We start from the raw sequence: 115,343 nt of genomic DNA, 5'->3' as shown, positions 1-115,343 counted from the left end.
TGTAATAACTCCTATTCCTTTATTAGATGTAGTTAAAGTGGCAGATGTATTGGACGATGGAGATGGTGTGATTGGTGTTGGTGACGTAATTACTTATACTATTACAGTAAATAATTCTGGTAACGTTACTTTAAATAACGTATCAATTACAGATACATTTACAGACGCTAATGGTATACTATTAGCTTTGGATTCAGGACCTATGTATGTGAGTTCAGATTTTGGTAGTGCAGAAGGTGATTTACTTGTTGGAGAGACAGCAACTTATACAGCAACATATACAATTACACAAGCAGATGTAGATGCAGGTGGTTTATTGAATAGTGTTGTAGCAACTGGTGATGATCCTAACGGTACCAATATTACTGATACTAGTGATGATGGTGATGATAATGATGGTAATACTGAAGATGATCCAACTGAAACACTTACAGATTCTGACTTTGAATTATCTGTAACTAAAGAATTGGATATTGCAGAACCAGTTATTGGTGATGAAGTGACATTTACAATTACTGTTGCTAATGATGGATTTGTAACTGCAACAGGAGTGGTAGTAGAAGATATTTTACCTAGTGGATATACATTTGTTTCCTTTATAACAACTCAAGGTACATACTCTGATACAGATGGAGAATGGTTAGTAGGTCAATTAAATCCAGGACAAGCTGAAATACTAGAAATTACTGTTGAAGTTCTAGGGTTTGGAGAGTATTTAAATACTGCAACTATTACAGAATATGTTGGTGGTAATGACGAAAATGAGGGTAACAATACAGATTCTGTTGGTGTAGATCCAATTTGTTTAACGATTTATAACGAGTTCTCACCAAATGGAGATGGTATTAATGATTTCTTCAATATAGATTGTATAGAAACATTCCCTAATAACACATTAGAGATTTATAACCGTTGGGGAAATATTGTTTTTGAAGCTAAAGGCTACAGAAACGATTTTGATGGTACTTCAAATGGAAGAGCAGTTTTAAGTCAAGGTGATAAGTTACCAGTTGGTACGTATTACTATGTGATAGACTTAGGTGATGGATCAGAGCCAAGAGTAGGCTGGTTATACATTAATAGATAGAAATTAATAAGGCAAGATTAAAAACGATATTAAAATGATACAAAAAACATCATTATTAAAAGGATTAATACTATTAGTGTTTTGTACACTGATGTTTAATTCTAGTTTTGCGCAGCAAGACCCACAATACACTCAGTATATGTATAATACTATGAGCGTAAATCCAGCCTATGCTGGTCAGCGAGAGGTATTAAGTGTGACAGGCTTACATCGTACTCAATGGGTTGGTATTGATGGCGCACCACAAACGCAAACTTTAGGTATTCATGCTCCATTAAGAAACGATAAAATAGGTCTAGGTCTATCTATTGTTAATGATGCGTTAGGTCCAGTAAATGAGTATTATATTGATGCTAACTTTTCGTATACGATACAAGTAAGTGATAATAATACAAAATTATCATTTGGAGCTAAAGCAGGTATGCACGGTTTAACTTCAGATTGGAGTGAAGGCGTCATTCAGCAAATAGGAGATCCAACATTTGCAGATAATTTAAGCTTGTTTTCACCAACAGTTGGTGCAGGATTGTATTTACATAACCGTAAATGGTATGTTGGATTATCTGTTCCTAATTTTTTGAAAACAGATCATTTCGACGAAGGTCAAGTGTCTATTGCTGAAGAACGCATGAATTACTATTTAATAGCAGGTTATGTGTTTGATTTAAGTGCAAATACAAAGTTAAAGCCAGCAGCATTAGTAAAAGCTGTATCTGGAGCACCAATCATTGCAGACCTATCGGCAAACTTTTTGTTCAATGATAAGTTTACATTAGGTGTTGCATGGCGATGGGATGATTCAGTAAGTGGATTGGCAGGTATTCAAGTTACAGATGGTTTGTATATTGGCTATTCTTACGATGCTACAACAACAAATTTAAATAATTATAATAGCGGATCACACGAGATTATGTTACGTTTTGAATTACAAAAAATAGGTAGAATATTATCACCAAGATTCTTCTAAAAAAAAGATTATGAAAACACATAAAATTATATTTATCCTGGCATTAAGTTTAGTTTTTTCATCAGGTTATGCGCAAAAAGGCAAAATACGTCAAGCTTCAAAAGAGTATGATAACTTAGCGTATTTAAAGACCAGTGAGATTCTATTAGAAGTTGCAGAGAAAGGATATACGTCTGTTGATTTACTTCAGAAATTGGCCAACTCATTCTATTTCAACAATCAAATGGAAGAAGCAGCTAAGTGGTATGGCGAATTAATGGCGATGAACGAAAATATTGATGCTGAATATTACTTTAGATATGCTCAAGCTTTAAAATCTGTTGAGAATTATGAAGAATCAGATAAATGGATGAAAAAGTTCGCAGAATCTGATCGTAGTGATTTAAGAGGTCGTGCATTTAGCTCAACTGTAGATTACTTAACTATGATTGAAGAAGTTAGTAGAGATTTTGACGTTGTTAATTTAGATATCAATACAGAAGTTTCCGATTTTGGAACCACTCAATACCAAAACCAATTAATCTTTGCGTCTTCACGTGGTGGTGGACAAAAATACAAATGGAACGAGCAACCGTATTTGGATCTATTTTCCGCAGAAAAACAAGAAGATGGTAGCTACGGAAATGTTGAGAAATTAGATAGTGAAATCAATACTAAATTTCATGAGTCTACTGTAGCTTTTACACCAGATGATCAAGTGATGTATTTTACAAGAAATAACTATTTCAATAATAAATATAAAAAGAGTGAAGATGGTACTAACCGTTTAAAATTATTTAAAGCGACATTAAATGAGCATGGTGATTGGTATAATATAGAATCTGTTCATTTTAATAGTGATGAGTATAGTGTTGCACATCCAACAATTAATGTACAAGGGACAAAATTATATTTTGCATCAGATATGGAAGGTACAATAGGTATGTCAGATATCTTTGTAGTAGAAATCAAAGCAGATGGTTCTTTAGGAGACCCAGTAAATTTAGGTCAAAATGTAAATACAGAAGGACAGGAGACGTTTCCTTTTGTTAATTCTGAAGGCGATTTATACTTGTCATCTAATGGATTTAATGGTTTAGGAGGTTTAGATGTTTTTGTGATTAGAGATTTTGAAAACAAATTCGAAGCTCACCAACCTATGGCATTAGAAAATATTGGAAAGCCTATCAATAGCTCTATGGATGATTTTGGTTACTATGAAAATCTAGGAACTAAAGAAGGATTTTTTACATCTAACAGAGATGGAGGAAAAGGAGATGATGATATTTATAGCTTTATAATTCCAGAATGTGAACAAACTGTAGAAGGAGTTGTAAGAGATCAAGATACACAAGGACCTATTGTAGGAGCTAAAGTAACGATACTAGATGCTGAAACTAATAAAGAAGTTAATCAACAAATCGTTGGTACAGATGGAGCTTATAAGTTTGAGAAATTAGAATGTGAGAAAGAGTATTTAATTAGAATTGAAGCAGATACTTACGCTACAGTAGAAGAACGATTTACAACGCCTAGGAAACAACAAAAATTAGAAATACAAACGTTGTTAGAAAAAGACGAAGTAGAACTAGAGCCTTGTGCAGATTTAGCTAAAATTTTAGATATTCCAATTATATACTTTGATTTCGATAAATTCAATATTAGAAGAGATGCAGAAGTAGAATTACAAAAAGTATTGGCAGTATTAAATAAATACCCAACAATGACAATCGATGTTCGTAGTCATACAGATTGTAGAGGAACAGCATCATACAATGAACGCTTATCAGAAAACAGAGCACAATCTACACGTAAATACTTAATTAAAAACGGTATTGCTGCAGATCGCTTAACAGCAAAAGGTTATGGAGAGTCGCGCTTAGTTAATGATTGTGGTTGTGAACCAACAAACGATTCTAACTGTAGTGAAGCAGAACACCAGCTTAATAGACGTAGTGAATTTATTATCACAGGAATCAATGGAGAAAAGTGTCCTGAAAAATAATCAAGACCTTTAAATCCTATTAAATAAAAGTTAAAAGCTGTCTTTTCCAAGGCAGCTTTTTTTGTAACCTGAGTTCAAACTGAAAACAAATATTAGGTCGAACTCAGGTTTGTGATGGTTTTATGAAATATAGTTGTTATTTTTGTTAGCTATGATTGAAGAACACGTAATTCTTGTAAACGATAACGATGAGCAAATAGGTACGATGCCTAAATTAGAAGCTCACGAAAAAGCTGTATTGCATCGTGCATTTTCGGTATTTATATTTAATGACCAAAATGAATTGATGTTACAGCAACGAGCTAAGCACAAGTACCATTCGCCTCTATTATGGACCAATACATGCTGTAGTCATCAAAGAGAAGGAGAAAGTAATTTACAAGCAGGAAAACGTCGTTTAATGGAAGAAATGGGTTTTGTAGTAGATTTAGAAGAAACCATATCATTCATCTATAAAGCACCTTTTGATAACGGTTTAACAGAACACGAATTTGACCATGTCATGGTTGGTCATTTTAATGATGAGCCAATTATTAATCCAGAGGAAGTAGAAGCCTGGAAGTGGATGCCTTTAGAAGATGTAAAAGGAGATATAGAATTACATCCAGAACTCTATACAGCATGGTTTAAAATCATTTTTGATAAGTTTTATGAACACATAAACATCACAAAATAATGAGAGTTACAGTCAGTAGAAAAGCACATTTTAATGCAGCGCATCGCTTATATCGTAAAGACTGGAGCTTTGAGAAAAACGATGAGATCTTCGGAAAATGTAACAATCCAAACTATCATGGTCATAATTATGAACTTATAGTAAGCGTCACAGGAGATATAGATCAAGAAACTGGATACGTGATTGATATGAAAATATTAAAAGATATTATCAAATCTGAAGTAGAAGATAAGTTTGATCATAAAAACCTCAATGTTGAAGTCCCAGAATTTAAAAACCTCAATCCAACTGCCGAAAATATAGTTGTTGTAATTTATAATAAAATCAAACCAAAATTAAAATCAGATTTGGATATTGAAGTGACCTTATATGAAACACCTCGTAATTTTGTAAGCTATTCTGGAGAATGAAAAACATTAACTATCCATTAAAATTCGAGCCCATTTTAAAAGATAAAATTTGGGGAGGACAAAAACTAAAATCATTACTAAACAAAGATTCTAATTTGCCAAATGTTGGTGAAAGTTGGGAAATAAGTGATGTAGAAGGAGTCACTTCAATTGTTTCTAATGGGAACTTAAAAGGACAATCTCTAAAACAACTTTTAGAGGCATATAAAGCAGATTTAATAGGTGAGAAGAATTATAAAATCTTCGGAAATAAATTCCCATTACTCATCAAGTTCATTGATGCTAAAGAAGATTTGTCAATCCAATTACATCCAAATGATACACTAGCAGCTGAGCGTCATAATTCCTTCGGAAAGACAGAAATGTGGTACGTTATGCAAGCTGATGATGATGCAAATTTGATAGTAGGTTTCAATCAAAAGATGACACCAGAAAAATACCTGAAACATCTTGAAGAAAAAACTTTAACAGAGATACTAAATTTTGATACAGTAAAAACAGGAGATACCTATTTTATTGAAGTTGGTCGAGTTCATGCTATTGGAGCAGGAGTGATGCTTGCTGAAATACAACAAACAAGTGATATCACCTATAGAGTTTATGATTGGGATCGAGTTGATGATAATGGGAACGAAAGAGAATTACATAACGATTTAGCTATTGATGCCTTTGATTTTAATATGCCAGAAAATTTTAGAGTTGCATATCAAAAGGAAAAAAATAAGTCAAATGATATGGTAAGTTGTCCATATTTTACAACTAATTATCTTCATGTCACTGAGCCTATTTTAAAATTAAACACAAAAGATTCTTTCTTTATCTATATGTGTGTTGAAGGCGAAGCGTTGATAGAAACTGAAACAACATCAGAATTTATTAAACAAGGAGAAACAATTTTAATTCCTGCAGCAATAGAAACCTATAAAATATCGTCCTCTAATGCTAAACTATTAGAAGTTTATGTTTAATTTTGCTGCGAATTAATAAATAAGTAAATATTATGGCAAATATTAGAAACCTTAAAAAAGACATCAATTTTGTTTTAGGTGATATTATTGAAGCAGTTTATGTTTGGGAATATGCAAACACAGACAAAGACACAAAAAAAAGTGAAGCTATTATTGACGAAGCAATTGAGACTTTTGATGGTTTAATTGCAAGAGTAAATGATAAAAGTGTAGAAAATAAAAAAGCGCATTTTAAAGCAATTAACAGCGATCTTGAAACAAAAGGATTAGCGTTAATCGAAAAATTGAATAAATTAAACTAATTTTTTCATTAAGTGCTTGCAAATTACAATAGCAATATTATATTTGCCATCGCTTAAAAGCCGATGTAGCTCAGCTGGCTAGAGCAGCTGATTTGTAATCAGCAGGTCGTGGGTTCGAGTCCCTCCATCGGCTCTAAGTTTAAATAAAGAATCTCAATCGTCATGATTGAGATTTTTTTTGTTTTATAGCTTTTTGTAATTCTCCTCCTTTTCAAGGAGGAGTGGATTCGTACTCAGTAAAGAGAACGAAGACGAGGTGGTAATTGATTAACTCTAAGTTTAAATAAAGTCTTAATCCTTGTGATTGGGACTTTTTTTTGTTTGAACCTGTATTAAAAACAAAAATTCCTAAACGATAAGTTTAGGAATTTTGATGTTTATTTTTGTTTAAAGTTATTCTGCTTTCCGTAAGTCAATCGATTCTTTTAGCATAACTCCGTATTTAGAAGCTTTTACTTTATCAGTTAAAGCATTATAAATTTCTTCTAAAAACTTAACACTTGTGTTTGGTACTTCACTTATTGCTAGATAAGGAGATACTTCACTATCTGGATGATTCACAGCAAAGTTAATCGTGTATAAATATTTACGCTTAATGAGTTTGTTGTAATTGTCTTCAAATGAAACTGTAGTATCATTGGCTTTACTAGCCTCTAAGCTTTCTTGAATTAGATCTAAATTCTTATCGCTAAATTTAGACATCATCAATAAGTACTCTTCTAAAGTTTCTTGTTGTTTAGAGCCTTTTATGGTTGCGTCGTAATTGAAGTTCTTTAAAGTAGAATTGATTTCAGTAATCCCTTTATCTGCAAAAAAGACAACTGTACCTTCATCAGTATCATTTTTATCTAGTTTTAAGAACAATATTTCAGGTTCAGGAAGTTCAGCATGTAATTCAAAATTTGGACTACCATTAATTGCTAATGAATCTATAGTTTCCATTTGTGTATCATTCTGACGTTGCAGATACACTGTTCCTTTTTTTAAGCCTTTTACATGTCCTTTAAGCGTAAAATCGTGAGTTTGTTCATTTCCGCAGGACATTAAAATAAGTGCGAGTAATAGAATAAAAAAATGCTTCATTAAGTTTTAATTTTGTGAGCGCAAATATGACATAATTATTCAAATATGACATAATTATTTTTTAAATACTAGCCAGCAGCTGCTAATTGCATCAAAATTGTACATCCAATTGCAGCTATAGTTCCAACTGCATAACCTAATACTGCAAGTAATACACCTACAGTAGCAAGAGATGGATGGAAAGCAGAAGCCACAATAGGAGCAGAGGCTGCACCACCAACATTTGCTTGACTACCAACTGCTAAAAAGAAGTACGGAGCTCTAATTAATTTAGCAACTCCAATTAGTAATAGAGCGTGTATTGTCATCCAAACAACACCAATGGCTATAAGCCCAAGATTATCAAAGATTAAAGTTAAATCCATTTTCATACCAATGGTAGCAACCAAAATATAAATGAAAACACTACCAAATTTACTGGCTCCAGCACCTTCATAATTTTTTGCTTTTGTAAAGGATAATAATATGGCAATAATTGTAGCTATACTAATCATCCAGAAAAATGAAGATCCTAAAAATGAGAATATGTTTCTTGTGGTGCCAGATTGAATATTTGCAACTTTGATTTCAAAATATGGTGCTAAGAAACCAGCGCATAAATGAGCTATGCTTACAGTGCCAAATGCTATGGCTCCAATAATCATAATATCTGTGAGTGAAGGGTTTCGTTTTACTTTTTCAGCAAACGTTGAGACCTTTTCTTTCAATTCCTCAATAGAAGATGTGTCTGCTTTTAACCATTTATTAATACGATCTCGTTTTCCTATTCCTAATAATACGATGGCCATCCATATATTTGCTACAACGATATCTACGAAAACCATTCCGCCATAAAGACGTTGATTATAACCATAAATTTCTAACATTGCAGTTTGGTTTGCTCCACCACCAATCCAACTTCCTGCAAGTGTTGATAAGCCTCTCCAAACAGCATCTGGACCAAAACCTCCAACAGTTTCTGGTGATACAGTAGCAATTAGTAATATGGCAATTGGTCCACCAATAACGATACCTAATGTGCCAGTAAAAAACATAACTAATGCTTTCCAACCTAAATTAAAAACTGCTTTTAAATCTATACTTAAAGTCATTAAAACTAAAGCTGCTGGTAATAAGTAGCGACTTGCCATATAATATAAACTTGTACCATGTTCTAGGATTTCTCTGTCTTCAGAAATACTTTCCCAATCAGGAGCAATTAATCCTGTTGTTGTAAGAACAGCTGGTAACATATATGCAATAAATAGACCTGGGACAATTTTATAAAATTTTGACCAGAAACCAGATTTTATTGATTCTGTAAGGAATACTAATCCTAAGGCTAGCATTAATAAACCAAAAACTATTGTGTCTTTAGTAATTAGAGGAGCTCTTACATAAGCAGTTGACTTTTTATTAATAATATCAACATTAATTTGTTGTCCATTATTATAAAAAGAAGCTTCTTGCACTTCTAAAATTGTTTCATCAACAAAACTTTCATCTGGCTTTATAAGTATTTTTAATACATCATTTGTATCTAATTTATAAACACGATTAGATTTAAATTCTATTATGCTTGCATAATCTGATAATTTATTGACTTTAAAATCTGCACCTTCTTTAAAGAGTACATTTTTAATTTTAGCAATCGAATCTCTTGTTGCAATTTTAATTTTAAAAGATGTAAAGGTTGCGTCTTTGAGTTGTATTGGGATTTCAAATGCTTTGGTACTGTTTTCGTCAACACTTTTTACTGTTAATGTTTGAGCTTGAGTAGTATTTGAAAATATGAATAGAAATAAAAATAATATACTAAAATTAGAAAAAGCTTTCATAAGAGAAGTTTAGATGCGCAAAATACCAAAATTAAACTGCATAAAAAAAGCGATTCAATTAAGAGTCGCTTTTATTGTCATTATTAGTTTTTTTAGGTTTGGGAGCTCTATTTTGTTCTTTAAGATATTGCATGAGCATCCATTCAATCTGTCCGTTGGTACTTCTAAACTCATCTGAAGCCCATTTTTCGATTGCTTTAATCATATCTTCATTGATACGTAATGCGAATGCTTTTTTCTTAGCCATTTTATTGTTTTATAAACGTTTTTAGTGTCTTTAATACTTCACTTGATCATGGAAAATCTGGTGTATTATAAGATGCTATTCTATAAATGTCATTTTCAACATATTTTAATTTAAATTCTATGTTTTTGATATTCATTACTTATTTATTTTTCGTTGATAGATGAACAAAAATATTGGTAAAATAACACTTATACCAATTATAGAATATAAGAACCAAGATCCAAACTCAGTAGTATTACCTTTTCCTTGTTCAACCATCATATATTGAATACATGCAAATATAATAGCAACAAATAGATTTGTAAAACGAATAATCCTTGTACTAAATCTATAGTTTTTTAGCGCATTTTCTTCTGTGATATTAACCATGTAATTATGAATATGCGGATATTTATTTAACACAAACAATAACACAAAAGTAAAAACTCCAATTATAGGAAGTATCCAAACATACACTTTATCTCCAAATCCATCTGCTTCTCCTTTACCATTAAAGTGCGTTGGAATAGTATCTGCTAAATCACCATAATTGATTACTGTATAAACGATCATCAAAATGTATAGTGTTACAGAAATCAAATCAACCACAATATCCAATGGTTCAAAAGGCACTTTTACTTTTGGTCTGTTGGTTTTCATAGTTTGAAAATTATTCGTTTTTCGATTCTTCGTCTTTAAATACCACTAAAGCTAAAACGACACCAATTATAATTCCAATTAAGGAACCATAAACAATTCCCATTGCCACATCACCTATAACTGCACCAATTGTTGTTCCAAAACTACTTCCAATTGCGACACCAATGGCAATACTGTGTGTCTGATTTTTAGTCATGTTAATGATTTAAAGTACCAGTATTTAATACTGGTGAAGCATCTTTGTCTCCACAAAGAATAACCATTAAGTTACTTACCATTGCCGCTTTTCGTTCACCATCTAATTCAATAATTTGCTTTTTCTCGAGTTGCTCAATTGCCATTTCAACCATGCTCACAGCACCTTCAACAATTTTATGTCTTGCAGCAACGATTGCCGTAGCTTGTTGACGTTTCAACATCGCATTTGCAATTTCTTGTGCATATGCCAAATAACCAATACGAGCTTCAAGTACTTCAATACCTGCAATAGATAGACGTTCATCAATTTCTTTTTCTAAAGCAGCACTGACTTCGTTAACACTTGATCTCAAGGTAATGTCCTCATCTACACCTTCATCTGCAAAATTGTCATAAGGATACATGCTTGCTAATTTTCTAACAGCAGCATCGGTTTGAACACGTACAAAGTTTTCATAAAGATCTACATCAAAAGCAGCTTTATAGGTGTCTTGGACTCGCCACACTAAAATGGTGCTAATCATAATTGGATTACCCATTTTGTCATTTACTTTTAAACGCTCACTGTCAAAATTTCTAGCACGTAAAGAGATTTTCTTTTTTGTATAGAATGGATTTACCCAATAGAATCCGTTTTTCTTCACAGTACCTATATACTTTCCAAAAAGCAATAATACTCGAGATCCATTAGGCTGCACCATTATAAATCCAGGTGCAATAAAGATCGCTAATGGAATAATAAATATAAACTCTGGATTTTTTGTAGCTATTGCAGTACCTATGCTTCCGAAGAATAAAATAAGGAATACAAGGAGCATGAGATATCCATTTGCTGGGACAATGATTTTTTCTTCTTTCATGAGATTGATGTTTTGGTTGAATAATTCAATATGATATTATTTTGATATCAAATTTACATCAATTATTTTTATCTACCAAATCGAGTTTGGCACGCCATTTGCTTTATAGTTAGTGTAAGTGATTATGATGATCTTAGAAGAGGAGTGATTACCTCGCATAACGGAGTAATACTTACATTGGTTGGTTAGTTAATAAAAACGCATCTCACTTGAGATGCGTTTTTTATTTTAGAACTTATTTTGACTTTTCGTTTTAAGCCGAAAAGTTTGGCTTTTGTACCATAATGAAGACGTTTTTTATTAGCATAGCATTAGCTACGGTTATAAAAAACGATAAAATTAGGGTGCAAAATGTGAATTTTGAAGACAAAAGGAAAAGTTAAGATGAGTTCTTAATATGTTAGTGTGAAATTACTTTAATATAAAGCTAGAGATCGTAGTTATGAGTTCTTCGGAAATTTTACGAGACGACTCATTATAGCTTTTTGAATTCACCAATTGATCACCTTCAATAATAAAGAGCACGTGATTCATTTTATCGATGATTTTAATTTCAGACGCTTCCGAAGCCTTTTTAAGTAATTGAGCTTCATCAACTGAAACCTGAAGATCTTTAGTTCCATTTATTATCAAAACCGGAATATCTAATGATTTAATAACTTCTTGAGGATTATATTGCATCCAGTTCATAATAAATGGTTGCACATCTGCTCTAAACACAGGAGCAAGTGGTTGAGGATAGTCTGTTGTTGTCTTCCCTTGTTTTAAACTTTCAAACGCTTTTTTTGTAGCATCAATAAGTGATGGATCCATTGCTGCAATTTGTTCTGTGATGACTTCATCTATTGACTGTCCAGCTCCTGCTAGTGACACAAAACCATCTGCTCTGTCTTTTGCCGCAAGCATGCCAATCAAACTACCTTGACTATGTCCAACAATATAAATTTTAGAATAAGCGTCTTTTTCTTTAAAATAGTCTATTACAGAAATCGCATCTGTTACAAAATCATCAAACTTCATATTAGGATCTACTTTGTTCTTTCTAATTTGTTTGACAATACGTTTATCATATCTAAACGTCGCTATACCTTTATTGGTAAGTGATTCTGCTAACTTTTTTAAAGAATTGTTTTGCATAAAATTTTGGTTACCGTTTCTATCGGTTGGTCCAGAACCAGCAATTATGATGGCAAGATTTGGTTTTTCTCCATCATTTGGAGTTAAAAGAGTACCATCTATAAAATTATTAATTACAAGGTCTTGTGTACTAAATTTTAGATCTTGACTTTGTATAGTTAAACAGAAACAAATTAATAGGAGACTTAAATAATATTTCATGATTTTTTTTTAATATGCTTTGCAATTGATGTACCAAAGTTAATCAAATTTAAAGGAGATTTATAAAGATTTTTAGACCTCATTGTATCAAAAATGAAAAATTTTATTATTGCATTTCATCGATGAAATGCAATATTTCATCTTTAAATGTTAAAATTAAATGTATTTCAACGATTAATTGTGTTTTTAGTCGTTCGCTTTCAAAAAGGATTATATATTTGAAGTGTACTAAAATTTAGTTTTTAGTTCAATGGATTAATTAATTAATATTTGCATGTGTTATGAGTTAGAGACCCTAAATCGACCACATAAAAAGCAAATTAAGGAAAACCAAGGTTGAGGGACCTTGGTTTTTTCGTATGCGCTATTTTGAGTTTCAATAAGCTTAATCACCAAGATTATAATTTCAATAAGTGACTTTGACTCACTTCGACTTCGCTCAGTGACCAACGTTCAGCTACCAATTTATATAATTGTTCTAAACGTCAAATTAATGCGTTCTCCAATTTCTTTTTTTGTCTTTGCAATTTGATGTAACCAATAGTGTTGCATGTCGCCTCGCATAATTAATAAACTTCCATGATTAAGATTTATTTTATGTCGCTCATCTTTTAAAGTACGATGTTTAAAATGAAATGGTCTAGTTTGACCAAGACTCAGAGACGCAATCACAGGATTTTTTCCTAATTCTTTTTCATTATCTGCATGCCAACCGTTGCTATCATTTCCATCGCGATATAAATTGAGCAAAACTGAAGTGAATTTATGATTAGCCTCTTGTTCTATATCTAATTTTATCTGCTGCAATTCTGGAGTGAAAACTCTAGGCTGCATCGTAATATTAGAATAGCTGTAAGGCTTATTGTTATTAGCATACAATGCTGTGAGTCGTGGTTGTTTGTATGTTTTTCCGAAGATAGTAATGTCATCCTGTTGCCAGTTTATTGACTTTTTTATAGTCTTAAAATACTGGTCTGCAGTTGCTGTATTATAAAAGTTGTCGATGTAAATCAATTCAGCATTTGGCAAATTAAAATGCCTTTTTTCTTCGGAAAATAAGTCCATCACTTAATTTTTATCTAATTTTAGTGTCTGTTTACGACTAGACACTAATGTAGTTATATCATGAAGATTCACAAAATAGTATTTTTTTTATGTGCCTTAGTGGCTTTCGGATTTATAGTTCCGCAGAACAATAAATTACCCGAAGGTTTTGTTTACGTCAAAGACATCATTCCAGATTTGAATGTGCAGTTACGTTATTATTCAACTCACAATTTTGTAGGTGACACCATCACAGGTTACAAAGCCAATAAATTGATTTTGACTAAACAATCTGCATCAGCCTTAAAAAAAGTTCAAGCCGAATTGCAGGAGCAAAATTTATGTTTGATGGTCTATGATGGCTATCGTCCGCAACGTGCAGTTAATCATTTTTCGCGATGGGCAAAAGATTTAAATGACACTTTACAAAAGCAAGAGTTTTACCCTAACGTCAATAAGCGTCATCTATTTAGAGATGGTTATATTGCATCACGTTCTGGTCACAGTCGTGGGAGCACGCTAGATTTGACAATCATAGATGGCAATACCAATGAGCCTTTAGATATGGGAAGCCCTTATGATTTCTTCGGAAAAGAATCTTGGGTAGACCATCCAGATCTTACCAAAACACAATTAGCAAATAGGCAATTATTACAAAAAGTCATGCTCAAACATAACTTTAGAAATTACCCTAAAGAATGGTGGCATTTTACACTACGTTGGGAGCCGTTTCCTAAAACGTTTTTTGATTTTGAGGTGGAGTAATGTCAATTTGATTTGAGCTAAAACCTTATGATATAGCATTAATAACTCTTTTGCGAGTTTCCCATATTTGCAAAAATAAGATGTATACTATGAAAAAAATACTTCAAATAGGTAATGGAGTTGCGTTAATAGCAACAATTATCATGAATTATTTATCTAACACAGGATTGATGAATGATACTACTATTGGAGAGGTTTCTGGTGGATTGAGAACATTATTTACTCCAGCTGCTTACGCATTTTCCATTTGGGGAATTATTTATCTCATGCTTCTAAGTTTTGCAATTTATCAAGGTAGAAGTTTATTTGTAAAAGTACGAGATGATGATTTTGTGTTGCGAGTAGGTTGGTGGTTTATGTTATCATGTATTGCAAATAGTTTTTGGGTAGTGAGTTGGATTTATGGTTACACAGGATTATCTTGTTTTTTCATATTCTTACTCTTGTTTTCACTTTTAAAAATTGTTTGGAATAACAGTATGGAATTATGGGATGCACCTATCTCTGTAATTGCATTTTTATGGTGGCCTTTCGTTATTTATAGTGGTTGGGTAACCGTTGCAAGTATTGTAAATGTAGCTGCTTATTTAGTGAAAATCAATTGGGATGGTTTTGGGATTTCTCCTGTAATTTGGACACTTATCATGATTGTCATTGCAACACTTCTAAATATTCTCATCACTTGGAAACGTAATATGCGAGAATTTGCACTCGTTGGAGCTTGGGCTTTAATTGCAATTGGTGTCGCTAATTTTTCTTCGGAAATTTTAATTGCTTACATTGCTTTTGCTGCTGCAGGAGTCTTAATTATTAGCATTGGGATTCATGGCCTTAAAAATAAAGACACAAATCCCTTTACTAAGTTTTTAGAGTTTAGAAAAGGGAAATGATGTTATGTTTTTTAAGGATTAGTTGACCATAAAGATCCGCTAGCCATCATTGCACGTCTAGGTAATTGTAAACCTGCAATAATAAATTGAGCAAAATCTTCTGGTTGTAATACTGTTTCAGTATTACCATCTGTAATTCCTAAGTCTAGAGACATATCAGTCGCAATCGTACTTGGTGTTAAAGTATTCACTCTAATATTATTTTTACGAACTTCTTTCATTAAGGATTGTGACAAACCGATAACAGCAAATTTTGAAGCTGAATAAGCTGAAGTCGTTGCATTTCCACTTAAACCAGCAGTAGAAGAAATATTGATGATATCACCTTCATTTTTTTCAATCAGATATGGAAGCACCTCTTTGGTAATGTAATACATACCTAGAACGTTGGTTTTAATAATATTCTCCCAGAGTGTAGGATCCATGTCATTTAGCGTTCCAAAAGCAGCGATACCAGCATTATTTACTAAAATATCTACCGTTCCTAAATTTGAAATTATATTTTTAATTCCAGTTTTAACCTCTTCATAGTTCCCAACATCAAACACTTCGTAAAAAGCATCTACACCAAACGTTTTAAGTTCTAAAACTGTTTCTTTTAGTTTAGCCTCATTTCTTCCAGTAATGGCAACATCAATACCTAATTTAGCAAATGCTATTGCTGTTGCTTTTCCTAGTCCTTTGCTACCACCTGTAATAATGGCTTTTTTGTTTTTTAATTCCATTGTTTTGGTTTTTTAATTTGTAATATTATTTTCAGTTAACTCAGAAAGTACTAGCTTAAAAGTGTCAACGGGTTGAGCTCCAGTTACGGCACTTTTTCTATCAAACACGATTGTTGGTACAGAGTTAACACCCAAGTTTTTCCAATAACCTTCTTTGGTTCTTACTTCGTATCGTGCTTCTTCATTATCTAATTTAGATAATCCTTCTTCAGCATTTAAACCAACATCTATTAAAGCTTGTTTTAAAACGTCTCTTTTAGAGACATCTTTACGTTCACTAAAAAATGCTTTGGTTAATGTCATTTTTAACTCAGTTTGTTTATCAAATTCTTTGGCATATTCTAATAATACATGTGCATCAAAAGTATTCACCATGCGCATGTCGTCAAAATAATCGAAGGTGAAACCAAGTTCAGCACCAGCTTGTGTCATTTGTTGCTTTGATGCTTTTTGTTGCTCTGGAGTAGATCCATATTTTTCGGTAATATGTTCATTTACATTTTGACCTTCCGCAGGCATGTTTGGATTTAGTTCAAAAGGTTGCCATTCTATGTCTACTTGGTCTTCAATTCCTAAGTCTATAATTGCTTTTTCCAAACGTTTGTATCCAATGGTACACCAAGGACACACAACATCTGAAACGATATCTATTTTAAGTTTAGTCTTCATAATTTCTATTTATAAATTTCATCGAGCTGGTTACTATGTACTTTAATTTTTAATTAAGTAAAGTTTTACTTATATGCCTAATGAATTGTATCTTATTTTTTAAAATTGTCTTTTGTTACATCAGTATTGAATTTTATATCATTCCAAGTCACCATTATCCATGGATCATTAGAGACATCAGCATTCCAAGTTGACTTTTTATATTTTCTATGTGTTGGTATTAAAAGTCCGTCGATAGTTTCGTAATCGAGTTCCATTAAAAATGGTGTGTCCATAACACCAAAATCTGCAACTGTAAAGAGAAATTGATCAACCAACGCTGTATTTTTGTTGATATATAGTTGGTAAATATCTGTAGGTTTATTGTCTTTCGTTTCGAAGCTTATTTTTACGATGTCATAATTGTTATTCTCAATTGTTGTTTCTCCAATGTACTCGTAAATTAAACCATCATCTAGTAATTTTTGCATCATGGTAAACCAGTAGAAGTTAGTTGGTCTGTTAAACTGAACTCTTGGCATTAGTTCTTCATCTGTTAAAATTTCTCCGTTATGCTTAAGCCAGAATTCATTGCCATCATAACCTTGTTCCATTAATCCTTCGAGTTGAGGTAAGGTTCTTTCGTGTTGCTTATAAGCACCATAAGATAACTCTCCGTTGAAAATATATTTTTCGGTAGAGACATCTTTTTTACCATCAGGCGTTTGATATGTGTAGGTATAAACCACATTCTTTTTTTCTTGAAGTGTTTTATAGTTTCCTACATTCTGTACCATGTTATAAACCAATTCATGACCTTTATTTTGAAAGTCTTGTACTGGCTCTTTTTCAACCTTTGCTTTGTCATTAGTGCCACATGATAGTAATAATACGCTTAATAGTCCTGTAATAATGTTGGTTTTCATATCGTTTTTAGTGTTTTATTTATAAGTTATAAGAATGTTTGCTATTGCTTTTAAGTCTGGTTCATTGATCTCTGTTTTTGGTGCAAGCGGAAAAATTTGTTGTCCAGGTCTACTCACAAAAGCAGCTCTCCAACCAGCCCAAAGTGCTCCTGCAACATCCCAACCATGCGCTGCAATAAGCATACAGTCTTCGGGTTTTACGTTTAACTTGTTGGCTGCCCAATTATAAGTGTCTGTAAAAGGTTTGAATTTACCAACATCTTCAATGCTTAATCTTTCGTCAAAATAGTGGGTTAAACCAGCACTTTCAAATTGCTTTGTCACACCTTCGTTTGAAGAGTTTGTTAGAGAAACTAATGTGTAGCCAGCTTGTTTTAATTGTGTCAATGCTTCTTTTACTTCTGGATGTGCAGGTAAACCACGTAAACCAGATAGAATCACTTTACGAGCTTCTTCTTCAGAAATTATAATATTGTTGTTTGCTGTTACCATTTGTAAAGCTGCGGCTCCAATATGTCCAAAAGATTCATAATGACCACTTGCAGAAACAACTAAAGAATACTGTAACATGGTTGTAAACCACAAAGGTAACAAGTCCTGGTTTCCGCCTAGAGCATCACCAACTTGTTGTTTCATTTTGGTAAGATCTAAAAGTGTTTCATTAACGTCAAAAAATAATACTTTCGGTCTGATTTTAGTGCTCATTTGAATGCGGTTTTAATCATGTCATTTTATTAATTAATAAACCTTCCTCACAAAAGGAGGAAGGTTTAAAGCTATCAATCAACCTGTGGTTTTAGGGATTATCTAATTAAGAAACCACATTCTCTTTAGACCAAGCAAATTTTTGAAAAGGTGCATCTACAGCAGTATTTGCAATATGATTTGTATAGTTACTAATTACTTTTTGAGACAATCCTAAAATAATTTCTAAGACTTGTTGCTCACCATATCCTGCTTCATAAAATGCAGCTAATTCTTTTTGAGATACATGTCCACGATTACGAGTAATTGCTAATGTTAATGTACGTAAAGCTTCTAATTTAGAATCTTCAAGAGGTGTTTCGTTACGTAAAGCTTCTGTAATAGCGTCATCAACTTTCATCATTTTAGCAATTGCTGTATGTGCAGGTACACAGTAATGACATTCATGTTCTACGTTAATTGTTTGCCACACTACAGTTAATTCATCTTTATTAAAAGACGTTTCTGTAAATAATTTATGTATTGTTTGGTAGGCTTCTAAAATACCAGGAGCTCCTGCTAAAACACCATGTAAACCAGGAATCATTCCGTTAGCTTTAAGTGATTGCTCTAATAATGCTTTGCTACCTTCTGGAGCAGTGTCGATGTTGTGAACTTTTAATGTTGTCATAATTTTTCTTTTTAATAGTTATGTTAATTATATCTAAACGTTCGTTTAGTTATTTTGTAAAAAAAAATGCTTAGATGTTTACAAATGTCATTTCAATATAATCTTCAATTTCTTTCTGACTGTTAACTCTTGCAGCAGCAGCTAAACCATGTTTTGCTAATAATAAATAATTAGCTTGCTTTAGTATAGTCGCTTCGTCTTTAGTTGAATTTATTTTTAATTTCTCAATAAATAATTCTTTAAGATTATCCATGAAAGAAATCATTTCTTCTTTTATTAATTGATCTTCACTTTCAGAAAACTCATTGTAAGTGTTAGTAACCAAACACCCTTTCTGATCATGTCCTTTGTAATTAGCATCAACAGAGTCATAGAAAAATTGCTTAATATCTGCTACACCATTTGTGGCATTTTTAAACTTTTCTAATATGACGCTAACTTTTGCTTTATAGCATTTTAGACTTTCAAGAAACAAACCATGTTTGTTACCAAAACTAGAATATATAGAAAACTTATTAATGCCCATTTCTTTTTCTAGCATTTGCATAGACGTTGTTTCATAGCCATTTTTCCAAAATAGGTGCATTGCTTTTTCAACAACTTGGTCTTCGTTATATTCTTTTTTACGTGCCATGTTTATTTTCCGTGAAAACGAAAATAGTTCTAATTACAGTACAAAACTAAACAATCGGTTAGAAATAAAAAAAGTTTTAACAATACTTTAGAAATTTGACGACTTAAAGCTTGTCAGATTTCTAATGTTTAAATGCTTTTAACGAAATCTAAAAATACTTTTTTATGCAATTCAAGATCTAAGTTAGGAGACAATGAAGCACGAACAATATAATCTTTGTCGCCTTCTTTTGTGGTCCCTTGAGTTGAGGTTGCAGGTATCGTCCAATAACAACCTTTTAATTGTCCGTAGCTTACACAAAATTTACTCTCATCAGGAATTTCAGTAATCATCAAATTGATGAGCTTCAAGTTCAATGCTCTTTTGTAAGCTTCTTTTTCTTCATCAGTGTTACCTTTAGTTGGTAATCCTAATGAAAACACAGAAGGTGTAAATCCTTGATTTGCCAATTCATCTGAAACAAAGTTGATTTTAGCATCTGGCAACGCATCATGAATAAAGTTGACGAACTCTCGTGTATTCTTGTAAGCATCTTTAATTCTTTGATTCATAGAAGGCATTTGCTCTGCTAAGATTTCATATTGTTCATCTGTAGCCTCATTATCGCAAAGTTCTAAATGCGTTTCAATGTGTTGCATGAGTGTTGAAGTTAGCTCATTTCCGACGCAATAACCAGCAGTACATCGTCCACCACTAGGGAATTTTGAGCCACTAGCATAAGAAATAGTTTTAACTGTAGACAAAATTTCACCATCACCTAAAAAGTGAACATTAGGGCAAAATGTTTGATCTAAAATAAAAACAGGATCTATAGCACGATCTCCATTTGGTGTTTTACGCACTTTACTTAACGCCTCTTTTAATTTGATAAGATCTGGAACTTCAACTCTAGGGTTTGTAGGTATTTCTGCAATGATAAAAGGAACAGCATCTTGCTCAGCAATTGCATCTAAAACCGTATGGATACTTTTCACCATATCATTATCACCATCTACAGGTAAATCTACCACGTCTACATGATCTAGACAAGCAGCAACACGTCGTGCTTGGTCATTTGTACCACCATAACAATTTGGCGGAACAATAAATTTAATAGCCTTTCCCTTATGGTTTTCTAATGCATCATGAATTGAACCCATCATAATCGCATATTGCATAGATAATCCGCTAGAAGCCACTAAAGGTTTTAATGTAGTGCCAGTGATGTTAGTAATTAAATCTAACACACGCGCTTTATTTTTGCCATCATCATTATGTTTAGTCTCAATATGTGATTGTGCAACTAAAGCTTTTAAAGCTATGAGTGCATTTGCAGGAGTCATTGCAATCGTTTCTCGTCGTCTTACATGTTGTATTTCTGAAATGTAATTGGCGTTTTTTACACCATTGACTACTAAAACACTTCCTAAATGAGCATATAGGTTGACGTAAAAATCAATATTTGGGTTGAGGTCAAGATGTCCCATTTCAGTTTGCTCAGAAATAAAAACAGTACTACCATTATATGCTGAAACTGTATCTACACGCTCAACGTGTTTCAACTCAAAATTATAACCATACACACGTTGTATTAAGTCGGCATCAAAACACTCTGGTAACTGACCAGTATACAAAATTTGGGTGTTTTTATGCTCTAATAAATTTTTACGCAGAATTGCCAATACAGGAACAGTCTTAGAATCAAAACTAATCACATGCTCTGCATTTAAATCATATAAGTTACCAATTGCCCATTCTAACACGCAAGATAAAGGGTGACCCAATCTTATATAATCATAAGCTGTAGGTAAATTATTGAGTGCAGTTGTTTGAGAATTATTGTCTTTATATAAAGCTTCAAACTGTTCTAAAAATTGAGTTTTAGCCAATTTTTCATTGTAAATATCTAGTCGATGGGTTGTTAAGCGCAACCAATCTGTTGGCATATGTTTTAATATGTCTTTTATATAATTAAGCATGAGATTGTCTTCTATAATTTGTGTCGTAAAGGTACATTAATTAGATTTTTTTAAAGTGCAGCAGTGCTATTTTGTGTTCTGTTTAACACTTGTCTGAAGTTTAGCTTTTTCATTACAAAAAGGATGCTTTTTTTTCTTCGGAAATTTTAGGTGGTTTAGCTTTTGCTGTTGAGTGAGTATTAGCTATAGTTTTCTGGTTTGAAGTATAATTGCTAGTTGCGTTGGCGAGAACTAAGTTAATAAAAGAAACCGAACCAATATGAAAATCTGTTAGGATTTTCTGAGAACACACTAACCAAGCAATTGATTATCCACGGTGTTGGCAAATGTTTATTACAGGTAATTGAAGAATAGTTCTACAAAAACACCAAGGACAGCACTGAAGACAGCCGCTAAAACAGATAAGCGTTTTAATTTATATGTGTTTGCAAATGCCAACCAAAGACATAACAAAGCACAAATCGATAAAATTATAGTTCCATATAAGGGCACGATGCTGTTGAAAAGCCCTATTTTATTAAAAAAAGGATCTAGCAAAGCAGTAAAACCAAAAAGAGCTAAAGTGAAATTTGTCTTTTTATGTCCAATAAATAAGTAATAACTTGCAATTAATAGTTCAACACTTATTGCTAAAGGACCAAATTGGTTATAATATTCTCTTTTAAAATATGCCTCGAAACCTTGGGGAAATTCAATCTTCATTATAAAAGAAATACTTAGAACAATTCCGATAATCAAAAGTAATAATGCAATTGTCTTTCTTTTTTTCATAGGGTCTTGCTAAATGTTTGCTAATGTGTTGTATATGGTTAGTTGCGTGTTTGAGCAACTAATTTAGCAAATAAAACACAGATAGAATATTCCGCAGGAATGTTCGTAATTAGGCGAGAACCCAACAGTTGATTATACACGTTGTTAGCACCTTTTTTCATTTCTAAAATTGAGGTGTTGGGAAATCCATAAACCACATCATTACCATTCCTGCAATTCCTCCCATCAGCATTAGTGGGAAGAATAATTTGATTTGTTTAGATGTCACATTTGTGTTTCCGCTTAAACTTGATTTCTGCATTAGACCTGGGTGAGTTTCGATAAATTCTGCACCATTTTTAAAGTATATCCATCTCACACTTAGCACCCAAAGTATGATTATCGAAAAGTGGAAAATTAACACCATTGGGTTCATAGCTTTTGGATTAAAGTATTCTAACGTGTTTTGTGTTATTCCACTTAGGTTTCCAACCATCATAATAACCCAAGGAATATTACCGTAAATCATCCATCCCTTAACATATTTGTCATATCCGTCTTCTAATTCAGGGTTTTGGGCGATATATTTCTTAGAGCGATATTTTAGAATTAGTCCGTTTGCTATAGTTACCGCAATGAACATTATCCAAGTATGTTTAAATATTATTTCCATTTCTTCTAATTGGTGCCAACGGTTTTGTGTATGATTAGTGGCGTGTTTCAGCACCTAATTAAGTAAAACCAAACCTAACGTTAGGGAAATCCGAAGGATTTTCCGAGTACAGACAGACCCAAGCAATTAATTATATATGTTGTTGTAGCCAGTAATTATTTATTTCATAGATATCCATTTCTCCAAACTTATTTCTCTAATGGGATATGCAGGATTCTTAAAAGTCCATTCGTTCTCAATCCATTTTTTTACAGTGTTAAACAGAATTGGGTCAAGTCCGTTTGTAACCTCACTTTGTCGGACCCACATATAAATTTCAGCATCAAAATCAGACTTTTTGGAAGGTTCAATGTACAGGCAACCAAGAACTTGACTTTCATCAAGGCTAACAACCGTATATGCAAATGAGCTTCGCATTTGGAACTCTTTTTGATGCCAACCTAAATCAATCAAATCCTGTTCAAACGACAAATCTTCTGTTGGCCATTCCCATATTGGAAGGAACATTTCTTGTAAATGGCTAAGACTTGTCATAACCGCGTCATAATCTTTTACAACGTCGTTCACGGTTAGCATTCTAATTCTGAAATGTTGATTTTCAAGTGTATCTGGTACTTTGAAATCTGCAGGCACAAATGTTTTGTTTTGAGAGAAAACTATTTGTGGAAGCACAAATAAAATAATTGTTGTCAGAATAATTATTGATTTTTTCATATGGTTGGTGTTATTGGTTACAACGTGTTGTGTATGGCTAGTTGCTTGTTTGAGCAACTAATTTAGCAAATAAAACACAGATAGAATATTCCGCAGGAATGTTCGTAAGTCAGCAGTGACCGAGCAATTAATTATATATGTTGTTGTGCTTTCGTTATTTCTCGGAACTCTTAATTTCTTCTATCAGAATTTTTGTTTTTTCAACCAAACTTTGTCGCAAACGATTGGTCATAATATAATTCGTTATTTTCATTGTTAGTATTCCGTTCAAACTAGATTTTAATTTATTTTCATTTACTTGTTCCCAAACTGAATTCATTTGTTTACCCTTAATTGCACTAAATTCAAAATTTATTGGGAATTGACTAGTGTATTTATAGCCCAATTCAGCATTTAATTTAAAATTCAATTCAACAGTCTTAAGAAGTTCAAGTTGTTCAGCATTATGTTTTTGAATTTTTTTCCTCAAAGGTGGTTGTATTAAGTCTAAATCTCCAGTAGAAATCAGCGCATTATATGTATCAATATTCAAGTTATTGGAAGGGTTGAAAAACGGAAGAAATTCATAACGTGCAATATTTCTTATTGTGTCAAAAGTGGCATCAGATGATGATAATCGTTTAGATAATGAAGTATGTTTTTCTAATTCTGTATTGAATGTTAAAATTTGATTTTCAAGTAAAATAATATCTGATTCTAAATCACTTAATAGTGAATTTACATAGTTTACTCTTAATTGTTCTTTTTTACTTTGCTCGTTAAGATTATTAACCTGCAATGCAATCAAAATTCCAATAACGACAAGGATTATTTCTCCAATTGCGTAAATCAGATACTTGCTAAATTTATTTTCAGTCAACATTTTTTGTCTAATTTTCCGAAAGAATTTTATCATTGGTTAGCGGTTTTTGGTAATGAAGCACAACAATTGAATATAAACTATAGTCTATACCCACAGCAACCCGAAAGTTCGTCTATTTTTCCGAGAAAATCAACCTAAATACTGCTATCGCATAAATTAGCAGTACATTTGCGCACAACAGAAAATGACGCTTAATACACAGAAGGTCATTTAAACACTAATTTGACCAAATATATTATATGTCATTCAAAGATCTAGGCCTATCTGAGCCTTTACTAAAAGCTATTAGTAAAAAAGGATACACTACTCCAAGTCCAATTCAAGAAAAAGCGATTCCTCCAGTATTAGAAGGACGTGATGTATTGGCTTCGGCACAAACAGGAACAGGGAAAACCGCAGGTTTCACCTTACCATTATTACATTATTTATCTGAAAATCCTAAAGCTAAATTTAGACCCATTCGTGCTTTAATCTTAACACCAACGCGTGAGCTTGCTGCTCAAGTGCATCAAAGTGTTATGGATTATAGCGAGTTTCTAGATATTAGAAGTACTGTAATTTTTGGAGGTGTGAATCAAAAACCACAAGCCGCTACGATTCGTCGTGGTGTGGATATTTTGGTAGCAACACCTGGACGTCTATTAGATTTACACAATCAAAACTTGTTATCTCTAAAACGTGTTGAAGTTTTTATATTGGATGAAGCAGATCGCATGCTAGACATGGGTTTTCTTAGAGATATAGAAAAGGTGATGAACGTAATGCCAGCAAAACGTCAAAATTTGATGTTCTCAGCTACGTTTTCAAAAGATATTAAAAAGCTTGCAAATGGGATTTTAAATAATCCTGTACAAGTAGAAGCAACTCCAGAAAACACAACCGTAGAAGCTATTTCTCAAAAAGTGTATCGTGTTGCTAAAGGAAAAAAGCCAGAGTTATTGATTAAGCTCATTTCCGAAGGAAACTGGAAACAAGCACTTGTGTTTACAAGAACTAAACATGGCGCAAATAAGTTAACAAAAAAGCTTATTTCATCAGGAATTAGTGCTGCTGCCATTCATGGCAATAAAAGTCAAGGTGCGCGAACTAAAGCACTTGAAGGTTTTAAAAGTGGGAAAGTAAGAGTCATGGTCGCTACAGATATTGCAGCTCGTGGATTGGATATTCCGTTATTACCACATGTTGTGAATTTTGAATTGCCTAATATTTCTGAAGATTATGTACACCGAATTGGTAGAACTGGTAGAGCAGGAGCAGATGGAAAAGCGATATCGTTAGTGAGTGCTGATGAAACGACGTATTTACGTGATATTGAAAAACTTATTGGTGAGAAGATTGAAGTAGAAATTGTTGAAGGTTTTGAACCAGATCCTAATGCATCTACTGAGCCAATTAAGCAAGGTCAAGGTCGACAAGGAAGACAAGGTGGAGGTAATAGAAACCGTAATTCTAGTCCTAGAAATTCTGGAGGAAACTCAGGAGGAAATAGATCAGGTTCTAATAGAAATAAAAGCAGCAATACTTCTAATTCTAGACGACGTAACGATAGACGTAACTAATGTCATTACGAGTTGTTTTATAACGAGACAATCTCTAAATTAGTAGTATGACAGAAATTCTCAAACAAAAAATTTTAGACGTTTGCGATCAAAAGATTGCTCAAAAAGGAGATAACGTTGGATTATCTTTCTACGCATTTTTTAAAAATAAAAATGATACTCCAGAGTTATTGATGGAAGCTGCAACGTGGTGGATTAAAACACACCAACTCGATCATTTTGAAAAGGCAGTGAAGATTAAGAACATGGTAGAATTAAAGTCTAATTAATAGTGTAAACACTGCGTTTATATTTGGTCTTAGTAAAAGTCTTTGACTGCGCTCAGACTGACATTTTGTTACATTTATATATGGAAACTCAAAAGAACAATCCGCTACACGGCATCAAACTAGAGCAAATCGTCACAGATTTGGAAGCTCATTATGGTTGGGAATACATGGGAACCATCATTAATATTAGATGTTTTAATGATAATCCAAGTATTAAATCTAGTTTAAAGTTTTTAAGACGTACGCCTTGGGCTAGAACTAAGGTTGAGTATATGTATTTAAAAATGCTTAAAAATAAGCGTTAATTAATTCTCATCATCATCTTCAAATTCTATAACTGTAGCATCAAACTCAGCATCGTTAAACTCATCTCTACTCATCCAATATTCTGATGTTGTAAGTACATACGATGTGTCACCTGTAGATTTTAAATCCCAAACAATAGCTTCGGCTTCCTCAAAAGATGCTTTACCAGCCAATTGATTTGAAAACAAACGTTTAATAACGTTGCTGCCAGCCAATGTTTTATCAAATGCTTTTAGTACAACTTCTTTATCCACGTTTTTATTTGGAGTAATTTCAAATTCTATAATAGTAGCTTTTGCATTAGGAAACGTGCCATTATAGGCTTTATGCAATAGTTGGTTGATATTAAATAGTTGATGGTGAAGCGAAATATCTGCGTATTCTTCGGAAATTTTATCCAACAACATCTCGTGAGAAATCTGTTCAATTTGGTTTTCATTTAAAACATCAGATAATTTGTAATTTAATAAGATAGAAGCAGCTTCTTCAGGATCAAAATCTGAAATTGCCATGAACAATAATTCTAATAATTCTGAAGTGTTTGAACTGTCGGTGTCTTCTAGTCCAAATTCATTTAATAATTGAATATAATCATCGTTTGTCCAAGCATTTTGAAGCGCATCGACAGTCTTTACACTATTGATAATAATATGATATTTCATGGTTTATTTTTAATTGAAGGTAACCAAATAAACCTTGTTTTTTAATAATGTTTTGCTAAATTATTTAAGCTGTCGTAAGCCTTCATAAACTACAATACCAACTGCATTAGCTAAGTTTAAGCTTCTTATATGTTCGCTATATAATGGTATTTTGTAAAGCTGGTTTTTGTGGTTTTCAATTACAGATTTTGGTAAACCAGCCGATTCTTTTCCGAAGACTAAAAAAAGGTTGTTTTCAAATTCGATATTCCAATGTGGTTGCTCGCCATGACTAGAAAAGAAAGCAAATTTTGCGTCTTTATTTGTACTGAAAAACGCCTCAATAGACTCATAGATAATTACATCTAAATGTTGCCAATAATCTAAACCAGCACGTTTTAAACGACTATCACTAATTTCAAAACCAAAAGGTTTTACCAAATGTAATTTAGAACCAGATGCTAAGGCTAATCTGCCAATATTACCAGTATTGTTTGGGATTTCTGGTTCGAATAAAACGATGTTTAAAGCCATAAAATATTAAAAGCCTAAATTAATTAAAATTTAGGCTTTTAATGATTTGAAACAGAAAAAGATTAACTCTTATTCTGCTGCTCTTTTATTGTTTTACTATTGATATCAAATTCGTTAGTTTTAGTTTTACGCGCAATTCCATCTGGATTAGTTGGAGTTGTTTGTTTTGTTGTTCTTTCAAATTTTTTGTTGTCTTTTATAATTCCCATGATTTCTGTTTTTTGGTTCATAATTAATATACCAAAAATAGAATTCAAACTCTGTTTAAGTTCTCTTAAAACTCAAAGATATGTTGTTAAGAATTGTTAAAACACGAGGTTTAATGAGCCTTTTTTAAAGATTTAACTATAATGATCCTAATTAGTAGAAGCCATGGAAATCCATGAAGTGCTACATCAAACCAGTCTTTTAATTCCATTCCATTTGCACCTCCAGCAATCCATTTTAATTTTCCCCAAATGTGAGGTTCTGGAAAAAAAGGAGCTAAGCCTAGTGTAAGACATAGTAAAATTATAATTCTGAAATCGTTAAGTAGTTTCATGTGTTTTTTATATTATTTTTCAATCGTCACATGCTATTCGCTATTAATCATTGTCTTGGTTACGAAAGCTTTAAAAAAAGCTCGTTTCATGTGTTTTCGTTTATTATTATCAATTGTCACATGCTGTTCGCTGTTAATCACTGTCTTGTTTACGAAAGCTTAAAAAAAGGCTCGTTTCATGTGTTATTCTTCTAGTCGTCCAATGTCATCAATGTCATCTGAATAGTCTAATTTAGGATCAGGACCATAATTATTAGCGCCAAATTCTCCTTCTGTTGCCACAAGAACGATATACCAAATACGACCAATCACAGGAATGAAATTAATAAAAATATAACCACCACTTTTACCTATATCATGAAGTCTTCTCACGTTAAGTGCTAACCAAGGAACTAGTGTTGCCAAAAAATAAAGAGCTATAATAGAACTTATAAATTGATCACCTAAAAAGTCATCAACAAGTGATGCATATGATATCGCAAGTCCAACAATAATTAGCTGAACTAATACAAACATCCAATATTCTTTACGTCTTGCACGACCAGAGAAATTGGCGTAGTTATATCTAATCACTTGTAAATACCAGTACATGTTTAATTTTTTATAATATAAATATCAAAAATAAATATAAGAGTCCGATAATTTTTTGAATAAAAAAAACCTACTCGTTTAGAGTAGGTTTCTATGTATTATAAAAAGAAATTACTCAATCTCTTTAGTACCTATTGTATTAATTTCTTCATTATCTGCCGATTTAGGATCAGGACCATATTGGTTAGTTCCTTTTTCACCTTCAGTTATCGCGAGGATAAGACTATAGATAGGGATTAACATATACCATCCGCTTTTACCAACATCATGCATTCTTCTAACTGCTACTGCAATTGTAGGAATTAGAACAGCAAATAAATAAATGTGAACTATAAATAAAATAAACGGACTGTCTAATGCTGCTGCAATAAGTCCTAAAACAATTAAACCTCCATAAGTAAAGATCATGTGAAAAAGGATAAACATCCAATATTCCTTACGTCTAGCTCGTCCATTAAAGTTTGCGTAATTATCTCTTACGACTTTTAAATACCACTTCATACTCTTAATTTATTGGTTAGTTAGTTTCAAATATAAAATTTAATTCAAGACTGAAGTTGTAAATTCTGAAATTTTAGATAAACGGTTTTCGGTTAGATGTTTGATAAACGCACTTCCAATAATAGCACCTTTTGCGTACTGAGTGGCTTGCTTAAATGTTTCATTATTTGAAATCCCAAAACCTATAATTTGGGGATTTTTGAGATTCATGTCTGCAATGCGTTTAAAATAAGACGTTTGCTCATCACCAAAACCAGAACTACTTCCTGTTACACTTGCACTACTGACCATGTAAATAAATCCTTCGGAAATAGAATCAATAAACTCAATACGTTCTACAGATGTTTGAGGTGTGATTAAAAACACATTAATTATTCCATATTTTTGAAAGATGGACTTATACTGCTCATTATAAACATCAACTGGTAAATCTGGAATTATGAGTCCGTCGATACCAATGTCTTTACATTTTTTACAAAACGCTTCGACACCATATTGTAAAATGGGATTAAAATAGCCCATAATAATCAAAGGGATAGACACCGTTTTACGAATGTCTTTTAACTGGTCAAAAAGAATTTTGGTAGTCATTCCGTTTTTTAAAGCCTGTGTAGAACTTGCTTGTATGGTTGGTCCATCAGCTAGAGGATCACTAAATGGTAATCCTATTTCTATCATATCAACTCCGTTTTTTTCCAAATTTTCAATGATAGAAACTGTATCGTTGAGGTTTGGATATCCTGCGGAAAAGTATATGGATAAGAGCTTTTTGTCTTCTTTTAGTTTTTGGTTTATTTTATTCATGGTTATTCATGGTTATTCATGGTTATTCATGTCGTCACCCTGAATTTATTTCAGGGTCACATTATTATTTACTTGTGTGATACTGAAACAAGTTGAGCATGACGCTATTCAATTACTCTTCTCTCGTGTGATACTGAAACGAGTTCAGCATGACGTTACCTGATTACTATCGTCAATCTGAACTTGTTTCTGGTTCTCATTAGAGTACTTATTATTGTTTTTTAACGTGTGTGATGCTGAAATGAGTCTAGCATGACGTTGTTCAATTATTCTTCTCTCGTGTGATACTGAAACGAGTTCAGCATGACGTTATTAATTTACTATCGTCAACCTGAACTTGTTTCAGGTTCTCATCAGAGTATTAGGATTTTAAGGTTTGGATTCATCTCTTTTATTAGATTAAGTTTCCATTCTTTTTTCCAATTTTTAATTTGTTTTTCTCTAGCTATAGCTTGATTAATATCACTGAATTCTTCATAGTAAATTAAATCTTTCAGATTATATTTTTTTGTAAATTCTGAGCCTATTTCATTTTGATGTTCAACTACTCTTTTATTTAAATCTGAAGTTACACCTACATATAATGTTGTTCTATATTTATTAGTCATTATGTAGATATAACTGCTTTTCATTTTCTTTTTTTGTGAGATGCTGAAACAAGTTCAGCATGACGTTTGAATATTATTGGTCGTCACCCTGAATTTATTTCAGGGTCACATAATATTTGTTTTTTTTACTTGTGAGATGTTGAAACAAGTTCAGCATGACGTTATTAATTTATTATCGTCAACCTGAATTTATTTCAGGTTCTCATTATTTATGTGTTTTGCGTTAAGGATTGAAAGGTTTGTTTGAGCTCATCTTTGATAGCGAGCCTTGAAAGCCTGACTTTTTGCGATCCTGCAAGGTTATTAAAACCTTGTAGGTATGAGTAAAAAGTAACGCCCAAATTATCAATCTACAACTTAAAATAATCTATATAATTTTGTAAATCTTTATCACCTCGACCAGACAAATTAATAACTACGATATCATCTGGTTTAAACGTTTTTTGCTCGAAAATCGCAAAAGCATGCGAGCTTTCAATAGCAGGAATAATACCTTCTAATTGGCTCAACTCTAAACCCGCTTTCATGGCTTCATCATCTGTGATTGCTATAAATTCTGCACGACCCGATTTGTATAAATGCGCATGCATTGGTCCAACACCTGGATAATCTAATCCTGCCGAAATAGAGTAAGGTTCGGTTATTTGTCCGTCGTTAGTTTGCATCAACAAGGTCTTACTTCCATGAATAATTCCTTCGTGACCTAAAACAGACGTGGCAGCACTTTCGCCAGAATGAATCCCTTTTCCAGCAGCTTCAACTGCAATTAAATTGACGTCTGTATCATCTAAATAATGATAAAATGCACCTGCAGCATTGCTTCCTCCACCAACGCAAGCAATAACATAATCTGGTTTTGTAGTATCTTCTTTGTCTTTGAGTTGCCATTGAATTTCTTCAGAAACTATGGCTTGAAAACGAGCCACCATATCTGGGTAAGGATGAGGTCCTACAACGCTTCCAATGATATAATGTGTGTCAACAGGATTGTTAATCCAATCTCTTATGGCTTCATTAGTTGCATCTTTTAAAGTACGACTTCCTGATAAAGCTGGTCTCACTTCTGCGCCTAACATTTTCATTCGAGCCACATTTGGTGCTTGACGAGCAATATCAATTTCTCCCATATACACAATACATTCTAATCCCATTAATGCACAAACGGTTGCGGTTGCAACGCCATGTTGTCCAGCTCCTGTTTCGGCAATGATTCTGGTTTTACCTAAGCGTTGTGCCATTAAAATTTGTCCGACAGTATTGTTAACTTTATGCGCACCTGTATGATTTAAATCTTCGCGTTTGAGATAGATTTTTGTGTTGTATTTTTCTGAAAGTCGCTTGGCAAAATAGAGTGGAGAAGGACGACCAACATAGTCTTTTAATAACTGATCAAATTCTTCTTTAAAAGAAGGTTCTGCCATTATTTTGAGGTAGTTTTGTCGTAACTCTTCTACATTTGGGTAGAGCATTTCTGGAATATATGCGCCTCCAAATTCTCCGTAGTAACCTTTGTCGTTGATGTTGTATGTCATAGTTTTTTGTTTTGTCATGCAGAGCGAAGCGTGGCATCTATATTAAAGATTCTTCACTTCGTTCTGAATAACATTTTTAAACGCTTTTAACTTTTCTACATTTTTTAATCCTTGGTTCGTTTCAAATTTGCTGTTTAAATCTAACGAATGGCAAAATAGAGCTTCTGGTCTTTTTAAAAATGAAGATAGATTATCTATTTCATTTGGTCCAATTCCACCACTTAAAAAATAGGGTTTTATGGATGAGTAATTTTTTAATACACTCCAATCAAAAGCGTAACCATTTCCTCCAGGTTGTTTTCCTTTGGTATCAAATAAATAGTAATCACAAACGTCTTCGTAAGGTTCTAAACTATTAAAATCGAAAGTGTCTTTTATGCTAAATACTTTAATGATTTCTAGTTTTTCGTGATGAGATGCTGAAACAAGTTCAGCATGACGTAATGTGTCACAAAACTCAGGAGATTCGTTGCCATGTAATTGCACACCTTGTAAATTATGTTTGTTTACAATACCTTTTATATAATCAAAAGTTGCATTGACGAATACACCAATTTTTTTAATGTTCTGAGGTAACTCTGGAATAACACCATTAAAATAGCGTGATGAATTTTTATAAAAAATGAAACCCATGAATTCTGGATTTAGTTGAGCAACATCTAGGATGTTGTTTGGGTTTTTCATTCCGCAGACTTTTAATTTCATAATTCTAAGTCTTTAATAAATTGTTTGGCACTATTGCCTGCATCATCAGTTTTCATAAAATTCTCTCCAATTAAAAAGCCTTTATAACCATAGGGTTGTAGGATTTTAATAGCCTCAATATTGCTAATGCCACTTTCTGATACTTTAACAAAGTCGTTTGGGATTAATTCACTTAATTGTTTACTGGTTTCTAAACTCACATCAAACGTTTTTAAGTTTCTATTATTAACACCTAACATGTCTAAGCTTGGCATAATCGATTTATGAAGTTCTTCTTCATTGTGGACTTCTAGTAAAACATCTAAATTTAGTCGTTTTGCTAGTTCTGAAAACTGCTTGATTTCTGCTTTAGTTAAAATCGCAGCAATTAATAAAATAACATCTGCTCCATATGCTTTAGCTTCTATAATTTGGTACTCATCAATGATGAATTCTTTTCGTAATAAAGGTAAGTTGCAACTAGCTCTTGCAGTTAAAAGATCATCAAGACTTCCTCCAAAATATTTTCCATCTGTTAATACAGACATTCCGCAAACACCTGCGTTTTCATAGCCTTTAGCAACATCAAATACGTTTAAGTCATGATTGATGACTTGTTTTGAAGGTGAACGTCTCTTGTGCTCTGCTATGATTCCAGTGTTACTTTCTTTGAGTTTTTTAGCTAAGGATACGGTTTCCCTTTCAAACAAAATAGATTGCTCTAGTTGTTTGATTGGGATGAGTTGCTTACGAAGGTTGACTTCGATGCGTTTGTCTTTTGTTATTTTATCTAAGATGTTCATATATAGTCAACCTGAACTTGTTTCAGGTTCTCATTATTTGTGTGATGCTGAACCGAGTTCAGCATGACGTTATTTACTCAGCTCAATCAATCGCTCTAAACTTGCTTTTGCTCTACCACTTCCTAAACTGTCTTGAGCTAAATGAAATCCTTCTTGATGAGAAATTCCGTTTACAGTTGCAATTGCTAATCCTGCATTGGCACAAACAACATTATTTTGAGCATCTGTACCTTTACAGTTAATGATATTTTTAAAAATTTTAGCAGCTTCTTTCACTGTTGAACCTCCAAATATTTCAGATTGTTCAATTTTTTTAAGGTTTAAATCTCCTGGACTTAACATCGTTTCAGACCTATTAGAAATAATCTTCGTGTTTCCGGTAAGGGAAATTTCATCATAACCATCAAGTGCATGAACAATACTGTAATTCTTGTCTGTGTTTTGATATAAATATCCGTATATGCGTTGTAATTCCAAATTAAAAACACCTACCATTTGATTTTTAGGAAACGATGGGTTTACCATTGGACCCAACATATTAAAAAAGGTTTTTACACCTAATTCTTTACGAATTGGTGCCACATTTTTCATGGCTGGATGAAATAAAGGCGCATGCAATACACAAATTCCTGCTTGGTCTATGGAGTATTTTAAAAAATCTGATTTGTTTGAAAAATGAATTCCTAAAGCTTCCATAACATTAGATGATCCAGAAGCTGATGATACACCATAATTTCCGTGTTTTGCTACTTTTACTCCTGCACCTGCAGTGATAAATGAAGCTAATGTTGAGATGTTGAAAGTATCTTTTCCGTCACCACCAGTTCCGCATAAATCAATGGCGTTGAAATCGGATAAATCTATTGGGATACAAAGTTCTAATAAGGCATCGCGAAAGCCTTGTAATTCCTCTAATGTAATACTTCGCATCATGTAAATAGTAAGAAAAGATGCAATTTGGCTTTGGTTGTATTTACCTTCGGAAATATTAACCAACACATTTTTTGCTTCCTCACTTGAGATGCTTTCGTGGTTTATTAATCTGTTAAGTATATGTTTCATATTCATTTCCCCTAAAAATGGGAGTCAATTTAATTAAACTCTAATTTTTAATTCATAAGAGTAAGCACTGTTTACTGCAAACTGAGCATTGTCTACTGATTCACCCAATTCTCCAGAATCTGTTTTCCGTTTGGTGTTAGCACACTTTCAGGATGGTATTGTACACCTTTAACATCGTAAAACTTATGTCGTAATGACATTATTTGTCCGTTGCTGTCAACAGATGTCGCTTCTAATACTTCTGGTAAATTAGGATTTACAACCCAAGAGTGATAACGACCTACTTCTATTGTTTTATCCATATTATTAAAAAGAGTTTCGTCGTCAACAGTAATTTTAACTTTTGTTGCAACTCCATGATAAACTTCATCTAGGTTTATAAGTGAGCCTCCAAAAACTTCACCAATAGCTTGTTGACCAAGACAAACTCCTAAAATGCTTTTTGTAGGTGCATATCTTTTGATGATCGCTTTTAATAATCCAGCCTCATCAGGTATTCCTGGTCCTGGAGACAAAACAATTTTTTGAAAAGCATCTACGTCTTCTAATGAGAGTTTGTCGTTTCGTTTTACTGTGACTTCACAGTTTAGATCTTCTAAATAGTGAACCAAGTTATATGTAAAACTGTCGTAGTTATCTATTACTAATACTTTCATATTTCCTCTGCCATTTCAATAGCTTTTGTTAAAGCTCCTAATTTATTATAGACTTCTTGTAATTCGTTTTCAGGAACTGACTTTGATACCAATCCTGCACCTGCTTGCCAATGTAGTTTGTGGTTTTTACTCATAAAGGTTCTAATCATAATCGCGTGATTGTAATTGCCATTAAAATCCATGAAACCAATGGCTCCTCCATAAAAAGCTCTACTGGTTTTTTCATATTTTTCTATAAGTTGCATGGCTTTATGTTTTGGTGCTCCACTTAGAGTTCCAGCAGGAAATGTATCTGCAACAACTTGCATAGTCGCAGTATTGTCATGTATTTTTCCTGTGACTTTACTCACTAAATGTATGACGTGAGAAAAGAATTGTGCTTCTCTATAAGTTTCTACTTTTACTTGGCTTCCGTGACGGCTTAAGTCGTTTCTTGCAAGATCAACTAACATAACATGTTCTGAATTTTCTTTGATGTCTTCAGCTAACTTTTTTGCTAATTTTTGATCTTCTTCATCGTTCCCTGTTCTTTTAAATGTGCCTGCAATGGGATGAATTTCTGCTTGTTGATTGTTGACCACAAGTTGTGCTTCTGGTGAACTCCCGAAGATTTTAAAATTTCCGTAGTCAAAATAAAAGAGGTAAGGAGAAGGGTTGATACTTCGTAATGCTCGATAGACATTAAACTCATCACCTTTGAAGGCCTGAGAGAATTTTTTTGAAAGTACTAATTGAAACACGTCACCTCTAGCGCAATGTTTTTTTGCTAATTCTACATGGACTTTATACTCGTCATCTGTAAGATTTGATGAAATTTCAGAATCTGTTTTAAACGTATAAGATGCAAAATTCTTTGAACCTATAAGTTGTAACACTTCATTAATATTGTTATCGGCTTCAAAGCAATGCGCAAAAACATAAGCTTCATTTTTAAAGTGATTAATTGCTATTATGTTTTGATAAACCGCATAATAAATATCTGGAATCTCTAAAGAATCTGGTTTTTTACTAATCTCAATATCTTCAAAATATTTTACGGCATCATAAGCTGTGTAGCCAAAAATTCCGTTATTGATGAACTTAAATTCTTCGTCTGAGTTGACTTTAAATCGTTTTGTAAACTTGTGAATTTCTTCAGTAACCGAAATATTTAAAGCATTATTAGTTTTTGAGCTTCCGTCTGGATACTGTTGTTCTATGACATCGTTATTAACTTTTATAGATGCAATAGGATTAAAACAGATGTATGAAAAACTATTGTCATTAGCATGATAATCACTACTTTCTAATAGTATACTATTTGGGTATTTATCTCTAATTTTCAAATAAATACTTACAGGTGTAATCGTATCTGCCAATATTTTCTTGTAATGTGTGTATAAACTAAATGTTTTCATGTATGCTCAATGTGTTTTCAGTATTTTATTTTAATACTGCGTAAAAATGAAAAAAGGCTTGTCGTGATTGACAAGCCTTTTTTGATATGTTATTTTAAATATACCTATAGGATTAGTTCACGACGTTTTCGTTTCGAGAGTTCCACCACCAAGTATGATTTAAATTTGTGTTCATAATAATTGTAAAGTTCAAATATAGAAATCATAATTTAGTTATCAAACTTAATTTGATGAAAATGAAAAAGATTCCCAATAAATTGAGAATCTTTAACCTATCTACATATTGCTATTAATCAAATATATTTAGAATTTCAATGTCACATTTAAATCAAACTCATCATAAATAGCTTTGTCTTTTAAGCCATCTATAAAGCTTGCAGAACCATATCTAATTCCGAATTTTGTTCTATCAACTTTTAAACTTGCTTTAGCAGTATCTTCTGTTACATTCATTTGAAAAGTAATTGGATTTGTTTTTCCTTTAATCGTTAAATCTCCAATAATTGTATACTCTCCATTTTTACCTTCAGCCTCTGTGATTGTAAAAGTTGCTTTTTCATGATTGGCTGTACCAAAGAAATCATCAGATTTTAAATGGCCTTCTAATTTCTCTTTCCCTTTACCGGCTTTTAAGTCGGTAACTGTAAGTGAAGTCATATCAATAGTGAAGTTTCCACCAACGAGTTGGTCATCTTCAAACAATAATGTACCGTCAGTTAACGTAATATTACCTTCATGAGATCCTGTTACTTTATGACCTTTCCAAGTAATAGTAGATTCTTTAACTTTTAATTCTTTTTTTAAAATTGTCGTAAATGATGCAAATGATAATGCTAATACTACGATAACTGCTGACTTTAAAATGTTCTTTTTCATTGTTTTTAATTTAAAATTTGTGTTTCGGGTTTATTTAATTTTATGTAATAATCTAGTTAATTCTTGTTGTTCTTTTATAGTAAGTTGAGATGTTAGTTGGTCTTCTGTTGAGTTTACAGGCTCATCAATTTCAGCCAGTTTATCCAGTCCTTTTTTAGTGATGTAGATTTCAATTTTTCTTCGGTTGTTTTTACACTCAGTTCGTTTAACAAAATCTTTTAAAATCAACTTGTCAATTAAACGCGTTGTATTACTCATCTTATTAACCATACGTTCTTGTACATCTTGTAAATTAATCGGATTACCTTTTTGCCCTCTTAATATGCGTAAAACATTAAACTGTTCTAAGGATAAATCATGAGGTTTTAAAACGCTTAATAAACCTGTTTTAATCACACTATTAGTTAAGAAAATAGAAACTAATAATTGCCTAGATACAGGTAAATTTGCATTGGTTTTTAATTTTTTATTTAATTCTTTCATATACAATTGTTGTATATACAAATGTAGTGTCTTTTTTCTATTTAGGATTTAATATTTTGTTAAATTTATTATTGTCTGTTTTTTGATACCTAACTTTATATTATGAAATTAAGAATCCTCATAGTTGCGCTATTATTTTTTTGCTTCGGAAATGTTACCGCTCAGGACACTCCTTCCGCAGAACAAAAAAACAGTGCTACAGGTTTAAAAGTCTTTAATTATAACGAATTAGAATCTTATCTAAACTCAAAGGACGATAGCAAAATATATGTCATAAATTTTTGGGCAACATGGTGTGCACCTTGTGTAAAAGAGTTACCGTATTTTGAAGAATTAAACGCAAAATACTCAAATAAAAATGTTGAAGTTATTTTGGTTAGCTTAGATTTTCCGAAGCAAATAGAATCAAAGCTCGTCCCATTTTTAGTAAAAAGAAATTTAAAAAGTGAGGTTGTTATATTGGATGACGTTGATTCAAATACATGGATTCCTAAAGTAAATGAAAATTGGTCTGGAGCAATTCCAGCAACTGTAATCTACAATAAAGGTAAGAGTACATTTTACGAACGCTCTTTCAATTATCAAGAATTAGAATCCGAATTAAAACAATTTATAAAATAAAAAATTATGAAACGAGCAGATTGAAAACTTTAGTATTCAAGTGAATGAATAGTTGCGAACTGCATGTGACATTTAAAAATTAACAAATAAATATATACACATGAAAAATACACTTAAAACCCTATTAGCATTAGTTGTAGTTGTTGCTACTTCTGCATTTACAACCGTAAGTACTGGTTATGATGTTGGAGATATTGCAACAGATTTTAAATTAGAGAATATAGATGGAAAAATGGTGTCAATGGCAGATTATAAAGATGCCAAAGGATTTATTGTCATTTTTACATGTAATACTTGTCCTTATGCTGTAGCTTATGAAGATAGAGTAGAAGCTTTAAACAAAAAATTTGCAGATAAAGGCTATCCTGTAATAGCAATTATGCCAAATAATACAGATGTAAAACCTGGAGATAATATGGAGTCAATGCAAGCTAGAGCAAAAGCTAAAGGCTTTACATTTCCTTATTTAATGGATAAAGGACAAAAAATATATCCGCAATATGGAGCAACAAAAACGCCTCACGTTTATGTCTTGGAGAAAACTAAAAAAGGACCACAAGTAAAATATATTGGTGCTATTGATGATAATTATCAAGATGCCAGTGCAGTGACAAAAACATATGTTGAAGATGCTGTAAATGCGTTGTTAAACGGTAAAGAAGTGCCAGAAACTAAGACAAGAGCAATTGGTTGTTCTATAAAGGTCTAACAAGTTTTTCATATTAAATTTAACAATCCGAAGTGTAACACTTCGGATTTTTTTTCGTCTTTATGTAAAATATCCTAACGAAACGTTAAATTTGCATGATTATTGATGTATAAAAAACTATGGCAGATTTAACACAACAAGAATGGACTACAAAATTAGCTGCAGATGAAAATGCGGTGATTTTGGATGTAAGAACAGCAGAAGAAGTAGCACAAGGGATCATCCCTAATGCTATTACAATTGATATTTATAAAGGTCAAGGATTTATTTATGAGCTAGAAGAGCTAGATAAATCTAAAACCTATTATGTGTATTGTAGATCTGGTGGACGCAGTGCTCAGGCTTGTAGTATTATGAATCAGTTAGGATTTAAAAATGCCTATAACCTTATTGGAGGCTTCATGGAATGGAAAGGTGAAGTGGCTTCAATTTAAAAATCAATCAAGATGAAGAAAAAAGTATTATTAATGTATTGCTTTGCACTGTTTGCATTTGCATTTAGTTGTAAAGAAGCACCTCAAAGTGAGGTTATTATGGTTTCTGCAGAAGAAATGCAAGAACTTTTAGAATTAGAAGATATCCAATTGGTAGATGTAAGAACACCAGAAGAGTATGAAACTGGTTTTATAGAGCATTCACAAAATATAGATTATATGTCTCCAACCTTTGATGAGGATTTGACAAAACTTGATAAAACAAAACCAATTATGGTGTATTGTAAATCTGGTGGACGTAGTGGGAAATGTTCTAAAAAACTAAAAGACGCTGGTTTTATAAAAGTGTACGACCTAGAAGGCGGAATTACAAAATGGGAGTTTGAGGGTAATGAAATTAAAACGATTCAATAGCGTTTAGTGTTTAATACCTAAACAGATTATAAACCGAACACTATGTTCGGTTTTTTTATGCTTCAATGCTAAGTGTGTGTTTAGTGTTAGAATCACGTTAAATACTAGAGTTAAATCCTTTAGTTTTTCATAAATTAGCATCTTCAAACCTAATTATTTTAAATGAAAAATTTAATCTTCGCACTTTGTGGTTTACTTGTTTTTTCAATTACTACAAATGCTCAAGTATTAGAACCTGTAAAATGGGAAACTTCTGTTGATAAAATTTCAGATACCGAATACGATTTAATTTCTACAGCAACCATTGATAGTGGATGGCATTTATATTCTCAAACTGTTCCAGATGATGGTCCAATTCCAACAACATTTCTTTATAAAGCAAATGCTAATTATGAATTAAGCGGAAGTACTTCTGAAGAAGAAGGTCACACTGTTGATGATCCAATCTTTCAAATGCGAATTAAGTATTTTGGAGACAAAGCGGAATTTAGACAACGTATCAAAATCTTAAACAAAGAATTGTCTATTGTAGAAGGTGAAGTAGAATACATGGCTTGTGATGATGAAAAGTGCTTGCCTCCAGATTATGTAGATTTAAAATTCAATTTGAATGCGTCAGCATCTAATGCAGTTTCTTTTAACACTAACTCAACTGAGACTCCTGGAATTTTAGAACCAGTGAAATGGTCCACTTCCGTAGAAAAAATATCAGATACCGAGTATGTCTTAGTGTCTACTGCAACAATTGATGAACATTGGCATTTATATTCTCAAACGGTTCCAGATGGTGGGCCAATACCAACAACATTTGATTATAAGATAGCTGAAGGACTAGAACTTGTAGGGAAAACTGTTGAAGAAAAGGGAATCACTGTTAAAGACAAAGTCTTTGATATGGAAGTCAAGTATTTTGAAAACAAAGCGTCGTTTAGACAACATATAAAACTATCAGATACAGCTATAAAAAATGTGACAGCCGAGGTTGGCTTCATGGCTTGTGACGATGAAAAATGTCTAACTCCAAGTTATTTAGATTTAGATTTTGATTTAACTAAAAGTGTTGCAGCAAAACAAGGTGTAGATTCTGGTTTAGAAAAGGAAGATAAAGGAAGTAAAGAAGGTTTATGGACTATTTTTATTTTAGGTTTAGGTGCAGGATTTATTGCATTATTTACACCTTGTGTATTCCCACTTATTCCAATGACAGTGAGCTTTTTTACTAAGCAAAGTAAATCCAAAGCTGCAGGTATTAAAAATGCAATTGTTTATGGGTTATGCATCATTGTAATTTATGTAATTTTAGGTACAGGTGTTGTTGCAATTTTTGGAGCAAGTGCGATTAATGAATTTTCTACAAGTGTTGCTTTTAACCTAATTTTCTTTGCAATTCTTATGATTTTTGCCATATCCTTTTTAGGAGCATTTGAAATCATGTTACCAAATTCTTGGGCAAATAAAATTGATAGAAAAGCAGATAGTGGTGGATATACTGGAATCTTTTTCATGGCTTTAGCCTTGGCGATTGTATCATTTTCTTGCACAGGACCTTTCGTAGGTAATATTATTGTGCTTTCTGCTTCAGAAGGTGGTTTAGCACCAATGATTGGTATGCTTGGTTTTTCATTAGCCTTAGCGTTACCTTTTGGCTTATTTGCAGCTTTTCCTGGTTGGATGAACTCGCTACCAAAATCTGGTGGCTGGTTGAATACAGTGAAAGTGGTTTTAGGATTTTTAGAACTAGCATTTGCTTTTAAATTTTTATCAAATGCAGATTTGGTGTCACAATGGCACATTTTAGAGCGTGAAGTATTTATTGCGATTTGGGTTGCCATTTTTGGAGCAATGGCTTTGTATCTCTTCGGGAAAATCCAACTGCCTCATGATTCTCCTTTAAAGAACATTTCCGTAGGAAGATTACTTTTAGGATTATTGACACTATCATTTACAGTTTATTTAATACCAGGACTTTGGGGAGCACCTTTAAATTTAATTAGTGCATTTCCACCACCTATAGATTATAGCGAGTCTCCTTATGGAGTTGGGAATTCTAGAGGAGGAGCATCCACGAGTTTGTCAGATCATGGTGTTTTGCCAGATGGAGGACATTTATTAGCACCTCATGATATCTTAGCGTTTAATGACTATGATAAAGGATTAGCGTATGCTAAAACCGTAGGGAAACCAGTCATGATTGACTTTACAGGTTGGGCTTGTGTAAATTGTCGTAAGATGGAACAAAATGTTTGGGTAGAACCAAGAGTACTTGAGAAACTCAAAAATGATGTGGTTTTAATTTCGTTGTATGTAGATGATAAACGAAAACTAGAAGAAGATGAAATCGTCGATTCTAAACTCAAACCAGGAAAAAAACTCAAGTATATTGGACAAAAATGGAGTGAACTTCAAACCATAAAATATAAAACCAATACACAACCGTATTATGTTTTGATGGATCATGATGAGAATAACTTAAACACACCTGTAGCTTATACACCAGATGCAGATGAGTATTATAGTTGGTTGAGTGATGGGATTGATAAGTTTGAGTAGTAATTAACGCTCAAAATAAACATCCTCAAATGGAACTCTAAAACGAGGACCATAGATGCCTTTTTCTTCATTACGAATACCACATCCTATAATCATATTAATTTCGGCACCTCTTGGTAGTGATAGTATTTTCTTAACTCTAAGTGTGTCACTTCCTTCCATAGGGCAAGTGTCGTATCCAATAGCAGACATGCTTAGCATGAAGTTTTCTGCAGCAAGAGCAGCACTTTTATGAGCTACAATGCGCATATCACTTAAACGTGTTTGTCGATAAATTGGTCTAAATAAACCAACAATTTGAAATGCTATATATTTAAGAAAGCCAAAAATTCCGAAGACATCTAGATAAAGAGTTGGAATCAATTTTTTGTAATAATCAATGGCCATTTTTTTACGTTTAAGCCATCGTTCTTCAAGATCAGGTTTGCCATAGATTTTATTTAAAAATTCAATGTTTGCTTGTGCACGTTTGCGCCATAAATCTTTTCTTGTTACAATAACTACCAATTGTTGAGCTGTTTTTGCTGCATTTTGATTTAAGCAAGCCACTGAAAGTTTTTCTAATATTACTTTATCTGTAACATGATAGAATTCCCAAAGCTGTAAATTGCTACTCGTTGGAGCTAATGACGCATTGTAAAGACATTGTTTTACTTTTTCAACATCTATCGGTTCGTCTTTGTAAACTCTTGTTGATCGTCTATAATTTATAGCGTCTGTTACTGTTTTTTCCATGATACTAAAGTGTACTATAGTTTTTATAATTATGAATATACACGATTGGCTCCATCTGTACAATTAAAAAAATTCTGGTTTTATAAAAACTTAGAATTATTCTTAAAAAATTAGTTCCAAACTAAATCACTTCTTTCATTCCAATAATCAATAGTATCGACCTTTAAAAATTTTAAGTAGTCAAGATCTTCTGTAGATAATTTGAAATCTAATGCTTTTAGGTTTTGGCTTAAATGCGTTGTGTTTGATGCACCACTTAACATGAAGTTTGGTTGTAATGTATCTATCACAAACCTTAGAGCAATAGCATCTATCCCAACATTATACTTTTTTGCGAGTGTTTCTAATTGTTTTTTAGAATTATTGTTGGTAAATACTCTTCCGTTGGCTAAAGCTTCTTTGATGATGATTGTTTTCCCTAAAACCTGCAGATTTTGTAGTGTTTCAAAAGTAGATTGTTCAAATATGTTATAAGTCACTTGATAACTGTCAAAAAGTACTTCGTTATGTACCTGGATCTCATTTGCAATGTTTAAAATTTCAGATTGATTAGAGCCACTAGTTGAGATACCAATTTGTAATCTAAATTCTTTTTTTAGCTGAAATAGGCGTTCATGTATTGACTTATCATTTAAAATACCACTGTCTAAAGTTGCAGAATGAACTTGGTAGATATTAAGTTCAGGAAGTAACGCTTTAGAAATTTCCCATTGTTCATTGAGTTTTGATAAAGAATGTTCTTTTATTTCATGTTTTCCATCATAACCTATTTCCCAATTGGCAACATAGGTATAGCCCCATTTTGTAGATAACAGAACGTCTTTGTGTTGTCTGTCGTTTTTCCAATCTAATAAAAATTGTTCTCCTAAACCATAAGAAGGTGCTGTGTCAAAATAGCGTACACCATTTTTGTATGCAAAGTCCATGACCTCAAAAGCAGTATTTTTAAACGCGGTTTTTGATTTGTCAATATTATTGTGTTGTCTAATATTAATATAATCTGGTCTGCCTAATGCAGCCAAACCTAATCCTATTTTGGTTTTTGTCATTTATTCTCGATTTTATAACCTGAATTTAACTTAATAAGCCACTTCTCAAGGTCATTAGTATTAGGGTTTCTTAATTTTTTTGAGCCAATTGTAATTGTTGGAAAGTTAAGTGTTCTGTTTATATAAAGACCACGCAATTTTTTTGCGTGGTCTTCATTAATTTCAACATCTAAAAACTCATATGTCAATCCTGTTTCATTTAAGAAATTATGATAAAAGGTTGTTTTATGACATCTATGAGTACCATAAAGCTTAGTTGTTGGGCTATTTGGTTTTTCTCTCAATTGATATGCAATTTATGCGACATGAGTTTTTAACTTGTCGGCATGTAATTTTCTAAGTTTTGCCAACTTAGGTTCGATTACAAAGGTACAATAGCCTTGTCTCTTATTGCTGTTGTAGAAATCTTGATGTTCAGGTTCGGCTTCAAAAAATTCACCAAGTTCACTAATTTCTGTCACAATAGGATTTTCGTAATATTGAGTCATTTCTTTTACAACAACTTCAGCAATTTCTTTCTGTTTCTCGTCATGATAATAAATCACAGAACGATACTGCGTACCAACATCTGCACCTTGACGATTTAGAGTTGTTGGATCATGACTGGTCATAAAAATAACTAATAAGTCCTCATAAGAAATGATATTTGGGTCGTATGTGACTTGTACTACTTCGGCATGACCTGTTAATCCAGAGCATATTTCTCTATATGTTGGTTTTCCAGGAACGGTTCCTCCAGTGTAACCAGATACAACTTTTTCAATACCTTTTACTTGATTGTAAACAGCTTCAATACACCAAAAACAACCACATCCAACGGTTAATTGTTTTAATTTTTTGTTTGTCATTACTTTATCTCCTCTACTTTAGAATCTAATTGCATAGATTCAGAATTTATACAATAACGCAATCCGCTTGGTTCTGGTCCATCAGGAAATACATGTCCTAAATGTCCATCACAAGTATTGCACATCACTTCAACGCGAACCATACCAAAAGATGAATCTTTATGATATTTAATCGCATTAGGTTTAATAGGTTGGGTAAAACTAGGCCAACCTGATCCAGATTCAAATTTAATTGTCGAATCAAATAAAGGTGTATCACAACAAATACAGTTGTATTGACCTTCATCATAAATACTACATAAATCACCACTATGAGGACGTTCGGTACCTTTTTGTCGTGTAATTCTAAATTGTTCTGGAGTTAATTGTTGACGCCATTCGGCATCTGTTTTTTCTACTCTACGGTCTGGCGTAGGATTCCCTTTTACAGAGAAATTAATAAGGTCTTTCCAAGTTAACATATTGTATGGTCCTTTCTGTTTTTAATTTATAATTACTGATTGTATTGGTCGAAATGCACTTCGTTTTCTTACACTTTTTAATCACTACTTAATTGTATAATTATCAAATGAACATGGAATTTAGTTTGAGCCTAATCTAGAAAAAATCGTTAATTATTGATGAGATGATGAAAAGTAAAAAAGGAAAAATTATAAGGAATAACATCCAAACTAATTTACCTGAGTTTTTTCTTATTAAGATCAGGTTTTCATTTTGCATCTTTTGCAGAAACAATAGTTCTTTTAAAGTTTCAGCTTTATCAAGTTTTGAATAGGTCTCTTCAAATTTTTTTCTTTTAAATGCTAGCATTGAATCTTGTTCATACATAGTTTAGATGATTATTGGTATTGTTTAAAATTATAAAAAATAATCAAGAATTAAATTTATTTTTAAAACATCGATTCTATTATTTCGTTCGTATATAAATCACAACCAACTATTAAAATCTACTTATGAAATTTTCAATACAGTCCAAGTGGCTTAAACGATTAATGAAAGCCTCACTAACTGGACTCCTATTGTTAGTGTTTTTCTGGTTCTCTGTATATATAGGTCTTTGGGGAAAACTTCCAACTAAAGACGATTTAAAAGATATTAAACAAGCTGAAGCGTCTTTATTATTAGATGCTGAAAGTGAACTTCTCGGAAAATATTTCATTTTTGATAGACAAATTGTAACCTACGAAGAGTTACCTAAGCATTTGGTAGATGCATTGGTTGCTACTGAAGATTCTCGCTTCTATGAACATGGAGGAGTAGATTACACAAGCTTATTGCGTGTGTTTTTTAAATCTATCTTAATGCAAGATAATTCTTCGGGTGGTGGAAGTACTATTAGTCAGCAATTGGTTAAAAACATCTACGGAAGAGAGCACCATGGTTGGTTTTCAATGCCAGTGAATAAAATTAAGGAAATGATAGTAGCCAAACGTTTTGAGTCTATCTATTCAAAACAAGACATCATTGCATTATACTTAAATACGGTTCCTTTTAGTGAAAATGTCTTCGGAATAGAAAGTGCCTCTCAGCGTTTTTTTAGTAAAAAGACAAGTGAATTAAACCTTTCAGAATCTGCAACTCTAGTTGGAACTTTAAAAGCACCACATGGTTATAATCCAAGATTATTTCCAGAGCGAAGCCAATTAAGACGTGATGTTGTTTTACAGCAAATGGAAAAATCTGAGTATATCGACGAAGCCTTAAAAATAGAAACTAATGAGATTCCGTTAGAAACTAAATACCAAAAATTTAATTATACTGAAGGTGTAGCACCTTATTTTAGAGAGAAAATCAGGTTAGAAGTAAAAACGTTGATTGATAGTTTAAATACAGCTAATGAGACATCATTCGATTTGTATAAAGACGGATTAAAAATCCACACCACATTGGACATCAATATGCAACGCTATGCAGAAAATGCAATGAAGCAGCATATGACAACACTTCAAAAGCAATTTGAAAATGCCTACGGAAAAAATGCACCATGGCTAAAAAGTAATACACTAATTGAACATCAAATTAAAAATTTAAGTCTTTACAAACGACTTAAAAAACAAAAGTTTTCAGATAAAGCAATTATGGATAGCTTGAATGTAAAGTCTAAGTTTACTGGTTTTTCTTGGGATAATGCTGAGGTTATAGAAGGGTCTATAATTGATAGTTTAAAACATGCCATAAAGTTTTTAAATACAGGTTTTGTAGCTGTAGAACCTCAAACTGGAGCAATTAAAGCCTATGTTGGTGGTATTGATTTTGAACATTTTAAATATGATCATGTTTCACTGGCTAAGCGTCAAGTGGGCTCTACATTTAAACCTATTGTTTATGCAACTGCTTTAGAAAAGGGTATTGAACCTTGTTCATATTATTCAGTTAAAGAAGTGACATATACCAATCAAAAAAATTGGACTCCTACAAATGGTGGAAAAGAAGAAACAGATAGACATCTCAATTATTCAATAGAAAAAGCATTGAGTGAATCTGTAAATACCATCGCAGTAAAAGTGCTTGAAGATGTTGGGATTACTGCTGTAATTGATCAAGCGAGAAAAATGGGAATCACTTCAGATTTGCCAGAAGTCCCATCTCTAGCTTTGGGTACTGCGGAAATGTCAATGTTAGAACTTATTAGTGCTTACACAAGTTTTGCAAACGAAGGCAGAGCATCACAACCATTTTACATCACTAAAATTGAAGATAAATTTGGAACTGTTATTTATGAAAGTAAAAAAATAGAAGCTTTACCAGAAGCATTTTCTAAAGAGACGCAACAAATGATGGTCGAGATGATGAAATCGACGATTAATTCTGGTACAGCAGTAAGGTTACGTTCTACTTATGGTTTAAAAAATGATTTAGCAGGAAAAACAGGAACCACTCAAAATAATAAAGATGGTTGGTTTTTAGGTATTAGTCCTAAATTAGTAATGTTATCTTGGGTTGGAAATGACGATCATCGTATTGGGTTTAGTAATACAGGTATTGGTCAAGGCGCAAATTCGGCATTGCCAATAGTTGCATTGTTTTTAAAGCAGATGAATGGTGATCAAAAATTCAATGCGATTACAAAGGCTCAATTTGAAACACCTTCTGAAGATATCAAAATTGCACTAGCATGTGAAACAGAAAAACGTGACGGATTTCTAAAACGACTCTTTAAAAAAGACCAAAAGGAACGAGAATTTGATACAACTTCCGAAGACAAAGAAAAGAAAAAGAAAAAAGGTTTGTTTGGGTTTTTGAAGAAGAAGGATAAAAAAGATAACTAACATTGTTTCTTTTCTATATTTGCAACTTCAAAAATCAAAACATAAATATTAACTCTCGCTCAATTATTTTAATTCTATAACTAAGAAGTTGAGCACAAATTTGAATCAATTATGAAAATTTTAAAATTAAATGTATTAGCATTATTAGTTATTTTTAGTGTCAGCTTTACATCATGTAGTTCTGATGATGATGCAGGATCTCAAGACGAAGACACTTTCATTAGATTTTCAATTGACGGTACGGATTACAACTTTACAGATATTGCAACAGCAGAATCTTTAGTTATCACTTTAAACGGAAATAATGGTGAAGGATTCTCTAATGTTGGAGATACTCAAATAGCATTATGGATTCCTATAGGTGCGGAAACTGGAACTTTTGACGTTGACAATTCTTTTGAAGCGACTCATCAAATATCATTTTCATCTGATGCTATGAATTTTTCTTTTGATTTTGCTGAAAGTGGAACTATCACTTTAACGCAAACTACTGGAGAGTATTTTGAAGGATCATTCAATGCTACGATTACTAACGATGACGATGAAACTATTAGTATTGAGAATGGATCTTTTAGAGCACTTACTATAGACTAATTCTGAGTTTTTAAAAATAATAGTTCAGTAATTGAACTATAAAAAAGGCGATTTTCACTTCGGAAAATCGCCTTTTTTTATGCTTTAATATTTGATTTTAATAAAATTAACATAAGCAAGCAACTTGCTAGACTTTACTATTTAGTTCAAAATGCATTATGTATATTTATAATTAAATTGATTTGGTATGAAGTTATTCCGTGTTTATTTTCTAGTATTATGTGTCATTGCAATGTCATGCAAAGAACAAAAATCGACAAGTATTGTTACTACATCTTCCGATTCACACTACCTGTTATTTGAAAATGCAACACTACTTGATTTGAATAATCTAGGAGCAACAACAAATGATATTAAAAAAGGCTGTTTGCTAATTAAGGATGACCAAATTGAATGGGTTGGTACTTGTTTAGATAAACCTGAAATACCAGAGCACACTAAAATTATTGATGCTAGTGATAAGTATATAATTCCTGGACTTTTTGATGGCTTTGCAGCAATAAATAATCAATCCTATTGTAATGCTTATCTCTATATGGGAGTTACAAATATCATTTCCGTAGATGGAGGAAGACGTGGCGAATTTTATGGAGAAGGCAATCCAACACCAAATATGTATAGATTAGAAGGTGTTGGATTAAAAAAAACGGAAACTGAGACCATGATTAGAGACATTGAAACCTTAAAGTCTAAAGGTTATGATGTGCTGTTACTCATGTATGGTTTAACTCCAGATCAAATAGAAATTGCCCTTCAAAAAGCAAAACAATTAGATATGGTGTCTATTGGTGAAATGGGTAATACAACAATTAAAGAAGGTATGGATATGGGAATTCATGCTTTTGTTCATACTACGCGATATTCACTAGATGTTGCTTCAAGAGAGATGGCACAAAGTGTCGCAAATGAACCATTTAGTAATGAGCTAGATAGTCCAAAATGGACGTATTATAAATTTTTAACGCAACTTAAAAAAGACTATAAACCACTTCAAGAACACGCAAAAAACCTTGGACAATCTAATTCTTTTATTATGCCAACGTTAAGTTTATCTTATCTAGATATACCAGATCATAAAAACCCTTGGGATGAGCGAGTATCTTCTATTTTGAACCCTGAAGATATTAATCGTCCTGCAGATCCTAAAACAGGAAATCATGAGGTTGATAGCTTAGAGCAAAACGCATATACTAATCTTATAACTAATGAAATACACACTATTGAGCCTATGTATTACAAAAATGGCGCAAAGTATTTAGCAGGTAGTGGTACAGATGTTTGGGGAACAATGCCAGGAATATCGTTACATACAGAATTAAGTCTGTTACATCATAACATTGGATTGACAAAAAGGGAAGTTATTGCAGCTGCAACCACTAATTTTGAAAAAGCTTTTGGTTGGAAAAACGGTGTGATTAAAAAAGGATATAAAGCTAATATTTTAGTCTTAAATAAAAATCCACTAGAGAATTTACAACATTTAAAAGACATCAAATTTTTGATATTAAATGGTGAAATAATTGATAGAGATCAATTATTAAATTAATCTTCTGTAAATAAAGTGACCATTTTTTCTATTCCGAAATGTAAAATGCTTTCATTAATTTTAATATAAAAGCAATTGTTCTTGGTGTCAAATTCTGGGAAGTCTATTCCTTTACTTAATAACTTTTCTCGGAAAGTATTTGGATTTTTATTGTCTAGAAAAAGCTTATAAACATTAGTGCCATTCTCTAACACTTCAAAATGAAAATTGGACTTATTAGAAAGCTGATTTAAAAAATCTTTTCCTATTTGTTGTGCTTTTATAAAACGCTCTTCAAAACCATTTAGAAAAAAATCGGCTACAATAATGTTTTCCCAACACGCTCTTAAACCTCCACCAAACATGCGTCTTTCGTGATGTAATTCACTGATTTGCGCTTTTGAACCAGCTAAAATTGCTCCAGATATGGAGTTAAAATGTTTGTATAACGACAGATAAACGGTGTCAAATAAAGATGTGAAATCTTCAACTTTTTTATTTGATATTGCTGCAGTTCCTATAATTCTTGCACCATCGAGATGTAAAGCGATGTCGTTTTTTCTTGCAAATTTTGAAATGTCTTTTAATGTTTCGTAGCTAAAATTTTGAAGGTTATTTCTCCTCACAGGAGTTTCAATAGCAATAGCACCAAGTTGTGTTGTGATTTTATCTTCGGAAGCCTCTTTGATTATTTTTTGAATGTCTTCCGTAGAAAAAGAAAAATTAGTAGTTGAAATTGGAATTAAAGGGATTCCGCTTAAATGAGAAATTGCATTTCCGCAGTCTCTATACATATGACTTTGATTATGAACAACCGCTTTTTGTCCTCTAGAACAATGTAATCGCATAGCAATATGATTGGCCATAGTACCAGTTGGCATATAAATAGCTTTTTCCTTGCCAAGAGCGCAAGCCACTTTGTCTTCAAAGTTTGAAACAATAGTTCCTAAGGAATAAACATCTGCTTTAAAATCTTGATTTTGGGTAAGATAAACCAGTAGTTTAGCATAAGAAAGAGGAGTCAATTGTAAACCATCTGACGTGAAGTTTAAACTCACTTCTAGCTTTTCATTGGTAGCATCATTATCAAGCACATGTTGATTTAGATCTTTTATTCTAAGTAGAATATTTCCCATATATTTATATTATTAATAATCTCGAAGTCCTCTTATTATGTTGCAAAAAAAATACATCTTAATACTGACTGTGATACTGTCAGTCTCAAGATTGTTTGGTCAAAATACTAAAATTTTAGCAAGAGAACCTTTAAATATATTCAAAAATGAGGAGCTAGCAAGTCGTATTAGTGAGTTAAAAGATGATAAACGTGTTTTAAAACAACAATATCAATATTTAGATAGTGTTAAGATAGAACGTATAACATATTTGAGTGATGGTCTCAAGGTGAATGGATATCTCGCAAGTCCGCTTTTTGGAGTAAAACATCCATCGGTTATTTATAATCGTGGCGGAAATGGGGAATTTGGTTCACTAAATGAATTTAAGGCTGTTTTTATCTTGGCAAAAGTTGCAAGTTGGGGTTATGTTGTTGTTGGGAGTCAATATCGTGGTAATGTTGGTAGCGAAGGTGTTGAAGAGTTTGGAGGTAAAGATGTGAATGATGTATTAAATCTCATTCCTGTGTTGAAAGAATTGGAAGCAGCAGATACCAGCAGAATGGCTTTATATGGATGGAGTCGTGGAGGTATGATGACGTACTTAACATTGACAAAAAGTTGCGAATTTAAAGCTGCAGTTGTAGGTGGAGGATTGTCTGATTTATGGAAATGGATGGAAACTAGAAACGACACGATTGAAACGGTTTATGCTAAGAATATTCCTAATTATGCTATAAATACAAAAGAAGCACTTAACTCTCGATCTGCAATACTGCAAGTGGATACTATGTGTAAAACCACGCCAATTTTGATGCTTCATGGGACTAATGATTGGCGAGTGGTTCCTGAGATGGCATTGGATTTATCTTATCAATTTCTGAAGAAAAAAATCCCACATCAATTGATTCTATTCAAAGATGGAGATCATGGATTAAGCCAACATAGAGCAGAAGTAAATTACCATACGAAGCAGTGGTTAGATACGTATTTGAAATACTGATCAATATCATGTAAATTATCAATTTTGTTTGCTAATTTTAATTTTACAAAATAGAGTCTATGAAAAAAGTTTTATTGCTTACCGATTTTTCTGATACTTCGAAAAATGCGATGCACTATGCTCTCAATTTATTTAAAGAGGATACGTGTATTTTTTATGTTTTACATGTGCAAAAATCAACATCATATACAACTGATGACTTAATGCTGGCAGGAAATGAAAGTATTTATAATTCTATAGTTAAAGACGTTGAATACCAGTTAGATGGTTTAGTTTCAGCATTGAAGAAAAAGTTTAATAATGTCAATTTTAAATTTGAAACTTTAATAGATTATGATGTTCTAACAGATGCTATAGATCAAGTGGTTTCATCAAAACATATAGATGTATTAGTCATGGGAAGTAATGGTGTTTCTGGTGCAAAAGAAGTGGTTTTTGGTAGTAACACAATCAATGTTATTAGAAAAGTAGAATGTACGACCTTAGTGATTCCTGAAGGTTTTACATATAAGAAACCGCAAGAGGTTTTGCTTCCTTTAGATTCGTTAGATACTTTAGGAGGAAAAGCTTTTTCTAAGATATTACAATTTGTTAAAATGTATTCTAATAAGTTACATGTGTTAAGAATAAATGAAAATGGAAGTATGCCAGATGCTCAAATTAATGACCTTGAGCACATGGAGTATTTTTCAAAAGACTTTCCTAGCAATTATCATATTGTTAATAATGTGCCTATGCATTATGCTGTGAGCGGTTATATTCAAACTAATGCTATTGATTTAACGATCCTCATTGAACAAAAAGAATTACTATTAGAACGGTTTTTTATGGGTTCTACAACGACGAAAATTGGAAACAATTTAGAAGTGCCTCTTTTAGTTTTTCATAGTAAATAAATAATATACTAATTAAGTTTTAATATAAAATAAGCCTCAATATGTAATTATTGAGGCTTTGTCTTATTATATGAAATACGTGTATAATCAGTTTTACTTTTTTAAAGCTCTTCAGCTTCATTGTCTTTTGTAATTACTAAGGGTTTAATTAGTTGTTGTTCTTCTAAAACTGTGATAACTAATTTCACATAGTCTTTTGCTGTTTTTTCAATAGATTTTGGGTCTGTTATATTGATGTAGCCTTTCCATATGAGTTCTCTGTCTTTAGTAGGACAAATACAATACATGGTAGTTTCTGCTTTATAGATTTTGTATTCTTCATAAAAATTAGGATTATAAGATAAATCTTGATACTTGAAATACTCATCTTTAAATCTTCTACTCAATACATTTGGATTTTTATAATCTCTAGTATATAATTTTTTATTTTCAACACCTACAATTTTAGTGAGTAGAATGGTGTCAAAGCCATCTTCAATAAGTTGGTTTTCTAAAGCATCTAACTCTTCTATAGTCATCATATCGTTGTTAGAGTTTTGATCTAATGCATCAAGGCTTATAACAACTTCAGCGCCTCTGAGAGTTAGTTCATTTTGTAATTTCTCTTCGAATTGCTGTCTAGCAGCTTCGTCAGATGTTAATCCTATAACAAGTACCTTATAGGGCTCGTAAGTGTCAATATCTGGATTTTTCCAGCTTTCTACTAAATTAGTTGATGAACAACTCATTAATAAAATACTAAACAGAATTAATATTGATGTTTTCATCACAAATGATTTAAGTTATTTTTTATCGATGATATGACTTAGTTTTTCTTCCTTTTTGACGGATTTAATAATTTCAAAAAGCTGTGTTTTTAAGGATTTGTATTCTTTTATATAGTCAGCAATTGCAATAATCAAATCACTATGTTCTTTGGTATACGTTTTTTCTTCTTTAAGTTGGTCTATACCATCAACCATTATTTGAAGTTCATTTTCATGAATTTTAACAGCTTCTATAAGCACATTGTTTCGCTTTTGAGATCTATTTATAGCATCAACAATTTCTTTGGTATCTGAAAAAGCTTCAAATTCTAGTAATTGAGTTGTGAAAGTTGTTATGAGATCTTCAAAAAATAGATGTTCGTCTTTTATGAATCTCAATTCTGATAACCATTCTTTTGAAGCCTCATGCATTTCTTCTGCACTTAGCCATTCTACATATCTTACTTGTGTTTGTATAGTTTTCATAGTGTGATTTTTTAGATAAGAAAGCAGAAGGTAGTCCCTCTAACTACAATCTGCTTTCTTGATTGTTATAAATTTTTTATCAATTATTGAATAGTAATTTACTAATTACACAGGCACTATAAAATGATAAATATCAGTATGATCACTTATTATTTGTATTTTTTTAAATCATTACTTTTTCAACATCTGTTAATTTAGGAATAGTTGCATTCCAGCCATAAACATCTTTTATTTTCACTCTAAAAGCGTCTGATGCAGTAGGTTCTCCATGAACTAAAAATATTTTTTCTGGGATATTTTTTATTTTACTCATCCAATTAATTAGATCCTTTTGATCTGCATGAGCAGATAAACTTTCAATACTTTTAATCGTAGCGTTTACAGGATAATACTTTCCGAAGAAACGAATTTCATGTGCACCTTCTAGGAGTTGTCTTCCTCGAGTGCCTTCAGCTTGATAACCTACTAACAACACAGTCGTAGATGGCTCGTCAATAAGTTGTTGCAAATAGGTGAGTACACGTCCTCCTGTGACCATACCACTTCCTGCAATGACAATTTTAGATCGTTTATCATCTATCGTCTCCCAAGTTTCTTTATAGGATTGGATGATGTTCACATGATTACACATGGCATTATAATCTTCCTTAGATAATTTATGCCATTTAGGAAAACGATTAAAAACCTCTAAAACATTGTTACCCATTGGGCTGTCTATAAAAATTGGGATATTCGGGATTTTATTTTTTTTATACAATTTCCAAAGTATATACATGAGTGTTTGCAGACGCTCAACTGCAAAGCTTGGGATTATTAAGTTTCCGTTTTTATGTATGGTTTCTTTGATGATTTCTGTTAAAACAGCTTCAATATTGTCTGTTGGATGTAATTTGTTTCCGTAGGTACTTTCAATAAATAAGAAATCTGCCCATTCTGGAGTTTTAGGATCGTTTAATAAGAAATCATTTTGTCTACCAATATCTCCAGAAAACACAAAACGCTTTCCATTAATGTCAATTTCAATAAATGTTGCACCAATAATATGACCATTATATTGAAAACGATACGTAATGTGTTCTGAAAGTGTAGTCCATTTATCTTCAATTTCTACCGTAAATAATTTTATAGTGTTTTCAGCATCTTTAATCGTATAAAAGGGTAGCGCAGGATGATGTTTACTATACTTTTCTTTATTTGCTTTATTGGCTTCTTCTTCATGAATTTTAGCGCTATCTTTTAGAATGATTTCTGCTATTGCTAGAGTAGGAGCTGTCCCAATAATTTTCCCTGTAAAGCCTTGTTTTATTAAACGAGGTAAATAACCAACGTGGTCTAAATGACCATGAGTTAATAAAACAACATCAATAGAAGGCACATCTATAGGTAGATCACACCAGTTTAACTCTCTAAGCTCTTTAAGACCTTGAAACATCCCACAATCTACAAGTATGTTTTTTTCTGAAGTTTCAATAAGGTATTTTGAACCCGTTACAACTCCAGCTGCTCCAAGAAAGTTAATTTTAGCGTATTGTTCCATTTTGTTTATTTGTTTTAATTACATAATTGTGAAATTTCATTTAGAATTTTCTCTTTTCTAGTTTCAGAAATCCCTAAATGATCTAAGTAAAAGCTATCATTTATTAATGCTCTACAGAGTACTATATCTCGACTTAATAAAAACTGTTTTTCTCGATTTGTAAGTAATGTGGATACTGTAATTGGGTATAATCCTAATCTGTCAATTCTATCTTTTAGACCATTGTTCTTTGGATAATCCCAGCTCAATAAATACAAACCACAACAGTTACCATATTGTAATGCATCTTTTGTAAATCTAGTGTTAGTGGCAACCCATCCAGGAGTGAGTACTGCTTCATTTTTTGAGCTTTGGTCCCAGTTAGATTTTACATCTTGATAACGTGAGTTGATATATAAAGGCACTTTGACGTTACAATTTTGACCTTGTTCACTGTGAAATTTACATTCTATTATTGTTGCTTCGGAATTTTTAAAAGCAATAACATCTATTTCATGTGATACACATTTACCTTGTAAAATGACGCTTACTTTAGTGTTATAACCTGAGTAATCTAAAATAGCGCTCACAAAACGTTCAAATGGAAAACCAGTTGGTCCTAACTCATAGATCGCTTTTTTGAGTTTATATTTTGAAGCGAGAAAACTTTTGTTTTTTTTAAGCAAAGCAAAAGCTCTGTTGTAAATCTCTTTGGTAGAAATACCTTGATATAACTCGTCACGTACTGTATCTAAAATTTGATTAACAATCGTATCATCTGCTCCAGTTCGCTTTAGGGATCTACGTAATTTTTCTAGTGAGAATTTTACTATTTCACCAGAAGACTTAACAATGTCTATATTTTGAATGTCCATACTTGTATTTTAAAAAACTGTCAAAACCAATATTGATTTTGACAGTTTAACCTAGCTAACTAATAAAGTTGTCAAATTTTAATTTGACAAAAAGAAGTCTCTTGTCCAAGCTTTTACTTGATTGTCTGTCATGCTATCTGTCTTTCTCATTCCTTTTATTTTGGTACTTAGAAGTTTGTAGTTTTCATGTAATTCATCACTAAACTTTTCATTTGTACCTGCAGGACCAAAAAGCACCAATGCATCACTATCATCAATTTTAGTTGTGATATCTTTAAAATACTGTTTAAGTTGATGTTTTTCTCGTTCTAAATATTTTCTGTCTTGTACAACGTCTTCTGGTCCACCTTTTTGTCGTGTTCCTGAGCCACCATGAATTTTATAGTGTTCTACGTTTGATGAAACAATTTGAAAGGTTTCATTTTCATTTTCTATGGTTACAATGAGTGCTTTGTCTTTGTCTAACCAGATGCCTGTTTTTTTCATTTTATTACTGTTTTAGTTTCTTAAATCGTGCATTGCTAAAATGGGGACATTTACATGGAATGAGATTTCCTTCACCAAGGCATTTGAAAGTATACTTCCAAAAAAAGTATGTTTTTTGTTTATAAAAGAAACCATGTTACTGCCTCTGCTTTCAACAAAAATATTGATGGCACTCATAACATTATTGTGAGATAAATCATGAAATTTATAATTGCATCCTTCCAAAATATCTTCTAATAATTGTTTGTTTGCTTTTTGAGTTTTATCTAACTCATTTTCTTCACATACATGTAGAATAATGATTGTGGCATCACTATTTTTAGCGATGTCTATTAAATAGCTTAATTCTCTTCTTTTGTAATGCATTTTGTAATTTGTAGGAAAAACGATTTCTTTTGGCAATTCTATTTTTGCTTTTTGAGGCACAACTATAACAGGGCAATTACGTACTTTTTCCATGACATATATTGCTGTACTACCAAATGCTGTTGCTCTAGAATGGGTTTCTCCTTTTGTACCCATTACAATCATTTCGATATCCTTTTGATCTACAATGTTTTTAATAGCCTCAATTGGGTTGTTAAAGACTGAGACTGTTTTAAATTCATGCTTTGGGTTTTCGTACTCAGTCATAGCAATCATATCATATGTTTTTGCTAAGCCATTTTCTGAGTTTAATTTTGCAGTTTCATATAACTCGCTTCCAGGTTCCATTCTCGTTATGCTGTCCATAAAATTGCTTGGAGACGAGAATACATTAAGTAAATAGAAAATACAATGGTCATTTTTGTACAACTTTATCGCATAATGTAAAGCTTGAGTAGCGTTCTTTGAAAAGTCTGTTGGTATTAAAATTTTTCGTTTCATGCTGATTGTTTTAGTTCGTACATAAAAATACACCACATAAAACACGCTTAAAATGATATATGTCAGTTTGTTAAGCAGGAATCACTAAAAATGGAATCAATGGTTGAAATCCGATTTTTTTTATGACAGGTTCTTTCAAAATATTCTCAATAAAACTGTGTTTATAGTTAACCATAACAAGAATGTTTATGCCTACAGTCTCAATAAAATCATTAATTTCATTAGCTTTTTTTGTGTAATTAGGCATGAAATGAAAACTATTATCATAGTTTTTTAGATGGCTTTCTAACTGCGTCATATTATACTCTTGTATGTCAGTGAGTTTTTCATTAGAAAGAATACAGACAGGCATAATCTTAGACTTGTAAAGATCTGCTAGATCTCTTAATGGATCTAATTCTTTATAATCATAACAGCGACTAAAATCTGTAGGAAATGCAATTTGTTTAGGTTCTTCAAAATCAAATTCATTAGGTACAATTAATACAGGACATTGTTTTATTTTCTGAATCATTCTAACGGTATTACTTCCGAAGAAAAATTCTTTTGCACCTGTAGCGCCTTTTGTACCCATTATGATGAGGTCTATTTCATGCTTTTTAATAGTAGTTTCAATTGCATCTATTAAAGGTTCTTCACTAAAAATAACTTGAAACTCATGTTTCGTATTTGTACTAGAATTTTCAGCCTGTTCTTTTAGTGCTATTAATTCTTGTTTTGATTCTTGCTTTAATTTATCAATATGAGTTGAAGTTATATAAGTTCTTGATGTTGATTTAGGAAACGTCCATGAGTTTAAAAAATAAAATGTACAAGACTCATTGGCATATAACTGTAATGCATATACAGTTGCACTCCATGCATTATCAGAAAAATCTGTTGGTAGTAATATGTGTTTTTTCATGACTTAAAGAATAAAATTTTCTTCGGAAATTTGAGTTTATAATACTATTTTGAACTTTTGTAAAGTAGTGTTGACCTAAGTTTTTGAAGGTATTACTAGAAATGGAATGTTTAGATGGAATCCAATTTGATTGACTGTATTCTTAAAAAATAAATTTTCATAAAACGAATGTTTATTATTAATCATAACGAGTAAGTTGATTTTATGCTTTGTTTGAAATTCATTAATAGCTTCAGCAATATTCATACTTTTCACTTCATGAAATAAATAAGCAGTATGTTCAAAAATCGATTTTAAATTTGCTTTATTCTGTTCCTGATTTTCAGTTAAATCATGACCCGTTGAAATATGCATTGCATTGATACGAGAATAATTTTTCAAAACGATATCCTTTAAAATTTGAAGTTGTGAGTCTTTATGTTTGATTTCTAAATCTGTAGGGAATAAAATTTCATGTGGTGTTTCATATGTAAAGCCTGAAGGAATAGCCAAAATTGGACATTTAATTTCTTTGAATACATGTACTGTGTTTGAGCCAAATAAAATTTCTTTTGCTCCAGTAGCTCCCTTTGTACCCATCACTAAAAGATCAATATTATGTGTGACAATAAACTCTTTAATACCAGAAATTAAGGTGTCAAACCTTGCAGCAGTTTCAAATTTATGTTTTGGATTTTCACCAAAAAGATTAGTGATTCTCAAAAGTGTCTTCTTTAAATTTTCTTGAGAAGTTGTTCTAATAACATCACCCAAACCAAATTGAGCAGGATAGCCAAGGACATACTCAACATTATACACAACTGGAGTATAGGTGTTTAGGAGGTAAAATGTGCACTCCTCATTTTTATAGAGTTGTATGGCATAACTGATTGCGTTCCATGAATTTTCAGAAAAATCTGTTGGAAGAAGAATATGTTTCATAATATTATTTTTTAATTAAAATCGTGCTGTATTTTGCATTGCTAGTAAAGGTATTTCTAACCCTAGGCTCACTTTATCAAGTGTAGAAGGAAATAGCATGTCTTCTAAAAATGAGTGCTGTGTATTAACCATAGTTAAGATCTCAATATTATTTTCATTGATATATGTTGTTATAGTATCTGCTATTTTTTTACTGTTTTCTTGGATAAAGTTTACATCATTATCACGGAGTATATCTTTTATAAAAGCTTGATTGTCTTCTTGTCTAATTGAAAGCTGATTACTTGTTGAGATGTACAACACATCTATTGTACTTCTGTATGATTTTGCTAATTCAGACAATAATTTTAATTCACGACGCTTATAAGGAATTAGATAGTTAGTTGGGAATAAAATACGTTTAGGTTGCGTGTTTTTGTAATTGGAAGGGATTGCTAATACTGGACATTCAACATATTTTAAAACCTGAAATGTCTGGCTCCCAAAAACGATATGTCGTTCATCAGATTTACCTTTTGTTCCCATGACTATCAAATCTATGTTTTTGTCATTTGCAATGAGGTTTGCTTCTTCAACCAATGTGTTATATGCTGAAATAATATGGTACGTAAATTTAGGATTTGGTGATATGTTTTTAACCTTTTTTAGGAGGTTCTCTAAATTTGTTTGAGATTCTTTTTTAACGTTGCTTAATACATCTTTATAAACATCTCGTGACAGCAATTCATCATGATCATAGAATTCATTTTGATAAGCATGCATGAAATAGAATTTCGTTTTTTGGTATTTAAAAAATTCTAAAGCATATGTAATAGCATTCATAGAATTTTCTGAAAAATCTGTAGGAAGAAGTATAGATAGCATAGTGACTGTTTTAAGAATTCACTAGTAAAATTACGGAGTAGATTGGATGAAAACTATGATATATATCAGATGTACTTTATTAGGTAATATGTACAATTATTATAAGAGTTCTTTTGAGATACTCCATGTTTTTTGCCTCGTATTTATAAATGGTGATTTCTATTAGTTAAGTAATATCATACCTGACTTAATTTTAAGTTTTAGACAGGTATGATATTATAAACGACATTAAGTAAAAAGATACCAACAAGAAATAATAATGTATAAACCACTTGCACAAGTTTAATATTTGTGATTTCTAACCAAACCACTGTTTTTTTTGGAAACACAAATAAAGCTAAACCTAGATATAGTGATGACCAACCTATTAAGGTGATAATAACTTTATAGTTTGGTTCCCAAATATTATGAAATAAAATATTTAGTAAACCAACAATAATAGCCAAGAAAGAAAAAATGATTAAGAATTTTTCATCATTTAGATCATTGAATATTTGTTTAATACGTTTAGGATTTAGGCTTAAAATTAAAAAGAAAATAATTAGATACCAGCCCCAAAACTTTGCTAAAAAAATTGATTCATTCATAATTTAAAGTTATTTATTCGTGTAATACTAAAAATGGAATATGTGTATGATAGGTTATCTTCTCTACTTTAGAATGGAAAAATATACTTTGAAAATAATTTAGATTTTTAGCCACCATGACAATCAAACTTATGTCTCTACTTTCTACAAAGCATTGGATTGCATCTTCTACTTTTTTATTTGTGAGAAAATGAAAACTTGGTTTAAAATCTTCAAAATAATCTTGTAAAACATCTTTGTTTGTATGCTGATCGGTATTTAATACAGTGTCCTTTTTTTGGATATGAATAATTCGTAAACTTGCTTTAACCTTGTTTAGTAAATTGGCAAATGGTTGTAATGTGTTTATATCGTATGATAAACTAAAATCGGTTGGAAATGCAATTTCTTTTATTTTAGAATATCGTGCGTGTTCTGGCACAACTAATGTTGTGCATTTCACTTTTTTAATTACTTCACCAGAATTGCTGCCAATAATATATTCTTTAAGTCCTGAAGCACCTTTAGTACCCATTATTATCATGTCAATCTTTTTCTCCTCAACATGCTTCCTAATAGATTCTATAAAAAAGCCATAATCACTTAAGGTGTAAAATTTATGTTGCTTATTATGATTAGCACGAAGACTAATTTTCCTCAATAAGTCTTTTAGTTTTTTCTTTGAAGGCTTTATGTAATTGTTTTCTATTTCCTCATGTGTTGGGATATAAACAGAATCACCTACAACTAAGTTTTCTATTCTATTAACATGGAGTACATAAAAGTTACATGTTATATTTTCAAAAAAATCTAAGGCATATGCTATGGCATTCCAAGAGTTTTCAGAAAAATCTGTTGGTAATAAAATATTCATCTTTTAAATTTCTCATTATGAACAAATCTAAATTTATGATGAATGAAAAGAAATGATATTTCTCATGTTTAAAAAAACAGCAAGGAATAATTAGTAGATATCATGTAACTTCTGAAGATCTAAAATTTTAATATTTCTACCTTCTAATTCTATGAGACCTTGTTTTTTAAAATCGGAGATCGTTCTAATTAATGTTTCGGTAGCAATACCAGCAACGCTTGCCAAATCATTCCGCGAGATTTTAATTGGATCATCAGGTTTTGAATTTATTTTTTCAGCAAACCGTAAAATAGTAGATGCGGTTTTTTTCTGAACTGAGCTGTATGCCATTTGTAAAAGTTGATCTTTAACACCTGTGAGATCATCAGTTAGTAATTGGATAACCTCTAATGTCAATTTATGATTATTATTCAATACCTCTTTTAATTCTGCTTTAGAAACACCAACTAAATTTAAGTCTTTGATTGCTGTTGCGGTTTCTCTGTAAGGTATATTATGTGTAAAAGATGTATAACCAAATAGATCGTCTTCTTTATGAAGTGCTGTGGTGAGCTCTTTTCCTTTTTCATCAAATTTAAAGCACTTTACAGCGCCTTTAATAATTAAATAGATGTAATTAGAATTGTGACCTTCTTTGTAAATGATATCATTTTTTTTGTAATTAAAAATGGTGCCATTATCATCAAAGAAATTTTTTAAATCATTTAATGTTCTTAGTTCATCTTCAGTATTAGAAGGTGAATTTTTAAGGGATTCCCTCTCCTCTTTTAAGATGGACGCTTTTGCTATTCTACTTTTAATAGCACTCATAATTTCATCTTCATTAAAAGGTTTTGTGATGTAATCATCTGCACCTAAATTCATACCTTTTCTAACATCTCTTCGTTCAGTCTTGGCAGACAAAAATATAAAAGGGATAAACTTTGTTTCAGTATGTTTAGATAAACCTTCAAGCACACCATAACCATCAAGAATTGGCATCATAATATCGCAAACAATAATATCTGGTAAATGATCTAATGCCATTTCAAGTCCTATTTTTCCATTGCTTGCTGTTAGAACGTTATAGTCTGATAGTTCTAATAGTTCTGCAGTATTTTCTCTTAATACTGTATCATCTTCTATTAATAGTACTTTTTTCATAGTTGTGCTTTATTTGGAAGTTCTATTGTAAAAGTAGACCCTTTATGTTCTTCACTTTCAAAAGTAAGAGTGCCATTTAAATTTTCTAAATGATCTTTTGCTATATTTAGTCCAATTCCAGTGCCTTGCATGAGCAATGCATTTTCTGCTCTAAAATAACGATTAAATATGTTTTTTTGATCCTTTTTAGGAATCCCAATCCCATTATCTTTTATTTTAAAAGTGGTATGACTTTCATTTTGAGAAATAGTAATATCAATAACCGTATTTTCAGAAGAATATTTAATCGCATTATATATTAAATTAGATATAGCCAACTCTAGAATTTTTTCATCTTGGTACATTGAAAGATCGTCAATATTTTCTGGGTAATTTATTTGTTGACCATCCTTTAAAATCATATTTGCATTATAGATGACTTCATTTAAAACTTTACTTAATTTAAAATTGGTGAATTTATAATTGAATTTCCCTTTTTCTAATTTTTCTACGGAAAGAAAGTCATTTAAAATGGTATTGAGATATTGTACTTTATCATTAATTGTTCTTATATGTTTTTCTCGTTTATCTTGCTGTTCGGTTAATTTATATTTATTTAATAAAATTGTTGAAGTTAAAATACCACTTAAAGGAGTTTTAAATTCATGAGAAACCATAGATAAGAACTTTGTTTTTAAATCATTAAGGTCTTTTTCGGCAGTTAAAGCAGTTTTTAATTCTTTAGTTCTAATGTCTACTGTTTTTTCTAATTTCTCAGTATAATTTTTTTGTTCTGTGATGTCTAAAATAATAGCTACATACACATCTCTATCACCTAATTTTGAACGTTGCAAATGTACGTTTACAGGATATGTGCTTCCGGATTTTCTTTGATGAACTGTTTCAAATTCAATTTTTTCAATGTTTTTTTGATTGAGTTTTTCAAGCTCTTTTCTAAACTGAGATTCTGTATAATTAGGTTTAATATCAACAGGTGTCATGGTAATAATTTCCTCTAAATTATAACCTATATTTTTTTGAGCTCCAAAATTAGCATTTATAAACTGTAGCGTTTTTGCATCAAATACATAAACCTCATTTAGAGATTCTAAAATAATTTTTGTTAAATGATTTTTTTCTTGTTCTAATTTTTTACGTTCTGTAATATCAACAATCAATGCCATAACAAAATTCTTACCGTATACAGAAAAAGGGTTAAGACTGGCTTCAAGTGGAAAAATACTACCATCTTTTTTGGCGCCAAAAATATCCCGACCGTGTCCCATTCGACGTTGTTTATGATCTTTTACAAAACCTTTAAAATGGTCACCATGTTTTGCATGATAATTTTGTGGAATTAAGATATTAAGAGGTTGATTGAGCAACTCTTTACTGTTATATCCAAACATGAGCTCTGCGGATTTGTTGGTTTCAACTATATTTTGAAGTTCATCAACAACGATAACGCCTTCTGAAATGGAACCCAATAGAATATTAAAAATCTCTTTGTCTTGTTTGAACATTTATAAAGGTTGAATTTAAGTTATATAAAGATAATTAAATCTTATTCAAAAATCAAAAGCAATTACTAATGTTAAATATTGAAGTGTTCTAGACTGATTTATATCATTCTTTTAATGTAATGATACAATTATTTTTACTGTACAATTTAAAATGCACCACATGACAACTCAAAAGAAATTAACACTCGTATTTTATCAAAATTTAGGAAAACTATTTTTTGCTATTGCAGCATCTGATGGAACTGTTAGAGAACTTGAGTTTGATAAATTAAAAGCATTTGTTAAACAAGAATGGTTAGATGTTGATGATATCAATGATGCCTTTGGAGCTGATGCTGCTTATCAAATTGAAATTGTTTTTGATTGGCTTAAACATTCTGATGAACTTAATGTTCAAGCATGTTTTGATGATTTTATAAATTATAAAAATGATCAAAGCCAACTCTTTACAGCTGACATTCGGAAGTTGATTTTAAAAACAGCAACTTCAATAGCTTATGCTTTTTCAGGTATTAATAAAGCAGAATTAATTATGCTAGCTAAACTAGACATTGAATTAAAAAAATCTTGATTATGAGTTATTATTTTACGACGACGGTTAATGGACGTTTTGAATCCATAGAAAAGAGGGTAGTTGAGCTACTAAAAAATGAAGGATTTGGTGTGCTTACAAAAATTGATATACAGCAAACCTTAAGTGACAAACTACAAGTAGATTTTAAAAAATATACAATTTTAGGCGCTTGTAACCCACCATTTGCATATCAAGCATTGATGGCAGAGGATAAGATAGGGACTATGTTACCATGTAATGTTATTATACAAGAGCATTCGCCTAATGTCATTGAAGTCTCTGCAATAAATCCTATGGTATCTATGCAAGCTGTAGATAGTAAGACACTAGGGAAAGTAGCTCAAGAGGTAAGTCTTAAATTAGAGAATGTTATAAATAAGATAGAAAATGAAAAATAGTTTTAACAATATAATAAATTCTGACACACCTGTTTTAGTCGATTTTTTTGCTGATTGGTGTGGACCATGCAAAATGTTGGCGCCAATATTAAAACAGGTTAAAGAAGAACTGGGAGAAAGTGTGAAAATTATAAAAATTGATGTAGATAAAAATCAACCTTTGGCTGCCAAATACCAAGTTCGTGGTGTGCCTACTATGTTATTGTTTAAAAAAGGGAAACAAGTGTGGCGACAATCTGGAGTACTTCAAAAACAAGATATTATTAATAGTATTAACTCAAATTAAAACGACATTATGAAAACGTATCTAAAAGTAGAAAAAGCAATCATTTTATTTATAGTTATTGTGTTAATCCCAATCTTTAGTTTTACACAATCTCTTGAAAATATTGATTATATCTCGCCTATACATGAGGGTTTTGCAGCTATTGAAAAAGATGGTCAATGGGCATTCATTAATACTAATGGAGATATTGTTGTGGGTTTTAGAAATGATTTAGTTTCAACCAAATCAGCACAAGGAACTTATCCGATTTTTGAAGAGAATAGGTGTTTAATTCAGGAAGAAAAAGATGGTATTTCTTATTTTGGCTACATAGATTCTTCTGGTAAAACCATTATTGAACCACAATTTTTAAATGCCACCAATTTTAATAATGGATATGCAATAGCATTAGAATTGGTAAAAGAAATTAGAGGTCGAAATGTAGCTTTAGACAAAGATATCGTTTACTATAAATATTTTGAAACCATTATAGACAAGAATGGTAAAATAAAACACTATATAAAACCACCAGGAGTTAATATAGTTTTGGATAGAAAGTTTTTGAAAGAACCACCTAAAATTAATTCAAAACGCCTATCAGATAATCTATATGCTTTTTTGGATAAAAACAAATGGTCATTAATTACTATTAAGAACTAAAACATGAAAAGTAATTTAAGTTTAGGTAGTATTTCTGGAATAAAAATAAAAGTGCATTGGACATTTTTCTTTTTAATTGCTTGGATTGTATTTGATGAGCTAAAACGAGGAGGAAGCGCAGATAGTATTTTCTTTAACATTGCTTTTGTTTTAGCAGTTTTTCTGTGTGTCGTACTGCATGAACTGGGTCACGCTTTAACAGCAAAACATTTTGGTGTTAAAACCGAAAAAATAACATTGCTTCCAATAGGAGGTGTGGCAAGTTTTGACAAAATACCAGAGTCTCCTAAGCAAGAACTTCTCATAGTTATAGCAGGTCCTTTAGTTAATGTTGTTATAGCTATTTTACTATATTTTGTAGTTCCAATAGAAGATATATTCAGTCAAAGTTTTACAGATGCCTATGAAATATTTGTGAGTTTCACATTTCAGAATTTTTTATTTTTCTTATTTATAGTAAACGTTGGTTTGGTATTGTTTAATATGATTCCTGCTTTCCCAATGGATGGCGGACGATTATTAAGAGCATTATTAGCTTTAAAAATAAATCGAGTAAAAGCAACACAAATAGCAGCAAGTATAGGTCAATTTATCGCAGTTGTATTTTTATTAGTTGGTTTACTTTATAATCCGTTTCTCATTTTTATTGCTTTGTTTATATTTTTAGGAGCCTATGGCGAAAATCAAATGGTACAACATATGGCATTACTTAAAGGTCATACTGTTGAAGATGCAATGTTACTTAATATAACAACATTTAATCCTAAAGATTCTATAGATCTTGTAGTTAATAAGATAATTTCTGGAACTGAAATTAACTTTGTTGTAACTGAAGACGGTTTAATTAAAGGGCTTTTATATCATAGACAAATAATTGAAAACTCAAATAAGAATGTTTTAGTTGGAAATGTGATGGATACAAACTTTAAAACAGTCAAAAATACAGATGATCTTAAATCAATATATCCTCTCATTTATAATAAGAAGCAAAAATTTATTCCGGTAGTAAATCAAGGCAAACTAGTTGGAGCTATTGATTTTGTAAACCTGAATGAATATATAATGTTACAATCAAAATTAGCCTATTAAAAAGATAACAATGCGTTGCTATTGCTCTATTAAATAGCCCTTTCATAAGTATCGGATTTGAATCTAGAGGGAATTTGAATCACTATAATGAAGAAAATATATACAATATTTTAAAGTAGTTAAGTATTGAAAAAAGTTTGTCCCTTTTAGTGATAGCTCATGATAAAAATTTTGTAAATAAAGCAAATTGAATTATCAGAATTTTAAAATGCTAGCATAGAGTTGGTTGCTCAAATGTAAAACTTTTGTATCTTTGTTAACCAATTGGTTAAACCATTTAGTTGAAATGAAAAAAACAAAAGACGAAAATACCGAAGAACAAATATTAAACGCTGCAAAAAGTATATTTCAGACTAAAGGAATGATTGGAGCTAGAATGCAAGAAATTGCAGATAAAGCAGGTATTAATAAAGCTATGCTTCATTACTATTATAGAAATAAACAATTGTTGTTTGAAGCCGTATTTAAAAATGCGTTTTCATTATTAGCACCACAATTAAATGCTGTTTTAAATGATGATTCTTCTATTGAAGAGAAAGTGAAACACTTTACATCAAACTATATCACATTTATTGTTAAACATCCTTATTTGCCCAATTTTATCATTCAAGAACTCAATAGAAATCCAGATTTTATTTTGAAAATGAAAGACAATCCAGGTTTTCCTAATCTTGAGAAATTTAAAAAACAAGTTCAAATTGAAGTTGAAAATGGCATTATAAAACCGATTAGTGCAGAACAATTATTTATGAATATTATGGCTTTAAATATTTTTCCATTTGTAGCTAAACCTTTAATCATGGCATTTACAAATACAGATGATGAAGCCTACAAGCAACTAATTGAAGATCGTAAAACTGAAGTTGCCGACTTTATTATTAATTCTATAAAGAACACATAAAATGAAAAAACTATTAATCATTTTAATTTTCATAATCGCATTACCAAGTGTTGCACAACAAAGCATCTCTTTAGAAGAATGTTATACTTTAGTGACTGCAAACTATCCTTTAGCAAAACAAGAGCAACTATTAGATGCACAAAACAAATTGGATAAAGCCATTATTTCTACTTCAAAATTACCACAATTTAGTTTAGATGCACAAGCAACATATCAGTCTGATGTTATTGAAATTCCTATCCCAAATGCGAATATAGAGCCATTAAATAAAGATCAATATCGTGCTACACTTTCTGTCAATCAACTAATTTATAATGGTGGATTAACAGATGCCTCTTTAAATTTAAAATCTGCTCAATTAAAAACGAAACAAAAGCAACTTGAAGTTAGTCTGTACCAATTAAAACAACAGATTAATCAACTCTATTTTTCAGTATTATTAGTTCAAGAATCTGAGTTGTTATTAAATGCTAAACGAACACAGCTAGAGTCCAAACTTAAAGAAGTGAAATCAGGTATTAAATATGGTGTGGTTTTACCATCTTCTGATAAAGTGTTAGAAGCAGAATTATTAAAAATAAGCCAACAATCTCAAGAGCTGTTGAGTAATAAAATAGCACTTATTGAAACGCTTTCGAGTTTAATATTTCAACCATTAGATATTTATACTCAATTTCAAAATCCACTTGTAGAGACGCAATTAAATACAGAATTAAAAAGACCTGAATTAGACTTATTTCAATATAAAAAACAAGAAATAGAAAACTCTGAAAGCTTAATCGCAAAACAAAATTCTCCAAAATTACTTGGTTTTGCAACAGGTGGTTATGGTAATCCAGGATTAAATATGCTCGATAATTCTTTTCAACCATTTTATACTGTTGGTGTCAAATTGAATTGGATTGTTTTTGATTGGAATTCTAACAAAAAACAACGAGAATCACTAGCTGTCAACAAAGATATTTTGGATACTGAAACTGAAATTTTCACATTGAATACTAATATTGAGCTCAATCAACAACAAAAAGAAATCAATAAAATTGAAAGCTTTATCGCTTCAGATTTAGAAATTATTAGCCTTAGAAAAGAAGTTCTTAAGTCTGCAGATTCTCAACTCAAAAATGGCGTGATTACCTCTTCAGCTTACATAACAGAGCTTACCAATTTATTTGAAGATGAAAATACGTTGGTGAGACATAGGGTTCAATTGCAACTCGCAAAAGCAAATTATAATGTTATTAAAGGACAATAAATATATAAAAATGAAAAAGCACAACTATATATTAGGATTAAGTATCATAGCTTCAAGTTTGTTTTCCTGCGGAAATGATAACGGAAAAGCAGATGGTTACGGAAATTTTGAAGCTACTGAAATAACCATTTCATCAGAAAATAACGGAAAACTAATGCAATTTGATGTAAGTGAAGGCGACGTACTTCAAAAGGAGCAATTTATTGGTTACATCGATACCATTCCGTTGGCATTAAAAAGAGAACAATTAGAAGTTTCAAAAGCAGTAATTAGTTCTAAATCAAAAGGTGTTTTATCACAAATCAATGTGTTAAATGCTAAATTAAAAACTGCAAACACAAATAAAATGCGAGCTGAAAACCTTATAAAAGATAATGCAGGAACGCAAAAACAATTAGATGATATTACAGGAGAGATTGATGTTATTCAAAGTCAAATTAGAAGTGTAGAAATCCAAAATGCACCTGTTGTTAACGAGCTAAAATCTATTGATGTGCAACTAAAACAAATTGACGATCAAATTCTAAAAAGTAAAATCATAAACCCATCAAACGGAACCGTATTAACCAAATACGCTGAGCCAAATGAGATTACAGCTTTTGGGAAACCATTGTATAAAATTGCCAATTTAAACACGATGCAACTACGTGTTTATATTAGCGAAACACAATTGGCAAATATCAAAATAGGTCAGGAAGTGACTGTGAAAATAGATGATGCAGAGACTATGAAATCTTATAAAGGAATTATTAGTTGGATTGCTTCGGAAGCAGAGTTTACTCCCAAAATAATTCAAACAAAAGAAGAACGTGTGGCTTTAGTATATGCTGCAAAAATAGATGTTGTCAATGATGGAAGTTTGAAAATAGGAATGCCAGCAGAACTATGGATAAATAAAAACTAATGAGCATAATCATTAACAACATATCAAAATCTTACAAAAAAGTAAATGCTTTAAAAGACATTTCTTTTACCGTAAAACCAAATGAATTGTTTGGTATTATTGGGCCAGATGGAGCAGGGAAAACAACACTTTTTAGGATTTTAACAACACTTTTAATTGCTAATGAAGGTACAGCAACAGTTGCAGGTTTTGATGTGCTTGCAGATTATAAAAAGATAAGGAATAGTGTAGGTTATATGCCAGGGAAATTTTCACTCTATCAAGATTTAACGGTTGAAGAAAACTTAAATTTTTTCGCAACTATTTTCGGAACAACGATTGAAGAAAATTACGATTTAATAAAAGAAATTTATGTGCAAATAGAACCATTTAAAGATCGAAGAGCAGGAAAATTATCTGGTGGAATGAAACAAAAGTTAGCGTTGTGTTGTGCGTTAATCCATAAACCTAAAGTGTTGTTTTTAGATGAGCCAACAACAGGAGTTGACCCAGTATCTAGAAAAGAATTTTGGGAAATGTTGAAACGATTACAACAAAGGGATATTACTATTTTGGTGTCTACACCTTATATGGATGAAGCTGCATTATGTGATAGAATTGCACTCATTCAAGACGGGAAAATTTTAGAGATTGATACACCTGAGGCCATTGTAAAACATTATCCAAAGCAAATTTATAATGTACGAGCAAATAATATGTATCAGCTCATTAACAGTTTAAAAAACTATGAGCACAACCACAGCGTGTATCCTTTTGGTGAATATGTACATTATACAGATCGTAGATCCGATTTTAATCCAGAAGAATTACAAATGTATTTAGAATTGAAAAATTTGTCCAATATAGAAATTGATAAAACAGTAGCTACTATTGAAGACACATTTATGGAATTGGCAAAATAATGAATAACACTAAAGTCATACAAGTAGAAGGGTTAACCAAAATGTTTGGAGATTTTACAGCCGTAAATGCTATAACTTTTAATGTCGAAAAAGGCGAAATTTTTGGATTTTTAGGAGCAAATGGAGCAGGAAAAACAACAGCTATGAAAATGCTAATTGGTATTTCAAAACCAACTTCGGGTAAAGCTATGGTTGCAGGTTTTGATGTGTTTACTAATGCAGAAGACATCAAAAAAAACATAGGTTATATGAGTCAGAAATTTGCCTTGTATGACGATTTAACCGTTAAAGAAAATATCACATTCTTTGGTGGAATTTATGGTTTGTCAAGAAAAATTATCAAAGAAAAATCTGCTGTATTAATAGAGGAGTTAGGGCTAGAAAAAGTGGCAAATAAATTAGTAGGATCCTTACCATTAGGTTGGAAGCAGAAATTATCCTTTTCGGTGTCTTTACTTCACGATCCAAAAATTGTGTTTTTAGATGAGCCAACAGGTGGAGTTGATCCCATTACAAGACGACAGTTTTGGGAAATGATCTATAAAGCAGCAAGCTTAGGTACAACCGTTTTTGTAACCACACATTATATGGATGAAGCAGAATATTGCGATAGAGTGTCTATCATGGTAAATGGAAAAATTGAAGCTTTAGATACACCTAAAAAATTAAAAGAGCATTATCAAGCTGCCAACATGAATGATGTGTTTTTAAAACTAGCTAGAGGATGAAAATAAAGTTTGCAGTCGCAGTCACAGTTTGCAGTATAAAAACTCTTTGAACCTCAGTGGTTTCTCTGTGTATCTCTGTGTATCTCTGTGTAATAGATTACAGATCAAAGGGTGAAATAGAAAAATAATAACTTAAAAAGAGATTCCTGCTTTCGCAGGAACATGAGATGAAAAGATTTATAGGCTTCATAAAAAAAGAATTCTATCATATTTTTAGAGATAGACGCTCGTTATTTATTCTCTTTGGTATGCCAATTGCCCAAATCATGCTTTTTGGTTTTGCGATTACTAATGAAATCAATAATGTTGATATTGCCATTTTAGACCATTCAAAAGACGCAACTACTGAAGAAATTATTAATAAGATTTCGGCTTCTAAATATTTCAGTGTTAAACAAATGATTAATCGTGAGGCAGATATTGCTTCAGTGTTTAAAAAAGGTCAGGTTAAAGCCGTTTTGAATTTTGAAGCAGATTTCAGTAAAAACCTTATTAAAAAAAACAAAGCTACAATTCAAATTATTACAGACGCAACAGATCCAAATACTGCAAATACAATAAGTAATTATGTCAACGCCATTCTTCAGCAATATCAAAAAGGATTGAATAAAAACATTACAATCGCCTATCAAATTATACCACAAACACGTATGGTTTACAATCCAGAATTAAAAAGTGTATACATGTTTGTTCCTGGTGTTATGACTATTATTTTAATGTTGGTTTCTGCTATGATGACGTCCATTTCTATTACTAGAGAAAAAGAATTAGGAACTATGGAAATCCTTTTGGTTTCACCTTTAAAACCAATTCAAGTTATTGTTGGGAAAGTGTTTCCGTATATTTTTCTATCAATTATAAATGCTATAGTTATTGTTGTGTTGAGCATATTTATCTTCAAAATGCCAGTTCAAGGAAGTTTGTTTTTATTGGCTTTTGAAAGTGTTCTTTTCATAATTAGTGCTTTAGCTTTAGGGATTTTAATTTCTACCATTTCAGCAACACAACAAACCGCAATGATGATTTCTTTAATGGGATTAATGCTTCCCGTAATTTTACTTTCGGGATTTATTTTTCCTATTTCAAGTATGCCTTTGCCATTGCAAATGATTAGCAATATTGTACCAGCAAAATGGTTTATAATAATCATTAAGGGCATTATGCTTAAAGGTGTTGGATTACAATATGTTTGGAAAGAAACTTTGATTTTAGTTGGAATGACTGTGTTTTTTATTGCAATAAGTGTAAAGAAATATAAAATACGATTAGAGTAAAAGAGTAAAGTTGTATCATCGAACGTAGTCGAGATGTTTATTAAAAAATGAAATTTAAAAAGAGATTCCCACTGAAGTTTATCTTAAGCGGAGCCGTAAGGTAGGAAGTGATATGAAAACAATACTATACATTATACAAAAGGAGTTTAAGCAAATTTTTAGAAATAAAGGTATGCTTCCTATTATTTTTATATTGCCATTATTGCAACTCGTTATTTTATCTAATGCAGCTACTTTTGAAGTAAAGAATATCAAGTTTGGTTACATTGATAATGATCATACGTCAACATCCAGAGCATTAATTGAGAAATTTAGTGCTTCTAATTACTTTAATGTTTTAACAGATTTTTCTTCGGAATCATTAGCAAGTGCAGCAATGCTTAAAGGTGAAGTTGATGTTGTTTTAGAAATCCCAAACTATTTTGAGCGCGATTTGCAAAAAGATAAACACAATAATATAGGAGTAACCATTAACGCAATTGATGGTGCTGCAGCAGGAGTTGAAAATGTATATGTCACACAAATTGTACAACGCTTTAATAAACAGATTAAAGTTGATGTCTTGCAAATTTCCGATCAACAAATACAAACAATCCAAATAGAAACTATTCCGTTATTTTGGTACAACGAAACCTTAAATTATAAAACCTTTATGGTTCCAGGAATATTGGTTTTACTAGTTACTATGATTACATTATTTCTTTCTGGAATGAATATCGTACGCGAAAAAGAAATTGGTACTTTAGAACAAATCAACGTAACACCAATTAAAAAAAGTCAGTTTATAATAGGCAAACTGTTTCCGTTTTGGGTAATTGGTATGGGATTATTAACTGTTGGTTTAATATTAGCAAAAGTCATCTTTAATGTTCCCATGCTTGGGAGTTTACCTCTTATGTATTTCTATACTTCAATTTATATTTTGGTTATTTTAGGGATAGGACTTTTCATTTCCAACTTTACAGATACGCAACAACAAGCTATGTTTATTGCTTGGTTTTTTACAGTTATTTTTATTTTAATGAGTGGTTTATTTACACCAATTGAAAGCATGCCAAATTGGGCTCAAATTATTACAGAGTTTAACCCAATAAAGTATTTTGTAGAAGTCATGAGAATGGTTATGCTAAAAGGTTCTGGTTTTTATGATATTCTTCCGCAGGTATTAAAAACATTACTTTATGCTTTTGTTATGAATGGTTTAGCTGTATGGAGTTATAAAAAGACAACGTAAAAAACTATGCTATGAAGACTACTAATAAAATAAAATTATCAAAAGATGAATCTTTGTTTGTTCGAGGACCTTTATCTCGTTTTAAGGAATTATCCTTTGCTTTTAAAGTGTTTTTTAACTTTATAAAAGCCTTTAGAAAAATGCATTTTATTGGACCTTGTGTCACTGTTTTTGGGTCTGCAAGATTTACAAAAGATTCTGAACACTATAAGAGTGCTGAAAAAATTGGAGCAGCATTAGCAAAAACAGGATTTACAGTAATGACAGGTGGTGGTCCAGGAATTATGGAGGCTGCTAATAAAGGGGCTTATGAAACTGGAGGATACTCTGTAGGTTGTAATATTATACTACCATTCGAGCAAAAGCCAAATCAGTATCTGCACAAATGGATTGACATACCATACTTCTTTTTACGTAAAGTTATTCTTGTGAAATATTCTTATGGTTTTATTGTAATGCCTGGAGGCTTTGGTACACTAGACGAATTGTTTGAGGCTTTAATACTGATTCAAACCAATGTAATTAAAGATTTTCCTATAGTTATTTTCGATTCGGAATACCATAAAGAATTGTGTCATCATATTCAATTAATGGCAGAGAATGAAAGTATTAGTCCAGAAGATATGAAACTATTATTTGTTACCGATTCGGTCGAAGATGTTATAAAGCATATTGAATTACATACCATTAAAAAATTTGGATTGGTGAAAAAACAAGTCAAACCAAAATGGTGGTTAGGAGAGCGTTATAAAAAATAATTCGTAAAAAGTTTAGTTTTCATATTAATCTTTGTTGCATCGCATTTTGTTTTTGTGCAAAAGAATATTGATACTTTCCAAAAACTCGATTTGCAAAAAAGAGCTTTAATTATTCAAAGGGATTGTTATAGTATTTCTCTATAAGTTATAGAGAAAATATAAACCTTGATGGTTGAAGATAAAGTGAACTTATCATTTATTATTAGTAAGCTAAATGATTTCAAACTAATAACTAAGAAGTTTGGAACTATTAAAAAACAACATAAAGTTAGCTGTGTTGTCATGAATAAAATTGTGCAATAAGAAGAATGAGAACAATTTTATAATCCTATTTTAAATGATATTAATCATTTGTCCTTTTTTTATTTAAAACTAATTTTAATCCGTAATTTTAAAGGACATTATGAAAACATTACAAGACATAGAAAATCAGATAATAAGGCTAACAACTAGTATAGAAGTTAATTACCCAGAACTCTATGCTACTTTAGACGAAAATCCAATAACTATACCAACAAATGTTCATCCAGATATGGATGTTTCAATTATGGAAGAGTATTTAGAAAGCCTCAAAGACATATTAAAAGAATACATAAAAACACATAATAAACAGTAATGGCATTTATAGATTATTACAAAATATTAGGCATTTCAAAAAATGCAACAGAGAGCGATATCAAAAAAGCTTACAGGAAACTGGCTCGTAAATACCATCCAGATTTAAATCCTAATGATAAAGTTGCTGAAAAGAAATTCAAAGAAATTAATGAAGCCAATGAAGTTTTAAGTCATCCAGAAAATCGAAAAAAATATGATGAATATGGAGAGCATTGGAAACATTCTGAAGAGTACGAAAAGGCAAAACAACAACAAAAGCAATATCAAAGTAGTTCTCAAGGTCCTCAAGGAGGTTATTCTGAGGAAGATTTTTCAGATTTCTTTGGTTCTATGTTTGGAGGAAGAGCCTCAGGAAGTCGTGGTAGAGAAGTGAAATTTAAAGGTCAAGATTTTAATGCGCAATTAAAGTTAAACCTCAAAGATGTATACACTTCGCATAAGCAAACCTTAACAGTGAATTCTAAAAATATTCGTATAACGATTCCTGCAGGTGTAGAAAATGGTCAAATAATAAAAATAAAAGGTCATGGTGGAAAAGGAGTTAATGGTGGACCTAATGGAGACTTGTATATTGAATTTTCAATAACAAATGATTCTAAATTTAAAAGAGATGGTGATAACTTATACGCTACAGTAGATTTAGATTTATACAAAGCGCTTTTAGGTGGTGAAATTATGGTTGATACTTTCGACGGAAAAGTAAAATTAACAGTAAAACCAGAAACCCAAAATGGAACCAAAGTTAAGTTAAAGGGAAAAGGTTTTCCGAAGTATAAAAAAGATGGACAATTTGGTGATTTATTTATAACCTATACTATAAAAACACCTACAAATCTTTCTGCTAAAGAAAAAGAACTCTTTGTTGAACTTTCAAAATTACGTTAAAATGGACACGACACAACTTATCTCAATACAGCAATTTTGTACACATTATAAAGTTTCAGAAGCATTTATACATACGCTTCATGAATATGAACTGGTTGAAATTACCATCACTGAAGATGAAAATTATTTGCAAACCAATCAAATTAATGATGTAGAAAAAATGATGCGTTTACATTATGACCTTAATATAAATATTGAAGGTATTGATGCCATTTATAACCTATTAAAACAAGTAGAACAGCTACAATCTCAAATAAAAACACTTAATAATAAGCTGAATTCTTTCGAGGAATTATAAAAGCAATCCTATGACAGAACTAGAGCCTATAAAAGAATGGCTTAACAACAATCCTTTTGTTTTGAGTATGATCAAGTTTTTACTGATACTTACTCTTATATTACTTGGCATTCAACTACTAAGACGCTATTTAAAAAGAAAAATACCAAACACAGTTATACGCTATAAAGCGCAAAAAGGAATAGAAATTCTAGGCTATATAGTACTTGTGTTTTTAGTAATCACTTTTTTTTCTGGAGCCATAAAAGATTTTACTATAATTATTGGTTTATTCACTGCAGGATTAGCATTTACACTTCAAGAATTAATTTTAAGCATAGCTGGTTCTATGTACATTTTTTTAGTGAAAGTTTATAAACCTGGCGATCGTATAGAAATTAACGGTATCAAAGGTGATGTCATTGACGTTGATAGTATTTATACCACTATGATGGAAATTGGCGAATGGGTAACTAGTGATAATTACAGTGGACGTATAGTTAAACTAAGTAATGCTTTTGTGTTTAAAGGACCTATATATAATTACTCTAATGATTTTCCGTTTATTTGGGACGAATTTAATTTACCAATTCACTTTGGATCTGATATTGATTTGGCAAAATCAATTATTATTAAAATTGCTACAGAAACACTTTCAGAATATACAGCTAATTCAAAGGCTCAATGGAGCGAAGTTGTTAATAAATATTATATAGAAGATGCTCAAGTAGATCCTACATTGGCAATTACTTTAACAGATAATTGGATTCAATTCAATTTGAGATATATTGTCGATTTTAAAAAACGTCGACTTACAAAACATCTTTTAAATGATACAATCAGAAAAGAGTTTGAAGCTACAAATGGAAAAGTGATTCTTGCTTCAACGACTATTGAATTAATTAAAATACCAGAATTGAAAGTGAAGTTAAAGGAAGAAAAAACCTCACAATAGTGTAGCTACTAGAGTGAAATGAAACCTCAAAGGTTAACTTTCTAATTACTCTTCACAATTTGATGTTTTTCCAACGATTTAATAATAGCTGTCACATAATTATCAACTGTTTTATTAATTTGTTGAGGATCTACAATATCATATGAAGCAACCCAAACCAAAGATTTATCATTGTCTTCCTTTAAGTTATATAAAGTGGCTTCAATGTGATAAATTTTATAACTATTATAATAACCTTTGACATAATAGACATCCTGCGTTAAATAATAATAGCGTCCAAAACGTCTCCAATAATAATAAGGTCTAAAATCGTCTCCACTATAAGATACTTTTTCATCAACACCTTTAACAGCAGAAATTAAAACAGCATCAAAACCATCCTTAGAGAGTCTTTTTATTTCTTCATTAATTTCTTTTTCGGTTTGTTTTGAACTAGTGAATGTTGGTTTAAACACTTTATAACTCTCAACAGCTTCAATACCTCTGTTAGAGAGTTCTTTTTTTAATTGTTCTTCAAATAATGTTCTTCCACTAAGGTTATCTGTGAGTCCAATAATTAGAATTTTCTTTGGTTGATAGTTCTTATAATCATTATTTACCCAACTATCAGCAACTCTTGTAGTAGAACAACTTACTAATAATGACAACGCGAAGATGTATATAAGTGATTTCATAATTTCTATATTTTATCATATAAAACTATTTTATTTACAATGGTATCACAATGATATATATCAGTTCAATCTTTTTTTAAATGCTTATTTTTGAATTCATAATCTATTCCACAAAAAATGTTAGAAGAACTACAACAACATTATGGGTATTTGTTTGAAGATGAATTACTTCAAGAAATTAATAACGTAGGGACTTATAAGGATATTCCTGAAGGGTTTAAATTAATCGAAATTGGAGATTATATAAAATCAATGCCACTTTTGGTAAGTGGAGCCATTAAAATTTTAAGAGAAGATGATGATGGCGATGAACTCATTTTATATTTTATAGAACAAGGAGACACTTGTGCCATGACTTTATCGTGTTGCTTAGGAAATTCTAAAAGTGAAATTAGAGCCATTGCAGAAACAGATACGAAGCTAATTATGATTCCTGTTGCAAAAATGGAAGAATGGTTAGGTAAGTATAAATCATGGCAGAAATTTGTATTACAAAGCTACCATAACCGTATGACAGAGTTGTTAGAAGCTATAGATACCATTGCCTTTTTAAAAATGGATAAGCGTTTGTTTAAATATCTTAAAGATAAAGCAATGGTTAACCATAATGAAGTTATCCATGTAACCCATCAACAAATTGCAGGAGATTTGCACACATCTCGTGTCGTTATATCTAGATTACTAAAAACTCTAGAAATTGATGGTAAAATAGAATTGAATAGAAACCATATTAAAGTTATTGATCTTTAATAATGTAACTTTTGTTACATCATAAAATAGATATTAAAACTATTTTTGAATAGCATATAAAATAGTATTTAAAAATGAAAATAGAACAAATTTATACAGGTTGCTTAGCACATGCAGCTTATTATATAGAAAGTAAAGGTGAAGCTGCAATTATAGATCCGTTGAGAGAGGTTCAACCATATATTGATAGAGCAAAATTAGATGATGCAAAAATCAAATATATTTTTGAAACACATTTTCATGCAGATTTTGTTTCTGGACATTTAGATTTAAAAGCAAAAACTGGAGCACAAATAGTATTTGGTCCAACGGCAAAACCTTCTTACGAAGCTATAATTGCTAAAGATGGTCAAATATTTGAAGTAGGAGATTACAAAATCAAAGTAATTCACACTCCAGGTCACACGATGGAAAGTACAACGTATTTGTTAATTGACGAAAACGGAAAAGAGCATGGTATCGTTACTGGTGATACATTATTTATTGGAGATGTTGGTCGTCCAGATTTAGCACAAAAAATAGCTTCAGATTTAACGCAAGAAAAATTAGCAGGTTATTTATTTGATTCTCTTCGGAATAAAATTATGCCATTAAGTGATGATTTAATTGTGTACCCAAATCATGGAGCAGGATCTGCGTGTGGTAAAAACATGAGTAAAGAAACTACAGATACTTTAGGACATCAAAAGCAAGTCAATTACGCATTACGTGCAGATATGACTAAAGAGGAATTTATAAGTGAATTATTAGATGGTTTGTCTGAGCCACCAGCTTACTTTCCACAAAATGTCATGATGAATATAAAAGGTTATGAGAGTTTTGATAAGGTAATGTCAAAATCACAAAAACCATTAGCACCTAAAGCTTTTGAAGCTGCTGCAAACGAAACCGAAGCCATTGTATTAGATGTGCGTAATCAAACCGAATTTGTAAAAGGTCATATTCCGCGTTCTATTTTTATAGGTATAGACGGTGATTTTGCACCTTGGGTTGGCGCATTAATAGCTGATGTAAGTCAGCCAATATTATTAGTTGCTCCAATAGGAAGAGAAGAAGAAGTTATAACAAGACTTTCTCGTGTTGGTTTTGATAATGTTATAGGTTATTTAGAAGGTAGTTTTGAAGCGTGGAAAAATGCAGGAATGGATTATGATACATTAACTTCAATTTCTGCCGAAGAATTTGCAAATCGTTATGCAGATAATAAAGACGTAGTTTTTGATGTTAGAAAGGATGGAGAGTATACTGCAGAGCATGTTGAAGGAGCTAAACTTACTTCTTTAAATACACTTAATAATCATTTAAGTGAATTTCCAGATAATAAACCTTTCTATATACATTGTGCAGGAGGTTACAGATCTGTAATTGCAGCATCAATTTTAAAAAGTCGAGGCATACATAATTTAATAGATATTGCAGGAGGTTTTGGAGCTATAAAAAATACTTCGGTACCAACAACAGCATATGTTTGTCCTTCAACGTTGAAATAAAAATTTAGTGTATTGGTTAGTGAAAAGCGCGTATTACAGTCATGTAGTGCGTGCTTTTTTTGTGTAACAAAGGTTACCAACTAATACGTTCATTTAAATTAATTTTATAGTAAACAAACCCACAATGAAATACGTAATTATTATGTCGCTTTTTACTGCGTTATTTGGTGTAAATACATTTCAAAGTAATGCTATTAAGGTATTGTCTTTAACAGAATTTAAAGAACAAACCGAAAATAAAAATGTGCAATTAATAGATGTAAGAACATCAGACGAGTTTAACTCTGGACATATAAAAGATGCAATAAATATAGATTTTTACTCCGGAAATTTTAATGTAGAATTTAATAAATTAGATAAAGAACAACCAGTCTATGTGTATTGCAGAAGCGGAAGCAGAAGCAGACAAACATCAAACAAATTGGAGGCTATGGGATTTACCGAAATTTATGATCTTAAAGGAGGTTTTTTAAATTATAATTAAAACTAAGTGTATGAGAACTTCAGTACTAGTACAGAATTTAAAATGTGGTGGTTGTGCAAACACAATAACTACTAAAATTTCTGAAATAAAACATATTTCAGATATACGTGTTGATATAGATGAAAGTAAAGTGTCTTTTAATTATATAAATGATTTTGATGCTTTAGCTGTGAAAGATAAACTCAAAGCATTAGGATATCCTTCTATAGATGATGATAATAATTTGGTGTCTAAAGCAAAATCATTCGTGAGTTGTGCAACAGGCAAGATTTCAAAATAAAATTTAGAAAATGAAAAACCTCTTAATATTTTTAATTTTTTCTGTACTGATGTTTAGCTGTAATAACTCTAAAAATAAAGAGTATTCAGCATTAGTAAACAAACAGGACACTAATAAGCACCCAGGTAAAAAACTTATGGAAACCAATTGTTATACCTGTCACAGTCCATCTGCTAGTCAAGAGGATAGAATTGGTCCACCAATGATTGCTATTAAAAAACATTACTTAAATGACGATACTACGAAAGAGCAATTTATAGCTGCAATGCAATCTTGGATTAAAAACCCTAATGCAGAAGATGCTAAAATGTTTGGTGCAGTTAAACGTTTTGGAGTGATGCCTAAACAAGCATTTCCAGAAGAGACGATTAAGCAAATAGCAGATTATATGTATGATTTTGAAATAGACCAACCAGAATGGTTTGAAAGTCATTTTAATGAAGAAAAAGGAAACCATAATGGAAAAGGTAAAGGAAAAGGTAATAGAAAGGGAAAAGGTCAAGGTAAAGGCATGCAAAAGCAACAAGCGCAAACCAATTTTGATACTTTAACATATGGAGAACGTGGATTAAAATATGCTTTAAGTACTAAAGCAGTTTTAGGTAAAAACTTAATGGGAACTATTCAAAAAAAAGGAACTTTAGAAGCTTTAGTTTTTTGTAATGAAAAAGCATATCCATTAACAGATAGTATGTCTGTTTTGCATAATGCAGAAATAAAAAGAGTTTCAGATAAACCTAGAAATCAAAATAATCAAGCAAATGAAAAAGAATTGACGTATATTAATTCTTTTAAAAACGATATAAAAAATAATAGAGAACCAAAACCAATAATAGATAAAATAGATAATAAAGTGCAAGTTTATTATCCTATTACGACCAACTCAATGTGTTTACAATGTCATGGTAAACCAGAGCAGGATGTTAAAAAGCCAATACTAGAAAAAATAGAATTTCTATACCCAAAAGATAAAGCTTTAGGCTACAATGTTAATGAGGTTAGAGGTATTTGGAGTGTTACTTTTAATGACTAATTTGAAAAACGTCAGGTATGAGCAAATTTTCAGAAATTATAAATCAAGAAAAACCCGTTTTAGTAGATTTTTTTGCAGAATGGTGTGGACCATGTAAAATGATGAGTCCAATTTTAAAACAGGTTAAAGATAGCTTAGGTGATCGTGTATCTATTATTAAAATAGATGTAGATAAAAATCAAAGCTTAGCTTCAAAATATCAAGTTAGAGGTGTGCCAACAATGCTTTTGTTTAAAGAAGGAAAACAAATTTGGAGACAATCTGGTGTGCTACAAAAAGATGAAATCATAAACATCATTGCTTCTAATACTTAAAAAATTAATCTAAATCTTTTAGATATTAAATTTAAAATAAACACTATGAAAGTAAACATGGGAAAAATGGATAAAGCTGTAAGAGTTTTGATAGCAATTGTTATTGCAATTCTTTATTGGCAAGGAATTATCGAAGGAACTCTAGCATACATTCTATTAGCTCTATCAGCAATATTTGTATTAACTAGTTTGGTTAGTTTCTGTCCTTTATACACGCTTTTCGGAATTAACACCTGTAAAGTGCATAAGTAAACAGTTGTGATTTTTATTAAGTTAATGATGAATTTTTTATACATCTAAGGTGCTTTTTAATTTCAATATAAAACATCAACTTAATATTTCAGCTTAATAATTACCTTGTAAAAAAAAAAGGAGCACATTTAATATGCGCTCCTTTTTTTATTTAAATTATGAATGTTTTAAAACTTATACTGTAAAAAGGCAGATATATTACGACCTGGTTCTGTGATTGGAGTTCGTCCAAAATCTGCTTGATTAGTAAAAGAGAAATTTAAATGGTTATTATAAGCTTCATCAAAAGCATTTATAACTGCAACACCTAAAGTGATATTTTCTATTGGTTTTACACCAAAACGAACATCCAAAGTTTGATAACCTGCGGTTTCAGTTTCACCAAAACTTCTAGAAATTTCATCTTGTTTAGAAACGAGATTGTATTGTATATTTCCCCAAAATTTCTCTTTTTGAAAACCTAAACTTAACTTCGTAGTAAAAGGTGGAGTTAATGGTATGGATTCATTTAAGTCTTTGTTTTTAGCATACACATAAGCAAACTCTGTTTTAAAATAGTAGTCTTTCAAGAAATCTACTTGAGCCATAGCTTCAAAGCCAGTTTTGTAGGATTCGTCTATATTTTGAAATACTTTTACACTTGTAGGATCTAATGTAGGATTAAATTTTCTTGAAATGCTTGGATCTATCACACCAACAATATAGTTTTCAAAGAATGAATAATAAAAAGACGTTTCGTATGAAAAACTATCAAAACCATTTTTTAAAGGTATTCTGCCTTTAAACCCTATTTCAAACTGATTATTAACTTCAGCTTTCAAATTAGGATTACCAATATATTCATAAGGATCTTGGCCAACTGTAAAATGATTAATAAAACGCTCAATCATATTTGCTGATCGTATTCCACGACCATAAGCAACTTCTAAAGTGAAATTATCAGATACTCTATTTTTAATAGAAACGGTTCCACTTACATTATGTTCGGTTCGCTTTTCTAAATCGTACATTTCAGCAAAATCAGCTTCAGGATCTTGTATGTCTGATGTTACATTATCATAACGTATTCCAGCTGTAAATATAGATTTAGGACTAATAGAATATTTTGCTTCTGTAAAGACACCTATATCAGTAATATAAGAATCTTGCCAAACTTTGTCATTAAAAGTCATTGGCATTTGTAAAGGATTACCATTCATTATTTTTACCAATCTAGTTCTTCCTCCATCTCTAGCAATATGCATTGCATCTAATCCAGAAAATACATTTAATTTTTCTGCTGGTATCCAATTTAGTTCTAATTTACCACCAATAGTAGTTGCGTCCACAGCAGAGGAAGCTTCCATCATCATAAATGAAGGTCTGTTGTCATTAGTCATTAAATGATCCACATAACTATAATAAGCTTTTGCGGTTAAATATTTGACTACGTTTCCAATATGATCTAGTTTATAATCTAAAGATAAAATACTACTGTTATCATATTCAGTATCCATTGGTAATGCAGCATGTAAAACATCACGACCAAAAGATTGTCTCCAATGTGCTTGCAAACGTTGGTCATCTGAGAAGTTATATCCTATTTTAACGCCATAGTCTGTACTTCTAAAAGACGAAGGGATTTCTATACCATCACCATCTTCATAATTGCCAAAATCTCTGTAGCCAGCGTTAGCAACTATGTCATATTTTTCTTTAATGTACTGTAATTGAGCTAAGTTAACTAACGAGTTTCCGTTACTTTCATATCCTGCAGAAACTTTTCCATGTAAACCATAATCTTCATAATCTGGTTTTTGAGTCACTAAATTAACAATCCCTCCAAAAGTTGCTCCATAACGAACGGTGTATGGTCCTTTGATGATTTCAATTTTTGAAATTTCTTCAGGAATAATATGTGTGGTAATAGGATCCATTCTGTTTGGGCAAGCATGCATAGCCTTTGTGCCTCCATCATACTGAATGTTTAATTGCTCATATTGAGCAGCTCTAAATGAAGGGTCTATTGCATAATTACCTCTTTTTATAACCGAAAAACCGTTGATGTTATTAAATAAATCGGCTACATTTTTAGGTTGCACAATTTTTTCGTCATATTTATTAGCAACGACTGTAAGTACTGGATCATTTTTAGAATTACCAGTAACTATAACTTCATCTAGTTTTGTAATTTTTTGTTTTGTGGTGTCTTTTTTAGTTTCATTTTTTTCTTGACCAAAAGACATGACTGTGATGAGTGCGCATAATAGCACACTATAAAATGTTTTCATTATAGTGATTTTGAATTTAACTTTAGTATTTGTGGTAGCTTAAACTACCATTTACAGAAGGGAAATTAAACTTGTGGAGGATGAAAACAATCGTATATAGAATTGTAGGAATATAGATTTTGGTAAGCTGTTAAATTTGGTTTTTTAAGATGTGTTTTTTGCTGAAATGTAACAGGCTCAAAAGTATTTGTAAATAAAATAAGCTCTTTAAAGTCTACAACGCTTTCTGGAGTTTTTTGATCTTTATCTTGTGTTTTAGCAATCTTACTTAAATGACATTTTCCGTTACATTTCAATTCTGGTTTATCTAGATTTTCACAAAATGTTTCAATAAAACTAACAGGATCTAAATTATAATAAGTATAATTTATCGTCACTCTAGTACTATTAAATAGTATAAGCGATGTTAAAAAATATGTAAATATGATCGTGCTTATTTTCATCATTGCAAAAATAAGATTAAGTACTATTATCTAAGATGATTTTTATCATGTTTTTTAGTAATTAGGACTTTTTTATCTTTTATTGTTTTTCCTTATAATAGTATAAACTTTTAATATTGTTTAAGTGACAAATGTTACAAACCAAAATGGAGTTCTAAAGTAATTTTACAGTATAAATAATTTAAAACTATTAATATTATGAATACTTTAGAAACCGTACAACAAGAAACATTTGCAATGCCAAGAATTGGTGATAAAGCACCAGAGTTTAAAGCTGTAACAACACAAGGAGATATTAATTACCCTTCAGATTATAAAGGAAAATGGTCTATTTTATTTAGCCATCCTGCAGATTTTACGCCTGTTTGCACCTCTGAGTTTATGACATTTGCGCATTTAGAAGAAAAATTTGAAAAGGCAAATTGTAGTCTTATAGGTTTGTCAATTGATGGTTTATACAGTCATATTGCTTGGTTAAGAACTATTAAAGACAAAATTGAATTTAACGGAATGAAAAACATTGAAGTTAAATTTCCTTTAATTGAAGATATTTCTATGGAAGTTGCTAAAAAATATGGAATGATTCAACCAGGTGAAAGCAAAACACAAGCAGTAAGAGCTGTCTTTTTTGTAGATCCAAACGAAACTGTAAGAGCAATTATATATTACCCATTAAGTTTAGGACGTAATTTTGATGAGCTATACAGAGCCTTAATTGCAATGCAAACTTCAGATAAATTTAACGTTGCAACTCCTGCAGATTGGAATCCTGGTGACGATGTTATTGTGTCTCCAGCTGGATCTTGTGGTGTCGCAGAAGAACGCATGACATCTACTGATGATTTAGACTGTAAAGATTGGTTTTTCTGTACTAAAAAATTAGATAAAGATGTAATTTTAGATAGCATTCTTAAAAAATAATTAGAGAGTTAATCAATATTATAAAAAGCCTCTTTTTGAGGCTTTTTTGTAATAAAAGTTACATGGATTTTAAGGTCTGTGTCGTATTTTTATAATCTAAAATTCAGAATATGGAAGACATGCTCTTTTATGATAGAATGCAGTTTGCATTTACAATCACATTTCACTACTTATTTCCGCAATTAACCATGGGATTATCACTATTGATAGTCTACTTTAAGGGTAAGTTTCTATACTCCAAAATGGAGAAATATAACGATGCTGCAAAATTCTGGATGAAGATTTTTGCGCTCAATTTTGCAATGGGAGTCGTTACTGGTATTCCTATGGAATTTCAATTTGGTACCAATTGGGCTAAGTTTTCGGAGCTTACAGGTGGTATTATAGGTCAAACCTTAGCAATGGAAGGTATGTTTTCCTTCTTTTTAGAATCGTCCTTTTTAGGACTCTTTTTATTTGGTGAGAAACTCTTAGGTCATAAACTACATTTTCTCACTGGTTTTCTCGTCTTTTTAGGCTCTTGGGCAAGTGGTTATTTAATTATAGCAACACATTCTTGGATGCAATATCCAGTTGGCTACGAGATCTTAGAAAACGGAAAATTTGTACTAAATAACTTTGGTGCTTTATTTTCTAATCCTTGGTTATTACCTTCTTATTTACATAATCAAGCAGCTTCGTTAGTGACATCATCATTTGTTGTTGCAGCTATTGGAGCCTTTTATTTACTAAATAATAAGCATCATGAATTTGGTAAACTTTTTGTGAAAACTGGAGTTGTCTTCGGATTAATTTCTAGCTTATTAGTTGCGTTTCCAACTGGAGATTTAGCGGCTAAAAACGTTGTCAAACATCAACCTGTAACTTTTGCAGCAATGGAAGGTATATTTGAAACCGAAGATGGAGGTTCAGAAATTGTACTTATCGGACAACCAAACATGCTTGAGAAAAAATTAGATAATAAAATTGCTGTACCTAATATACTAAGCTTTTTAACCTATCAAAAATGGGATGCGCAAATAAAAGGACTCAATGAGTTTGATGAAAGTGTGCATCCAACTAATGTTCCAGGTTTATACTATGCATATCATATTATGGTTGGATTAGGTACTATTTTCATTGGTTTAATGTTGATCGCAGTAGTGCAACTATTCAGAAAAAAGCTCTATAAAACGAAATGGATATTATGGTCGCTTATGTTTATGTTACCATTTCCATACATTGCAAATACTACTGGTTGGTACACAGCAGAATTAGGTAGACAACCTTGGTTAGTGTACAATCTGTTACGTACAGCAGATGGAGCTTCTCCAACAGTCTCAGCAGGAAATACATTATTTACTTTATTAGGATTTATAGGCTTGTATTTGCTTTTAGGATTACTGTTTTTAATGTTAGCAGGAAAAATTATTAATAAAGGACCACAACTAAATCAACACTAATTATGGAATTATTTTGGTATATCGTTTTAATGACAATGTTAGCTGTTTATGTGATTTTAGATGGTTACGATTTTGGTGCAGGAATTATTCATTTATTCTTCGCCAAAACCGAAAAAGATAAAAAAGCAATCACTAATGCAATAGGTCCTTTCTGGGATGCTAATGAAGTATGGTTAATTGCAGCAGGAGGTGTTTTGTTTTTTGCTTTCCCAACGTTATATGCTTCTTCTTTTAGTGGCTTTTATTTGCCTTTGATGATGATTCTTTGGTTGCTTATTTTTAGAGCAATTGGTTTAGAATTAAGGGGACAAGTTCACAACAAAATTTGGGAAGCTATTTGGGATAAAGCTTTTGGGATTTCAAGTTTATTATTAGCACTCTTTTTTGGTGTCGCTTTAGGTAATGTAGTTAGAGGTGTTAATTTAGGTAATGTAGTAAACGGAGTCTCAACTCATGAAGCACATTATTTCTTTTTACCACTTTGGAATCCTACTTTTAGTCCGCAAGCAGAACAACTTGGAATCATAGATTGGTTCACCTTATTATTAGGAATTGTTGGAGTAGTAGCTCTAACTATTCATGGTGCTAATTGGATTATTTTTAAAACCAATTCCGATTTAAACGAAAAATTGAAACGCGTAGTATTCAATCTAAACATTGTGTTATTAGCACTAGTTATTATTTCACTGTTAATTTGGCATATTATTGAGCCGCAACCATTTCATAATTTTTTAGATAAACCTTGGTTGTGGATATTCCCAATAATCACTTTTATAGGCTTATTTGGTTTATTTAAAGTGAAATCGTTTAAACGACACGGACAAGGATTTTTGTTTTCATGCTTGTTTTTATTTGGAGGATTAACATCTACTGTAGCATCTATTTTTCCAAAGGTATTACCTTCTACAAATACTTTAAATCCAGATTTAACCTTGTATAACGTTGCAGCACATGAGTATGGATTATCTGTTGGAGTCTATTGGTTTGCAATTGCAGTCGTTTTAGTTGCTATCTATATGGTTATTCAGTATCGTGTTTTTAAAGGGAAAATGGATGATGTTGGCTATGGCGAACATTAATTAAACTTTTGAATTATGACAGGAACATTAATTTCTTTAATTAGTATTTTCATAGGTATCATTTCAGCAAATGCATTTGGTTCTTTTAATAAAAAATATAGTTTCGGATTTACAGGAAATACATTAGTAGGTGTTTTTGGAAGCATTTTTTTGATCAAAACTTTGGGCAGATTAGGTTTTGATCCTTGGTCAATAATGCAAGATGACATATTTCATAGTAGATTATTTTTAATCAACTGTTTAATCTCCATTTTAGGAGGTGTGTTAGGACTCTTGTTAATTAAATATTTAGATAATAAAATGAATAAAAAAGCAGCTAATTAGCTGCTTTTTTTGTGTAACATAAGTTGCATAAATTGATATTATATTTTCGGACTTTTGAATATGTAATAAAATTCAATAATTATGAAAATTAAATTATTATTCTCAATTTTTTTAGCATTATTAATAACAAATAGAGTATTATCTCAAGACCAATTCACAGTTCAAATAGAGCCTTTTATAATTACAAATGCACCAAACATCCATTCTTTTTCTTGGGGAAAAACTACAGATGGCAAATGGGTAATTTTAGGAGGAAGAATAGATGGATTACACCAAAGACAACCTTTTGCAGCTTTTCTAGAAAACGATAATAACAAAAATGTATATGTGATAGATCCTATCGCTAATCAAACATGGAGTACTTCAATAAGTGTATTGCAGGCATCCTTATTTGAACAATTGCAATCTACAAATCAAGAATTTTATCAAAGAGGAAATATGTTATACGTAATTGGTGGTTATGGCTTTAGCACTTCGGAAAACGATCATATCACTTATGATAAATTAACGGCTGTAGATATAGATGGATTAGCCAATGCAGTTATAAATAATACAAGTATTATTACTTTTTTTAGACAAATAACAAATACAAATCTTGCAGTTACTGGAGGACATTTAGGATTTCTAAATGATGTGTTTTATTTGTGTGGAGGACAATATTTTGAAGGCAGGTATAACCCAATGGGACCAAATAATGGACCTGGGTTTATTCAAAATTATACTGATGAAATAAGAACTTTTGAAATTAATGATGATGGTACAAATCTGTCAATAGTAAATTATTCTGCACAAAATGATACTAATAATTTACATAGAAGAGACTATAATATGTCACCTCAAATTTTTCCTGATGGAACGCCCGGTTTTACCATGTTTAGTGGTGTTTTTCAACATACAGTAAATTTACCATGGTTAAACACAGTAGATGTTACAGCTTCTGGATACACTGTAAACAATACTTTTAATCAATATTTAAGTCAATATCACAGTGCTAAAACGCCAATTTATGATACTTCAAATAATGTAATGCATACTATATTTTTTGGCGGAATAAGTCAATATAAATTAGATGCAAATGATAATTTGATACAAGATGATAACATTCCCTTTGTGAAAACTATAAGTAAAGTTTCAAGGTTTAGTGATGGATCAATGGTAGAAAGTAGTCTGGAAATAGAAATGCCAACATTTTTAGGTTCTGGAGCAGAGTTTATTCCATTAAATAATAATTCAAATTATTTAACTAATGAAATAGTAGATATCAATAATTTACAAGAAGGTGTAACACATGTTGGTTATATTTTTGGAGGTATCGAAAGCACCCAAGAAAATATTTTTTTTATTAATAATGGTACACAAAGTAGCGCAAGCAATTTAGCGTTTAAAGTATTTATAAATAAATCGACTTTAAGTGTAAATGAAGTTGAACTTAGTCCAGATAATATCTATAATTTAAAAGTATACCCAAACCCTTCTAATGGTATTTTTTCAATTGAAATTTTTATTCCAAATACTGAAAAAAACTCATTAGAAGTTTTTGATCTTTTAGGTAAGAAAGTGAAATCAGTTAGTATAGATAAATCTATTGGATTGAAAACAATGTCTTTGGATTTAAGAAAAATGGCTTCTGGAGAATACATTGTAGTATTTAAAAATAATACAAATGTTATCGAGAAAAAGATAATTAAATTGTAAGTGTACTGATTTGGTTGTCAGTGGTTTCAGTTGGTATTTTAAGAAGAGATGTTGTAACGCTTTAATAACCTCTTTTCTTGTTGTAAAAAGTAGTGTGTAAGTAACAAAAGTTGCTGTGTACTTACTATTAAAATATAACCTTTAGAGCATGATTAAGGTGTTCTGTTTAGCAGATAATCAAAATGATATATATCATTTTGTGACCTTATTTTTTAAACTAATTTTATAATATAAAATCATATAAAATGTCTAAAATTGTTATTCTAGGAGCAGGGATTTCTGGTCATGTTGCAGCAGCACATTTACGAAGAAAACTTCCTGAAAAACACGAAGTTGTTGTCGTGTCACCTAACAGTAATTACCAATGGATTCCTTCCAATATTTGGGTTGGAATTGGTAGAATGAAATCTTCGGAAATATTATTTCCATTAGCACCTTTATATAAAAAGAAAGGGATTGATTATAAACAAGCAAAAGCGATTTCGTTTCATCCTGAAGGTGATAAAAGTGAAGGAAAACCTTATGTTTTAGCAGAATATGTAGCAGGTGAAAATATAGCACAACAAGAAAAAATAACATACGATTACTTAATAAATGCAACTGGTCCAAAATTAAACTTTGAAGCAACTGAAGGTTTAATTCCTGGTCAAAACAAAACCTACTCAGTTTGTACTTATACGCATGCAAATCATGCTTGGGAAGGCTTAAACGAAGTCATCCAACAAATGAAAGCCGGTAAGAAAATGAAAATTTTAATTGGTACAGGACACGCAAAATCAACCTGTCAAGGTGCTGCTTTCGAGTACATATTAAATGTGGAACAAGAATTACGTAGACATAATGTGCGTGATATGGCAGAAGTCACTTGGATTTCTAACGAATATCAATTAGGTGATTTTGGGATGGATGGCATGTTGTTAAGCTACGGAAGCATGACTATGAAATCTCATGAAATGGTCGAGATGATTTTTGAAGACAGAGACATTAAATGGATTCTTGGAGCTGGAGTTGAAAAAATAGAAGATGGTCTAGCGCATTACGAAAATTTAGAAGGCGAGCATAAAACTGAAAGTTATGATTTTGCAATGCTAATTCCATCCTTTTCTGGACATGGTTTTAAAGCCTATGACAAAAACGAAAAAGACATCACAGAAAAACTCTTTAAAGGATTCATGATTGTTGATGCAGATTATACACCAAAACCTTATGAAGAATGGTCAGTAAAAGATTGGCCAGAGACCTATCAAAATCCTAGTTATAAAAACATTTTTGCACCAGGAATTGCATTTGCGCCTCCACATGCTATTTCTAAACCAAGAACGAGTAAAAACGGAACGGTTATCTCACCAGCTCCTCCAAGAACAGGTATGCCTTCTGGTATCACAGCAAAATTAGTAGCAGATAATATTATTGATACCATAAAAAACGGAAAAGAATCATTAGATCATAAAGGATCTATGGGGAATATGGGAGCAGCTTGTATTGCTTCTGCTGGTTACGGTATGACAAAAGGAAGTGGAGTTAGTATCACAACCTATCCAATTGTTCCAGATTATGAAAAATACCCAAAAACACAAGGTCGACAATTAGGAAAAACCTTTGGAGAAATTGGTTTAGCAGGACATTGGCTTAAACTTGCTTTACATTATGCGTTTATATATAAAGCAAAAATGAAACCATTTTGGTGGTTGATTCCTGAATAGGAACCAAACTAAACAGGTTAATTCCAGAATAAAAAAATAAAAATATCATGACACAAAGAATATCAAAATATCAAAGATTTAAAATGATGAATCCTGTCATTCAGTTTTTCAAATTCATTTATTTAAGTATAAAAATAATGATTGTTGTAGCTGGAGGACATGGAGGCACGAGAAAGGCAAACTGATGTGGTTGTCAGTTCTTTTGATTGGTTAGTAGAAAGACACTTATAAGTAATTATAAGTGTCTTTTTCATTAGTTTAAAAAGCTATTAATTCCCTTTTAAACGTTGCCATAATTCTGTTAATAGCTTTTTGCCATCCTGATTATTTTTAGGTTCTTCAACAAATGTAACATTACCTGAGGGTTCAACATCTAATCTAAACTTAAAAACAAAGTTGTTAGATTTTGGTTCTAAACTTAAAAGACCAAATCGTAAATCATTAAAATAAAGCGTGTCATTTTTTTTATTGATCGTATACCAACCTTCGGTAATTGTTATCATTCGTTTTACGCTTTCATCTTCAATAAGTTTGCCTAACAATTCATGGTTTTTAGGATAGCTTTCAAATGAAATAGGCTGTGAATCAAAAAACGAGTAATTACCAAGTAAATAAGCATCTTTGGTTTCTACATTAGCACTCCAAAGTATGGTGTTTAAAGGTGAAGGTCTTGTGTCTATCTCTAAATATGCTACATTTTGAGTTATTAAAGCAGTTTCAAATTTAGTATAAGCAATCCATTTTAAAAGTAACGTTATTGCTAAATAAGAAGTGCTTATGATTAACCCCATTTTATTATAAAAACGTCGTTTTTTAGTAGTGCGTTTTTGTCGCATTGCTAAAATTAAAAACACTAAAAAAGGCACAGTGTATAATGGATCTATTACAAATATGTTTTTAAATGCTAATCGTAAATCAAATGGCCAAAACAATTGCGTTCCCCAAGTCGTATGTGCATCTAAAATAGGATGCGTGACAAATGCCCAAAAGAATAACCAAAACCAATCTTTAAAACTTTTATATTTTTCATAACGGGAGACTAACCAAGCAAAGATAGGAGCAAAAAGTACAGAAAACATAATAGAATGTGTAAATCCACGATGAATAGCAAGCGCAGAAACTGTGTCTGTAAAATAAGAAGCAAATATATCTAAATCTGGAATAGTGCCAGCAATAGCACCATAAAGCATCGCTTTGTTTCCGACTTTTTTACCTAAAACAGCTTCTCCAACAGCTGCACCTAATACTATTTGTGTTAATGAATCCATATAGCATGCAAAAGTAAGTTAACAACAATAAATAACACAACATACTTTCTTATTAATAGCTATTGGCTTGGTAACTTATGTTACTGACTTCGGTGTTTATATAATGTAAATTTGTACAATAAATTAAACATTGATGAATCTTAATTATCCAGTTCTTCAAATTTATTTGAATATAAAAATAATGTTAGTTGTAGCTAGAGGACATGGAGGCACGAGATAAGTAAACTGATGTGGTTGTCAGTATTTTGGTTGGTTAGTTAAAAGGCATTTTTTTATAAGAATGCCTTTTAATTTTTAAGAATTTTATGTTCTTAAACATGATGAATATCAGTGTAATTAAGATGATATAGATTTAGTTTTATAGACTATAATACGTCAATATTTTACTTAAGACTCTTAAGTAACCTTTGTTACTGACTTCGGTTATTTACTAGCGTATTTTTGTATCAGAAAATTATATAGAATGAAAAAAACAATATACTTATTAATGCTTAATTTATGTATTGGCACTATGTTTTTGCAAGGACAAGAATTAGTTCCAATAACAAAAGCAGAAGTCCAAACTAAAGTTTCAGAGAATAATACAAGTATTAAAATTTCCGAAGAAGAATTTAATCAAGCGAGGGCAGATTATAGACAAACTAACGCAGTGTTTCTGCCAAACATTTCTGCTTCTCATACAGCAATAGCAACCACAAACCCATTGATGGCTTTTGGTTCTAAATTAAATCAGGAGATTTTAACAGCTAGTGATTTTAATCCAGCAATGTTAAACAATCCTTCTCAAATAGAGAATTATGCTACTAAGTTTGAAATCCAACAACCACTTATAAATATAGATGGGATTTATCAACGTAAAGCTGCCAAAACGAAGATGAATGCTATGGCTTTGCAAACTGAGCGTACTTCAGATTATTTAGTCTTTGAAGTAAACAAAGCTTACATGCAATTGCAGTTAGCTCATAAAGCAGTTGACGTTCTCGAAAAAGCATTAGAAGCAGCTCTAGCTAATAAGACATTAGCCGACAATAGTTTTAAGCAAGGGTATTTACAACGTGCAGATGTATTGTCTGTTGAGGTTCGTGTTACCGAAGTTAAAAATCAATTGCAATCTGCAAAAAGTAATGTACTAAATGCGTCAAACTATATATCTTTTTTGATGAATGAAAAAGTAGATGTCGTGTATCAACCTACAGATAGTTTAGAAGTTGCAATTTTAAGTTTAGACGATAAAAAAGTATCCCAAAACAGAGCAGATATTAAAGCAATGGAATTAGTGTCTAATGCTTATCAAACTGCTTATAAAGCAGATAAAATGGCGTTTCTACCAACCTTAAATGCTTTTGGAAGTTATGAGTTGTATGACGATCAAATTTTTCAAGGTGATGCTAATGGTTATCTGTTTGGTGCGCAATTAAAGTGGGATGTTTTTCAAGGATCTAAACGTTTTGGAAAAACTCAAAAAAGTAAAGCTGAATTTGAAAAATCTAAACTACAATACGAACAATATGTGTCACAAAGTGAGTTAGAATTCAATAAAGCAAAACGGATTCTTTTAGATGCTGAAAATAAACTAGAATTAACAGCCTTAGCATTAGACCAGTCTAAAGAATCTCTAAGAATTAGAACTAATAGATTTGGAGAAGGACTTGAGAAAACATCAGATCTTTTAATTGCTGAAACTCAATATGCACAAAAGCAACTTGAATATTATCAAACCGTTTTTGAATACAATTACGCACAAGCATACTTACAATTTTTAACTAAAGAATAATTTTTAAGATGAAAAAAATATATACAACCCTTACCTTTTCTATAGCTTTATTATTAGCTAGTTGTGGTAGTGAAGACAAAAAGCCAATTGCAGATAATTCACCAGCTATTAGCGTGAAAGTAAGTCAGGTAGAAGCCAATGGTAATAGTCCGTTTTTAAGTGTAAGCGGAAAAATTCAAGCAGCCAATAGTGCAGATTTAAGCACTAGAATGATGGGTTACGTCAATAAAGTACATGTGAATGTAGGTGATAAAGTCACTAAAGGACAATTATTAGTGTCTATTAATAATAGCGATTTACAAGCCAAAAGAGCACAAGTAAATGCAGGAATTACCGAAGCAACTGTTGCTTTAAATAATGCGCAAAAAGATTACAACCGATTTAAAAATTTATTTGCAGATAACAGTGCATCTCAAAAAGAAATGGATGATATGACTGCAAATTTTGAAATGGCAAAAGCGCGAGTAGAATCTGCAAACCAAATGAAAAACGAAGTTAACGCACAGTTTGCCTATAGCAATATTACAGCGCCTTTTAGTGGCACTGTTACCAGCAAAAATGTTGAGGTAGGAAATATGGCAAATCCAGGAGTGTCTTTAATAAGTATAGAAACGCCTGGAAATTTTGAAGTGATGGCAATGGTACCTGAATCTGAAATCTCTGAAATTAAAAATGGAACGACAGTAGCTGTTTTAGTAAAATCCATTAACAAAACCATAAAAGGAAAAGTAACTGAAGTAAGTACATCTGCTAAAAATACAGGAGGACAATATTTAGTAAAAATAGCTTTAGATAAAACAGATGCTAAGATCTTGTCTGGCATGTTTACGTCAGTACAATTTCCTGTAGAAAGAAAAGCAAAATCTGCAATGGTTTTAATTCCTACGGAAGCTATAGTTACCAACGGACAATTATCTGGAGTTTATACACCAAGTCAAAGCAATACAGCTATGTTAAGATGGTTGCGTTTAGGGAGAACCTTTGGAAACCAAGTAGAAGTGTTATCTGGTTTAAATGCAGACGAAACTTACATTGTTTCTGCTGAAGGAAAGCTTTACAATGGTGTAAAAATTTCAATTCAATAATTAATAAGTCGCGTTAAGGATAGCAATGGAAATCCTTTTTTTGCTGCCATATATGGCAAAAAAAGATTGCAATGTATAGCCTGTTAAAACGCCCGAAAAATATAAAATAATGAAAGAAGGAATCGCAGGTAAAATAGCCAAAGTCTTTATGCAATCGAAGTTAACAGTGTTGTTAATGATTGTGTTTATGGTCGTTGGAGTGTATAGTTCGTTTTTAATTCCGCGTGAAGAAGAACCGCAAATTGATGTGCCAATGGCAGACATTTTTGTAGGATATCCTGGAGCAAGTCCTACGGAAGTAGAATCGCGAGTGATTAAACCATTAGAGCAATTAATTTCGAATATCAAAGGTGTGGAATACGTGTATTCAACGTCGATGAAGGAGCAAGGCATGGTCATTGTGCAATTTTATGTTGGCGAAGATATAGAACGTAGTTTCGTGAAATTATACAACGAAATTAACAAGCACATGGATCAAATGCCTGCTGGTGTAACGTTTCCGTTAGTAAAAACTAGAGCGATTGATGATGTGCCAATGCTAGGTTTAACCTTATGGAGTGAAAATTATGACGACTATCAATTGAGCCAAATGGCGCTTGAGTTGGAAGCTGAAATTAAAAAGGTGAATGATGTGTCAACGACTCACAAAATTGGTGGTAGAAATCGTCAATTACGAGTGGTTTTAGATAAAGATAAATTGGCTGCTAGCGGTTTGGATTTCTTGTCGGTTTCTGAAATGATAAAGGCTAATAATAGTCAGTTAAGTTCAGGAAGTTTTGATAAGAATGACAACGAGTTTTTGGTAAATACTGGAAAGTTTTTAGAAACGGTTACAGATATTGAAAATTTAGTAGTTGGTGTGCAGCAAAATCAGCCTATTTATTTAAAGCAAGTGGCAAAAATTATTGATGGACCAGAAGTACCACAAAATTACGTGAGTTTAGGATTTGGAAAGGGCAGTGTAAAATCTTCAGATTATAAATCGGAATATCCTGCTGTTACCATTTCTGTAGCCAAGCGAAAAGGTGCAGATGCGATGAAACTTTCAGAAATCATTATAGATAAAGTAGATCATTTACGTTCCACTTTAATTCCAGATGATGTACATGTGGAAATTTCAAGAAACTATGGTGAAACGGCTTCTCATAAAGTATCTGAATTATTGTGGCACCTTATAGGTTCTATCTTTGCAGTAACCATTGTTGTGATGTTAGCTATGGGCTGGAGAGGTGGATTGGTGGTGTTTTTATCGGTTCCAATTACGTTTGCTTTAACGTTGTTGAGTTACTATATGATGGATTATACACTAAACCGAATCACCTTATTCGCATTGGTATTCGTAACAGGAATTGTGGTGGATGACTCCATTATTATTGCCGAAAACATGCATCGACATTTTAAGATGAAACGCTTGCCTTTTAAACAAGCTGCTTTATATGCGATTAATGAAGTTGGTAATCCAACGATTTTAGCAACGTTTACTGTAATAGCTTCGGTTTTGCCTATGGCTTTTGTTTCTGGATTAATGGGTCCATATATGGCACCAATGCCAATTGGAGCATCTATTGCTATGATATTATCTTTATTTGTAGCATTGACAATAACACCTTATCTAGGATATATTTTCTTAAGAGAGAAGGACAAAAAAGGAGCAGAAGAGAAACCAGAAAAAGCTATTGAAGACACACTAATTTATAGAGTTTATAACAAGTTTGAGCGTCCTTTATTAGAAAGTAAAAGAAAACGTTGGTTGTTTTTAGGATTAACTTTTGTCGTCTTAATGGGAACTATGATGTTGTTTTTTACTAATTCGGTTGCAGTTAAAATGTTGCCTTTTGATAACAAGAATGAATTCCAGGTTGTGATTGATATGCCAGAAGGTACAACACTTGAAAGAACAGGAGTTGTAGCTCAAGAGATTTCACAGTATTTAACTACACGACCAGAAGTAGTCAATTATCAAAACTATGTTGGGACATCTGCACCAATTACGTTTAACGGTTTGGTTCGTCATTATGATTTACGTGGTGGATCTAATATGGCAGATATTCAAGTGAATTTATTAGCTAAAGAAGATCGTTCTGCCCAAAGTCATGATATCGCAAAATTAATGCGTCCAGATATTCAAAAAATTGCAGCGAAGTATAATGCAAATGTGAAGTTGGTAGAAGTGCCACCAGGACCACCTGTATTATCAACAATAGTTGCTGAGGTTTATGGTCCAGATTATAACGAACAGATCAAAATAGCAAATAGCGTTCAAAATATACTTAAGAACACAGATGATGTGGTTGATATTGATTGGATGGTTGAAGCTGATCAAACCGAATATCAATTTGATGTCAACAAAGAAAAAGCGATGTTGTATGGTGTTGCACCACAGCAAATAGCATATACAATGAATATGGCATTGTCAAACAGAGCCATCACAAATTTATATGATGAAGATGCTGTAAATCAAGTTGGATTGATATTGGCTTTAGATGAAAAGGAAAAATCTACCATTACAGATATTTCACAATTGAAAGTAAAATCAAAACAAGGCAATATGGTGCCTATTGCAGATTTAGTAACCATTACTGAAACAACTGCAGCAAAAAGTATTTACCGTAAAAACCAAAAACGTGTGGTTTATGTTATGGCAGATATGGCAGGAGCATTAGAAAGTCCTGCATATGCTATTTTAGGAATGGAAGAAAAGTTAAAAGAAATTCCATTACCAAAAGGTTTCGAATTAAATGAAATGTATTTAGGTCAACCAGATTTCGAAGATAATTATACCGTAAAATGGGATGGAGAATGGCAAATTACATTGGAAGTATTTAGAGATTTAGGAATTGCCTTTTTAGGAGCAATCATATTAATCTACATTTTAATTGTAGGTTGGTTCCAAAACTTTAAAGCACCAATTGTAATGATGGTTGCGATTCCTTTATCGCTGATTGGTATTATTATAGGACACTGGATTATGGGAGCATTCTTTACAGCTACATCATTTATAGGAATGATTGCTTTAGCAGGAATAATGGTTAGAAACTCGGTTTTACTAATTGACTTTATCAATCTTAGAACAGCAGAAGGAATTCCATTAAAACAAGCTTGTATTGAAGCTGGAGCAGTTAGAACAACTCCAATTTTACTAACAGCAGGAACTGTTGTAATTGGAGCATTCGTTATATTATTTGATCCCATCTTCCAAGGATTAGCAATTTCATTAATGGGAGGAACTATTGTTTCTACTGTATTGACTTTATTGGTTGTGCCATTAGTGTATTATATGATAGAGAAGAAGAATTATAAATAATGAGATTCTGAAACAAGTTCAGAATGACGTTTAAATATTAAAAAATGAAATTAGTCATAGTAACAGCAGTCGAAGAATTTCAAAAAGAGGTTTTGAAACTTTTCAAAAAAGCAAATATTGAAAACTTTAGCAGTTCTAATATTGATGGTTACAAAAATGGATCTTCAATATTAATGACTTCTAATTGGTTTTCTGGAGGAAAAGGAGGTAATGAATCTAGTATGTTTTTTTCATTTACAGAAAACGAAAACATTGATGTATTATTCAATTTGATACAAGAATTTAATGAGAATTTAGAAACTAATAATCCATTAAAAGCGGTTGTAGTTCCTATTGAGAAATTTATATAAACTAAAAAAAATAATAAAATGTTAAATACATATTTTAGAATTATTGTAGGTGCAATGGTATTATTGAGTGTTGTGCTTACTGTCTACGTAAGTCCATATTGGATGTGGTTTACAGTATTTATTGGTGTAAATTTAATTCAATCTGCATTTACAAAATGGTGTTTATTAGAAACTATTTTGGTAAAGTTGGGAGTTAAAAAAGAAGGTGGTTCTTGTTCTTCTTGCTAATTGATAATCTTATTTTTATTTAAGTATAAGTTTGATTATTTTTAAATTTGACTGAAACCAATGTTTTAATGAAAGAACATAAAGAAGAGCACAATCATAATCACAATAATCAGATTTTTGGAAAGAAAACTGAACTCTATTTTGCTATTCTGTGTGGTGTCTTTCTAATTGTAGGTTTTTTGATTGAAAAATTAACAGATTTACCGCATTGGGTTTCCTTATCAAGTTATATTGTATCCTATTTTTTTGGAGGTTATTTTATTACTATCGAAGCGTCTCAAAAAATCATAAAGGGAGGTTTTGATATCGATTTTTTGATGATAGCTGCAGCTGCAGGAGCTGCGTATATTGGTAGTTGGGTAGAAGGTGCTTTATTATTATTCCTTTTTAGTTTAGGGCATGCTCTTGAGCATTATGCCATGGGTAAAGCCAAAAAATCAATTGAAGCATTAGGCAATTTATCTCCAAAAACTGCACTCGTCAAAAAAGACGGAAAATTAGAAGAAGTTCCAATTGAGGATTTAAAATTAAACGATGTAATTGTCGTTAAGCCAAATACAAAAATCGCTGCAGATGGTGTGATAATTAGTGGAAGTAGTTCTATAAATCAAGCACCAATTACAGGAGAAAGTATTCCTGTAGGTAAAACGTTTATTGAAGATTCTAGTAGTATACCAATTTTTAATGACATTGATAAAAAACATGTTGTTTTCTCAGGAACAATTAATGGAGATGCCAGTCTAGAGGTTTTAGTTCTTAAATTAACAAAGGACTCCACGGTTTCTAGATTAATTAAAATGGTAAGTGATGTTGAGACTCAAAAATCACCTACACAGCGACTCACTAAAAAGTTTGAGAAATGGTATGTTCCAATAGTTATTATTGTGGTTTTCTTATTGTGTTTTGCATATTTAGTTATTGATGAAACTTTCAGTGAGAGTCTGTATAGAGCAATAACGGTTTTAGTAGCAGCGAGTCCTTGCGCATTAGCAATTTCTACTCCAAGTGCGGTTTTGAGCGGTATTGCAAGAGCAGCACAAAAAGGCGTTCTTATTAAAGGCGGAAGAGCTTTGGAGGATTTAGGTGAAATTACGACCATAGCATTTGATAAAACGGGTACATTAACAGAAGGGAAACCAAAACTCACAAATCTAATTCCGTTACATGATTTTAACGAGAATGAATTGGCACAACTAGTTTTAGAGGTTGAGAGTTTAAGCAATCATCCACTAGCAAAAGCCATAGCCAATGATTTGAAGGTAAAGTATAGTATGGAGTCTCAAAATAAAGCTTCAAATGTTAATGCTATCCAAGGCAAGGGAATTCAAGCAACTTATAGTGGTAATTCTGTTTTCATCGGAAATGTAAAATTGATGGAAGATTCATCTATAAAAGTTGATTCAATTATTAGTTCTAAAATGGATGGGCTTTTAGAAAATGGACATACTGTAATGTTGGTCGCTTTTAAAAATGAAATCATAGGACTTGTAAGTGTGATGGATGTCCCTAGAAAAACGGCAGCAAGTACATTAAAACGTCTCAAAGAAATAGGAATTAAACACATGATAATGCTTACTGGAGATCATCAAAACGTTGGTGATGCTATTGCCAAACAAATTGGTCTTACAGAAGCTAAAGGAAATTTATTACCAGAAGATAAAGTTGAAGCGATAAAAGAATTAATTAAAAGAGATAAAAAAATAGCAATGGTAGGAGATGGTGTAAATGATGCACCAGCTATGGCATTAAGTACTGTAAGTGTTGCGATGGGAGCAGCAGGAAGTGATGTGGCTCTAGAAACAGCTGATGTGGCTTTAATGTCTGATAAAATTGAAAATTTACCTTTTGTTATTGGTTTGAGTCGAGAATCTAAGCGTATCATCAAACAGAATATTTTTGTAAGTCTAGGTGTTGTTGCATTGTTAGTTCCAATTACAATTTTAGGACTAACAAATATTGGCTTAGCTGTCGCTTTTCATGAAGGGTCTACTATTGTCGTTGTGCTAAATGCATTAAGATTACTTCGTTTCAAAATGGAATAATTAAAATTAGTATTTAATATGATTTTCAATTTATAGTTTATTCATAATAAACTGACATTTCTCATTTTGGATAGAACTTACTAGTCCTATTTTTACTAAAATAGAAATTTAGATGTTCTCATATAAAAACTTCAATATTGCAGATTGGTTTTCATTTTATAGAATAATAGCTGCACCTTTTTTATTAGCGCTTATTTGGTATGATCAACGACTAATTTTCACATGGCTTCTTTTAATAAGTTATTCAACAGATGCAATTGATGGTTTTTTAGCACGTAAGCTTAAAATAACAAGTCCAAGAGGTTCACAGTTAGATTCTTTTGGAGATCAAATAACTTTGATTGTTGGACTTATAGGTTTATATTGTTTTGAAATAGATTTTATAAAAACCAATCTTGTTTTAATTGGTGTTGTATTTGTACCATATATCATTCAAATGATTATTGCCTATTCAAAATATGGTAAAGCTACAGCCTTCCATACGTATTTGGCAAAATTATCTGCTATTGTGCAAAGTGTTTTTATTTTATGGTCACTATTCTTCTCTCCTGAATATTCTCTATTCTACATCATGATAGGTATTGGATTATTAGAAACCTTTGAAGAAATCACTCTCATTTTCATGTATGATAACTGGGCTTCAGATGTAAAAGGTGTTTATTGGGCTTATAGAGATCAAAGACGATTAAAAAAGAATCCATGAAGTCATTTTCTCTGTTTACGATTATTCTCTTATGTCTAGCAATTTTACTAATAGATATTATTGCATTTTATTGGCTTCAATCAATAACGCAACATATAAGTTCTTCTTTATTAAAAACAAGTATTCATGCTCTGTTTTGGGTTTTTACTGTAGGTTTAATCACTTCAATTATTGTATTAAAAATAACATTGGATACTATTAACCCTACAAGAAAACAATTATTAATTTCAAGGTTTTATGGGCTCGCTATTTCATCTTTTGTACCTAAACTTGTTTTTGTCATAGTGATCTCTATTCTGTATTTTACAAATTATCTTTTCTCAGAAAGTCAATCGCTTTTTGTGGTTCCTATTATTGGATTACTATCAGGATTTCTCCCATTTTTTATAATTGTATACGGTATTTTTAAGTCTGTCTATAGATTTAAAATACATCATCATTACATTACGTCCAAAATTTTGCCCAAAGCCTTTGATGGTTTGAAGATTGTTCAATTATCCGATTTACATTTGGGTAGTTTCAATTATGGTTATGACAAATTAGAGCATGCCATTGAAAAAATCAACCATTTAAAACCAGATTATATAGTTATTACAGGTGATTTGGTAAATAACTATGCGTGGGAATTACGAGGTTGGAAGTCTGTTTTTAATAAACTTATCGCTAAAAAAGAAAAATTTGCAATTTTAGGAAACCATGATTATGGTGATTATAGTCAATGGGATTCAGTAGAAGCAAAACAAGAAAATTTTGATGCTATTAAACAGTTTTATAGTGATATAGGTTTTAAGCTTTTAATGAATGAATCTAAAATAATTTCAGAAAGTAATGTGCATATTGCTTTTATTGGTGTTGAAAATTGGGGAGAACCACCTTTGAAACAATATGGTGATTTACAAAAAGCTATGGCAAACGTAAAAGCAATTGATTTTAAAATTTTATTATCTCATGATCCTTTGCATTGGGCAGAGGAGGTTATGGATAAAACAGATATCGTCCTAACACTTGCAGGTCATACACATGGTATGCAAGCTGCTTTTCAATATAAAAATTTACAATGGAGTCCTATAAAATATAAGTTTAAGCATTGGGCAGGTTTATATAAACATAACCAACAATATCTTTATGTAAATAGAGGTTTGGGATGGTTGGGGTTTCCAGCAAGAATAGGTATGAGACCAGAAATTACACTTATAGAATTAAGATCTGAGGATAACTGACCAAAATCATGGTTTAATAATTATATTTTGAATAATTTAGCTTGAAACATTCAACACTAAAACAATGATCAGAACACTAAAACAAAATGAAAGCTCAAGGCTTCTTGAAACCAATTACATTGGTAACTTATCTTATATCTATCAAAATAGACCATTTATAGCTCCAATTACTTATTTTTTTGATAAAGCTAATGATGTGATTATAGGTTATTCTGCGGAAGGTCATAAAATAAATGCCATGCGTAAAAATAACAATGTGTCTCTTAGTGTTTCGGATATTGATTCTGTGAATTCTTGGGAATCTGTTTTAGTACAAGGTACGTTTGTAGAACTTTCAGGAAGCGATGCAAAAGCACAGCTCCATATATTTTCTTTAGGTGTAAAAGACTTGATTATTAATAAAGAACATAGAAAACTAGACTTTATAAGTGAGTTTTCAAGCAAAATATATAAGGATGATTTACCTGTTGTTTTTCAAATTAAAGTAGAGGAGATTACTGGTAAAATGAGGCGTAATTAATTTTTAAAATAGAGCATATGAAATATATAAGCATAGTAATACTGATGTTATTATTTGTAAACTGTAAAGATGACAAGCGTCAAGATAGTATTATTACAAGTGAAGACATTGAACAAATTGAGCCTGTTTTAAAAGATACCGTACAAATTGTAGATAATCATATTCAGGAATTGGATAAGTCTATTACTATTGAATCTAAACAACAAAAACTCAAAGAAAAAGTTGATGAAAGAGAAGATTTGCAGGAGTTAATTATAGATAAAAAATATCTCGTTGAGAAAAAAGATTATACCATTAATTTTAGATATCCACTACTTAATGAGGCTCTTAATCCTAAAAACAGAAACTTTAATGAGTACATTAATGATTATTATGTCAATGTCACTAAAACAGAGTTAGATATATTAGAAAACAAATCGTTATGTGATAGTATTGAAGCGTCAAAATTTAGAGAAGAACGTTTTATTGATTATAAAATTTATAATGTTAATGATCAACTTTTGAGTGTGCTTTTTTATAAAGAAAATTTTTATTCTGGAGCTATGCACCCAAGTTATTCTTTTGATGGTTTTAATTTTGACTTAAATAGAGGCGTTTTTATGTCTTATGAAGATTTTTTTAATCAAGGATCTGAAGATGATTTAGTAGTCCTAATAAATAAAAAAATTAACGAAAAAATAGGTAGAGGAGATTTGTATTATGACTGTTGGGAACTATCACCAGATGACTTTTTTGAAAGTAAAAACAATTTCGTTCTAAATGATACTTATGTAGAATTTTATTTTGATGATTGTGTCATGTGTCCATCTTATACAGGGACATATTCTATAGAACTTCCATTGGTGGAATTGCTTTCAGTTTTGAGAAAATTCGATGAAAATCCATTAGTTTTTTAAAGATAATTAAAACTTAATTATGAAAACAAAAACACAACTATTATTAGATCTTTGGATAGAGTCTAGAACCCGATTTTCAAATCAGTTACTTCATCTTTCAGATAACGATTTAAAAAAGAAACTTTCACCTTCTCCAAATTCTATTGGTTTTCTAATTCGTCATATTGGAGATGTCGAATTGCTCTTTGCTAAAAATGTATTTGGAGCAAACCAAACCAAAGTCATAGCGAAAACAGTAATTGCTCAAAAAGATACTGGCGAGTGGACTAACCTTAGCGAATTATTAGATTATGTAGATCATTCCTTTAATGTATTACATTCTATTGTTGAGAAACAAGAAGATAAAGATTGGGAAACGAATATTGTAACTAAAGAGTTTGGTACAAAAACCAAAGCAGAAGCCTTTGGAAGAATTGTTTCGCATACCACGTATCATGCAGGGCAATTAGCTATTATAAATAAATATGGACGAAGTAATTAACAGAATAATACAAAATTAAAGTCCAATTTTAAAAGGTTACATTCTTTAGTATTTCTTTCGTTAAAACGCTTTGTAGTATATATGTGTAATTAATATCATTTTAAATTACTCTAAAATCGTTTTCTTTTAAGTATCATTTCAATTATAAAAAACGAATTATTATGAAAGGAGCTATCTTTTTCTCAAGTAAATATGGAAGTACAGCTCAATATGCAAATTGGATAGGTGAGGCGACAGGTTTACCTGTATTTAATACAAAAGATAAAAAGGTTAATCCGTCTGTATATGATTTTTTGGTTCTAGGATGTCCCATAATTTATTATAAGCTTTACAACCGTAAATGGATGAAAGCCAATTTGACAAGTATTGAGAATAAGCCAATAATTTTTTTTACTGTTTCTGGAGCTGGACCTGGACCAAAGCTTGATGATTGGTTTGCTAATAGCATACCTAAGAAGTTGATCTCAAAAATAAAACATGTTGCGCTTCGTGGAAGACAAATTCCAAAAGAACTCACTTGGTTTGATAGGATAATGCTAATAATTGCTGGATTGAAAAACCCAGATCCTATTGCTGGAAAAGAAGAATTGAAAGGATTTGATTATATGGATAAATCCAGTATTAAACCAATTATAGATTTGGTTGAACAATTTCAATCTAATGATACAATAGTATAATATCTATTATAAGGATGTTAAATCAAAACAGAAGTCTTTAGGAGGACCATTTCGCTTTCTACATATCATTCTAGATAATTAACTATAGTAAATAATTATAATCTAAGTAATTATTGAAATGGCACAAATTAGATAGGGCTTCGAGCTCATTACTGATATTTATCATTTACTATTTGAGTGGATTTACATAACTTAATTCTACAATAACCGTTAAATATTTAAATATGAAAAAAATAATATTTGGTTTGTTTTTAATGGGATTAACCACCCAAGTGTATGCTCAAGATCCAATTCAACTTCCAGAAATTGTTCTCGTTCATAATTATAAATATTTGAGTAGCGCAGGAACTAGTGATGTAGCTATTCCTGTTGAAAAATTACAATTGAAAGTAAGTGATTTTAACGTAAAGGAATTAGATATTTATTCTGATGAATATGATCTATATGACGTTTATTTTATTATTCCCGAAGGAAAAATACTAGCGTCTTACGATAAGAATAATAATTTATTGAGAACAATCGAGAGGTATAAGGATATCAATATGCCTTCAGAAGTTTTGAATGCAGTGGCTAGAAGATTTCCAAAATGGTCAATAGCAAAGAATGTATACTTGGTAAATTATCACGAATCTGGTAAAATAAGAAAATTGTACAAACTTACTCTTGAGAATGGAAATCAACGCATTAAGGTTAAATTAAATGATAAAGGGGTTTTTCAATAAGAATAAATTTTATCAGTTAATAAAATCTTAGAACAAAAAACACTTTCAGCTTTTGGAAGTGTTTTTTTGTTTTTCTGTTTGTTAAATTATGATATATATCATGTTATCAGTGTTTTATATGAATTAATTTTATAAAGTAAACAAAAATTAATCATCATGAAACAGATTAAATTAATTGCGTTTTCAGTACTGCTATTAGTGATTGGAAACACACTTGAAGCACAAAATAAATGGTCTGCAGAGTTTAGACCAGGTATTAATTTCCCAAGCGAAGATTTAGGTGAATCAAACATAGAAACAGGTTTCGGCTTTGAAGTTACAGTAGGTTATCGATTTATGGCTCACTTACATGCCTATTTTGGTTGGGGTTACAACACTTTTTCTATAGAAGATTCTGATGTGGATTTTGATGAAACAGGCTATACTTTTGGCTTGCAATTTATTCATCCATTAGGAACTTCAGAAACATGGTCTTATTTAGTAAGAGCAGGTGCAATTTATAATCATTTAGAACTAGAAGATGGTAGTGGAGACCTTATTGACGATTCTGGTCATGGTATTGGTTGGCAACTTGAAGCTGGATTAGATTATGCAATTGGTGCCAATTGGAGCTTGCGTCCAAGTATAAGGTATCGCTCACTTTCAAGAGACTTAGGAGTCGCGGAAAATCAAACTTTTGGTGTGGATTTAAATTACTTATCTTTTGGATTTGGAGTCTCTAAATCTTTTTAATTTGAATTATGAGGTATGTGTTCGTCATAATATTGGGTATTCACGCATTAATTCATTTAATCGGTTTTGTTAGTGCATTTTTTTCAATAGAAATTAGTAATCAACTATTAGGGATTTCAAAACCTATGGGATTACTTTGGTTAATTACTTTTATATTATTCATTATAACTGCATCACAATTTCTAGATAATAAAAAGTGGTTTTATATAGCATTTATCACTGTTTTATTATCTCAAATTCTAATTATTATTACATGGAGAGATGCAAAGTATGGAACAATTGTAAACAGCATTATTTTATTGGTAAGTCTTTCTGCCTTCGGAAATCATCGATTTGAAGACATGGTAGAGCGTGAAAAAGAAAATTTATTAGTCAACAATAAAGATTTAAATACAAGACTTATTACTCAAGAGGATATTAATGAATTACCCGAAATTGTTCAACTATGGTTAAAAAAATCAGGTGTGCTTGGCGCAGAATCGATTTCATCGGTTAGATTAGAACAACAAGGATTGATGAGAATCAAACCTAATGGCAAATGGATGCCATTTGAAGCAACCCAATGCTTTAATACTCTTGATCCATCGTTTGTATGGTCAACAAAGGTTAATACAATGCCAATAATTGCTATGGTTGGTCGTGATAAATTGGTTAATGGAGAAGGCGAGATGCTTATTAAACTAGCAGGTCTAATACCTATTGTTAATGAAAGCGAAAATAATAAGATTAATTCAGGTGCGATGCTTCGATATTTAGCAGAAACTTGTTGGTTTCCTCAAGCTACAATTAATGATTATTTGAAATGGGAAGCTATTAATTCTACGTCTGCAAAAGCAACTTTAACTATAAATAAAGAAAGTGTTTCGGGTATATTTAAATTTAATATAGAAGGCGAATTATTATCATTTGAGGCAAATCGTTATTATGGTGGAGAAGAAAATTCAAAACTTGAAAAATGGCTGATTGAAACTCTTAGTTTTAAAGTGTTTGATGGTATTAAAATTCCGAAGAAAAGCAAAGTGACTTGGAAGTTGGAAGATGGAGATTTTAATTGGCTAACCCTTGAAATTATGGATATAAAATATAATGTTTTACATGTTTACTAATATCCTAATTTATTTTGCGTAGAGGGAACTTCCCACTTTATCATTTCTTTTAAAAAAGTATCAACCTTTTCTATAATGGACTTTTCAGTGATATCTGCAGGACTGCATACTTCTAATTCTATACTGCTGTTTTCAATAGGGATTTGTTCTACAAAAGGAAATAGTATAAAAGTATGTACATCTCCACTATACGATTGTGAAAACACTAATGCAGCACCTTGTATAAATTGATAAGTTGGTATTTGATTAGTGCAGTCTATGAGTTCTTTTGGAAAAGAATTAAATGTGATGTTTATAGCTTCATTGGTGCCAATCCAATTGAGTTCTTGTACTTTCCAGCCAATATCGTACTCTTTGCAAATATTATTTAATGTATTACTTATAAGCGTCTTGGTCTTAGTTTGCCAAATCGTTTTTTTATCTACTACAGTTTTAATAGATGCCTTGTAATCATTAATATGTTCTTCTAAATAATCAATTTTCATTGGTAATTATTTTTATCAATTTTAGTTATTAGTCAAATCATGAATTATTTTCATGGTTTTATGTACTCTAATATTAAAGATACATTGATTGTTAATGATTATTATGGCTTGAATTTTCTCTTAAAACAAAAATTATTATTGCTTGTCAAGAAAATATTTTATTAAATCTTCTGTAGAAACGATGCCAACAACTTTTTCATTTTCTACTATTGGGATTGCACGAAATTTACCTTTAGACAATTCTAAAGCAACTTTCTGAATAGTTGCACTTGGACTTAATGAAAAAGGATTAGTGGTCATAATGTCTTTTACCAAAAGGTCATTATAAATCGAGTTATTGTCATCAAGTCCAGCACCTTTTATTCTATACATAAAGTCAATTAAGCTAACAATGCCTAATAACTTATCATTTTTAGTAACGAGAATATGATGATGGAAATTTTCCTTTTCATAGATGTGTTTAACATCAATGATTTTTTGTTCAGGAGAAACACAAACGACATTTTTTGTCATTATTGATGATATAGGTGTAGATTTCATAAGTTGATTTTATAGTTATAAATACTTAAGCTAAAGTAAATTAAAGACTAATAAAAACTTATGATTAATATCATTTTTAAGCACATTTTTAAGCAATATATTTAGTTCAGTATTAAACTAAATAATTAGCATATGAAAACTAGAACTATGTTAGAGTTACTCACATTATCATCGGGTATATATCATTTTGCCAAAGAGGCACAACTTATGGATAAAATTAATGAGTTGTCAGATAAGAGTAAAGACGAAATTAATAAAGTCGCATCAGAATCTCAAATAGATGATAATGGAAATGAAATGGAATTTATTGATAAGATTGTTCTTAAAGTAAATCAAGTAAAAGAAGAACTTGAGGAAATAATTGAAGAGCAAGTTGTTAAGATTTACAAGAAAATGAATATTTCTCATATGGATGAAATTAGAGCTCTTAATGAAAAAGTTACAAAGGCTGATAAGGAAATTGCGTTATTAGAAGCACGTTTAAATCATTTAGAACTAAAAAAATAATATGGGAGTTTTTGGTCAAATTAGTGATAGTTATAATTCGGTTGCCAGATATAATCAAATTTTAAAAGTTTTGATCAAATATGGTTTTGATGACTTGGTCTTTTACATGAAGAGAGAAAAGCGATTTCAGTTTTTTCAAAAATTCATTCCTAAATCTTCAAAAAAACGCGCTTTGAAACACACAAAGTGGGTGAAAATGCGATTAGTTTGCGAGGAACTTGGGCCAACATTTGTGAAGTTTGGTCAAATAATGAGTAATCGTCCTGATTTGATTCCGTTTGATTTGGTTTTTGAATTAGAGAAATTACAAAATAACGTTCCGCCAATACCAGAAGAACAAGCTAAAGATATTGTAGAATTAGAGCTAAAAGATAAAGTAGAAAATTTATTTGCCTGGTTTGATCCTAAACCTTTTGCATCTGCTTCAATGGCACAAGTGCATAAGGTAACATTGCATAGTGGAGAGCGAATTGTTTTAAAAATTCAGCGTCCAAATATTCGCGAAATTATTTTTGAAGATATAAAAGTGATGTATAGCATTGCTGCTATATTAGAAAAACGAATTCCATCTTTAAAAAGCTTTGATCCTATTGGTTTGGTTAAAAACTTTGAAGAATCAATTTTAAAGGAGCTTGACTTTATTAACGAGTCTATAAATGTACAGCGATTTTACAATAACATAAATAATGATACTAGTAAAGATCAATTTGCTAGTTCACCCAAAGTCTATCAGGATTTTACAACAGATAAAATACTTGCATTAGAATTTATGTCTGGTATAAAAATAAATAATATTGAGGAGTTAGAGAAAGCTGGTTTTGATGTTAAAGAGGTTGGTAAGAGATTAGCTACTACTTATTTTAAGCAAATTTTTGATTATGGTTTCTTTCATGCAGATCCTCATCCAGGTAATTTATTGGTGATGCCAAATGGATCTATTTGTTATTTAGATTTTGGAATGATGGGTAGTATTCTACCTAGAGATATTGAGATTTTTGGTCAATTATTTATTTCTATTATAAAAAAAGACGTTCATAAAATAATTAAAGTATTGCAGAAATTATCAAGTAATTCTGCGATACCTAACATGAGAGATTTAGAATTTGACATTAACGAATTTGTGGAAAAAAACTACTTAAGAACGATTCATAAAAATGAAATGAGTACCATATTGCTTGAGCTAAAAGATATAATAGTAGCTCATGGTTTAAAAGTGCCAACTTATTTTTATCTTTTTGCTAGATCATTGGTGACTATTGAAGGTGTTATAGGAAAACTCAATCCAGATTTACAGCAGTTTGAAATGGTTCGCCCATATTTATTTAAAAGCGTGTCTAGAAATTATAATCCTTTAAAAATGGGAGAAAAAGTACTCAATTCTGTTTATGAGTTAAGTAATTATATGGAAGATTTTCCAGGTGATTTAAAAAATGCCATCCGTAAAATAAATAGTGGACAAGTAAAAGTAGATTTAACACATAAGGGCATTGATCCAATGGTGCATACATTGCAGAGAATAACAAAACAATTGGTTAGTGCTTTCATTGCAGTTGCACTAGTTATAGGTTCATCATTATTTATTATTAATGATGTAAAACCTGTATGGGGAAATACTTCTGTTTTTGGTATTATTGGTTTAATATTAGCTAGTATTCTTATTTTTGGTTTGCTAGCGAATATTAAAAAAGGAGATTATGATAATTAAAATAGATTTTATAAAAACTATTAACAAAAAAGCATCTCTTATTAGAGATGCTTTTTGATTATGTATCCTTTTTTAATCAAGGTTTATTTACAAACGCTTGTTTAAAATGCGTAAATGCTTCAGAGATTTCACTTTGAAAATGCTCCAATTTGGTTTTTTCCTTTTTTGAATACTTTGATTTCAACTCATTAATAAACTCTTTAAACTCTTGTTTGCCTTTTTCAAAAGATGATTTTGTATCTGTTTTACCTTCGTTAAATTTTTCTTCTAA

Annotated in this window: 130 protein-coding genes, 1 tRNA gene and 1 pseudogene (2 of these 132 running past the window's edge); 71 read left to right on the top strand and 61 right to left on the bottom strand. The window is 31.4% G+C overall.

The features are described 5' to 3' along the window. The 8 genes from WNY78_RS10630 to WNY78_RS10595 form a co-directional block, all read left to right on the top strand. Positions 1–1,087: part of a gliding motility-associated C-terminal domain-containing protein coding region (locus tag WNY78_RS10630; RefSeq protein WP_342873179.1), annotated on the top strand (this coding region is incomplete at its 5' end). The annotated region extends 1,982 nt beyond the left edge of the window; the window shows 1,087 of its 3,069 annotated nt. A gap of 34 nt (positions 1,088–1,121) precedes the next feature. Continuing rightward, positions 1,122–2,054, top strand: a complete 933-nt coding sequence (locus WNY78_RS10625) for a type IX secretion system membrane protein PorP/SprF (protein WP_342873178.1) — start codon at positions 1,122–1,124, stop codon at positions 2,052–2,054. Between the two features lie 10 nt (positions 2,055–2,064). Beyond that, positions 2,065–4,038 carry an OmpA family protein gene (locus WNY78_RS10620; protein ID WP_342873177.1) on the top strand — a complete coding sequence of 658 codons (1,974 nt, stop codon included), beginning with the start codon at positions 2,065–2,067 and terminating at the stop codon, positions 4,036–4,038. Positions 4,039–4,189: 151 nt separating this feature from the next. Further along, positions 4,190–4,714, top strand: coding sequence for an isopentenyl-diphosphate Delta-isomerase (gene idi, locus WNY78_RS10615; protein WP_342873176.1), 525 nt, complete (start codon positions 4,190–4,192; stop codon positions 4,712–4,714). After that, the gene (locus WNY78_RS10610) at positions 4,714–5,124 is read left to right on the top strand and encodes a 6-carboxytetrahydropterin synthase (protein WP_342873175.1); all 411 of its coding nucleotides are present in this window, start codon (positions 4,714–4,716) and stop codon (positions 5,122–5,124) included. Before idi ends, WNY78_RS10610 begins: the two co-directional genes overlap by 1 nt. Next, on the top strand, positions 5,121–6,092 hold the full coding sequence (locus WNY78_RS10605; protein ID WP_342873174.1) for a type I phosphomannose isomerase catalytic subunit: 972 nt from the start codon (positions 5,121–5,123) through the stop codon (positions 6,090–6,092). The genes WNY78_RS10610 and WNY78_RS10605 overlap by 4 nt, the downstream gene beginning before the upstream one ends. 32 nt (positions 6,093–6,124) lie before the next feature. Then, entirely contained in the window at positions 6,125–6,394 is a 270-nt protein-coding gene (locus WNY78_RS10600; RefSeq protein WP_342873173.1) for a hypothetical protein, read from the top strand. Positions 6,395–6,453: 59 nt separating this feature from the next. Beyond that, a tRNA-Thr gene (locus WNY78_RS10595) sits at positions 6,454–6,527 on the top strand. A 260-nt stretch (positions 6,528–6,787) separates the two neighbouring features. On the opposite strand, the gene WNY78_RS10590 is transcribed toward WNY78_RS10595, so the two are convergent. The 8 genes from WNY78_RS10590 to WNY78_RS10555 all read right to left on the bottom strand — a co-directional run bounded on the left by WNY78_RS10590 (position 6,788) and on the right by WNY78_RS10555 (position 13,641). Then, positions 6,788–7,477 carry a DUF4369 domain-containing protein gene (locus WNY78_RS10590; RefSeq protein ID WP_342873172.1) on the bottom strand — a complete coding sequence of 230 codons (690 nt, stop codon included), beginning with the start codon at positions 7,475–7,477 and terminating at the stop codon, positions 6,788–6,790. Positions 7,478–7,545: 68 nt separating this feature from the next. Further along, on the bottom strand, positions 7,546–8,805 hold the full coding sequence (locus WNY78_RS10585) for a DUF819 family protein (RefSeq protein WP_342873181.1): 1,260 nt from the start codon (positions 8,803–8,805) through the stop codon (positions 7,546–7,548). A 547-nt stretch (positions 8,806–9,352) separates the two neighbouring features. After that, a complete protein-coding gene (locus WNY78_RS10580) occupies positions 9,353–9,541 on the bottom strand; it encodes an Arc family DNA binding domain-containing protein (protein WP_342873171.1) in 189 nt (62 codons plus the stop codon). Positions 9,542–9,676: 135 nt separating this feature from the next. Then, positions 9,677–10,180 (bottom strand): DUF1648 domain-containing protein, encoded by a 504-nt coding sequence (locus WNY78_RS10575; protein WP_342873170.1) that lies wholly within the window; start codon positions 10,178–10,180, stop codon positions 9,677–9,679. A gap of 10 nt (positions 10,181–10,190) precedes the next feature. Further along, positions 10,191–10,376 (bottom strand): hypothetical protein, encoded by a 186-nt coding sequence (locus WNY78_RS10570; protein WP_342873169.1) that lies wholly within the window; start codon positions 10,374–10,376, stop codon positions 10,191–10,193. A 1-nt stretch (position 10,377) separates the two neighbouring features. After that, entirely contained in the window at positions 10,378–11,238 is an 861-nt protein-coding gene (locus tag WNY78_RS10565; protein ID WP_342873168.1) for an SPFH domain-containing protein, read from the bottom strand. A 411-nt stretch (positions 11,239–11,649) separates the two neighbouring features. After that, positions 11,650–12,576: an alpha/beta hydrolase gene (locus WNY78_RS10560; RefSeq protein WP_342873167.1), complete on the bottom strand. Its 927-nt coding sequence runs from the start codon at positions 12,574–12,576 to the stop codon at positions 11,650–11,652. A gap of 465 nt (positions 12,577–13,041) precedes the next feature. Next, positions 13,042–13,641 (bottom strand): alpha-ketoglutarate-dependent dioxygenase AlkB, encoded by a 600-nt coding sequence (locus tag WNY78_RS10555; protein WP_342873166.1) that lies wholly within the window; start codon positions 13,639–13,641, stop codon positions 13,042–13,044. Between the two features lie 60 nt (positions 13,642–13,701). On the opposite strand from WNY78_RS10555, the gene WNY78_RS10550 reads away from it, so the two are divergent. Both WNY78_RS10550 and WNY78_RS10545 read left to right on the top strand, forming a co-directional pair. Beyond that, the gene (locus WNY78_RS10550) at positions 13,702–14,385 is read left to right on the top strand and encodes a M15 family metallopeptidase (RefSeq protein WP_342873165.1); all 684 of its coding nucleotides are present in this window, start codon (positions 13,702–13,704) and stop codon (positions 14,383–14,385) included. A gap of 89 nt (positions 14,386–14,474) precedes the next feature. Further along, the gene (locus WNY78_RS10545; RefSeq protein ID WP_342873164.1) at positions 14,475–15,275 is read left to right on the top strand and encodes a tryptophan-rich sensory protein; all 801 of its coding nucleotides are present in this window, start codon (positions 14,475–14,477) and stop codon (positions 15,273–15,275) included. A gap of 11 nt (positions 15,276–15,286) precedes the next feature. Here the strand turns inward: WNY78_RS10545 and WNY78_RS10540 are convergent, their stop codons facing one another. The 11 genes from WNY78_RS10540 to WNY78_RS10490 all read right to left on the bottom strand — a co-directional run bounded on the left by WNY78_RS10540 (position 15,287) and on the right by WNY78_RS10490 (position 24,573). Further along, complete coding sequence (locus WNY78_RS10540) at positions 15,287–16,000, bottom strand: 3-ketoacyl-ACP reductase (RefSeq protein ID WP_342873163.1); 714 nt, start codon at positions 15,998–16,000, stop codon at positions 15,287–15,289. A gap of 12 nt (positions 16,001–16,012) precedes the next feature. After that, the gene (locus WNY78_RS10535; protein WP_342873162.1) at positions 16,013–16,669 is read right to left on the bottom strand and encodes a DsbA family oxidoreductase; all 657 of its coding nucleotides are present in this window, start codon (positions 16,667–16,669) and stop codon (positions 16,013–16,015) included. Between the two features lie 92 nt (positions 16,670–16,761). Next, positions 16,762–17,574 carry a hypothetical protein gene (locus WNY78_RS10530; RefSeq protein ID WP_342873161.1) on the bottom strand — a complete coding sequence of 271 codons (813 nt, stop codon included), beginning with the start codon at positions 17,572–17,574 and terminating at the stop codon, positions 16,762–16,764. Positions 17,575–17,589: 15 nt separating this feature from the next. Next, positions 17,590–18,279 (bottom strand): haloacid dehalogenase type II, encoded by a 690-nt coding sequence (locus tag WNY78_RS10525; RefSeq protein ID WP_342873160.1) that lies wholly within the window; start codon positions 18,277–18,279, stop codon positions 17,590–17,592. A gap of 106 nt (positions 18,280–18,385) precedes the next feature. After that, positions 18,386–18,949 carry a carboxymuconolactone decarboxylase family protein gene (locus tag WNY78_RS10520; protein WP_342873159.1) on the bottom strand — a complete coding sequence of 188 codons (564 nt, stop codon included), beginning with the start codon at positions 18,947–18,949 and terminating at the stop codon, positions 18,386–18,388. 70 nt (positions 18,950–19,019) lie between these two features. Beyond that, positions 19,020–19,583 carry a TetR/AcrR family transcriptional regulator gene (locus WNY78_RS10515; protein WP_342873158.1) on the bottom strand — a complete coding sequence of 188 codons (564 nt, stop codon included), beginning with the start codon at positions 19,581–19,583 and terminating at the stop codon, positions 19,020–19,022. Between the two features lie 128 nt (positions 19,584–19,711). Next, entirely contained in the window at positions 19,712–21,541 is a 1,830-nt protein-coding gene (locus WNY78_RS10510) for a cystathionine beta-synthase (protein ID WP_342873157.1), read from the bottom strand. Positions 21,542–21,874: 333 nt separating this feature from the next. Further along, positions 21,875–22,312, bottom strand: a complete 438-nt coding sequence (locus tag WNY78_RS10505; protein WP_342873156.1) for a hypothetical protein — start codon at positions 22,310–22,312, stop codon at positions 21,875–21,877. Between the two features lie 163 nt (positions 22,313–22,475). Beyond that, the gene (locus WNY78_RS10500; RefSeq protein WP_342873155.1) at positions 22,476–22,964 is read right to left on the bottom strand and encodes a hypothetical protein; all 489 of its coding nucleotides are present in this window, start codon (positions 22,962–22,964) and stop codon (positions 22,476–22,478) included. 159 nt (positions 22,965–23,123) lie between these two features. Beyond that, entirely contained in the window at positions 23,124–23,636 is a 513-nt protein-coding gene (locus WNY78_RS10495; protein WP_342873154.1) for a GNAT family N-acetyltransferase, read from the bottom strand. Between the two features lie 196 nt (positions 23,637–23,832). Next, positions 23,833–24,573: a DUF6090 family protein gene (locus WNY78_RS10490; RefSeq protein WP_342873153.1), complete on the bottom strand. Its 741-nt coding sequence runs from the start codon at positions 24,571–24,573 to the stop codon at positions 23,833–23,835. Between the two features lie 206 nt (positions 24,574–24,779). On the opposite strand from WNY78_RS10490, the gene WNY78_RS10485 reads away from it, so the two are divergent. The 3 genes from WNY78_RS10485 to WNY78_RS10475 all read left to right on the top strand — a co-directional run bounded on the left by WNY78_RS10485 (position 24,780) and on the right by WNY78_RS10475 (position 26,673). Continuing rightward, positions 24,780–26,099, top strand: coding sequence for a DEAD/DEAH box helicase (locus WNY78_RS10485; protein ID WP_342873152.1), 1,320 nt, complete (start codon positions 24,780–24,782; stop codon positions 26,097–26,099). Positions 26,100–26,146: 47 nt separating this feature from the next. Further along, on the top strand, positions 26,147–26,368 hold the full coding sequence (locus WNY78_RS10480; protein WP_342873151.1) for a DUF6500 family protein: 222 nt from the start codon (positions 26,147–26,149) through the stop codon (positions 26,366–26,368). Positions 26,369–26,448: 80 nt separating this feature from the next. Continuing rightward, on the top strand, positions 26,449–26,673 hold the full coding sequence (locus WNY78_RS10475) for a VF530 family protein (protein WP_342873150.1): 225 nt from the start codon (positions 26,449–26,451) through the stop codon (positions 26,671–26,673). On the opposite strand, the gene WNY78_RS10470 is transcribed toward WNY78_RS10475, so the two are convergent. The 16 genes from WNY78_RS10470 to WNY78_RS10395 form a co-directional block, all read right to left on the bottom strand. Further along, on the bottom strand, positions 26,674–27,336 hold the full coding sequence (locus WNY78_RS10470; RefSeq protein ID WP_342873149.1) for a hypothetical protein: 663 nt from the start codon (positions 27,334–27,336) through the stop codon (positions 26,674–26,676). A gap of 60 nt (positions 27,337–27,396) precedes the next feature. Further along, on the bottom strand, positions 27,397–27,849 hold the full coding sequence (locus WNY78_RS10465; RefSeq protein ID WP_342873148.1) for a tRNA (cytidine(34)-2'-O)-methyltransferase: 453 nt from the start codon (positions 27,847–27,849) through the stop codon (positions 27,397–27,399). Positions 27,850–27,911: 62 nt separating this feature from the next. Continuing rightward, positions 27,912–28,079 (bottom strand): hypothetical protein, encoded by a 168-nt coding sequence (locus tag WNY78_RS10460; RefSeq protein WP_342873147.1) that lies wholly within the window; start codon positions 28,077–28,079, stop codon positions 27,912–27,914. A gap of 89 nt (positions 28,080–28,168) precedes the next feature. Then, positions 28,169–28,390 (bottom strand): hypothetical protein, encoded by a 222-nt coding sequence (locus tag WNY78_RS10455; protein ID WP_342873146.1) that lies wholly within the window; start codon positions 28,388–28,390, stop codon positions 28,169–28,171. Between the two features lie 183 nt (positions 28,391–28,573). Further along, positions 28,574–28,981 (bottom strand): DUF805 domain-containing protein, encoded by a 408-nt coding sequence (locus WNY78_RS10450; protein WP_342873145.1) that lies wholly within the window; start codon positions 28,979–28,981, stop codon positions 28,574–28,576. 111 nt (positions 28,982–29,092) lie between these two features. Continuing rightward, positions 29,093–29,482: a DUF805 domain-containing protein gene (locus WNY78_RS10445; RefSeq protein WP_342873144.1), complete on the bottom strand. Its 390-nt coding sequence runs from the start codon at positions 29,480–29,482 to the stop codon at positions 29,093–29,095. 39 nt (positions 29,483–29,521) lie between these two features. Next, entirely contained in the window at positions 29,522–30,286 is a 765-nt protein-coding gene (gene trpA / locus WNY78_RS10440) for a tryptophan synthase subunit alpha (RefSeq protein ID WP_342873143.1), read from the bottom strand. Positions 30,287–30,639: 353 nt separating this feature from the next. Next, on the bottom strand, positions 30,640–30,918 hold the full coding sequence (locus WNY78_RS10435; protein WP_342873142.1) for a GIY-YIG nuclease family protein: 279 nt from the start codon (positions 30,916–30,918) through the stop codon (positions 30,640–30,642). Positions 30,919–31,244: 326 nt separating this feature from the next. Beyond that, complete coding sequence (gene trpB / locus WNY78_RS10430; protein WP_342873141.1) at positions 31,245–32,426, bottom strand: tryptophan synthase subunit beta; 1,182 nt, start codon at positions 32,424–32,426, stop codon at positions 31,245–31,247. 42 nt (positions 32,427–32,468) lie between these two features. Beyond that, the gene (locus WNY78_RS10425) at positions 32,469–33,131 is read right to left on the bottom strand and encodes a phosphoribosylanthranilate isomerase (RefSeq protein WP_342873140.1); all 663 of its coding nucleotides are present in this window, start codon (positions 33,129–33,131) and stop codon (positions 32,469–32,471) included. Continuing rightward, on the bottom strand, positions 33,128–33,913 hold the full coding sequence (trpC, locus tag WNY78_RS10420) for an indole-3-glycerol phosphate synthase TrpC (protein ID WP_342873139.1): 786 nt from the start codon (positions 33,911–33,913) through the stop codon (positions 33,128–33,130). Before trpC ends, WNY78_RS10425 begins: the two co-directional genes overlap by 4 nt. Positions 33,914–33,982: 69 nt before the next feature. After that, entirely contained in the window at positions 33,983–34,975 is a 993-nt protein-coding gene (gene trpD, locus WNY78_RS10415) for an anthranilate phosphoribosyltransferase (RefSeq protein WP_342873138.1), read from the bottom strand. A gap of 92 nt (positions 34,976–35,067) precedes the next feature. After that, the gene (locus WNY78_RS10410; protein WP_342873137.1) at positions 35,068–35,631 is read right to left on the bottom strand and encodes an aminodeoxychorismate/anthranilate synthase component II; all 564 of its coding nucleotides are present in this window, start codon (positions 35,629–35,631) and stop codon (positions 35,068–35,070) included. Continuing rightward, positions 35,628–37,028: an anthranilate synthase component I family protein gene (locus tag WNY78_RS10405; RefSeq protein ID WP_342873136.1), complete on the bottom strand. Its 1,401-nt coding sequence runs from the start codon at positions 37,026–37,028 to the stop codon at positions 35,628–35,630. Before WNY78_RS10405 ends, WNY78_RS10410 begins: the two co-directional genes overlap by 4 nt. 303 nt (positions 37,029–37,331) lie before the next feature. Next, positions 37,332–37,904, bottom strand: coding sequence for a YceI family protein (locus tag WNY78_RS10400; protein ID WP_342873135.1), 573 nt, complete (start codon positions 37,902–37,904; stop codon positions 37,332–37,334). A gap of 30 nt (positions 37,905–37,934) precedes the next feature. Then, on the bottom strand, positions 37,935–38,387 hold the full coding sequence (locus WNY78_RS10395) for a MarR family transcriptional regulator (protein ID WP_342873134.1): 453 nt from the start codon (positions 38,385–38,387) through the stop codon (positions 37,935–37,937). A gap of 102 nt (positions 38,388–38,489) precedes the next feature. On the opposite strand from WNY78_RS10395, the gene WNY78_RS10390 reads away from it, so the two are divergent. The 5 genes from WNY78_RS10390 to WNY78_RS10370 all read left to right on the top strand — a co-directional run bounded on the left by WNY78_RS10390 (position 38,490) and on the right by WNY78_RS10370 (position 43,115). Beyond that, on the top strand, positions 38,490–39,008 hold the full coding sequence (locus WNY78_RS10390; RefSeq protein ID WP_342873133.1) for a redoxin domain-containing protein: 519 nt from the start codon (positions 38,490–38,492) through the stop codon (positions 39,006–39,008). 100 nt (positions 39,009–39,108) lie between these two features. Further along, positions 39,109–39,717 (top strand): thioredoxin family protein, encoded by a 609-nt coding sequence (locus tag WNY78_RS10385; RefSeq protein WP_342873132.1) that lies wholly within the window; start codon positions 39,109–39,111, stop codon positions 39,715–39,717. Positions 39,718–39,836: 119 nt separating this feature from the next. Further along, positions 39,837–40,151 (top strand): rhodanese-like domain-containing protein, encoded by a 315-nt coding sequence (locus WNY78_RS10380; RefSeq protein ID WP_342873131.1) that lies wholly within the window; start codon positions 39,837–39,839, stop codon positions 40,149–40,151. Between the two features lie 12 nt (positions 40,152–40,163). After that, complete coding sequence (locus WNY78_RS10375) at positions 40,164–40,565, top strand: rhodanese-like domain-containing protein (protein WP_342873130.1); 402 nt, start codon at positions 40,164–40,166, stop codon at positions 40,563–40,565. A gap of 162 nt (positions 40,566–40,727) precedes the next feature. Further along, the gene (locus WNY78_RS10370) at positions 40,728–43,115 is read left to right on the top strand and encodes a protein-disulfide reductase DsbD domain-containing protein (RefSeq protein ID WP_342873129.1); all 2,388 of its coding nucleotides are present in this window, start codon (positions 40,728–40,730) and stop codon (positions 43,113–43,115) included. 3 nt (positions 43,116–43,118) lie between these two features. Here WNY78_RS10370 and WNY78_RS10365 read toward each other — a convergent pair whose 3' ends face one another. From WNY78_RS10365 to msrB, 5 genes are all read right to left on the bottom strand, one after another. Continuing rightward, positions 43,119–43,850 (bottom strand): nitroreductase family protein, encoded by a 732-nt coding sequence (locus tag WNY78_RS10365; protein ID WP_342873128.1) that lies wholly within the window; start codon positions 43,848–43,850, stop codon positions 43,119–43,121. Positions 43,851–43,960: 110 nt separating this feature from the next. Then, positions 43,961–44,899, bottom strand: a complete 939-nt coding sequence (locus tag WNY78_RS10360) for an aldo/keto reductase (protein WP_342873127.1) — start codon at positions 44,897–44,899, stop codon at positions 43,961–43,963. Further along, positions 44,896–45,183 carry a glutaredoxin family protein gene (locus WNY78_RS10355; protein WP_342873126.1) on the bottom strand — a complete coding sequence of 96 codons (288 nt, stop codon included), beginning with the start codon at positions 45,181–45,183 and terminating at the stop codon, positions 44,896–44,898. Before WNY78_RS10355 ends, WNY78_RS10360 begins: the two co-directional genes overlap by 4 nt. 12 nt (positions 45,184–45,195) lie before the next feature. Continuing rightward, positions 45,196–45,747 carry a peptide-methionine (S)-S-oxide reductase MsrA gene (msrA, locus tag WNY78_RS10350; RefSeq protein ID WP_342873125.1) on the bottom strand — a complete coding sequence of 184 codons (552 nt, stop codon included), beginning with the start codon at positions 45,745–45,747 and terminating at the stop codon, positions 45,196–45,198. Beyond that, positions 45,747–46,208: a peptide-methionine (R)-S-oxide reductase MsrB gene (msrB, locus tag WNY78_RS10345; protein WP_342873124.1), complete on the bottom strand. Its 462-nt coding sequence runs from the start codon at positions 46,206–46,208 to the stop codon at positions 45,747–45,749. The genes msrA and msrB overlap by 1 nt, the downstream gene beginning before the upstream one ends. Positions 46,209–46,700: 492 nt before the next feature. On the opposite strand from msrB, the gene WNY78_RS10340 reads away from it, so the two are divergent. From WNY78_RS10340 to WNY78_RS10330, 3 genes are all read left to right on the top strand, one after another. Beyond that, positions 46,701–49,016 (top strand): transglycosylase domain-containing protein, encoded by a 2,316-nt coding sequence (locus tag WNY78_RS10340; protein ID WP_342873123.1) that lies wholly within the window; start codon positions 46,701–46,703, stop codon positions 49,014–49,016. A gap of 111 nt (positions 49,017–49,127) precedes the next feature. Next, positions 49,128–49,610: a hypothetical protein gene (locus tag WNY78_RS10335; RefSeq protein WP_342873122.1), complete on the top strand. Its 483-nt coding sequence runs from the start codon at positions 49,128–49,130 to the stop codon at positions 49,608–49,610. Positions 49,611–49,797: 187 nt separating this feature from the next. Continuing rightward, a complete protein-coding gene (locus WNY78_RS10330; RefSeq protein ID WP_342873121.1) occupies positions 49,798–51,156 on the top strand; it encodes an amidohydrolase family protein in 1,359 nt (452 codons plus the stop codon). On the opposite strand, the gene WNY78_RS10325 is transcribed toward WNY78_RS10330, so the two are convergent. Next, a complete protein-coding gene (locus WNY78_RS10325) occupies positions 51,153–52,271 on the bottom strand; it encodes a beta-eliminating lyase-related protein (protein WP_342873120.1) in 1,119 nt (372 codons plus the stop codon). The genes WNY78_RS10330 and WNY78_RS10325 overlap by 4 nt on opposite strands. Before the next feature lie 37 nt (positions 52,272–52,308). Between WNY78_RS10325 and WNY78_RS10320 the strand changes: the two genes are divergently transcribed. Both WNY78_RS10320 and WNY78_RS10315 read left to right on the top strand, forming a co-directional pair. Continuing rightward, entirely contained in the window at positions 52,309–53,253 is a 945-nt protein-coding gene (locus WNY78_RS10320) for a prolyl oligopeptidase family serine peptidase (RefSeq protein ID WP_342873119.1), read from the top strand. A gap of 59 nt (positions 53,254–53,312) precedes the next feature. Then, positions 53,313–54,149 (top strand): universal stress protein, encoded by an 837-nt coding sequence (locus tag WNY78_RS10315; protein WP_342873118.1) that lies wholly within the window; start codon positions 53,313–53,315, stop codon positions 54,147–54,149. 101 nt (positions 54,150–54,250) lie between these two features. Here the strand turns inward: WNY78_RS10315 and WNY78_RS10310 are convergent, their stop codons facing one another. The 13 genes from WNY78_RS10310 to WNY78_RS10250 form a co-directional block, all read right to left on the bottom strand. Further along, complete coding sequence (locus tag WNY78_RS10310) at positions 54,251–54,916, bottom strand: hypothetical protein (RefSeq protein WP_342873117.1); 666 nt, start codon at positions 54,914–54,916, stop codon at positions 54,251–54,253. A gap of 15 nt (positions 54,917–54,931) precedes the next feature. Then, complete coding sequence (locus WNY78_RS10305; protein ID WP_342873116.1) at positions 54,932–55,381, bottom strand: hypothetical protein; 450 nt, start codon at positions 55,379–55,381, stop codon at positions 54,932–54,934. Positions 55,382–55,544: 163 nt separating this feature from the next. After that, on the bottom strand, positions 55,545–56,918 hold the full coding sequence (locus WNY78_RS10300) for an MBL fold metallo-hydrolase (protein ID WP_342873115.1): 1,374 nt from the start codon (positions 56,916–56,918) through the stop codon (positions 55,545–55,547). Positions 56,919–56,932: 14 nt separating this feature from the next. After that, entirely contained in the window at positions 56,933–57,772 is an 840-nt protein-coding gene (locus WNY78_RS10295) for an ATP cone domain-containing protein (protein WP_342873114.1), read from the bottom strand. A gap of 78 nt (positions 57,773–57,850) precedes the next feature. Next, a complete protein-coding gene (locus WNY78_RS10290; RefSeq protein WP_342873113.1) occupies positions 57,851–58,258 on the bottom strand; it encodes a hypothetical protein in 408 nt (135 codons plus the stop codon). 12 nt (positions 58,259–58,270) lie between these two features. Continuing rightward, positions 58,271–59,125 carry a universal stress protein gene (locus WNY78_RS10285; RefSeq protein WP_342873112.1) on the bottom strand — a complete coding sequence of 285 codons (855 nt, stop codon included), beginning with the start codon at positions 59,123–59,125 and terminating at the stop codon, positions 58,271–58,273. A 70-nt stretch (positions 59,126–59,195) separates the two neighbouring features. Then, positions 59,196–60,029: a universal stress protein gene (locus tag WNY78_RS10280; RefSeq protein ID WP_342873111.1), complete on the bottom strand. Its 834-nt coding sequence runs from the start codon at positions 60,027–60,029 to the stop codon at positions 59,196–59,198. Between the two features lie 75 nt (positions 60,030–60,104). After that, on the bottom strand, positions 60,105–60,950 hold the full coding sequence (locus WNY78_RS10275) for a universal stress protein (protein WP_342873110.1): 846 nt from the start codon (positions 60,948–60,950) through the stop codon (positions 60,105–60,107). A 15-nt stretch (positions 60,951–60,965) separates the two neighbouring features. Continuing rightward, positions 60,966–61,814 carry a universal stress protein gene (locus WNY78_RS10270; protein ID WP_342873109.1) on the bottom strand — a complete coding sequence of 283 codons (849 nt, stop codon included), beginning with the start codon at positions 61,812–61,814 and terminating at the stop codon, positions 60,966–60,968. Between the two features lie 200 nt (positions 61,815–62,014). Beyond that, positions 62,015–62,401, bottom strand: coding sequence for a hypothetical protein (locus tag WNY78_RS10265; RefSeq protein WP_321230044.1), 387 nt, complete (start codon positions 62,399–62,401; stop codon positions 62,015–62,017). A 13-nt stretch (positions 62,402–62,414) separates the two neighbouring features. Continuing rightward, on the bottom strand, positions 62,415–63,254 hold the full coding sequence (locus WNY78_RS10260) for a universal stress protein (protein ID WP_342873108.1): 840 nt from the start codon (positions 63,252–63,254) through the stop codon (positions 62,415–62,417). A 90-nt stretch (positions 63,255–63,344) separates the two neighbouring features. After that, positions 63,345–64,397, bottom strand: a complete 1,053-nt coding sequence (locus WNY78_RS10255) for a response regulator (RefSeq protein ID WP_342873107.1) — start codon at positions 64,395–64,397, stop codon at positions 63,345–63,347. Next, positions 64,394–65,899 (bottom strand): PAS domain S-box protein, encoded by a 1,506-nt coding sequence (locus WNY78_RS10250; protein ID WP_342873106.1) that lies wholly within the window; start codon positions 65,897–65,899, stop codon positions 64,394–64,396. Before WNY78_RS10250 ends, WNY78_RS10255 begins: the two co-directional genes overlap by 4 nt. Before the next feature lie 160 nt (positions 65,900–66,059). Between WNY78_RS10250 and WNY78_RS10245 the strand changes: the two genes are divergently transcribed. The 17 genes from WNY78_RS10245 (at position 66,060) to WNY78_RS10165 (ending at position 79,573) form a co-directional block, all read left to right on the top strand. Next, positions 66,060–66,470, top strand: coding sequence for a hypothetical protein (locus tag WNY78_RS10245; RefSeq protein ID WP_342873105.1), 411 nt, complete (start codon positions 66,060–66,062; stop codon positions 66,468–66,470). 2 nt (positions 66,471–66,472) lie between these two features. Beyond that, entirely contained in the window at positions 66,473–66,871 is a 399-nt protein-coding gene (locus WNY78_RS10240; protein WP_342873104.1) for a DUF302 domain-containing protein, read from the top strand. After that, entirely contained in the window at positions 66,861–67,157 is a 297-nt protein-coding gene (gene trxA / locus WNY78_RS10235) for a thioredoxin (protein WP_342873103.1), read from the top strand. Before WNY78_RS10240 ends, trxA (WNY78_RS10235) begins: the two co-directional genes overlap by 11 nt. A 9-nt stretch (positions 67,158–67,166) precedes the next feature. Then, a complete protein-coding gene (locus tag WNY78_RS10230; RefSeq protein WP_342873102.1) occupies positions 67,167–67,796 on the top strand; it encodes a WG repeat-containing protein in 630 nt (209 codons plus the stop codon). Between the two features lie 3 nt (positions 67,797–67,799). Further along, on the top strand, positions 67,800–68,885 hold the full coding sequence (locus WNY78_RS10225) for a site-2 protease family protein (RefSeq protein ID WP_342873101.1): 1,086 nt from the start codon (positions 67,800–67,802) through the stop codon (positions 68,883–68,885). Positions 68,886–69,171: 286 nt separating this feature from the next. Then, positions 69,172–69,786: a TetR/AcrR family transcriptional regulator gene (locus tag WNY78_RS10220; protein WP_342873100.1), complete on the top strand. Its 615-nt coding sequence runs from the start codon at positions 69,172–69,174 to the stop codon at positions 69,784–69,786. Position 69,787: 1 nt separating this feature from the next. After that, positions 69,788–71,038, top strand: coding sequence for a TolC family protein (locus WNY78_RS10215; RefSeq protein WP_342873099.1), 1,251 nt, complete (start codon positions 69,788–69,790; stop codon positions 71,036–71,038). Between the two features lie 10 nt (positions 71,039–71,048). After that, on the top strand, positions 71,049–71,942 hold the full coding sequence (locus WNY78_RS10210; RefSeq protein WP_342873098.1) for an HlyD family efflux transporter periplasmic adaptor subunit: 894 nt from the start codon (positions 71,049–71,051) through the stop codon (positions 71,940–71,942). Further along, entirely contained in the window at positions 71,942–72,844 is a 903-nt protein-coding gene (locus WNY78_RS10205) for an ABC transporter ATP-binding protein (protein WP_342873097.1), read from the top strand. Before WNY78_RS10210 ends, WNY78_RS10205 begins: the two co-directional genes overlap by 1 nt. After that, on the top strand, positions 72,844–73,572 hold the full coding sequence (locus WNY78_RS10200; RefSeq protein WP_342873096.1) for an ABC transporter ATP-binding protein: 729 nt from the start codon (positions 72,844–72,846) through the stop codon (positions 73,570–73,572). The genes WNY78_RS10205 and WNY78_RS10200 overlap by 1 nt, the downstream gene beginning before the upstream one ends. Before the next feature lie 167 nt (positions 73,573–73,739). After that, a complete protein-coding gene (locus WNY78_RS10195; protein ID WP_342873095.1) occupies positions 73,740–74,846 on the top strand; it encodes an ABC transporter permease in 1,107 nt (368 codons plus the stop codon). A 112-nt stretch (positions 74,847–74,958) separates the two neighbouring features. Next, positions 74,959–76,080 carry an ABC transporter permease gene (locus tag WNY78_RS10190; RefSeq protein WP_342873094.1) on the top strand — a complete coding sequence of 374 codons (1,122 nt, stop codon included), beginning with the start codon at positions 74,959–74,961 and terminating at the stop codon, positions 76,078–76,080. 11 nt (positions 76,081–76,091) lie between these two features. Next, positions 76,092–76,838 carry a TIGR00730 family Rossman fold protein gene (locus WNY78_RS10185; RefSeq protein ID WP_342873093.1) on the top strand — a complete coding sequence of 249 codons (747 nt, stop codon included), beginning with the start codon at positions 76,092–76,094 and terminating at the stop codon, positions 76,836–76,838. A 403-nt stretch (positions 76,839–77,241) separates the two neighbouring features. Continuing rightward, complete coding sequence (locus WNY78_RS10180; RefSeq protein ID WP_342873092.1) at positions 77,242–77,454, top strand: hypothetical protein; 213 nt, start codon at positions 77,242–77,244, stop codon at positions 77,452–77,454. Then, positions 77,454–78,341 (top strand): J domain-containing protein, encoded by an 888-nt coding sequence (locus WNY78_RS10175; protein ID WP_342873091.1) that lies wholly within the window; start codon positions 77,454–77,456, stop codon positions 78,339–78,341. The genes WNY78_RS10180 and WNY78_RS10175 overlap by 1 nt, the downstream gene beginning before the upstream one ends. A 1-nt stretch (position 78,342) precedes the next feature. Continuing rightward, positions 78,343–78,639, top strand: coding sequence for a chaperone modulator CbpM (locus WNY78_RS10170; RefSeq protein WP_342873090.1), 297 nt, complete (start codon positions 78,343–78,345; stop codon positions 78,637–78,639). A 10-nt stretch (positions 78,640–78,649) separates the two neighbouring features. Then, complete coding sequence (locus tag WNY78_RS10165; RefSeq protein ID WP_342873089.1) at positions 78,650–79,573, top strand: mechanosensitive ion channel family protein; 924 nt, start codon at positions 78,650–78,652, stop codon at positions 79,571–79,573. A 41-nt stretch (positions 79,574–79,614) separates the two neighbouring features. Here the strand turns inward: WNY78_RS10165 and WNY78_RS10160 are convergent, their stop codons facing one another. Next, positions 79,615–80,247 carry a hypothetical protein gene (locus WNY78_RS10160; protein WP_342873088.1) on the bottom strand — a complete coding sequence of 211 codons (633 nt, stop codon included), beginning with the start codon at positions 80,245–80,247 and terminating at the stop codon, positions 79,615–79,617. A gap of 117 nt (positions 80,248–80,364) precedes the next feature. Between WNY78_RS10160 and WNY78_RS10155 the strand changes: the two genes are divergently transcribed. The 7 genes from WNY78_RS10155 (at position 80,365) to WNY78_RS10125 (ending at position 84,850) form a co-directional block, all read left to right on the top strand. Further along, positions 80,365–80,997: a Crp/Fnr family transcriptional regulator gene (locus tag WNY78_RS10155; RefSeq protein WP_342873087.1), complete on the top strand. Its 633-nt coding sequence runs from the start codon at positions 80,365–80,367 to the stop codon at positions 80,995–80,997. A gap of 74 nt (positions 80,998–81,071) precedes the next feature. Continuing rightward, positions 81,072–82,487, top strand: a complete 1,416-nt coding sequence (locus WNY78_RS10150) for an MBL fold metallo-hydrolase (RefSeq protein ID WP_342873086.1) — start codon at positions 81,072–81,074, stop codon at positions 82,485–82,487. A gap of 124 nt (positions 82,488–82,611) precedes the next feature. After that, positions 82,612–82,971: a rhodanese-like domain-containing protein gene (locus WNY78_RS10145; RefSeq protein ID WP_342873085.1), complete on the top strand. Its 360-nt coding sequence runs from the start codon at positions 82,612–82,614 to the stop codon at positions 82,969–82,971. Between the two features lie 10 nt (positions 82,972–82,981). Further along, positions 82,982–83,251 (top strand): heavy-metal-associated domain-containing protein, encoded by a 270-nt coding sequence (locus WNY78_RS10140; RefSeq protein ID WP_342873084.1) that lies wholly within the window; start codon positions 82,982–82,984, stop codon positions 83,249–83,251. A 10-nt stretch (positions 83,252–83,261) separates the two neighbouring features. Beyond that, complete coding sequence (locus WNY78_RS10135; protein WP_342873083.1) at positions 83,262–84,284, top strand: DUF3365 domain-containing protein; 1,023 nt, start codon at positions 83,262–83,264, stop codon at positions 84,282–84,284. Positions 84,285–84,301: 17 nt separating this feature from the next. After that, positions 84,302–84,598: a thioredoxin gene (gene trxA / locus WNY78_RS10130; RefSeq protein ID WP_342873082.1), complete on the top strand. Its 297-nt coding sequence runs from the start codon at positions 84,302–84,304 to the stop codon at positions 84,596–84,598. A gap of 45 nt (positions 84,599–84,643) precedes the next feature. Next, positions 84,644–84,850, top strand: coding sequence for a DUF2892 domain-containing protein (locus tag WNY78_RS10125; protein ID WP_342873081.1), 207 nt, complete (start codon positions 84,644–84,646; stop codon positions 84,848–84,850). 167 nt (positions 84,851–85,017) lie between these two features. Here the strand turns inward: WNY78_RS10125 and WNY78_RS10120 are convergent, their stop codons facing one another. Together WNY78_RS10120 and WNY78_RS10115 are read right to left on the bottom strand one after the other, a co-directional pair. Further along, entirely contained in the window at positions 85,018–87,120 is a 2,103-nt protein-coding gene (locus WNY78_RS10120; protein WP_342873080.1) for a TonB-dependent receptor, read from the bottom strand. 65 nt (positions 87,121–87,185) lie between these two features. Further along, the gene (locus WNY78_RS10115; protein ID WP_342873079.1) at positions 87,186–87,566 is read right to left on the bottom strand and encodes a hypothetical protein; all 381 of its coding nucleotides are present in this window, start codon (positions 87,564–87,566) and stop codon (positions 87,186–87,188) included. Positions 87,567–87,761: 195 nt separating this feature from the next. On the opposite strand from WNY78_RS10115, the gene WNY78_RS10110 reads away from it, so the two are divergent. From WNY78_RS10110 to WNY78_RS10080, 7 genes are all read left to right on the top strand, one after another. Further along, positions 87,762–88,484 carry a peroxiredoxin gene (locus WNY78_RS10110; protein ID WP_342873078.1) on the top strand — a complete coding sequence of 241 codons (723 nt, stop codon included), beginning with the start codon at positions 87,762–87,764 and terminating at the stop codon, positions 88,482–88,484. Between the two features lie 110 nt (positions 88,485–88,594). After that, positions 88,595–89,926 (top strand): cytochrome ubiquinol oxidase subunit I, encoded by a 1,332-nt coding sequence (locus tag WNY78_RS10105; protein ID WP_342873077.1) that lies wholly within the window; start codon positions 88,595–88,597, stop codon positions 89,924–89,926. Between the two features lie 2 nt (positions 89,927–89,928). After that, the gene (gene cydB / locus WNY78_RS10100) at positions 89,929–91,005 is read left to right on the top strand and encodes a cytochrome d ubiquinol oxidase subunit II (RefSeq protein WP_342873076.1); all 1,077 of its coding nucleotides are present in this window, start codon (positions 89,929–89,931) and stop codon (positions 91,003–91,005) included. Positions 91,006–91,020: 15 nt separating this feature from the next. Continuing rightward, a complete protein-coding gene (locus WNY78_RS10095) occupies positions 91,021–91,329 on the top strand; it encodes a hypothetical protein (RefSeq protein ID WP_342873075.1) in 309 nt (102 codons plus the stop codon). A gap of 81 nt (positions 91,330–91,410) precedes the next feature. Beyond that, entirely contained in the window at positions 91,411–93,024 is a 1,614-nt protein-coding gene (locus WNY78_RS10090; RefSeq protein ID WP_342873074.1) for a T9SS type A sorting domain-containing protein, read from the top strand. A 245-nt stretch (positions 93,025–93,269) separates the two neighbouring features. Then, entirely contained in the window at positions 93,270–94,727 is a 1,458-nt protein-coding gene (locus tag WNY78_RS10085) for an FAD/NAD(P)-binding oxidoreductase (protein ID WP_342873073.1), read from the top strand. A 47-nt stretch (positions 94,728–94,774) separates the two neighbouring features. Beyond that, the gene (locus WNY78_RS10080; protein WP_342873072.1) at positions 94,775–94,912 is read left to right on the top strand and encodes a hypothetical protein; all 138 of its coding nucleotides are present in this window, start codon (positions 94,775–94,777) and stop codon (positions 94,910–94,912) included. Positions 94,913–94,996: 84 nt separating this feature from the next. Here the strand turns inward: WNY78_RS10080 and WNY78_RS10075 are convergent, their stop codons facing one another. Next, a complete protein-coding gene (locus WNY78_RS10075; RefSeq protein WP_342873071.1) occupies positions 94,997–95,995 on the bottom strand; it encodes a metal-dependent hydrolase in 999 nt (332 codons plus the stop codon). A gap of 463 nt (positions 95,996–96,458) precedes the next feature. On the opposite strand from WNY78_RS10075, the gene WNY78_RS10070 reads away from it, so the two are divergent. The 15 genes and pseudogenes from WNY78_RS10070 (at position 96,459) to WNY78_RS10000 (ending at position 111,835) form a co-directional block, all read left to right on the top strand. Continuing rightward, on the top strand, positions 96,459–97,769 hold the full coding sequence (locus WNY78_RS10070; protein ID WP_342873070.1) for a TolC family protein: 1,311 nt from the start codon (positions 96,459–96,461) through the stop codon (positions 97,767–97,769). 8 nt (positions 97,770–97,777) lie between these two features. Continuing rightward, on the top strand, positions 97,778–98,854 hold the full coding sequence (locus WNY78_RS10065) for an efflux RND transporter periplasmic adaptor subunit (protein ID WP_342873069.1): 1,077 nt from the start codon (positions 97,778–97,780) through the stop codon (positions 98,852–98,854). Positions 98,855–98,963: 109 nt separating this feature from the next. Then, positions 98,964–102,158 (top strand): efflux RND transporter permease subunit, encoded by a 3,195-nt coding sequence (locus tag WNY78_RS10060; RefSeq protein ID WP_342873068.1) that lies wholly within the window; start codon positions 98,964–98,966, stop codon positions 102,156–102,158. A 44-nt stretch (positions 102,159–102,202) separates the two neighbouring features. Continuing rightward, complete coding sequence (locus WNY78_RS10055) at positions 102,203–102,508, top strand: hypothetical protein (RefSeq protein WP_342873067.1); 306 nt, start codon at positions 102,203–102,205, stop codon at positions 102,506–102,508. A gap of 3 nt (positions 102,509–102,511) precedes the next feature. After that, positions 102,512–102,736: pseudogene (locus WNY78_RS10050) on the top strand (DUF2892 domain-containing protein); the annotation flags it as partial. Between the two features lie 68 nt (positions 102,737–102,804). Next, positions 102,805–104,778, top strand: a complete 1,974-nt coding sequence (locus tag WNY78_RS10045; protein WP_342873066.1) for a heavy metal translocating P-type ATPase — start codon at positions 102,805–102,807, stop codon at positions 104,776–104,778. Positions 104,779–104,890: 112 nt separating this feature from the next. Further along, positions 104,891–105,481, top strand: a complete 591-nt coding sequence (locus WNY78_RS10040) for a CDP-alcohol phosphatidyltransferase family protein (RefSeq protein ID WP_342873065.1) — start codon at positions 104,891–104,893, stop codon at positions 105,479–105,481. Continuing rightward, positions 105,478–106,701, top strand: coding sequence for a metallophosphoesterase (locus WNY78_RS10035; protein ID WP_342873064.1), 1,224 nt, complete (start codon positions 105,478–105,480; stop codon positions 106,699–106,701). The genes WNY78_RS10040 and WNY78_RS10035 overlap by 4 nt, the downstream gene beginning before the upstream one ends. Positions 106,702–106,765: 64 nt before the next feature. Next, on the top strand, positions 106,766–107,221 hold the full coding sequence (locus tag WNY78_RS10030; protein ID WP_342873063.1) for a pyridoxamine 5'-phosphate oxidase family protein: 456 nt from the start codon (positions 106,766–106,768) through the stop codon (positions 107,219–107,221). A 17-nt stretch (positions 107,222–107,238) separates the two neighbouring features. Continuing rightward, positions 107,239–108,117 carry a DUF3298 domain-containing protein gene (locus tag WNY78_RS10025; protein ID WP_342873062.1) on the top strand — a complete coding sequence of 293 codons (879 nt, stop codon included), beginning with the start codon at positions 107,239–107,241 and terminating at the stop codon, positions 108,115–108,117. Positions 108,118–108,136: 19 nt separating this feature from the next. Next, positions 108,137–108,598 (top strand): DinB family protein, encoded by a 462-nt coding sequence (locus tag WNY78_RS10020; protein WP_342873061.1) that lies wholly within the window; start codon positions 108,137–108,139, stop codon positions 108,596–108,598. A gap of 161 nt (positions 108,599–108,759) precedes the next feature. Next, positions 108,760–109,275, top strand: a complete 516-nt coding sequence (locus tag WNY78_RS10015; protein WP_342873060.1) for a flavodoxin domain-containing protein — start codon at positions 108,760–108,762, stop codon at positions 109,273–109,275. A 224-nt stretch (positions 109,276–109,499) separates the two neighbouring features. Continuing rightward, a complete protein-coding gene (locus WNY78_RS10010; protein ID WP_342873059.1) occupies positions 109,500–109,997 on the top strand; it encodes a nicotinate-nucleotide adenylyltransferase in 498 nt (165 codons plus the stop codon). A 156-nt stretch (positions 109,998–110,153) separates the two neighbouring features. Next, a complete protein-coding gene (locus tag WNY78_RS10005) occupies positions 110,154–110,729 on the top strand; it encodes an outer membrane beta-barrel protein (protein WP_342873058.1) in 576 nt (191 codons plus the stop codon). Positions 110,730–110,854: 125 nt separating this feature from the next. After that, positions 110,855–111,835 carry a DUF6544 family protein gene (locus tag WNY78_RS10000; protein WP_342873057.1) on the top strand — a complete coding sequence of 327 codons (981 nt, stop codon included), beginning with the start codon at positions 110,855–110,857 and terminating at the stop codon, positions 111,833–111,835. Here WNY78_RS10000 and WNY78_RS09995 read toward each other — a convergent pair. Together WNY78_RS09995 and WNY78_RS09990 are read right to left on the bottom strand one after the other, a co-directional pair. Next, positions 111,832–112,320, bottom strand: coding sequence for a hypothetical protein (locus tag WNY78_RS09995; protein ID WP_342873056.1), 489 nt, complete (start codon positions 112,318–112,320; stop codon positions 111,832–111,834). The genes WNY78_RS10000 and WNY78_RS09995 overlap by 4 nt on opposite strands. A 135-nt stretch (positions 112,321–112,455) precedes the next feature. Continuing rightward, entirely contained in the window at positions 112,456–112,860 is a 405-nt protein-coding gene (locus WNY78_RS09990; RefSeq protein WP_342873055.1) for a CBS domain-containing protein, read from the bottom strand. A 132-nt stretch (positions 112,861–112,992) separates the two neighbouring features. On the opposite strand from WNY78_RS09990, the gene WNY78_RS09985 reads away from it, so the two are divergent. Then, positions 112,993–113,367, top strand: a complete 375-nt coding sequence (locus tag WNY78_RS09985; protein ID WP_342873054.1) for a hypothetical protein — start codon at positions 112,993–112,995, stop codon at positions 113,365–113,367. Position 113,368: 1 nt separating this feature from the next. Beyond that, entirely contained in the window at positions 113,369–115,072 is a 1,704-nt protein-coding gene (locus WNY78_RS09980; protein ID WP_342873053.1) for an AarF/ABC1/UbiB kinase family protein, read from the top strand. 76 nt (positions 115,073–115,148) lie between these two features. On the opposite strand, the gene WNY78_RS09975 is transcribed toward WNY78_RS09980, so the two are convergent. Continuing rightward, positions 115,149–115,343: the final stretch of a hypothetical protein gene (locus WNY78_RS09975; protein WP_342873052.1), read on the bottom strand. The gene runs 408 nt beyond the window's last position; the window shows 195 of its 603 coding nt (coding positions 409–603); its start codon lies beyond the right edge, outside the window; it ends in the stop codon at positions 115,149–115,151.

The sequence above is a fragment of the Psychroserpens sp. AS72 genome (assembly GCF_038900375.1).
Classification (GTDB): Bacteria; Bacteroidota; Bacteroidia; order Flavobacteriales; family Flavobacteriaceae; genus Psychroserpens.
Note: the sequence above shows the minus strand (reverse complement) of the source record. Positions and strands in the feature narration are given on the sequence as shown.

Coding starts and splice junctions, on each gene's coding strand:
- WNY78_RS10445 (WP_342873144.1), bottom strand. CDS start 29,482: ATGAAGTGGTATTTAAAAGTCGTAAGAGATAATTACGCAAACTTTAAT.
- WNY78_RS10405 (WP_342873136.1), bottom strand. CDS start 37,028: ATGAAAACATTTAGTTTATACACACATTACAAGAAAATATTGGCAGAT.
- WNY78_RS10500 (WP_342873155.1), bottom strand. CDS start 22,964: ATGGAAATAATATTTAAACATACTTGGATAATGTTCATTGCGGTAACT.
- WNY78_RS10320 (WP_342873119.1), top strand. CDS start 52,309: ATGTTGCAAAAAAAATACATCTTAATACTGACTGTGATACTGTCAGTC.
- WNY78_RS10410 (WP_342873137.1), bottom strand. CDS start 35,631: ATGAAAGTATTAGTAATAGATAACTACGACAGTTTTACATATAACTTG.
- WNY78_RS10170 (WP_342873090.1), top strand. CDS start 78,343: ATGGACACGACACAACTTATCTCAATACAGCAATTTTGTACACATTAT.
- WNY78_RS10325 (WP_342873120.1), bottom strand. CDS start 52,271: ATGGGAAATATTCTACTTAGAATAAAAGATCTAAATCAACATGTGCTT.
- WNY78_RS10115 (WP_342873079.1), bottom strand. CDS start 87,566: ATGATGAAAATAAGCACGATCATATTTACATATTTTTTAACATCGCTT.
- WNY78_RS10580 (WP_342873171.1), bottom strand. CDS start 9,541: ATGGCTAAGAAAAAAGCATTCGCATTACGTATCAATGAAGATATGATT.
- WNY78_RS10140 (WP_342873084.1), top strand. CDS start 82,982: ATGAGAACTTCAGTACTAGTACAGAATTTAAAATGTGGTGGTTGTGCA.
- WNY78_RS10065 (WP_342873069.1), top strand. CDS start 97,778: ATGAAAAAAATATATACAACCCTTACCTTTTCTATAGCTTTATTATTA.
- WNY78_RS10000 (WP_342873057.1), top strand. CDS start 110,855: ATGGGATTACTTTGGTTAATTACTTTTATATTATTCATTATAACTGCA.
- WNY78_RS10155 (WP_342873087.1), top strand. CDS start 80,365: ATGTTAGAAGAACTACAACAACATTATGGGTATTTGTTTGAAGATGAA.
- WNY78_RS10075 (WP_342873071.1), bottom strand. CDS start 95,995: ATGGATTCATTAACACAAATAGTATTAGGTGCAGCTGTTGGAGAAGCT.
- WNY78_RS10270 (WP_342873109.1), bottom strand. CDS start 61,814: ATGCTATCTATACTTCTTCCTACAGATTTTTCAGAAAATTCTATGAAT.
- WNY78_RS10210 (WP_342873098.1), top strand. CDS start 71,049: ATGAAAAAGCACAACTATATATTAGGATTAAGTATCATAGCTTCAAGT.
- WNY78_RS10530 (WP_342873161.1), bottom strand. CDS start 17,574: ATGAAAACCAACATTATTACAGGACTATTAAGCGTATTATTACTATCA.
- WNY78_RS10585 (WP_342873181.1), bottom strand. CDS start 8,805: ATGCTAGCCTTAGGATTAGTATTCCTTACAGAATCAATAAAATCTGGT.
- WNY78_RS10450 (WP_342873145.1), bottom strand. CDS start 28,981: ATGTACTGGTATTTACAAGTGATTAGATATAACTACGCCAATTTCTCT.
- WNY78_RS10035 (WP_342873064.1), top strand. CDS start 105,478: ATGAAGTCATTTTCTCTGTTTACGATTATTCTCTTATGTCTAGCAATT.
- WNY78_RS10280 (WP_342873111.1), bottom strand. CDS start 60,029: ATGAAAAAACACATATTACTACCAACAGATTTTTCTGATAATGCATGG.
- WNY78_RS10485 (WP_342873152.1), top strand. CDS start 24,780: ATGTCATTCAAAGATCTAGGCCTATCTGAGCCTTTACTAAAAGCTATT.
- idi (WP_342873176.1), top strand. CDS start 4,190: ATGATTGAAGAACACGTAATTCTTGTAAACGATAACGATGAGCAAATA.
- WNY78_RS10040 (WP_342873065.1), top strand. CDS start 104,891: ATGTTCTCATATAAAAACTTCAATATTGCAGATTGGTTTTCATTTTAT.
- WNY78_RS10600 (WP_342873173.1), top strand. CDS start 6,125: ATGGCAAATATTAGAAACCTTAAAAAAGACATCAATTTTGTTTTAGGT.
- WNY78_RS10335 (WP_342873122.1), top strand. CDS start 49,128: ATGAAAATTTTAAAATTAAATGTATTAGCATTATTAGTTATTTTTAGT.
- WNY78_RS10135 (WP_342873083.1), top strand. CDS start 83,262: ATGAAAAACCTCTTAATATTTTTAATTTTTTCTGTACTGATGTTTAGC.
- WNY78_RS10510 (WP_342873157.1), bottom strand. CDS start 21,541: ATGCTTAATTATATAAAAGACATATTAAAACATATGCCAACAGATTGG.
- WNY78_RS10455 (WP_342873146.1), bottom strand. CDS start 28,390: ATGAAACTACTTAACGATTTCAGAATTATAATTTTACTATGTCTTACA.
- WNY78_RS10095 (WP_342873075.1), top strand. CDS start 91,021: ATGACAGGAACATTAATTTCTTTAATTAGTATTTTCATAGGTATCATT.
- WNY78_RS10515 (WP_342873158.1), bottom strand. CDS start 19,583: ATGGCACGTAAAAAAGAATATAACGAAGACCAAGTTGTTGAAAAAGCA.
- trpA (WP_342873143.1), bottom strand. CDS start 30,286: ATGAATAAAATAAACCAAAAACTAAAAGAAGACAAAAAGCTCTTATCC.
- WNY78_RS09995 (WP_342873056.1), bottom strand. CDS start 112,320: ATGAAAATTGATTATTTAGAAGAACATATTAATGATTACAAGGCATCT.
- WNY78_RS10180 (WP_342873092.1), top strand. CDS start 77,242: ATGAAAACATTACAAGACATAGAAAATCAGATAATAAGGCTAACAACT.
- WNY78_RS10330 (WP_342873121.1), top strand. CDS start 49,798: ATGAAGTTATTCCGTGTTTATTTTCTAGTATTATGTGTCATTGCAATG.
- WNY78_RS10620 (WP_342873177.1), top strand. CDS start 2,065: ATGAAAACACATAAAATTATATTTATCCTGGCATTAAGTTTAGTTTTT.
- WNY78_RS10505 (WP_342873156.1), bottom strand. CDS start 22,312: ATGAAAAAAAGAAAGACAATTGCATTATTACTTTTGATTATCGGAATT.
- WNY78_RS10005 (WP_342873058.1), top strand. CDS start 110,154: ATGAAACAGATTAAATTAATTGCGTTTTCAGTACTGCTATTAGTGATT.
- WNY78_RS10590 (WP_342873172.1), bottom strand. CDS start 7,477: ATGAAGCATTTTTTTATTCTATTACTCGCACTTATTTTAATGTCCTGC.
- WNY78_RS10175 (WP_342873091.1), top strand. CDS start 77,454: ATGGCATTTATAGATTATTACAAAATATTAGGCATTTCAAAAAATGCA.
- WNY78_RS10435 (WP_342873142.1), bottom strand. CDS start 30,918: ATGAAAAGCAGTTATATCTACATAATGACTAATAAATATAGAACAACA.
- WNY78_RS10525 (WP_342873160.1), bottom strand. CDS start 18,279: ATGAGCACTAAAATCAGACCGAAAGTATTATTTTTTGACGTTAATGAA.
- WNY78_RS10090 (WP_342873074.1), top strand. CDS start 91,411: ATGAAAATTAAATTATTATTCTCAATTTTTTTAGCATTATTAATAACA.
- WNY78_RS10245 (WP_342873105.1), top strand. CDS start 66,060: ATGACAACTCAAAAGAAATTAACACTCGTATTTTATCAAAATTTAGGA.
- WNY78_RS10465 (WP_342873148.1), bottom strand. CDS start 27,849: ATGGCTTTAAACATCGTTTTATTCGAACCAGAAATCCCAAACAATACT.
- WNY78_RS10570 (WP_342873169.1), bottom strand. CDS start 10,376: ATGACTAAAAATCAGACACACAGTATTGCCATTGGTGTCGCAATTGGA.
- WNY78_RS10475 (WP_342873150.1), top strand. CDS start 26,449: ATGGAAACTCAAAAGAACAATCCGCTACACGGCATCAAACTAGAGCAA.
- WNY78_RS10275 (WP_342873110.1), bottom strand. CDS start 60,950: ATGAAACATATTCTTCTTCCAACAGATTTTTCTGAAAATTCATGGAAC.
- WNY78_RS09985 (WP_342873054.1), top strand. CDS start 112,993: ATGAAAACTAGAACTATGTTAGAGTTACTCACATTATCATCGGGTATA.
- WNY78_RS10470 (WP_342873149.1), bottom strand. CDS start 27,336: ATGAAATATCATATTATTATCAATAGTGTAAAGACTGTCGATGCGCTT.
- trpD (WP_342873138.1), bottom strand. CDS start 34,975: ATGAAACATATACTTAACAGATTAATAAACCACGAAAGCATCTCAAGT.
- WNY78_RS10310 (WP_342873117.1), bottom strand. CDS start 54,916: ATGAAAACATCAATATTAATTCTGTTTAGTATTTTATTAATGAGTTGT.
- WNY78_RS09990 (WP_342873055.1), bottom strand. CDS start 112,860: ATGAAATCTACACCTATATCATCAATAATGACAAAAAATGTCGTTTGT.
- WNY78_RS10555 (WP_342873166.1), bottom strand. CDS start 13,641: ATGGACTTATTTTCCGAAGAAAAAAGGCATTTTAATTTGCCAAATGCT.
- WNY78_RS10085 (WP_342873073.1), top strand. CDS start 93,270: ATGTCTAAAATTGTTATTCTAGGAGCAGGGATTTCTGGTCATGTTGCA.
- WNY78_RS10535 (WP_342873162.1), bottom strand. CDS start 16,669: ATGAAGACTAAACTTAAAATAGATATCGTTTCAGATGTTGTGTGTCCT.
- WNY78_RS10370 (WP_342873129.1), top strand. CDS start 40,728: ATGAAAAATTTAATCTTCGCACTTTGTGGTTTACTTGTTTTTTCAATT.
- WNY78_RS10390 (WP_342873133.1), top strand. CDS start 38,490: ATGAAATTAAGAATCCTCATAGTTGCGCTATTATTTTTTTGCTTCGGA.
- WNY78_RS10225 (WP_342873101.1), top strand. CDS start 67,800: ATGAAAAGTAATTTAAGTTTAGGTAGTATTTCTGGAATAAAAATAAAA.
- WNY78_RS10520 (WP_342873159.1), bottom strand. CDS start 18,949: ATGACAACATTAAAAGTTCACAACATCGACACTGCTCCAGAAGGTAGC.
- trxA (WP_342873082.1), top strand. CDS start 84,302: ATGAGCAAATTTTCAGAAATTATAAATCAAGAAAAACCCGTTTTAGTA.
- WNY78_RS10205 (WP_342873097.1), top strand. CDS start 71,942: ATGAGCATAATCATTAACAACATATCAAAATCTTACAAAAAAGTAAAT.
- WNY78_RS10110 (WP_342873078.1), top strand. CDS start 87,762: ATGAATACTTTAGAAACCGTACAACAAGAAACATTTGCAATGCCAAGA.
- WNY78_RS10265 (WP_321230044.1), bottom strand. CDS start 62,401: ATGAATGAATCAATTTTTTTAGCAAAGTTTTGGGGCTGGTATCTAATT.
- msrA (WP_342873125.1), bottom strand. CDS start 45,747: ATGACAAACAAAAAATTAAAACAATTAACCGTTGGATGTGGTTGTTTT.
- WNY78_RS10015 (WP_342873060.1), top strand. CDS start 108,760: ATGAAAGGAGCTATCTTTTTCTCAAGTAAATATGGAAGTACAGCTCAA.
- WNY78_RS10250 (WP_342873106.1), bottom strand. CDS start 65,899: ATGTTCAAACAAGACAAAGAGATTTTTAATATTCTATTGGGTTCCATT.
- WNY78_RS10565 (WP_342873168.1), bottom strand. CDS start 11,238: ATGAAAGAAGAAAAAATCATTGTCCCAGCAAATGGATATCTCATGCTC.
- WNY78_RS10605 (WP_342873174.1), top strand. CDS start 5,121: ATGAAAAACATTAACTATCCATTAAAATTCGAGCCCATTTTAAAAGAT.
- WNY78_RS10125 (WP_342873081.1), top strand. CDS start 84,644: ATGAAAGTAAACATGGGAAAAATGGATAAAGCTGTAAGAGTTTTGATA.
- WNY78_RS10220 (WP_342873100.1), top strand. CDS start 69,172: ATGAAAAAAACAAAAGACGAAAATACCGAAGAACAAATATTAAACGCT.
- WNY78_RS10010 (WP_342873059.1), top strand. CDS start 109,500: ATGAAAAAAATAATATTTGGTTTGTTTTTAATGGGATTAACCACCCAA.
- WNY78_RS10080 (WP_342873072.1), top strand. CDS start 94,775: ATGACACAAAGAATATCAAAATATCAAAGATTTAAAATGATGAATCCT.
- WNY78_RS10120 (WP_342873080.1), bottom strand. CDS start 87,120: ATGAAAACATTTTATAGTGTGCTATTATGCGCACTCATCACAGTCATG.
- WNY78_RS10375 (WP_342873130.1), top strand. CDS start 40,164: ATGAAGAAAAAAGTATTATTAATGTATTGCTTTGCACTGTTTGCATTT.
- WNY78_RS10290 (WP_342873113.1), bottom strand. CDS start 58,258: ATGAAAAAAACAGGCATCTGGTTAGACAAAGACAAAGCACTCATTGTA.
- WNY78_RS10195 (WP_342873095.1), top strand. CDS start 73,740: ATGAAAAGATTTATAGGCTTCATAAAAAAAGAATTCTATCATATTTTT.
- WNY78_RS10025 (WP_342873062.1), top strand. CDS start 107,239: ATGAAATATATAAGCATAGTAATACTGATGTTATTATTTGTAAACTGT.
- WNY78_RS10295 (WP_342873114.1), bottom strand. CDS start 57,772: ATGGACATTCAAAATATAGACATTGTTAAGTCTTCTGGTGAAATAGTA.
- WNY78_RS10380 (WP_342873131.1), top strand. CDS start 39,837: ATGGCAGATTTAACACAACAAGAATGGACTACAAAATTAGCTGCAGAT.
- WNY78_RS10360 (WP_342873127.1), bottom strand. CDS start 44,899: ATGACAAAAACCAAAATAGGATTAGGTTTGGCTGCATTAGGCAGACCA.
- WNY78_RS10030 (WP_342873063.1), top strand. CDS start 106,766: ATGATCAGAACACTAAAACAAAATGAAAGCTCAAGGCTTCTTGAAACC.
- WNY78_RS10425 (WP_342873140.1), bottom strand. CDS start 33,131: ATGAAATTAAAAGTCTGCGGAATGAAAAACCCAAACAACATCCTAGAT.
- WNY78_RS10480 (WP_342873151.1), top strand. CDS start 26,147: ATGACAGAAATTCTCAAACAAAAAATTTTAGACGTTTGCGATCAAAAG.
- WNY78_RS10285 (WP_342873112.1), bottom strand. CDS start 59,125: ATGAAACGAAAAATTTTAATACCAACAGACTTTTCAAAGAACGCTACT.
- WNY78_RS10055 (WP_342873067.1), top strand. CDS start 102,203: ATGAAATTAGTCATAGTAACAGCAGTCGAAGAATTTCAAAAAGAGGTT.
- WNY78_RS10610 (WP_342873175.1), top strand. CDS start 4,714: ATGAGAGTTACAGTCAGTAGAAAAGCACATTTTAATGCAGCGCATCGC.
- WNY78_RS10185 (WP_342873093.1), top strand. CDS start 76,092: ATGAAGACTACTAATAAAATAAAATTATCAAAAGATGAATCTTTGTTT.
- WNY78_RS10560 (WP_342873167.1), bottom strand. CDS start 12,576: ATGAAATATTATTTAAGTCTCCTATTAATTTGTTTCTGTTTAACTATA.
- WNY78_RS10020 (WP_342873061.1), top strand. CDS start 108,137: ATGAAAACAAAAACACAACTATTATTAGATCTTTGGATAGAGTCTAGA.
- msrB (WP_342873124.1), bottom strand. CDS start 46,208: ATGTTAACTTGGAAAGACCTTATTAATTTCTCTGTAAAAGGGAATCCT.
- trpB (WP_342873141.1), bottom strand. CDS start 32,426: ATGACATACAACATCAACGACAAAGGTTACTACGGAGAATTTGGAGGC.
- WNY78_RS10545 (WP_342873164.1), top strand. CDS start 14,475: ATGAAAAAAATACTTCAAATAGGTAATGGAGTTGCGTTAATAGCAACA.
- WNY78_RS10200 (WP_342873096.1), top strand. CDS start 72,844: ATGAATAACACTAAAGTCATACAAGTAGAAGGGTTAACCAAAATGTTT.
- WNY78_RS10625 (WP_342873178.1), top strand. CDS start 1,122: ATGATACAAAAAACATCATTATTAAAAGGATTAATACTATTAGTGTTT.
- cydB (WP_342873076.1), top strand. CDS start 89,929: ATGGAATTATTTTGGTATATCGTTTTAATGACAATGTTAGCTGTTTAT.
- WNY78_RS09980 (WP_342873053.1), top strand. CDS start 113,369: ATGGGAGTTTTTGGTCAAATTAGTGATAGTTATAATTCGGTTGCCAGA.
- WNY78_RS10070 (WP_342873070.1), top strand. CDS start 96,459: ATGAAAAAAACAATATACTTATTAATGCTTAATTTATGTATTGGCACT.
- WNY78_RS10145 (WP_342873085.1), top strand. CDS start 82,612: ATGAAATACGTAATTATTATGTCGCTTTTTACTGCGTTATTTGGTGTA.
- WNY78_RS10395 (WP_342873134.1), bottom strand. CDS start 38,387: ATGAAAGAATTAAATAAAAAATTAAAAACCAATGCAAATTTACCTGTA.
- WNY78_RS10300 (WP_342873115.1), bottom strand. CDS start 56,918: ATGGAACAATACGCTAAAATTAACTTTCTTGGAGCAGCTGGAGTTGTA.
- WNY78_RS10490 (WP_342873153.1), bottom strand. CDS start 24,573: ATGATAAAATTCTTTCGGAAAATTAGACAAAAAATGTTGACTGAAAAT.
- WNY78_RS10365 (WP_342873128.1), bottom strand. CDS start 43,850: ATGGAAAAAACAGTAACAGACGCTATAAATTATAGACGATCAACAAGA.
- WNY78_RS10160 (WP_342873088.1), bottom strand. CDS start 80,247: ATGAAATCACTTATATACATCTTCGCGTTGTCATTATTAGTAAGTTGT.
- WNY78_RS10305 (WP_342873116.1), bottom strand. CDS start 55,381: ATGAAAACTATACAAACACAAGTAAGATATGTAGAATGGCTAAGTGCA.
- WNY78_RS10215 (WP_342873099.1), top strand. CDS start 69,788: ATGAAAAAACTATTAATCATTTTAATTTTCATAATCGCATTACCAAGT.
- WNY78_RS10340 (WP_342873123.1), top strand. CDS start 46,701: ATGAAATTTTCAATACAGTCCAAGTGGCTTAAACGATTAATGAAAGCC.
- trxA (WP_342873103.1), top strand. CDS start 66,861: ATGAAAAATAGTTTTAACAATATAATAAATTCTGACACACCTGTTTTA.
- WNY78_RS10165 (WP_342873089.1), top strand. CDS start 78,650: ATGACAGAACTAGAGCCTATAAAAGAATGGCTTAACAACAATCCTTTT.
- WNY78_RS10315 (WP_342873118.1), top strand. CDS start 53,313: ATGAAAAAAGTTTTATTGCTTACCGATTTTTCTGATACTTCGAAAAAT.
- WNY78_RS10230 (WP_342873102.1), top strand. CDS start 67,167: ATGAAAACGTATCTAAAAGTAGAAAAAGCAATCATTTTATTTATAGTT.
- WNY78_RS10045 (WP_342873066.1), top strand. CDS start 102,805: ATGAAAGAACATAAAGAAGAGCACAATCATAATCACAATAATCAGATT.
- WNY78_RS10060 (WP_342873068.1), top strand. CDS start 98,964: ATGAAAGAAGGAATCGCAGGTAAAATAGCCAAAGTCTTTATGCAATCG.
- WNY78_RS10240 (WP_342873104.1), top strand. CDS start 66,473: ATGAGTTATTATTTTACGACGACGGTTAATGGACGTTTTGAATCCATA.
- WNY78_RS10150 (WP_342873086.1), top strand. CDS start 81,072: ATGAAAATAGAACAAATTTATACAGGTTGCTTAGCACATGCAGCTTAT.
- WNY78_RS10550 (WP_342873165.1), top strand. CDS start 13,702: ATGAAGATTCACAAAATAGTATTTTTTTTATGTGCCTTAGTGGCTTTC.
- WNY78_RS10400 (WP_342873135.1), bottom strand. CDS start 37,904: ATGAAAAAGAACATTTTAAAGTCAGCAGTTATCGTAGTATTAGCATTA.
- WNY78_RS10260 (WP_342873108.1), bottom strand. CDS start 63,254: ATGAATATTTTATTACCAACAGATTTTTCTGAAAACTCTTGGAATGCC.
- trpC (WP_342873139.1), bottom strand. CDS start 33,913: ATGAACATCTTAGATAAAATAACAAAAGACAAACGCATCGAAGTCAAC.
- WNY78_RS10575 (WP_342873170.1), bottom strand. CDS start 10,180: ATGAAAACCAACAGACCAAAAGTAAAAGTGCCTTTTGAACCATTGGAT.
- WNY78_RS10460 (WP_342873147.1), bottom strand. CDS start 28,079: ATGAACCAAAAAACAGAAATCATGGGAATTATAAAAGACAACAAAAAA.
- WNY78_RS10105 (WP_342873077.1), top strand. CDS start 88,595: ATGGAAGACATGCTCTTTTATGATAGAATGCAGTTTGCATTTACAATC.
- WNY78_RS10385 (WP_342873132.1), top strand. CDS start 39,109: ATGAAAAATACACTTAAAACCCTATTAGCATTAGTTGTAGTTGTTGCT.
- WNY78_RS10540 (WP_342873163.1), bottom strand. CDS start 16,000: ATGGAATTAAAAAACAAAAAAGCCATTATTACAGGTGGTAGCAAAGGA.
- WNY78_RS10190 (WP_342873094.1), top strand. CDS start 74,959: ATGAAAACAATACTATACATTATACAAAAGGAGTTTAAGCAAATTTTT.
- WNY78_RS10255 (WP_342873107.1), bottom strand. CDS start 64,397: ATGAAAAAAGTACTATTAATAGAAGATGATACAGTATTAAGAGAAAAT.